The organism is Formosa sp. Hel3_A1_48, assembly GCF_001735715.1.
Taxonomy (GTDB): Bacteria; Bacteroidota; Bacteroidia; order Flavobacteriales; family Flavobacteriaceae; genus UBA3537.
Window position 1 is genome coordinate 1,770,927 of sequence record NZ_CP017259.1, and the last position, 115,343, is coordinate 1,886,269.

At 35.6% G+C, this 115,343-nt stretch carries 119 protein-coding genes and 1 tRNA gene (2 of these 120 cut by a window edge); 45 read left to right on the forward strand and 75 right to left on the reverse strand.

Translation table 11 applies throughout. The features are described 5' to 3' along the window. A protein-coding gene (gene uvrA / locus FORMA_RS07960; protein WP_069675162.1) for an excinuclease ABC subunit UvrA crosses the window boundary here: on the reverse strand, nucleotides 1-1,854 show its 5' portion. The gene continues 939 nt to the left of window position 1, outside the view; only the first 1,854 of its 2,793 coding nucleotides appear in the window; its start codon is at nucleotides 1,852-1,854; its stop codon lies off the left edge, out of view. A 218-nt stretch (nucleotides 1,855-2,072) separates the two neighbouring features. Here uvrA and FORMA_RS07965 point away from each other — a divergent pair, with 218 nt between their 5' ends. Then, the gene (locus FORMA_RS07965) at nucleotides 2,073-2,660 is read left to right on the forward strand and encodes an RNA polymerase sigma factor (RefSeq protein ID WP_069675163.1); all 588 of its coding nucleotides are present in this window, start codon (nucleotides 2,073-2,075) and stop codon (nucleotides 2,658-2,660) included. Nucleotides 2,661-2,721: 61 nt separating this feature from the next. After that, nucleotides 2,722-2,865, forward strand: a complete 144-nt coding sequence (locus FORMA_RS09345) for a hypothetical protein (protein ID WP_197500756.1) — start codon at nucleotides 2,722-2,724, stop codon at nucleotides 2,863-2,865. A 30-nt stretch (nucleotides 2,866-2,895) separates the two neighbouring features. Here FORMA_RS09345 and FORMA_RS07970 read toward each other — a convergent pair whose 3' ends face one another. Beyond that, complete coding sequence (locus tag FORMA_RS07970; RefSeq protein WP_069675487.1) at nucleotides 2,896-3,546, reverse strand: endonuclease III domain-containing protein; 651 nt, start codon at nucleotides 3,544-3,546, stop codon at nucleotides 2,896-2,898. 34 nt (nucleotides 3,547-3,580) lie between these two features. Here FORMA_RS07970 and bcp point away from each other — a divergent pair, with 34 nt between their 5' ends. Continuing rightward, nucleotides 3,581-4,030, forward strand: coding sequence for a thioredoxin-dependent thiol peroxidase (bcp, locus tag FORMA_RS07975; protein ID WP_069675164.1), 450 nt, complete (start codon nucleotides 3,581-3,583; stop codon nucleotides 4,028-4,030). Between the two features lie 17 nt (nucleotides 4,031-4,047). On the opposite strand, the gene FORMA_RS07980 is transcribed toward bcp, so the two are convergent. Further along, nucleotides 4,048-5,499 carry a nicotinate-nucleotide adenylyltransferase gene (locus tag FORMA_RS07980; protein WP_069675165.1) on the reverse strand — a complete coding sequence of 484 codons (1,452 nt, stop codon included), beginning with the start codon at nucleotides 5,497-5,499 and terminating at the stop codon, nucleotides 4,048-4,050. A gap of 94 nt (nucleotides 5,500-5,593) precedes the next feature. Here FORMA_RS07980 and FORMA_RS07985 point away from each other — a divergent pair, with 94 nt between their 5' ends. After that, nucleotides 5,594-6,355 (forward strand): MBL fold metallo-hydrolase, encoded by a 762-nt coding sequence (locus tag FORMA_RS07985; RefSeq protein WP_069675166.1) that lies wholly within the window; start codon nucleotides 5,594-5,596, stop codon nucleotides 6,353-6,355. Then, the gene (locus tag FORMA_RS07990; RefSeq protein WP_069675167.1) at nucleotides 6,356-6,544 is read left to right on the forward strand and encodes a hypothetical protein; all 189 of its coding nucleotides are present in this window, start codon (nucleotides 6,356-6,358) and stop codon (nucleotides 6,542-6,544) included. Here FORMA_RS07990 and FORMA_RS07995 read toward each other — a convergent pair. The 7 genes from FORMA_RS07995 to FORMA_RS08025 form a co-directional block, all read right to left on the reverse strand. Next, nucleotides 6,541-7,197 carry an alpha/beta hydrolase gene (locus FORMA_RS07995; protein ID WP_069675168.1) on the reverse strand — a complete coding sequence of 219 codons (657 nt, stop codon included), beginning with the start codon at nucleotides 7,195-7,197 and terminating at the stop codon, nucleotides 6,541-6,543. The two genes, FORMA_RS07990 and FORMA_RS07995, sit on opposite strands and share 4 nt — an antisense overlap. Beyond that, the gene (locus tag FORMA_RS08000; protein ID WP_069675169.1) at nucleotides 7,198-7,512 is read right to left on the reverse strand and encodes a hypothetical protein; all 315 of its coding nucleotides are present in this window, start codon (nucleotides 7,510-7,512) and stop codon (nucleotides 7,198-7,200) included. 9 nt (nucleotides 7,513-7,521) lie between these two features. Then, nucleotides 7,522-8,778: a dihydroorotase gene (locus FORMA_RS08005; RefSeq protein ID WP_069675170.1), complete on the reverse strand. Its 1,257-nt coding sequence runs from the start codon at nucleotides 8,776-8,778 to the stop codon at nucleotides 7,522-7,524. Continuing rightward, entirely contained in the window at nucleotides 8,775-10,694 is a 1,920-nt protein-coding gene (locus tag FORMA_RS08010; RefSeq protein WP_069675171.1) for a BatA domain-containing protein, read from the reverse strand. Before FORMA_RS08010 ends, FORMA_RS08005 begins: the two co-directional genes overlap by 4 nt. 35 nt (nucleotides 10,695-10,729) lie before the next feature. Then, the gene (locus FORMA_RS08015) at nucleotides 10,730-11,734 is read right to left on the reverse strand and encodes a glycosyltransferase (RefSeq protein ID WP_069675172.1); all 1,005 of its coding nucleotides are present in this window, start codon (nucleotides 11,732-11,734) and stop codon (nucleotides 10,730-10,732) included. After that, nucleotides 11,734-13,221, reverse strand: a complete 1,488-nt coding sequence (locus tag FORMA_RS08020; protein WP_069675173.1) for a S10 family peptidase — start codon at nucleotides 13,219-13,221, stop codon at nucleotides 11,734-11,736. Before FORMA_RS08020 ends, FORMA_RS08015 begins: the two co-directional genes overlap by 1 nt. Nucleotides 13,222-13,292: 71 nt before the next feature. Next, on the reverse strand, nucleotides 13,293-13,529 hold the full coding sequence (locus tag FORMA_RS08025; RefSeq protein ID WP_069675174.1) for a putative signal transducing protein: 237 nt from the start codon (nucleotides 13,527-13,529) through the stop codon (nucleotides 13,293-13,295). Between the two features lie 135 nt (nucleotides 13,530-13,664). Here FORMA_RS08025 and FORMA_RS08030 point away from each other — a divergent pair, with 135 nt between their 5' ends. Together FORMA_RS08030 and FORMA_RS08035 are read left to right on the forward strand one after the other, a co-directional pair. Then, entirely contained in the window at nucleotides 13,665-14,120 is a 456-nt protein-coding gene (locus FORMA_RS08030) for a DUF4442 domain-containing protein (protein ID WP_069675175.1), read from the forward strand. 217 nt (nucleotides 14,121-14,337) lie between these two features. Further along, a complete protein-coding gene (locus FORMA_RS08035) occupies nucleotides 14,338-14,532 on the forward strand; it encodes a hypothetical protein (protein ID WP_069675176.1) in 195 nt (64 codons plus the stop codon). Here FORMA_RS08035 and FORMA_RS08040 read toward each other — a convergent pair. The 3 genes from FORMA_RS08040 to FORMA_RS08050 all read right to left on the reverse strand — a co-directional run bounded on the left by FORMA_RS08040 (nucleotide 14,529) and on the right by FORMA_RS08050 (nucleotide 18,387). Next, nucleotides 14,529-15,470 (reverse strand): hydrogen peroxide-inducible genes activator, encoded by a 942-nt coding sequence (locus FORMA_RS08040; protein ID WP_069675177.1) that lies wholly within the window; start codon nucleotides 15,468-15,470, stop codon nucleotides 14,529-14,531. The two genes, FORMA_RS08035 and FORMA_RS08040, sit on opposite strands and share 4 nt — an antisense overlap. A gap of 110 nt (nucleotides 15,471-15,580) precedes the next feature. Continuing rightward, a complete protein-coding gene (locus tag FORMA_RS08045; protein WP_069675178.1) occupies nucleotides 15,581-17,713 on the reverse strand; it encodes a M3 family metallopeptidase in 2,133 nt (710 codons plus the stop codon). Nucleotides 17,714-17,766: 53 nt separating this feature from the next. Then, the gene (locus FORMA_RS08050) at nucleotides 17,767-18,387 is read right to left on the reverse strand and encodes a peptidylprolyl isomerase (protein WP_231924984.1); all 621 of its coding nucleotides are present in this window, start codon (nucleotides 18,385-18,387) and stop codon (nucleotides 17,767-17,769) included. Between the two features lie 107 nt (nucleotides 18,388-18,494). Here FORMA_RS08050 and FORMA_RS08055 point away from each other — a divergent pair, with 107 nt between their 5' ends. After that, nucleotides 18,495-19,142, forward strand: coding sequence for an NUDIX hydrolase (locus FORMA_RS08055; protein WP_069675179.1), 648 nt, complete (start codon nucleotides 18,495-18,497; stop codon nucleotides 19,140-19,142). Between the two features lie 32 nt (nucleotides 19,143-19,174). Continuing rightward, entirely contained in the window at nucleotides 19,175-19,972 is a 798-nt protein-coding gene (locus tag FORMA_RS08060) for a lysophospholipid acyltransferase family protein (protein WP_069675180.1), read from the forward strand. 3 nt (nucleotides 19,973-19,975) lie between these two features. On the opposite strand, the gene FORMA_RS08065 is transcribed toward FORMA_RS08060, so the two are convergent. The 16 genes from FORMA_RS08065 to FORMA_RS08140 all read right to left on the reverse strand — a co-directional run bounded on the left by FORMA_RS08065 (nucleotide 19,976) and on the right by FORMA_RS08140 (nucleotide 43,835). Continuing rightward, nucleotides 19,976-20,614, reverse strand: a complete 639-nt coding sequence (locus FORMA_RS08065; RefSeq protein WP_069675181.1) for a hypothetical protein — start codon at nucleotides 20,612-20,614, stop codon at nucleotides 19,976-19,978. 2 nt (nucleotides 20,615-20,616) lie between these two features. Continuing rightward, nucleotides 20,617-21,114 carry an RNA polymerase sigma factor gene (locus FORMA_RS08070; protein ID WP_069675182.1) on the reverse strand — a complete coding sequence of 166 codons (498 nt, stop codon included), beginning with the start codon at nucleotides 21,112-21,114 and terminating at the stop codon, nucleotides 20,617-20,619. Nucleotides 21,115-21,167: 53 nt separating this feature from the next. Next, a complete protein-coding gene (locus FORMA_RS08075; protein WP_069675183.1) occupies nucleotides 21,168-22,061 on the reverse strand; it encodes a DUF1684 domain-containing protein in 894 nt (297 codons plus the stop codon). Further along, nucleotides 22,058-22,306, reverse strand: a complete 249-nt coding sequence (locus FORMA_RS08080; protein ID WP_069675184.1) for a DUF1456 family protein — start codon at nucleotides 22,304-22,306, stop codon at nucleotides 22,058-22,060. Before FORMA_RS08080 ends, FORMA_RS08075 begins: the two co-directional genes overlap by 4 nt. Nucleotides 22,307-22,315: 9 nt before the next feature. Next, nucleotides 22,316-23,479 carry an LETM1-related biofilm-associated protein gene (locus tag FORMA_RS08085; RefSeq protein ID WP_069675185.1) on the reverse strand — a complete coding sequence of 388 codons (1,164 nt, stop codon included), beginning with the start codon at nucleotides 23,477-23,479 and terminating at the stop codon, nucleotides 22,316-22,318. 27 nt (nucleotides 23,480-23,506) lie between these two features. Continuing rightward, nucleotides 23,507-24,082: a superoxide dismutase family protein gene (locus FORMA_RS08090; RefSeq protein WP_069675186.1), complete on the reverse strand. Its 576-nt coding sequence runs from the start codon at nucleotides 24,080-24,082 to the stop codon at nucleotides 23,507-23,509. A 57-nt stretch (nucleotides 24,083-24,139) separates the two neighbouring features. After that, nucleotides 24,140-27,301: a VPS10 domain-containing protein gene (locus tag FORMA_RS08095; protein WP_069675187.1), complete on the reverse strand. Its 3,162-nt coding sequence runs from the start codon at nucleotides 27,299-27,301 to the stop codon at nucleotides 24,140-24,142. A gap of 3 nt (nucleotides 27,302-27,304) precedes the next feature. After that, the gene (locus tag FORMA_RS08100) at nucleotides 27,305-28,930 is read right to left on the reverse strand and encodes a M1 family metallopeptidase (RefSeq protein WP_069675188.1); all 1,626 of its coding nucleotides are present in this window, start codon (nucleotides 28,928-28,930) and stop codon (nucleotides 27,305-27,307) included. Nucleotides 28,931-29,061: 131 nt separating this feature from the next. Next, a complete protein-coding gene (locus FORMA_RS08105) occupies nucleotides 29,062-30,858 on the reverse strand; it encodes an acyl-CoA dehydrogenase family protein (protein WP_069675189.1) in 1,797 nt (598 codons plus the stop codon). A 78-nt stretch (nucleotides 30,859-30,936) separates the two neighbouring features. Continuing rightward, nucleotides 30,937-32,127 (reverse strand): acetyl-CoA C-acyltransferase, encoded by a 1,191-nt coding sequence (locus FORMA_RS08110; protein WP_069675190.1) that lies wholly within the window; start codon nucleotides 32,125-32,127, stop codon nucleotides 30,937-30,939. A 4-nt stretch (nucleotides 32,128-32,131) separates the two neighbouring features. After that, the gene (locus FORMA_RS08115) at nucleotides 32,132-34,525 is read right to left on the reverse strand and encodes a 3-hydroxyacyl-CoA dehydrogenase/enoyl-CoA hydratase family protein (RefSeq protein ID WP_069675191.1); all 2,394 of its coding nucleotides are present in this window, start codon (nucleotides 34,523-34,525) and stop codon (nucleotides 32,132-32,134) included. Between the two features lie 14 nt (nucleotides 34,526-34,539). After that, a complete protein-coding gene (locus FORMA_RS08120; RefSeq protein ID WP_069675192.1) occupies nucleotides 34,540-34,971 on the reverse strand; it encodes a MarR family winged helix-turn-helix transcriptional regulator in 432 nt (143 codons plus the stop codon). Nucleotides 34,972-35,089: 118 nt separating this feature from the next. Beyond that, nucleotides 35,090-36,862, reverse strand: a complete 1,773-nt coding sequence (locus FORMA_RS08125; RefSeq protein WP_069675193.1) for an AMP-dependent synthetase/ligase — start codon at nucleotides 36,860-36,862, stop codon at nucleotides 35,090-35,092. Between the two features lie 99 nt (nucleotides 36,863-36,961). After that, a complete protein-coding gene (gene purL / locus FORMA_RS08130) occupies nucleotides 36,962-40,636 on the reverse strand; it encodes a phosphoribosylformylglycinamidine synthase (protein ID WP_069675194.1) in 3,675 nt (1,224 codons plus the stop codon). Nucleotides 40,637-40,767: 131 nt separating this feature from the next. Further along, nucleotides 40,768-42,621, reverse strand: a complete 1,854-nt coding sequence (locus tag FORMA_RS08135; protein WP_069675195.1) for an endonuclease — start codon at nucleotides 42,619-42,621, stop codon at nucleotides 40,768-40,770. Then, a complete protein-coding gene (locus FORMA_RS08140; protein WP_069675196.1) occupies nucleotides 42,618-43,835 on the reverse strand; it encodes an RsmB/NOP family class I SAM-dependent RNA methyltransferase in 1,218 nt (405 codons plus the stop codon). The genes FORMA_RS08135 and FORMA_RS08140 overlap by 4 nt, the downstream gene beginning before the upstream one ends. A gap of 94 nt (nucleotides 43,836-43,929) precedes the next feature. On the opposite strand from FORMA_RS08140, the gene FORMA_RS08145 reads away from it, so the two are divergent. Then, complete coding sequence (locus tag FORMA_RS08145; RefSeq protein WP_069675489.1) at nucleotides 43,930-44,955, forward strand: WD40/YVTN/BNR-like repeat-containing protein; 1,026 nt, start codon at nucleotides 43,930-43,932, stop codon at nucleotides 44,953-44,955. Nucleotides 44,956-44,969: 14 nt separating this feature from the next. On the opposite strand, the gene FORMA_RS08150 is transcribed toward FORMA_RS08145, so the two are convergent. From FORMA_RS08150 to FORMA_RS08165, 4 genes are read right to left on the reverse strand one after another with little or no spacing between them, the layout of a single operon-like run. Beyond that, a complete protein-coding gene (locus FORMA_RS08150; protein WP_069675197.1) occupies nucleotides 44,970-46,799 on the reverse strand; it encodes an ABC transporter ATP-binding protein in 1,830 nt (609 codons plus the stop codon). Between the two features lies 1 nt (nucleotide 46,800). Then, the gene (locus tag FORMA_RS08155; protein WP_069675198.1) at nucleotides 46,801-48,531 is read right to left on the reverse strand and encodes a phospho-sugar mutase; all 1,731 of its coding nucleotides are present in this window, start codon (nucleotides 48,529-48,531) and stop codon (nucleotides 46,801-46,803) included. A 56-nt stretch (nucleotides 48,532-48,587) separates the two neighbouring features. Continuing rightward, nucleotides 48,588-49,535 (reverse strand): glycosyltransferase family 2 protein, encoded by a 948-nt coding sequence (locus FORMA_RS08160; protein ID WP_069675199.1) that lies wholly within the window; start codon nucleotides 49,533-49,535, stop codon nucleotides 48,588-48,590. A gap of 33 nt (nucleotides 49,536-49,568) precedes the next feature. After that, on the reverse strand, nucleotides 49,569-50,099 hold the full coding sequence (locus FORMA_RS08165; protein WP_069675200.1) for a DUF4199 domain-containing protein: 531 nt from the start codon (nucleotides 50,097-50,099) through the stop codon (nucleotides 49,569-49,571). A gap of 152 nt (nucleotides 50,100-50,251) precedes the next feature. Between FORMA_RS08165 and FORMA_RS08170 the strand changes: the two genes are divergently transcribed. Beyond that, entirely contained in the window at nucleotides 50,252-50,503 is a 252-nt protein-coding gene (locus FORMA_RS08170; protein WP_069675201.1) for a type B 50S ribosomal protein L31, read from the forward strand. 78 nt (nucleotides 50,504-50,581) lie between these two features. Then, nucleotides 50,582-51,757: a GlmU family protein gene (locus FORMA_RS08175; protein WP_069675202.1), complete on the forward strand. Its 1,176-nt coding sequence runs from the start codon at nucleotides 50,582-50,584 to the stop codon at nucleotides 51,755-51,757. On the opposite strand, the gene FORMA_RS08180 is transcribed toward FORMA_RS08175, so the two are convergent. Continuing rightward, entirely contained in the window at nucleotides 51,754-53,370 is a 1,617-nt protein-coding gene (locus tag FORMA_RS08180; RefSeq protein ID WP_069675203.1) for an ABC transporter substrate-binding protein, read from the reverse strand. The genes FORMA_RS08175 and FORMA_RS08180 overlap by 4 nt on opposite strands. Before the next feature lie 45 nt (nucleotides 53,371-53,415). Here FORMA_RS08180 and mtaB point away from each other — a divergent pair, with 45 nt between their 5' ends. Beyond that, a complete protein-coding gene (mtaB, locus tag FORMA_RS08185; protein ID WP_069675204.1) occupies nucleotides 53,416-54,750 on the forward strand; it encodes a tRNA (N(6)-L-threonylcarbamoyladenosine(37)-C(2))-methylthiotransferase MtaB in 1,335 nt (444 codons plus the stop codon). Here mtaB and FORMA_RS08190 read toward each other — a convergent pair. Then, a complete protein-coding gene (locus FORMA_RS08190; protein WP_069675205.1) occupies nucleotides 54,747-55,043 on the reverse strand; it encodes an N-acetyltransferase in 297 nt (98 codons plus the stop codon). The genes mtaB and FORMA_RS08190 overlap by 4 nt on opposite strands. 167 nt (nucleotides 55,044-55,210) lie before the next feature. Here FORMA_RS08190 and FORMA_RS08195 point away from each other — a divergent pair, with 167 nt between their 5' ends. After that, a complete protein-coding gene (locus tag FORMA_RS08195) occupies nucleotides 55,211-56,140 on the forward strand; it encodes a lytic transglycosylase domain-containing protein (RefSeq protein ID WP_069675206.1) in 930 nt (309 codons plus the stop codon). 7 nt (nucleotides 56,141-56,147) lie between these two features. Here FORMA_RS08195 and FORMA_RS08200 read toward each other — a convergent pair whose 3' ends face one another. Then, entirely contained in the window at nucleotides 56,148-56,711 is a 564-nt protein-coding gene (locus tag FORMA_RS08200; protein WP_069675207.1) for a hypothetical protein, read from the reverse strand. 171 nt (nucleotides 56,712-56,882) lie between these two features. On the opposite strand from FORMA_RS08200, the gene rpmH reads away from it, so the two are divergent. Next, nucleotides 56,883-57,041 carry a 50S ribosomal protein L34 gene (rpmH, locus tag FORMA_RS09235; protein ID WP_083236586.1) on the forward strand — a complete coding sequence of 53 codons (159 nt, stop codon included), beginning with the start codon at nucleotides 56,883-56,885 and terminating at the stop codon, nucleotides 57,039-57,041. A 112-nt stretch (nucleotides 57,042-57,153) separates the two neighbouring features. Next, a complete protein-coding gene (gene carB / locus FORMA_RS08205; protein WP_069675208.1) occupies nucleotides 57,154-60,006 on the forward strand; it encodes a carbamoyl-phosphate synthase large subunit in 2,853 nt (950 codons plus the stop codon). A gap of 19 nt (nucleotides 60,007-60,025) precedes the next feature. Here the strand turns inward: carB and FORMA_RS08210 are convergent, their stop codons facing one another. After that, entirely contained in the window at nucleotides 60,026-60,565 is a 540-nt protein-coding gene (locus tag FORMA_RS08210; RefSeq protein ID WP_069675209.1) for a YceI family protein, read from the reverse strand. Further along, nucleotides 60,562-60,927 carry a hypothetical protein gene (locus FORMA_RS08215; protein WP_069675210.1) on the reverse strand — a complete coding sequence of 122 codons (366 nt, stop codon included), beginning with the start codon at nucleotides 60,925-60,927 and terminating at the stop codon, nucleotides 60,562-60,564. The genes FORMA_RS08210 and FORMA_RS08215 overlap by 4 nt, the downstream gene beginning before the upstream one ends. Nucleotides 60,928-61,023: 96 nt before the next feature. Here FORMA_RS08215 and FORMA_RS08220 point away from each other — a divergent pair, with 96 nt between their 5' ends. The 4 genes from FORMA_RS08220 to FORMA_RS08235 are packed head-to-tail and all read left to right on the forward strand — an operon-like array spanning nucleotide 61,024 to nucleotide 63,534. After that, nucleotides 61,024-61,407: an OB-fold protein gene (locus FORMA_RS08220; protein WP_069675490.1), complete on the forward strand. Its 384-nt coding sequence runs from the start codon at nucleotides 61,024-61,026 to the stop codon at nucleotides 61,405-61,407. Beyond that, nucleotides 61,386-61,907, forward strand: a complete 522-nt coding sequence (locus FORMA_RS08225; protein WP_083236588.1) for an ankyrin repeat domain-containing protein — start codon at nucleotides 61,386-61,388, stop codon at nucleotides 61,905-61,907. Before FORMA_RS08220 ends, FORMA_RS08225 begins: the two co-directional genes overlap by 22 nt. A 7-nt stretch (nucleotides 61,908-61,914) precedes the next feature. Beyond that, nucleotides 61,915-62,679 carry a T9SS type A sorting domain-containing protein gene (locus tag FORMA_RS08230; protein WP_069675211.1) on the forward strand — a complete coding sequence of 255 codons (765 nt, stop codon included), beginning with the start codon at nucleotides 61,915-61,917 and terminating at the stop codon, nucleotides 62,677-62,679. 6 nt (nucleotides 62,680-62,685) lie between these two features. Next, nucleotides 62,686-63,534, forward strand: a complete 849-nt coding sequence (locus FORMA_RS08235) for a DUF5777 family beta-barrel protein (protein ID WP_069675212.1) — start codon at nucleotides 62,686-62,688, stop codon at nucleotides 63,532-63,534. Nucleotides 63,535-63,536: 2 nt separating this feature from the next. On the opposite strand, the gene FORMA_RS08240 is transcribed toward FORMA_RS08235, so the two are convergent. Together FORMA_RS08240 and FORMA_RS08245 are read right to left on the reverse strand one after the other, a co-directional pair. Next, nucleotides 63,537-64,034, reverse strand: a complete 498-nt coding sequence (locus FORMA_RS08240; protein ID WP_069675213.1) for a DUF6580 family putative transport protein — start codon at nucleotides 64,032-64,034, stop codon at nucleotides 63,537-63,539. 48 nt (nucleotides 64,035-64,082) lie between these two features. Beyond that, entirely contained in the window at nucleotides 64,083-65,519 is a 1,437-nt protein-coding gene (locus tag FORMA_RS08245; RefSeq protein ID WP_069675214.1) for a S41 family peptidase, read from the reverse strand. A 120-nt stretch (nucleotides 65,520-65,639) separates the two neighbouring features. On the opposite strand from FORMA_RS08245, the gene FORMA_RS08250 reads away from it, so the two are divergent. The 4 genes from FORMA_RS08250 to FORMA_RS08265 are packed head-to-tail and all read left to right on the forward strand — an operon-like array spanning nucleotide 65,640 to nucleotide 67,765. Then, a complete protein-coding gene (locus FORMA_RS08250; RefSeq protein ID WP_335583340.1) occupies nucleotides 65,640-66,179 on the forward strand; it encodes an RNA polymerase sigma factor in 540 nt (179 codons plus the stop codon). After that, the gene (locus FORMA_RS08255) at nucleotides 66,160-66,648 is read left to right on the forward strand and encodes a hypothetical protein (protein WP_069675215.1); all 489 of its coding nucleotides are present in this window, start codon (nucleotides 66,160-66,162) and stop codon (nucleotides 66,646-66,648) included. The genes FORMA_RS08250 and FORMA_RS08255 overlap by 20 nt, the downstream gene beginning before the upstream one ends. Nucleotides 66,649-66,658: 10 nt before the next feature. After that, on the forward strand, nucleotides 66,659-67,222 hold the full coding sequence (locus tag FORMA_RS08260) for a DUF4252 domain-containing protein (protein ID WP_069675216.1): 564 nt from the start codon (nucleotides 66,659-66,661) through the stop codon (nucleotides 67,220-67,222). 3 nt (nucleotides 67,223-67,225) lie between these two features. Then, nucleotides 67,226-67,765 carry a DUF4252 domain-containing protein gene (locus FORMA_RS08265; protein ID WP_069675217.1) on the forward strand — a complete coding sequence of 180 codons (540 nt, stop codon included), beginning with the start codon at nucleotides 67,226-67,228 and terminating at the stop codon, nucleotides 67,763-67,765. Nucleotides 67,766-67,809: 44 nt separating this feature from the next. Here FORMA_RS08265 and purB read toward each other — a convergent pair whose 3' ends face one another. Continuing rightward, entirely contained in the window at nucleotides 67,810-69,153 is a 1,344-nt protein-coding gene (gene purB, locus FORMA_RS08270; RefSeq protein ID WP_069675218.1) for an adenylosuccinate lyase, read from the reverse strand. 92 nt (nucleotides 69,154-69,245) lie between these two features. Here purB and FORMA_RS08275 point away from each other — a divergent pair, with 92 nt between their 5' ends. Together FORMA_RS08275 and FORMA_RS08280 are read left to right on the forward strand one after the other, a co-directional pair. Beyond that, the gene (locus tag FORMA_RS08275; protein ID WP_069675219.1) at nucleotides 69,246-70,487 is read left to right on the forward strand and encodes a glycosyltransferase; all 1,242 of its coding nucleotides are present in this window, start codon (nucleotides 69,246-69,248) and stop codon (nucleotides 70,485-70,487) included. Nucleotides 70,488-70,641: 154 nt separating this feature from the next. Continuing rightward, the gene (locus FORMA_RS08280; RefSeq protein WP_069675220.1) at nucleotides 70,642-71,961 is read left to right on the forward strand and encodes a T9SS type A sorting domain-containing protein; all 1,320 of its coding nucleotides are present in this window, start codon (nucleotides 70,642-70,644) and stop codon (nucleotides 71,959-71,961) included. A 95-nt stretch (nucleotides 71,962-72,056) separates the two neighbouring features. Here FORMA_RS08280 and FORMA_RS08285 read toward each other — a convergent pair whose 3' ends face one another. From FORMA_RS08285 to rlmH, 6 genes are all read right to left on the reverse strand, one after another. Then, on the reverse strand, nucleotides 72,057-72,461 hold the full coding sequence (locus tag FORMA_RS08285; protein ID WP_069675221.1) for a hypothetical protein: 405 nt from the start codon (nucleotides 72,459-72,461) through the stop codon (nucleotides 72,057-72,059). A 97-nt stretch (nucleotides 72,462-72,558) separates the two neighbouring features. Continuing rightward, on the reverse strand, nucleotides 72,559-72,810 hold the full coding sequence (locus FORMA_RS08290) for a GlsB/YeaQ/YmgE family stress response membrane protein (RefSeq protein WP_069675222.1): 252 nt from the start codon (nucleotides 72,808-72,810) through the stop codon (nucleotides 72,559-72,561). A 165-nt stretch (nucleotides 72,811-72,975) separates the two neighbouring features. Continuing rightward, nucleotides 72,976-73,743: a carboxypeptidase-like regulatory domain-containing protein gene (locus FORMA_RS08295; protein WP_069675223.1), complete on the reverse strand. Its 768-nt coding sequence runs from the start codon at nucleotides 73,741-73,743 to the stop codon at nucleotides 72,976-72,978. 83 nt (nucleotides 73,744-73,826) lie between these two features. Next, nucleotides 73,827-75,620 (reverse strand): DEAD/DEAH box helicase, encoded by a 1,794-nt coding sequence (locus tag FORMA_RS08300; RefSeq protein WP_069675224.1) that lies wholly within the window; start codon nucleotides 75,618-75,620, stop codon nucleotides 73,827-73,829. Between the two features lie 125 nt (nucleotides 75,621-75,745). Next, a complete protein-coding gene (locus tag FORMA_RS08305) occupies nucleotides 75,746-76,324 on the reverse strand; it encodes a non-canonical purine NTP diphosphatase (RefSeq protein WP_069675493.1) in 579 nt (192 codons plus the stop codon). 5 nt (nucleotides 76,325-76,329) lie between these two features. Beyond that, on the reverse strand, nucleotides 76,330-76,803 hold the full coding sequence (gene rlmH, locus FORMA_RS08310; RefSeq protein WP_069675225.1) for a 23S rRNA (pseudouridine(1915)-N(3))-methyltransferase RlmH: 474 nt from the start codon (nucleotides 76,801-76,803) through the stop codon (nucleotides 76,330-76,332). A gap of 82 nt (nucleotides 76,804-76,885) precedes the next feature. Between rlmH and nadC the strand changes: the two genes are divergently transcribed. Genes nadC through priA form a run of 3 tightly spaced genes read left to right on the forward strand, consistent with a single transcriptional unit; the run spans nucleotide 76,886 to nucleotide 81,137 of the window. Further along, the gene (nadC, locus tag FORMA_RS08315; protein WP_069675226.1) at nucleotides 76,886-77,746 is read left to right on the forward strand and encodes a carboxylating nicotinate-nucleotide diphosphorylase; all 861 of its coding nucleotides are present in this window, start codon (nucleotides 76,886-76,888) and stop codon (nucleotides 77,744-77,746) included. Beyond that, entirely contained in the window at nucleotides 77,743-78,681 is a 939-nt protein-coding gene (locus FORMA_RS08320; RefSeq protein WP_069675227.1) for a YihY/virulence factor BrkB family protein, read from the forward strand. Before nadC ends, FORMA_RS08320 begins: the two co-directional genes overlap by 4 nt. Next, the gene (priA, locus tag FORMA_RS08325) at nucleotides 78,669-81,137 is read left to right on the forward strand and encodes a replication restart helicase PriA (RefSeq protein ID WP_069675228.1); all 2,469 of its coding nucleotides are present in this window, start codon (nucleotides 78,669-78,671) and stop codon (nucleotides 81,135-81,137) included. The genes FORMA_RS08320 and priA overlap by 13 nt, the downstream gene beginning before the upstream one ends. Nucleotide 81,138: 1 nt before the next feature. On the opposite strand, the gene FORMA_RS08330 is transcribed toward priA, so the two are convergent. Beyond that, a complete protein-coding gene (locus FORMA_RS08330) occupies nucleotides 81,139-81,858 on the reverse strand; it encodes a LytR/AlgR family response regulator transcription factor (RefSeq protein WP_069675229.1) in 720 nt (239 codons plus the stop codon). A gap of 174 nt (nucleotides 81,859-82,032) precedes the next feature. Between FORMA_RS08330 and rpsF the strand changes: the two genes are divergently transcribed. From rpsF to hisS, 5 genes are all read left to right on the forward strand, one after another. Further along, entirely contained in the window at nucleotides 82,033-82,371 is a 339-nt protein-coding gene (rpsF, locus tag FORMA_RS08335; protein WP_069675230.1) for a 30S ribosomal protein S6, read from the forward strand. A 2-nt stretch (nucleotides 82,372-82,373) separates the two neighbouring features. Then, nucleotides 82,374-82,667, forward strand: coding sequence for a 30S ribosomal protein S18 (gene rpsR, locus FORMA_RS08340; RefSeq protein WP_197500757.1), 294 nt, complete (start codon nucleotides 82,374-82,376; stop codon nucleotides 82,665-82,667). 14 nt (nucleotides 82,668-82,681) lie between these two features. After that, entirely contained in the window at nucleotides 82,682-83,134 is a 453-nt protein-coding gene (gene rplI, locus FORMA_RS08345) for a 50S ribosomal protein L9 (protein ID WP_069675232.1), read from the forward strand. 68 nt (nucleotides 83,135-83,202) lie between these two features. Beyond that, on the forward strand, nucleotides 83,203-83,673 hold the full coding sequence (locus FORMA_RS08350) for a DUF6495 family protein (protein ID WP_069675233.1): 471 nt from the start codon (nucleotides 83,203-83,205) through the stop codon (nucleotides 83,671-83,673). A gap of 39 nt (nucleotides 83,674-83,712) precedes the next feature. Continuing rightward, on the forward strand, nucleotides 83,713-85,095 hold the full coding sequence (hisS, locus tag FORMA_RS08355) for a histidine--tRNA ligase (RefSeq protein ID WP_069675234.1): 1,383 nt from the start codon (nucleotides 83,713-83,715) through the stop codon (nucleotides 85,093-85,095). Nucleotides 85,096-85,099: 4 nt separating this feature from the next. Here hisS and FORMA_RS08360 read toward each other — a convergent pair whose 3' ends face one another. Beyond that, a complete protein-coding gene (locus FORMA_RS08360) occupies nucleotides 85,100-85,456 on the reverse strand; it encodes a helix-turn-helix domain-containing protein (RefSeq protein ID WP_069675235.1) in 357 nt (118 codons plus the stop codon). Between the two features lie 438 nt (nucleotides 85,457-85,894). Beyond that, the gene (locus FORMA_RS08365; RefSeq protein ID WP_069675236.1) at nucleotides 85,895-86,185 is read right to left on the reverse strand and encodes a hypothetical protein; all 291 of its coding nucleotides are present in this window, start codon (nucleotides 86,183-86,185) and stop codon (nucleotides 85,895-85,897) included. 148 nt (nucleotides 86,186-86,333) lie between these two features. On the opposite strand from FORMA_RS08365, the gene FORMA_RS08370 reads away from it, so the two are divergent. Then, nucleotides 86,334-86,720, forward strand: coding sequence for a hypothetical protein (locus tag FORMA_RS08370; RefSeq protein WP_069675237.1), 387 nt, complete (start codon nucleotides 86,334-86,336; stop codon nucleotides 86,718-86,720). 139 nt (nucleotides 86,721-86,859) lie between these two features. Here FORMA_RS08370 and FORMA_RS08375 read toward each other — a convergent pair. After that, nucleotides 86,860-86,933, reverse strand: a tRNA-Met gene (locus FORMA_RS08375). Between the two features lie 126 nt (nucleotides 86,934-87,059). On the opposite strand from FORMA_RS08375, the gene FORMA_RS08380 reads away from it, so the two are divergent. Together FORMA_RS08380 and FORMA_RS08385 are read left to right on the forward strand one after the other, a co-directional pair. Beyond that, complete coding sequence (locus FORMA_RS08380; protein ID WP_069675238.1) at nucleotides 87,060-87,446, forward strand: START-like domain-containing protein; 387 nt, start codon at nucleotides 87,060-87,062, stop codon at nucleotides 87,444-87,446. 48 nt (nucleotides 87,447-87,494) lie between these two features. After that, entirely contained in the window at nucleotides 87,495-88,340 is an 846-nt protein-coding gene (locus FORMA_RS08385) for an aminotransferase class IV (protein WP_069675494.1), read from the forward strand. Here the strand turns inward: FORMA_RS08385 and FORMA_RS08390 are convergent. From FORMA_RS08390 to FORMA_RS08405, 4 genes are all read right to left on the reverse strand, one after another. Beyond that, nucleotides 88,337-88,891 (reverse strand): YqgE/AlgH family protein, encoded by a 555-nt coding sequence (locus FORMA_RS08390; protein ID WP_069675239.1) that lies wholly within the window; start codon nucleotides 88,889-88,891, stop codon nucleotides 88,337-88,339. The two genes, FORMA_RS08385 and FORMA_RS08390, sit on opposite strands and share 4 nt — an antisense overlap. Nucleotides 88,892-88,964: 73 nt before the next feature. Beyond that, nucleotides 88,965-89,924 (reverse strand): methionyl-tRNA formyltransferase, encoded by a 960-nt coding sequence (fmt, locus tag FORMA_RS08395; RefSeq protein WP_069675240.1) that lies wholly within the window; start codon nucleotides 89,922-89,924, stop codon nucleotides 88,965-88,967. Next, a complete protein-coding gene (locus FORMA_RS08400; protein WP_069675241.1) occupies nucleotides 89,915-91,819 on the reverse strand; it encodes a RecQ family ATP-dependent DNA helicase in 1,905 nt (634 codons plus the stop codon). Before FORMA_RS08400 ends, fmt begins: the two co-directional genes overlap by 10 nt. 6 nt (nucleotides 91,820-91,825) lie before the next feature. Continuing rightward, nucleotides 91,826-92,359, reverse strand: coding sequence for an AAA family ATPase (locus FORMA_RS08405; RefSeq protein WP_069675242.1), 534 nt, complete (start codon nucleotides 92,357-92,359; stop codon nucleotides 91,826-91,828). Between the two features lie 91 nt (nucleotides 92,360-92,450). On the opposite strand from FORMA_RS08405, the gene FORMA_RS08410 reads away from it, so the two are divergent. From FORMA_RS08410 to murA, 3 genes are all read left to right on the forward strand, one after another. Beyond that, nucleotides 92,451-92,744, forward strand: a complete 294-nt coding sequence (locus FORMA_RS08410; RefSeq protein WP_069675243.1) for a DUF493 family protein — start codon at nucleotides 92,451-92,453, stop codon at nucleotides 92,742-92,744. A 74-nt stretch (nucleotides 92,745-92,818) separates the two neighbouring features. Further along, nucleotides 92,819-93,469, forward strand: coding sequence for a DUF4290 domain-containing protein (locus FORMA_RS08415; RefSeq protein WP_069675244.1), 651 nt, complete (start codon nucleotides 92,819-92,821; stop codon nucleotides 93,467-93,469). A gap of 43 nt (nucleotides 93,470-93,512) precedes the next feature. Then, complete coding sequence (murA, locus tag FORMA_RS08420; protein ID WP_069675245.1) at nucleotides 93,513-94,826, forward strand: UDP-N-acetylglucosamine 1-carboxyvinyltransferase; 1,314 nt, start codon at nucleotides 93,513-93,515, stop codon at nucleotides 94,824-94,826. Nucleotides 94,827-94,834: 8 nt separating this feature from the next. Here murA and FORMA_RS08425 read toward each other — a convergent pair whose 3' ends face one another. The 16 genes from FORMA_RS08425 to FORMA_RS08490 all read right to left on the reverse strand — a co-directional run bounded on the left by FORMA_RS08425 (nucleotide 94,835) and on the right by FORMA_RS08490 (nucleotide 105,729). Continuing rightward, nucleotides 94,835-96,139: a cryptochrome/photolyase family protein gene (locus tag FORMA_RS08425; protein WP_442856326.1), complete on the reverse strand. Its 1,305-nt coding sequence runs from the start codon at nucleotides 96,137-96,139 to the stop codon at nucleotides 94,835-94,837. Further along, nucleotides 96,133-96,600 carry an SRPBCC family protein gene (locus FORMA_RS08430; protein WP_069675247.1) on the reverse strand — a complete coding sequence of 156 codons (468 nt, stop codon included), beginning with the start codon at nucleotides 96,598-96,600 and terminating at the stop codon, nucleotides 96,133-96,135. Before FORMA_RS08430 ends, FORMA_RS08425 begins: the two co-directional genes overlap by 7 nt. Continuing rightward, nucleotides 96,601-97,062, reverse strand: coding sequence for a TspO/MBR family protein (locus FORMA_RS08435; RefSeq protein ID WP_069675248.1), 462 nt, complete (start codon nucleotides 97,060-97,062; stop codon nucleotides 96,601-96,603). It lies immediately after the preceding gene. After that, on the reverse strand, nucleotides 97,063-97,230 hold the full coding sequence (locus tag FORMA_RS09305) for a Lacal_2735 family protein (RefSeq protein ID WP_157506060.1): 168 nt from the start codon (nucleotides 97,228-97,230) through the stop codon (nucleotides 97,063-97,065). 2 nt (nucleotides 97,231-97,232) lie between these two features. Further along, nucleotides 97,233-97,703, reverse strand: a complete 471-nt coding sequence (locus FORMA_RS08440) for a glutathione peroxidase (RefSeq protein ID WP_231924986.1) — start codon at nucleotides 97,701-97,703, stop codon at nucleotides 97,233-97,235. Nucleotides 97,704-97,782: 79 nt separating this feature from the next. After that, on the reverse strand, nucleotides 97,783-98,466 hold the full coding sequence (locus FORMA_RS08445) for an SDR family NAD(P)-dependent oxidoreductase (protein WP_069675250.1): 684 nt from the start codon (nucleotides 98,464-98,466) through the stop codon (nucleotides 97,783-97,785). Further along, nucleotides 98,463-98,687 carry a hypothetical protein gene (locus FORMA_RS08450; RefSeq protein WP_069675251.1) on the reverse strand — a complete coding sequence of 75 codons (225 nt, stop codon included), beginning with the start codon at nucleotides 98,685-98,687 and terminating at the stop codon, nucleotides 98,463-98,465. The genes FORMA_RS08445 and FORMA_RS08450 overlap by 4 nt, the downstream gene beginning before the upstream one ends. 2 nt (nucleotides 98,688-98,689) lie before the next feature. Next, nucleotides 98,690-99,373: a GTP cyclohydrolase I FolE gene (gene folE / locus FORMA_RS08455; RefSeq protein ID WP_069675252.1), complete on the reverse strand. Its 684-nt coding sequence runs from the start codon at nucleotides 99,371-99,373 to the stop codon at nucleotides 98,690-98,692. Between the two features lie 4 nt (nucleotides 99,374-99,377). After that, complete coding sequence (locus FORMA_RS08460; protein WP_069675253.1) at nucleotides 99,378-99,650, reverse strand: TIGR03643 family protein; 273 nt, start codon at nucleotides 99,648-99,650, stop codon at nucleotides 99,378-99,380. Continuing rightward, nucleotides 99,650-100,075: a hypothetical protein gene (locus FORMA_RS08465; RefSeq protein ID WP_069675254.1), complete on the reverse strand. Its 426-nt coding sequence runs from the start codon at nucleotides 100,073-100,075 to the stop codon at nucleotides 99,650-99,652. The genes FORMA_RS08460 and FORMA_RS08465 overlap by 1 nt, the downstream gene beginning before the upstream one ends. A gap of 95 nt (nucleotides 100,076-100,170) precedes the next feature. After that, complete coding sequence (locus FORMA_RS08470; RefSeq protein WP_069675255.1) at nucleotides 100,171-101,703, reverse strand: cryptochrome/photolyase family protein; 1,533 nt, start codon at nucleotides 101,701-101,703, stop codon at nucleotides 100,171-100,173. After that, nucleotides 101,704-103,011 (reverse strand): DASH family cryptochrome, encoded by a 1,308-nt coding sequence (locus FORMA_RS08475; RefSeq protein ID WP_069675256.1) that lies wholly within the window; start codon nucleotides 103,009-103,011, stop codon nucleotides 101,704-101,706. Beyond that, nucleotides 102,984-103,121, reverse strand: coding sequence for a DUF2256 domain-containing protein (locus FORMA_RS09450; RefSeq protein WP_157506061.1), 138 nt, complete (start codon nucleotides 103,119-103,121; stop codon nucleotides 102,984-102,986). Before FORMA_RS09450 ends, FORMA_RS08475 begins: the two co-directional genes overlap by 28 nt. 3 nt (nucleotides 103,122-103,124) lie before the next feature. Continuing rightward, nucleotides 103,125-103,763, reverse strand: a complete 639-nt coding sequence (locus tag FORMA_RS08480) for a flavin reductase family protein (RefSeq protein WP_069675257.1) — start codon at nucleotides 103,761-103,763, stop codon at nucleotides 103,125-103,127. Then, entirely contained in the window at nucleotides 103,760-105,073 is a 1,314-nt protein-coding gene (locus FORMA_RS08485; RefSeq protein WP_069675258.1) for an ABC1 kinase family protein, read from the reverse strand. The genes FORMA_RS08480 and FORMA_RS08485 overlap by 4 nt, the downstream gene beginning before the upstream one ends. Then, nucleotides 105,073-105,729: a TetR family transcriptional regulator C-terminal domain-containing protein gene (locus tag FORMA_RS08490; RefSeq protein WP_069675259.1), complete on the reverse strand. Its 657-nt coding sequence runs from the start codon at nucleotides 105,727-105,729 to the stop codon at nucleotides 105,073-105,075. The genes FORMA_RS08485 and FORMA_RS08490 overlap by 1 nt, the downstream gene beginning before the upstream one ends. A 129-nt stretch (nucleotides 105,730-105,858) precedes the next feature. Between FORMA_RS08490 and FORMA_RS08495 the strand changes: the two genes are divergently transcribed. Next, complete coding sequence (locus FORMA_RS08495; protein WP_069675260.1) at nucleotides 105,859-107,397, forward strand: YifB family Mg chelatase-like AAA ATPase; 1,539 nt, start codon at nucleotides 105,859-105,861, stop codon at nucleotides 107,395-107,397. An 84-nt stretch (nucleotides 107,398-107,481) separates the two neighbouring features. Here FORMA_RS08495 and FORMA_RS08500 read toward each other — a convergent pair whose 3' ends face one another. From FORMA_RS08500 to panB, 3 genes are read right to left on the reverse strand one after another with little or no spacing between them, the layout of a single operon-like run. After that, nucleotides 107,482-108,858: an aldehyde dehydrogenase gene (locus FORMA_RS08500; protein ID WP_069675261.1), complete on the reverse strand. Its 1,377-nt coding sequence runs from the start codon at nucleotides 108,856-108,858 to the stop codon at nucleotides 107,482-107,484. A gap of 4 nt (nucleotides 108,859-108,862) precedes the next feature. Further along, a complete protein-coding gene (locus FORMA_RS08505; protein WP_069675262.1) occupies nucleotides 108,863-109,567 on the reverse strand; it encodes an RluA family pseudouridine synthase in 705 nt (234 codons plus the stop codon). A gap of 3 nt (nucleotides 109,568-109,570) precedes the next feature. Next, entirely contained in the window at nucleotides 109,571-110,386 is an 816-nt protein-coding gene (panB, locus tag FORMA_RS08510; RefSeq protein WP_069675263.1) for a 3-methyl-2-oxobutanoate hydroxymethyltransferase, read from the reverse strand. A 140-nt stretch (nucleotides 110,387-110,526) separates the two neighbouring features. On the opposite strand from panB, the gene dnaK reads away from it, so the two are divergent. Further along, nucleotides 110,527-112,428 carry a molecular chaperone DnaK gene (dnaK, locus tag FORMA_RS08515; protein WP_069675264.1) on the forward strand — a complete coding sequence of 634 codons (1,902 nt, stop codon included), beginning with the start codon at nucleotides 110,527-110,529 and terminating at the stop codon, nucleotides 112,426-112,428. 69 nt (nucleotides 112,429-112,497) lie between these two features. On the opposite strand, the gene FORMA_RS08520 is transcribed toward dnaK, so the two are convergent. Further along, nucleotides 112,498-113,382, reverse strand: a complete 885-nt coding sequence (locus FORMA_RS08520) for a Brp/Blh family beta-carotene 15,15'-dioxygenase (protein ID WP_069675265.1) — start codon at nucleotides 113,380-113,382, stop codon at nucleotides 112,498-112,500. 111 nt (nucleotides 113,383-113,493) lie between these two features. On the opposite strand from FORMA_RS08520, the gene FORMA_RS08525 reads away from it, so the two are divergent. From FORMA_RS08525 to FORMA_RS08535, 3 genes are all read left to right on the forward strand, one after another. Then, the gene (locus FORMA_RS08525; RefSeq protein WP_069675266.1) at nucleotides 113,494-114,213 is read left to right on the forward strand and encodes a bacteriorhodopsin-like; all 720 of its coding nucleotides are present in this window, start codon (nucleotides 113,494-113,496) and stop codon (nucleotides 114,211-114,213) included. A gap of 132 nt (nucleotides 114,214-114,345) precedes the next feature. Next, on the forward strand, nucleotides 114,346-114,765 hold the full coding sequence (locus FORMA_RS08530; RefSeq protein ID WP_069675267.1) for a PaaI family thioesterase: 420 nt from the start codon (nucleotides 114,346-114,348) through the stop codon (nucleotides 114,763-114,765). A gap of 7 nt (nucleotides 114,766-114,772) precedes the next feature. Further along, nucleotides 114,773-115,343: the 5' portion of an isochorismate synthase gene (locus FORMA_RS08535; RefSeq protein ID WP_069675268.1), read on the forward strand. The gene runs 494 nt beyond the window's last position; 571 of the gene's 1,065 nt are visible here — the first part of the coding sequence; it begins with the start codon at nucleotides 114,773-114,775; its stop codon lies beyond the right edge, outside the window.

The following is a 115,343-nucleotide window of genomic DNA, read 5'->3' on the forward strand; positions in this document are numbered from 1 at the left end:
ATTCAATGGAAACTCTACGTCAATATTGTTTAAGTTATTAGCACGTGCACCCTCAATCTTGATACTGTATTTGGATTTACGCCGTTTTTTTGGAGTTTCGATAGCCATACTGCCATTTAGGTATTTGGCCGTGAGCGAGCTGCTTTTTAAAATAGAATTGTAATCACCTGAGGCCATAATCTTGCCACCATAACTTCCAGCTTCTGGACCAATATCAATAATATGATCAGCGGCCTGCATAATGGCTTCGTCGTGTTCCACAACAATGACCGTGTTTCCTAAATCTCGTAAGGATCTGAGAACAGCAATAAGTTGCTCTGTGTCCTTTGAGTGTAGTCCTATGCTTGGCTCATCCAGTATGTACATCGATCCGACGAGACTGCTCCCCAAAGAGGTTGCTAAGTTTATACGCTGGCTTTCACCACCAGAAAGAGTGTTCGACTTGCGGTTTAGGGTTAAATAATCTAATCCAACATTGGAAAGAAAGCGAAGGCGATTACGTATTTCTAAAAGCAGTCGTTTTGCAATTTCATATTGATTTTCACTCAGTTTAAGAGTTTCAAAAAAATCCTTTAACTCATTAATGGGTAACTCGACTAAATCCGTAATGGATCGATTATTGATTTTTACATAATTTGCTTCTTTGCGGAGTCGTTTTCCATCACATTTATTGCATTTTGTTTTTCCTCTGTAGCGCGACAACATCACTCTATTTTGAACTTTATACGATTTTGACTCTAATTCACTAAAAAAAGCATCAAGCCCTGTGAAATGTGTATTTCCTTTCCAAAGTATTTTTTTTTGTTTGGCACTAAGTTCAAAGAAAGGTTTGTGTATGGGAAAATCAAATTTATGTCCGTTGTTTACTAATTGGTCTCTGAAATAGGACATACTTTCTCCGCGCCAAGGATAAACAGCATTTTCATAAATTGAAAGTGTAGTATTAGGAATAACCAAGGATTTATCAATGCCAACTACATCGCCATAGCCCTCGCACTTTGCACAAGCGCCATAAGGATTGTTGAAGCTAAAAAGATGAGTGCTTGGTTCTAGAAAAGTTTGTCCGTCCAATGAGAAGTTAGTATTAAATTCTTTTACTTTCAGTTGTTCTAAATCTTCTATTGAGCATTTCCCTTTTCCTTCGTAAAAAGCCATTTCTACAGCGTCTGCTAAACGGTTGTAAAAGTCTTTGTTATGACGTACAATAATTCGATCAATTACCAGCTGAAGGTTTGTTTTTTTTGTTCCAATTCCGATAAGTTGTTCTATGCGCTCAATTTTATTTCCAACTTTTACCCGTGCATATCCTTGACTTTGCAGTGTTTTAAGCTTATTATCGATTAACCTTCCTTCTTCTAGGTGAATGGGTGCGAGTAAAAGTAATTTTCGACCTTCTTTAAATGACTTCACAAGATGCACAACATCAGATGTATTGTCTTTTTTTACAATTTCACCGGAAACTGGAGAGTAGGTAATCCCCACTCGAGCAAACAACAATTTTAAATAATCATAAATTTCGGTAGATGTTCCAACTGTAGATCTTGGATTTGTCGAATTCACTTTTTGTTCAATAGCTATGGCGGGAGCTATACCTTTGATATAATCTACACTAGGTTTGTGTAAACGACCTAAAAATTGCCGCGCATAACTTGATAAACTTTCTACATAACGGCGTTGTCCCTCGGCATACAGTGTGTCAAAAGCTAAACTCGATTTACCAGATCCAGACAACCCTGTAAGTACAACCAATTTATTTCTCGGAATTGCCACATCTATATTTTTAAGATTGTGGAGTTTCGCACCCTTAATCAAAATAAATTTTTTAGGATGCAGTTTAGAAAAAGTGTTAGACATTTGCCAAAAAATAAGCTGTAAATATACCATTATTACCCATAGAATTAAAAGACATTAACTTCTTATTAAGATTAAAATAAATAAGTGTAATTTGGAATTTTAATTCTATTCTTACTATATTTGGTTAAATTCCTAATAAAACCGCTTATAGAATAACATTACTTTTTAATCAATTTTTTAACTCATCACTCTTAAGTGACGATAAAATTAGTAATGTTATGAATATCAAATCTTTAAGCGACGCCCAACTCGTTCGTAATTATATTTCAGGTGAAGAATCTGCACTGTCCATATTAATTAATAGACACCAACAGCGTCTTTATGGCTTTATTTTTTCAAAAGTTTATGACCGCGATGTAACAGAGGATATTTTTCAAGATACTTTTATCAAGGTAATTCGTACACTAAAAAAAGGGAAATACAACGAACAAGGAAAATTCTTACCATGGGTAATGCGCATAGCGCACAATCTAATTATTGATTACTTTAGAAAAAATAATCGAATGCCTAAGTTTAAAAATAATGGTGACTTTGATATTTTTTCTGTTCTTTCTGATGGAAGCTCTAATGCTGAACATAAGATTATTCACGGACAAATCACAAATCATGTACGTTTACTATTGGAGGAATTACCTCAAGATCAAAAAGATGTCATCAAAATGAGGTTGTACCAGGATATGAGCTTTAAAGAAATTTCCGACAATACAGGAGTGAGTATTAATACGGCACTGGGGCGTATGCGTTATGGACTTATTAATTTGAGAAAAATGATTGATAAGCACAACATAAATTTAATAAATGACTAGAGTGTAAAATATATTTTAATTTTTTGCGTTAGTTTTAAAACAATACAAACAAAAATGGCGCATGGAAAAACTTTACACTGAGCAACCCTCAAATTCTGAACAACTTAAACCGAGGGAAGAAACGGTTAATTTTCTTCTTAATTATTCGAAAGCACTCAAAATTATACCAATTGGTTCATTAAATTTTGAGACTTTTATAAACTAAACTTTGTTTTATTAAAAGCCCTGGATAAGTTCAGGGCTTTTTTGTGCTGTTTAATACTGATTTTCGCCCAACTGTCTTTGTGATTAGATCATTTTCCAAATTCCAACCCCTTGCTGGCGAGTATTCACGACCATACCATATAATTTGCAGATGCAGGTCGTTCCAAAGTTCTTTTGGGAACAATCGTTTGGCATCTTTTTCGGTTTGTGTCACGCTTTTTCCATTGGATAAATTCCAACGGTACATAAGTCTGTGAATATGTGTATCGACAGGAAAAGCAGGCACACCAAAGGCCTGTGCCATGACCACACTAGCGGTTTTGTGTCCTACAGCAGGTAGGGCCTCTAGAGCTTCAAAACTTTGGGGAACTTCTCCGTTGTGTTGTTCAATCAAAATTTGGGACAAACCATAAATCCCTTTGCTTTTCATTGGTGAGAGCCCACAGGGGCGGATGATGGTTTTTATGTCTTCAACGGACATTTTAACCATGTCGTAGGGGTTATCGGCCTTGGCAAAAAGTAACGGAGTGATTTGATTGACGCGAACATCGGTACATTGTGCTGAGAGCAATACCGCAATAAGCAATGTATAAGGATCCTTGTGATCCAATGGTATTGGAATTTCAGGGTAAAAATTATTTAAGGTTTTTATAACAAAATTTACCTTTTCTTTTTTAGTCATTCGATTATCTTTGTACATATCAAAGATACTAAATATGACTACATTACAAATTGGCGACAAAGCCCCTGATTTTCAAAGCATTAATCAAGATGGAAACGCCGTAAGTTTATCCGATTTTAGCGGCAAAAAGTTGGTGCTTTTCTTTTATCCAAAAGCGAGTACTCCAGGCTGTACTTTGGAAGCATGTAATTTAAGCGATAATTACAGTCGTTTTGTTGCGCATGGGTATGATGTTTTAGGCGTTAGTGCCGATAATACAAAACGTCAATCTAACTTTAAAAACAAATTTGAATTTCCCTATGATTTGTTAGCTGATGAAGATAAATCAGTCATTAATGCTTATGGCGTTTGGGGCCCAAAAAAGTTTATGGGTCGTGAGTATGACGGCATACACCGCATTACATTTGTGATTGACGAGAAGGGCATTATTGAGAATATTATCACCAAGGTTAAAACTAAAGAGCATACCGCGCAAATCTTGTAGTAAATTTTAGATTTTAGTTACTTCGCTGGAACCTCTTTTTCAGAAAACCCGAACAACTGTTGCTCTTTAATCATGTTGGAAACCACAGACGGTAGTAGGGGTTCCCAACCATCCTCTCCTTTGGCAATCATTTTGAGTACCTTTCGGGAGAAGATATTCAATATTTCGGGTCTGTAGTTTTTAATATCAACAAGTTTACCAGTGTATTTAAAGAATTTATACAATTCCTTCATCCTTGGATGTACTTTAAGATTTTCACTAGTGATCAGGGTTCCTTCCTCACTAAGCATGGGGTAGAGGTATACTTTCAAATCTTTGTGGAAAAGCTTACCAAATGCTTCTAAGATCCCCCCTGAAAGATGACGATAGTATTTTTCATCAAAAATATCAATAAGGTTGTTTACACCCATAGACAATACCATTCTTTTCTTGGAGTATAAATTGAAGTATTCCACTAATTTATAGTACTCTTGAAAATTAGATATAAGAACGGTCTGACCTAGAGAACAAAGTAATCTTGCACGGTCCATAAAATCCTGTTCATCAATTTCACCACCAGATGCTCTCAAGTTTGATAGTGTGATTTCAAAAACGACTTGGGTTTTTTCAGGATCCACTTTGTTTTCTTTTTTAAACATTTCAAAAGAGTTTTCGTACATGTCAACATTAACTCTAGTGACAGGTCTAAAACTTCCTCTGAAGGCCAAAATATTCTTTTTGTACAACACACGCGCAGGTAAAACGTTATTCCCATCTGGAGCGAACATAACGGCATCGGTCATACCATTTTTTACAAGCTGTAAACTCATCAAGCGGTTGTCAACCTCTTTAAATAAAGGCCCTGAAAAGTTAATAGTATCAATTTCAAGCTGATCTTTGCTGATATGATCATACAGGTAGCGCAATAACTTCTTGGGCATATTGTGCTTGTAGAAAGCACCATAAATAAGGTTAGTACCTAATTTTCCAAGAGTCTCTTGTTGCAATCGAGCATCATTTTCTTTAAATCGTACATGAAGTATAATTTCATTGTATGCTTGGCTTGGATCAATTTGATATTTGATTCCAACCCATCCGTGTCCTTTGAAGCGTTTTGCAAAAACGATTGTAGTGACGGTATTCGCATAGCTGAAAAACATCTTATTGGGTTGGTCTTTTCTTGGAATACGTTCTTCAATGAGTTTTACTTCATGAGTCAACATCTTTCTAAGCCGGTTTTCAGTTACATAACGCCGGTCGCCTTCAACCCCGTAAATAGCATCACTAAACTCCTTGTCGTAGGCAGACATGGCTTTTGCGATTGTTCCTGATGCCCCACCTGCACGGAAAAAGTGGCGCACGGTTTCTTGACCAGCACCAATTTCAGCAAAGGTCCCATATATGTTTTCGTTGAGGTTTATACGTAAAGCTTTGTCTTTGAGGGACGGTACGCTTTCAATTTTAGCATCTCCTTTTAACGTTATTTCCATCTTTACAGTCTGAAATTCATGAGTTACACAAAGTTAGAATATTAACCAACGTAACAAAAAAAAATACTCTATTTTTGTAAAAATTTCATACAAATTGAAGGTTACTTTCCTAGGAACTGGCACATCTCAAGGTATTCCCATTATAGGAAGCACTCATCCTGTGTGTTTGAGCACTAACCCAAAAGACAAACGTCTGCGGGTTTCTGTATTGATAGAATGGGATGATTTATCTGTTTTAATAGATTGTAGTCCTGACTTCCGTCAACAACTCCTTAGAACGAGTTGCACTAAAATTGATGCTGTTTTATTTACTCACGAACACAATGATCATACCGCAGGTTTAGACGATTTACGGCCTTTTTATTTTCGTCAGGGCAACTTGCATATTTATGCCCATGAGCGTGTACTGAATGCATTAAAACAACGATTTGGTTATATTTTTAAAACAGAAAATAAATATCCTGGGGTGTTGTCCTTAGAAACACATTCTATTCAAAATAAGTTCTTCTACATAGGTCAAAAAAAAATATTACCTATTGAAGTTTTTCACCATAAACTTCCTGTTTTTGGATTTAGAGTTGGTTCTTTTGCATACATCACTGATGCTAAAACTGTTTCGGACACAGAGCTGGATAAGCTCAAAAACCTAGATGTTCTAGTTGTCAATGCACTTCGCATAGAACCACATTTATCACATTTTAACCTTGAGGAAGCTTTAGCATTTATCGAAAAGGTAAGTCCAAAAAAAGCATATTTAACCCATATAAGCCATCATCTTGGTTTCCATGATGAGGTCCAAAAAACTCTACCCCAATCAGTTCATTTAGCCTATGATCAATTAGAAATTTATTTATAGATGAAATCAAAATTCCTCACTTACGCCTTCCTTTTTACTGTCTTGGTAGTCGTTTTTCAGTATGTCAACTCAAAACAAATTATAGATAAATATGAAAAAGACATTAAAATCTATAAAGATAGAATTGAACAACTCGAAGTACAAAATTCAGAGCTGGAATCGAAGCTTGAACTAATTTTAGAAGATTAAACCCTTTCTATAAGCCATTTTCTAAACTCAAAAAAGTTTTGTGGCGCTACGCCATGACCCACAGGAAATTCACTATACTTGTGTTTTATCCCTTTCTCTGTCAAAAAATTTGGTGTTTCTCTCGCCCAATCTACTGGAATAACTTGATCAGAACTTCCGTGTGAGCAATAAAAATCAAGATGACTAAAATCTTTTTTTGTTCGATCTTCTTCAATAAATTCCTCACATACATAACCGCTTAAACCTATAACATTTTTAATTAACTCAGGATGATTAATAGCCAATGCCATACTCAAGATACAACCTTGACTAAAGCCCAATAAGCTCACGTTATTTTTATCAAGATCATATTGGGTACATGCTTGCTCAATACAGCTAACAATGATTTTCATCGCCTCCTGAGCTTGTTCAACATCGTTCCATTTGTTTTGCTGTGCATCAAAATTTATCGCATACCATGCATTACCATAAGGTTGAAGTTTGTGGGGTGCTCGCAAGGAAAGAATAAATAGTTCGTTCGGGAGTTCATCGGCAAAAGAAAATAAATCATTTTCATCACTTCCGTAGCCGTGTAAAAGGACCAAAAGTGGTGCATTTTTTTTTATTAGCGATGGTCTTATTTTTGCGTGTAGGGGAAGTTGTTTTGCGCTCACCTAAAATAAATTTTTAAAAATATTTTGATATAACTTTCCAACTAAGGGTACTGGAGTTTTTTTTCCGGCAAGCGCAGTCGAAATTCCATAAAAAATTAAAACTGCAAAACAAATCCAAAATGAAAAGGTTATCATCCAACTGTCAAAATTACCAATTATATATCCTAAAGAAAAAAAGCTCAACCACAAGCCAAGAGATTGTCGGATGTGAAAACTTATTATTTCATTCTTCCGCTCTTTGTTGGTCAGATATGCAATGAGCAAACCAATGAGGTATAAATAACTCACGAATGCCATATTTTTTTCTGAATTCATTTTAATCAATTAATTTCTCAAAGCACATAGGTTATTCCCTAATATTCCATAAACTGTTCCTTTAAGACGTTGACCAATAAATAGAGAGTTTTTAGACTTAGATGATATACATGAGTTGCTAAATGTATAGGTTGGACTGGGATTAAATAAGGTGATCTGACAAGGATTTCCAACCTCTATGGGATGATTATCAATTCCAAATCGATTTTTACCAGCGGTGAGCAGTTCGATGGTTTTTTTTGTAGAAAAAATAGAGTTTAGTGCTCCGAAGGCACTTTCTAGCCCAATTGTTCCGTAGGCCGCAAAATCAAATTCTACTTTTTTCAGTTCAATAGATAGGGGGTTATGATCTGACGTTACCATATCAATGGTACCGTCTTTAACTGCTGTGATAAGCGTTTTCACATCCTCTTGTGTTCTCAGAGGCGGGTTTACTTTGAAGTTTGTGTTGTAATTTTCTAGAGATGAATCAGTGAAAATTAAATTATGAATTGGAACGCTACAACTCACATCCAGCCCTTTTCGTTTAGCTTCACGGATAAGCGCTACTGATTTTGAAGTCGAAATGGTAGGAATATGCAAACAGCCCCCTGAGTATTCTAAAATAGCAAGATCTCGCGAAACTTGTAATTCTTCTGCAAGGTTTGGGCTTCCTTTTAAGCCTAACTTAATGCTTGTGGTTTGTTCATTAATAACCCCTGAACCCGCAATTTTTTGATCTAGAGGAAAAGATTGAACAAGTCCCCTAAAACTCGCTGTATATTGCAAGGCAATTTTTAAAATGTTAGGGTTGTCAATAGGTTTTTTATAATCCCCAAATGCCACAGCTCCAGCCTTAAACATATCGTAAATTTCAGCAAGCCTAGTTCCTTTTGCACCTTCTGTAAGTGCTCCGATTGGATGAAGTTTCGTTGCTGTTTTTTCTGATTTGTTTTGAGCAAAGGCCACATCCGAATGACTGTCAATTACTGGAAATGTATTTGGATTAAGCGCTACGTCAGTAAACCCAGATTTTGCTGCTGTTGCCAACCCATTTTCGATAGTTTCTCTATCTTCAAACCCTGGTTCACCAAAAGACACACTACTATCGAACCAACCTTGTGAAACGTGAAGGTTATCCAATTTAATAACTTGATATTGGTGGGGGTTTTTTACAGAATCAGCTATTTGACTTATGCATCCATTTTCAACTAAAATATCTTGTGTTTTATTGTGAAAATCACTTTTTGAATCAAGAATGGTAGCTGATTTTATAAGTACGTTCATTTAAAAATTTTTAAGATGAGCATTTCTAAAGCCAAAAATATTAGCGCAAAAATAACAAACCATTTCCATAAAGCCTTAATGTTTACGGTACTTTTTACAATATCCAAACTGTTTTGTATTGATTCAACTATTGAATCTGCTGCAATTTCTACAATGTTTATGTACTGCAAAACACTTTCATCACGTGCGTAATTGAAACTCAAATATTGTAAAGTATCGCCTTTGTGGTGTAAGGCATAATGTCCCGCTTTATTTGGTCGATTTTTAGTGGTTATTTGTTGTTTTGAATTTTGTTTTTGTTGTAACGGAATAAAACTTTCTTCCTTATTGCTTATGCGCAACACAACATCTCTACCTAATCTTCTTTTAGAGTCTATCTTGTGTTCATCTCCTATGCTGTATTGTACTTTAGGAATTTTAAAACTCGATGTTCCGATGCTATAAAAAGTAGGCACAACCAGGGGCGAGTATATGAAGTTTGAATCGTCACTACTTATGTTTGAGGCAAAAATAAATATATTTTCGTGTTGCACTAAAAAAGGTGTGTCATCTTGAAAGTACAACAAGGTATTGGCGGTTTTGTTTAAGCCATAAGAATTGGTTGCTTTTGGGAATTCAAAATTCTTTACTTTGTCCTCAAAAGCAGCAGTATAGATCGGATGATCAAAATTTATTTTGGTGATCTTTTTTTCAATTTTTAGTGAATTAGTTTTTAAAATATTTTGCACATTAAATAAAGGGCTGTAAGAAGAAAGTTCGCTAGAATTTGAAGGAATTATAACAATATGGCCTCCAGATTCTTTATAACTTTTTAAACTAAGTTGCAGCGCTTCAGGAATACGTTCAAGTGCATCCAGCACAATCAAATCTTGTTTTGGAATGTCAGTATACACTGTTTGGTTTACATTTTGGAAATTATAGATAAATTCATCTTTAGTATAGATGCGTGGTAAATAGGTGTTTGTTTTTTTGCCAATTGCCAGTACACTGATTCGCTTTTGCTTGACTATACTGAAGTAATATTCATCATCAAAACTGAGTCCGTTATCGTCTAAAATGAGTTTACCTTTATCGATTTCTCGCTTTGGGACATAAATTGACGTGCTGTACTTATTACTTTTTTTTAATGTTGATTTTCCAATAAGTTTTTGATCATCGTAAACACTAAGCGTTATGTTTTCATTTTTGCCAGTACTGCTGTTCGCTTTTATGTCTAATTTGTATTCATCAGCAAGAGCTGAAATTTCAAGTTTTTCAATAAAATTATTTTCAGGATTTAAAGGTTTTTTTTGAATTAAAATCAGCTTATACCCACTATCTCTCTTCACTTCGGTAATAGGGGAGTTGGTAGACTGAAAATCAGAAATTACAATAAAAAACTTTGGATTATTAGCCTGATCAGAGAACATCATTTTCCCTTTAGAAAGGATGGTTTTAATATCCAGTTGCCGCTGTGTGTAATCCATATCCAAAAGTTCATTTTGCAATGCATTAATTGTTGTATTTTGGTATGTTTTTGTATTTGTGAAAATATTAATTTCCTGATTATGATCTAGATGGGTTATGATATCTTGAATTGAGCGTTCCAATAGCATTCCTTTTGAATCTACAGCCTGCATACTGAAAGAGTTGTCCAGATAAATAACTAGTTCTGGTCTTATCTCTTTTGTTTTTAGATTTGAAAAGTAGGGCTGCGCAAAGGCCATAATAATACAGCTAAGCGCTAATAATCTAAGACTTAAAACCAACCATTTTTTAAGAGTTGAACTTCTGCGCGTTTGCAGTTTAATGATTTTTAAAAATGCAAGATTTGTAAACTCTTGAATTTTGAATCGCCTTAGCTGAAATAAATGCACTAGGATAGGGATGATCAGTGCGCTAAGAGCATATAAAATTTCTGGATGTGCAAATTGCATTTAATAGTTGTTTTTCGAATGTAAATATAAATCCCTTATGTGAAGAAAAAGTAATCTTTCATGTGTTTTTTATTTTGTTGATTAAAATAATTAACCATAAATTCTTGAGCATTTTCATTAGCCACAGTAATGATGCTTTGGCTTTTGTTTATTTCTGACAAAGTGGCCCACGGTTTAAGAATTTTTCCATATATATTTTTTCCAATTTTTTTTGGATTATCGCAGATCCATTCGAACGGAATTTTTATTTTTAAAAGTAAAGCGGCTAATTTTTTGCCTTTTTTACCAGCGCCCCACACCACCAGTGTCTTGGAATGATCGTAGGACAATTCTAAAAAGTATTTTAATTTTAAGTCAACGAATGAATTCTCCGCGTAATTAGGACTTGTTCTGGATGTACGAACGGCATAATCGCGCCAACGGTGAAGTATGTTTTTTGATGGAATACACTTTAAACCAAATTTAAAAAACCGAAAAGCCAAATCGTAATCTTCAGGGTAAATATTGGATTGAAAACCTCCACACTTATCAAAATCCTCACGATGTACCATCCAACACGGCGAAGGAATGACACATTCCTTATAAAGTTCATCAAAGTTACACCCTAATGATATTAGCTTGTTGAGCCATTTTTCATAGCGTTTATAACCATCATTCACCCCTTTTTCTGAAAAATATTCAACCAAACCTAAGGCTATGTGCCCCTTGCCCTTTGTATATAAATCGAGCTGCATTGCATGAAGTTTTTCAGGCATCATAATATCGTCACTATCCATACGAGTGATTAAATTTCCATTGCAATCACCATAAGCCGTGCACAAAGCAGTAATAATTCCTGAGCCTTTATTTTTTAAACACTTGATTCTAGAATCATTTTTCGCATAATTTTGAACAATTTTTGCGCTATTATCTGATGAATGGTCATCCACAAAAATTGCTTCCCAATCCGAAAATGTTTGATTTAAAATAGAATCGATACACTCTGGCAAATAGGCCGCAGTATTTTTAAAAGGGATTAGTACACTAATTTTGGCTGGCATTAGTACTTTGCTGCTTTTCCATCAGCGGAGGATGCTTTGATAAATGCTCTCAAATCCTCGTTGGATTGAATCAAGTCTTCGTTGCGCAAATACATCATATGTCCACTTCGGTAGCCTTTAAATGATAGACGATCTTTCATTTTTCCACTTGGGTCTATTTGAGACAAAGTATATTTTGCACTAAAATAAGTTGTAGCTCCATCGTAATAACCAGATTGGTTAAGTACTTTTAGATATGGATTTTGTGCCATCGCCAAGCGTAAATCGTCTCGAGTGTTATCATTTTCGTTATTCCAAGGTTGAACAGAACCAAACATATTGTATTTTAAGTCTGTCACAAACTTTAGTTCATTTTTGATGTAATGATTTATTGCCGGAGTGAAAGAGTGCAGCCACGAAGTCAACTCAGCACTGTAATCAGGACTAGTTCCCGATTCCTTTTTGTCAATTCCTAAATAGCGAGAATCCAACCGTCCGATTGTTTGACCTGTTTTCTCGCGCAGTAACTCTTTCCAAAAAAAACGATTGGGTACATCCAAATTATGTTGTAAAATAACTTTTTGACTTAATCCAGAATAGAGCGCCATTTTTTCGCTAATTTTCATTTTTTCCTCATCGCTTGCAAATCCACCTTTGGCTAAAGCTGGAATAAGATCATTAATTGTGAAGTTTTCTATCTCCGGTAAAATTTCTAAAAGGTCCTTAGATTGAAGATCATCAGGCAGCATTTTGTGATACCAAGCCGCTGCGGCATAGTAGGGGAGATTGAGCGCTGAGGAAACCGGCCCACCAACACGAAGAGTTTTATAATCGGCTGGTGAAACCAAAATAACTCCATTGAGGTACATCCATTGATTTTGCTGTAAGGCCAACGAAAGCCCCATGACGCGTGTACCACCATAACTCTCACCAATAATGTATTTTGGGGATTCCCAACGATTTTTTCGTGTTACAAAAGTGTTGATCCATCCAGAGAGGTAGGCAATATCTTCATTTATGCCAAAAAACTGACTGCGATCAGGCATTTCTCCATCTTGATTTGGCACCATGCGTGAATAGCCCGTATTAACAGGGTTAACAAATACGATATCGGCAACATCTAGAATTGAATTTGGATTACTTTTGAATCCGTAGGGTTGCACTGGATACCCTTCGTCATCTACATTCAAAATCCTTGGACCGGTATAAGCCATATGCATCCACACAGATGCCGATCCTGGCCCACCATTGAATGAGATTATTAAGGGTCGAGAACTTCTATCTTTAATGTTTTCTCGAGTATAATAAGTGTAAAATAGACTGGCGATTACAGTTCCCTCTTTATCCCATACAGGTTGTGTGCCTGTTTCGGCAGTGTACGATATATTTACACCCTTTATTATAGTTTTATGTTGTGTGGTCACTGTGGTGTCCAAGGGAATCTTAAGCTCTTGTGCAAAGCTCAAGCTTGCACATAAAAGCAATTGAATGATGACGCTTTTTCGCATGGTTTTATTTTTTATGAGCCTATAAAATACAACAATGATTTGACTTCTGAATATTGGGTATGGGAAGTTTATCAAGTCTTATTTGTTATAAACTTATCAGTAATATACGCTAGTATTTTAATCGCTTTTTCTTCTTCACTTTCGTGAACAAAAACTTCCTGATGCCCATAGGTTGTAGGGCCAAAACCTGCTAATCGCGCGGACTCTGTTTCATCCTTGATAACAGCAGTAATACCACAATCTTCTAAATTTTTAGAGATCAACTGAACAATAATAAAACTACCAGCGTAAATCTTAACATACCCCATCTTTAAGTTTTTTATGAAAGATACAACAAAAATTAAGCCATTATTAACATAAAAGTATTTGTGTTTTCTGCTCTATTTTTTCATAGTTACATTATAAATAATGTTTTATATTAGCTAAATAATCTCCAGTACTTCATGGCACTTTCAGCAAAAAAACTCAACCTCTTTCTCGTATTCAACCTTCCCTCAGCTTTCTTATGTGGTGTGCGAGTTAAGCAGATTAATGCATTCGAGTGTCATGTAGGTGTTCGTCATAAATGGATCAATAAGAATCCGTTCAAATCAATGTTTTGGGCGGTACAAGGCATGGCCGCCGAATTGGCTACAGGCGCCCTTATAATTATGAAAATCCAGCAGTTAAATAAAAAGATATCTATGCTTGTTATAAAAAATGAAGCACAATTCACAAAAAAAGCCAAAGGCCGAATTACATTTCGTTGTGCTCAAGGAATGGACATAGATAAAGTCCTCCAATCTGCTATTGAAAGCGGTGAGGGGCAGACCTTAACGCTAAAAGCTGAAGGACGTGACGAGGCAGGAGATGTGGTAGCTACATTCAACTTTATTTGGAGTCTAAAAAGAAAGTTTTAATGTTAAATTTTTTTGAAGTCTTTATATTTTTAACTAGTTTTAAATCACTAAATCACTAAATCACTAAATCACTAAATCACTAAATCACTAAATCACTAAATCACTAAATCACTAAATCACTAAATCACTAAATCACTAAATCACTAAATCACTAAATCACTAAATCACTAAAATACTTGCCTATAAGAAAAACTACTTTAATCCTAAATTTATTAAAATGGCAAGAGCAATGTTTGAGTACACAAAACGCATTCTTAAAAAAGTTAGTTTTGACCCTAATCTATTCTGTACAGAAGTAAAGAAAGCAATGCATTATTTACTTCCTTACGAGATTGAAGAACTTAAAGTATTTGTGGAATCCATGATCAAAAGTAACCCAGAGCTGAGTCGTTGTACCGTATATTTTGTTTAGCGTTCAGCTACGGGGCTAATAATTTCCACATCTTGAAATGCTATAGCCCCTCTAATAATTGCTGAGATGGCGTCGTGGATCGCATTAATGATTTGAATTTTTAATTCGTTTTTATTATAAATCAAACTGACTTCTCGTGCAGGTGAGGGGGGTGCAAAAAAGTGTAGATTATGCTGTTCTTTTTCTTTTAAATCCAATGTATTGAGATAAGGCAAAAGCGTCATGCCCATGCCTTCGTTGGCCAATTTTACCAACATTTCTATACTGCCGCTCTCGAGTTGAAATGATTCATCATCAGCTTTATTCAATGTTTTACACAGATTCAAAACACCATCTCTAAAGCAATGCCCATCCTCAAGCAATAACATATCGTTGATATCCAAATCAGATACTTCGATAGTTTTCTTATTTTTCAACCTGTGATTCGCCGGAATGTAGCCGACAAAAGGTTCATAAAATAATACCCGCTCTTTTATGTTTTCTATTTTTAGTGGTGTGGCAGCAATAGCGGCATCCAAATGCCCATCATTTATGCGTTGAATGATTTCTTCTGTAGTGAGCTCCTCAATCTTTAATTTGACTTTTGGATATTTTTTAATGAAGGTTTTGAGAAACATAGGCAACAGTGTAGGCATGATGGTGGGGATGATGCCCAATTTGAATTCTCCGCCAACAAATCCTTTTTCTTGATCAACAATATCATTTATGCGTTCGGCCTCTGCGACTATATTTTTGGCTTGTGCCACAATTTTACGTCCAACATTGGTAAGTTCAATGGGTTTTTTGCCACGGTCAAATATTTGAACATTCAATTGTTCTTCTAGTTTTTGTACTTGCATACTAAGCGTAGGTTGTGTCACAAAGCAATGCTGCGCCGCTTTGGTAAAGTTTTGATGCTCGGCTACCGCCAAAACATAATGCAATTGGGTGATGGTCATATAATCGTTTTACACAAATGTATAAATTTTATCTATTAATCTTATAACAAGTATAGATAAGTAGAGCCTTTTAGAAAGGTTCTATTTAGTTACGCGATGGGCACTCTAAACTAATTAATGAACCCACGATCACGCATCAGAGCTTCGATCTGTGCATCACGGCCTCTAAACAATCGGTAGGCCTTTGCAGGATCTATAGCGTTGCGCGGCGCAAACAAGTATTTTACGAGTTTACTGGCCATGTCTTCGTCATAAAAACCGCCTTCGCTGTCTGTAAATGCTTCTGCAGCATCGGCTGTGAGGACGTCTGCCCACATATAGCCATAATAGGCCGTGGCATAGCCCTCACCAGAAAATACATGACCAAAGTGTGGTGTACGGTGGCGCATAGGCAATTCTTTGGGCATATCGAGCGCCGCTAAAGTTTCTTTTTCAAAATCCCCTACATCCATACCCTCAGGATCGGCGAGGTGGAGTTTCATGTCCATAAGCGCAGAGGCCAGATATTCAGTAGTACCAAATCCTTGATTGAAGGTGGCCGCTTTTTTAATTTTTGCCACTAAAGCTTTAGGAATGACTTCTCCTGTTTCGTGGTGTACTAAATATTGTGAGATCACTTCATCTGTAGACAACCAGCGCTCCAAAAGTTGTGATTGGAATTCTGTGTAATCGCGTACTCCACCATTGAGTGTTGGATATTTTACGTTTGAAGAAAAGAAGTGTAAGGCATGTCCAAATTCATGGAAAAAGGTAGTGGCATCGTCCCAGGATACAAGAACTGCTTCGCCAGGCGCCGCCTTGATGAAATTTGAATTGTTGGAGGCCAAAACCGTCTTTTTTCCATCAAAAATAGTGTGACTTCTGTAGGTAGTTGCCCAAGCACCAGATCGTTTTCCAGCTCGTGCAAAAGGGTCTAAATACCAAAGTCCAATATGGGCTCCAGAATCCAAATCGGTAACTTCCCAAACCTTTACATCTTCTTGAAAAACAGGGACACTTCCTTCGGGGACAGGTTCAAATTTGTAATTGAACAATCGTCCAGCGACATAAAACATAGCTTCACGGAGTTTGTCTAATTGTAGGTATTGTTTGACTTCGTCGCTGTTGAGGTCATATTTAGCCACACGCACTTTTTCGGCATAGTAGCGGTAATCCCATGGCTCTATGGTGATGTTATCGCCATTGGCATCGGCAATGGTTTGCATGTCGGCCACTTCTTCTGCCACTCTAGAAATTGCTGCAGGCCAAACCGCTTCCATCAAGTTTAAGGCATTTTCAGGAGTTTTAGCCATGCGGTCTTGCAAACGCCATTCTGCATAATTTTTATGACCTAAAAGTTCGACTCTTTCGCGGCGAAGTTTTAAGATTTCAGCGATGATTTCTTTGTTGTCATACTCGTCGTTGTTATCGCCACGAGAATAATAATTGGTCCAAACTTGTTTGCGTAAATCTCTTTCGGTAGAATAAGTTAAAAAAGGATCCATCGAGGAACGCGTATTGGTGATGGCATATTTCCCTTCCTGCCCTTTTTCTTTGGCTATGGCTGCTGCCGATTTTATAAATCCATCAGAAAGTCCACCAAGTTGATCTTTGTTGAGGTAGGTTACGTAGTTTTCTTCGTCGTGTAGTACGTTGTCCGAAAATTTATTGTATAGTACCGAAAGTTCTTTATCAATGGCCGCATAGCGTTCTTTTTTCTTAGCATCAATTGCCGCTCCACGCATGGCAAATCCTTTGTAAACAAGCTCTACGACGCGTTGTTGGTCGCTATCTAAAGGGTTTTCTTGGGCGTTGTCATAAACGGTTTTAATGCGCTTAAAAAGCGCTTCGTTTTGGTTTATTTTTGAAGAAAATTCAGATAATTTTGGTGCAAGGACAGCTTGAACTTCTCTAAATTCTGGGGAAGACATATTACTGCTAAAAATTCCGTAGTACGAAAAAACACGATCTAAATATGCTCCAGAGCGTTCCATAGCTTCAATCGTATTTTCAAAAGTTGGTGCGGCTTCATTATTGGCAATGGCTTCTATTTCTTTGAGGTTTTCTTCCATGCCATATTCTACAGCCGATTGAATATCAGCAACTTCCATCTTGTCAAAAGCAGGTACACCTCCATAGGGACCTGTCCATTCTTGAAGCAATATATTGTCTTGGTCTGTTGTTGAATTTGTGCAACTTGTACTCAAAATATGGATACAAACTAATAGTAAATAAGTAAAAGGAGTGGTATTTTTTGTGTTCATGATGATTTGTTTTAATCAATTAAGCATTACAATTTATAAAAAATGAATGAAATCTATTCGATGATTTCAATTTTCTTGATGTATATATTTGTTTGTGGCCAATCGCCCTTATCAGTAGGTACTGCTGCGATTTTATCAACCACTTCCATACCTTTAACAACTTTTCCGAAAACAGCATAATCTCCGTCAAGGTTGTGTGCTCCTCCATGTTGTTGAACAATAAAAAACTCAAAAGGTGAGGCCATCTTGTAAGGGTTTGCCACAGCACTACTTGGCATGCTCACCATGCCTCGATCATGTTTGAATCCCTTTTTGTGATCGTTTGGTAACAGATAGCGCCCTATTTTTTTGCGTTTGTTTAATGTTTGTTGATCGTCGCTATTTCCCCCTTGGATGATATAATTATTGATTACTCTGTAAAATTGAGTGTTATTAAAATATTTTTTCTTTGTAAGGTATATGAAATTGGAGCGATGGAATTTTGTCGCTTCGAATAGTTTTATGTCAATCTCTCCAAAATCAGTTGTGATACGAACTTTATTTTCTTTGTGTTTTTTGTCGTATTCTAAGAAGAATTCCATTACATTATCATCAGTTAATAAAAAAGTGGTTTCTTTTATTTCCTCAGGTATTATTTTTTTGGTTTTCTTAGAAATGGCAGTTTGTTTGGACACTACATTATTCTTTTCAGATTTAGTATCTTGACAGCTACAAAAACAAATTAAAAGCAATAAACAATAGCGCATACAATAAACAGTGTTTTTTTTGAATTCAGAAATATATGAGATTTGATGCATTTTCTAAAATTATATCCGCACTAAATTCTTTGCCACTTCCGGGAATTGATGCACAGTTGATCATGGCGCCTCCTTTTAGAGCGGAATTATTACAACAAAATAAGCTGTTAAAAAAGAATGCAAAGCCAGCTGCTGTTCTTGCATTATTTTATCCCGATCGTACAATGAATACTAATCTTGTTCTAATTGTACGCAAAACCAGTTCAGGAGTTCATTCAGCACAAGTGGGTTTTCCTGGTGGTAAACCTGAACTTTCAGACCAGAATTTAGAAGCAACTGCAGTTAGAGAAACCTGGGAGGAGATAGGGGTGTCAAAAGATCATATTAAATTGTTGTTTCCGTTAACTGAGCTTTACATCCCACCGAGTAACTTCATTGTTTTTCCATTTGTCGGCATGACGGCTACGACACCGAATTTTAAACTTCAGCCCTCCGAAGTGGAATCCATTATAGAAGTTCCGTTGAACGATGTATTGGATGATTCGAAAAGAATTTTTACATTGGTTTCAACATCTTATGGTTCAAAAGTAAAAGTACCTGCTTTTAATTTTGATGGGCATATTGTTTGGGGTGCAACGGCCATGATTTTGATGGAATTAATCCATTTATTGAATTCAATTTTAAAAAAATAGCTTAGGTTTGCATTTCTATTTTGATTTTTTGCATGCGGTTATTCAAAAAAAACATTTTTGGCCAATACCTTTTTATAAAAAAATGGATCATTCGCATCTTGGGTGCATTCAGCCATCAACGCTACCAAGGGTTTAATGACCTACAAATTGAGGGCTCAGAAATTTTACGTCAATTACCAGAGACCAACGTTCTTTTTATTTCTAACCACCAAACGTATTTTGCCGATGTTGTGGCGATGTTTCATGTGTTTAATGCCTCCTTGAGTGGTCGTGACGATTCCATCAAAAATGTAGGATACCTCTGGAATCCCAAGCTAAATCTTTATTATGTAGCGGCCAAAGAAACGATGAAAGCTGGATTGTTGCCCAAAATTTTTGCTTATGCTGGATCTATAAGTATTGAGCGAACTTGGAGATCATCAGGAAAAGATGTTAATCGACAGGTAAAGATGAGTGATATTTCCAACATTAAAAAAGCATTGGATGATGGTTGGGTCATTACCTTTCCACAGGGTACTACAACTCCTTTTAAGCCTATTCGAAAGGGTACAGCGCATATTATTAAACATTACAAGCCTATTGTAGTTCCCATTGTAATTGACGGGTTCAGGCGCTCTTTTGACAAAAAAGGTATCCGCATCAAAAAGAAAAATATACTTCAATCAATGGAAATCAAAGCGCCATTAGCTATTGATTATGAAAACGAAACAATACCCCAGATTGTTGAAAAAATCGAATATGCTATTGAGCAGCATCCATCGTTTTTAAAAGTCATTCCACAAGAAGAATTGTTAGAAAATGAACGTTTGAATAAAAAACGCGATTGGTAAATCTTATTGCTCTAGTTCTTGGAGCACTTTATAATTCTTTTTTAAACGCTTGAGTAAAAGCCCATATACAAGGTAATAAAAACCAAGTAAAATTCCAGTTAGCAGAACCATCATTAGTAGTGTTAGGATTGCTACAAAACCATATAAGATGAAGTAATCTGCTGTATCGGTGAATTTAGCAGTAATGAGCTTTAAATCAACACTATTGCTAACTTCAATAATAATACCTACTATTATACTAATGTATAAAAAAATTAGATTAAATAAGACGTAATGTTTTACTGTCTTTCTAGTATTTAAAATATTTTTCATTAATAATTTTACGGAGTCTGTACTGGATATTTTTTTATAATTTTTATAAAATGCTACAAAAAAGTATGCAAGAATTATATAGCCAGAGATCATTAAAGGCATGATGATGTAATCTATATCGTAGCTGTCAAAGCGTTGTTGTGCTTCACTATCTTTCATTAATAAACTAATCAAGGTCCAAAAACAAAATTCAATAATACTTAGTATAAAAATCCATTTGACAATAGAAGATGATTTTTTGTGCAATAGTCTATATATTTCCTTTTTGGATAGTTTAGGAAATTTTTGATTTTTTTGCCAATCCTTTTTTAATATTTCTAATTCGTCCATAATTAAGGATTTAATTGTGTTTTTAATTTTTTCTTAATTCTGTTCATTTTTACACGAGCATTTACTTCAGTAATGCCTATCATTTCACTTATTTCTTTGTAAGACTTATCCTCTAGGTATAAAAAAATAACAGCTTTATCTATATCATTGAATTGCTTTATGGCAGCATAAATGGATTTAAGTTGTTGGTCCTGAGTATCGTCGTAAGTTTCAGTTTGAGGGATTTTGTAGGAAACATCATCAAATCTATAGCTTAGTATTTTGCGCTTTGATTTTCGATACAATGAAATAGCAGTGTTGATTCCTACCCGATACATCCAAGTGCTAAATTTTGAATCTCCACGGAATTTTGGGTAGGCTTTCCATAACTGAATAGTTATTTCTTGAAATAAATCTTTGTGCTCGGCATCACCATTTGAATACAAACGACAGATTTTATGAATTAAATTCTGATGTTTTTCAATTTGAGTTACAAATTCAATTTCTACGTTAGATTTCAAATAAATTTAAATTGGTTCTACAATTTGACGAAACTTTAATATAAATGTTACTATTATTCATTTAAATTTTTGTGTTCGATGAGTTCACCAGCTTCAATTCTAAAGGGTAGTCTGTTTTGTAAAGGCGGAAGTAGACAGGTAGTGAATTCGGAGTAGCTGCAAGGTGGATTGTACAAATAGTTAAAGTCTAAATGAACTTTACCATCTGTTTCTGGAATATCGACATAAATATAGCGCCCACTTCCATAAGTTTCTTCACCGTTAGTTGCATCACCAACCATAATCCAGCCACTTTCGCCAACATCTAAAGTATAAGCCTCACCTTCAAAATAAAAATGAACGCTGCCTATGAATTTTGCAACATCATCGACCCCTAATTTTGAAGCGACTAATTCGGATTTTGAAGTTTCAAAATATTCAAAATCTGCTTCAAAAATAAAATCTGAATTAGGCGCATAGTTTTCAAATCCTTTAAAGGCATTAATGGCAGGGTTGTTTTTGTCCCAAACACGCAAATAAAGTGCCCCAGAACGTGTAATAACGCGCCAGCTTATAGCATTGAAGAATAATTTTTCAGAGTCGCCAATAGCGTTTAAAATCAAAGGTTTAGTTTGTACTTCTGCACCATTACTACCGGTGATTTTAATGTCATTGAATGCCTCAAAGTTAAATGCTTTTCCATCCCATTGAAATTTCCCAATATTTTGATTTATTTCATTAGGTGAAGTGCTGACTTTATTGCTTTTATCGATTCCAAAAATGGTTCCAGTGGTATCTAATTTGAAGAGACCACATAATTCTAAATATTTTACACGTCTTTTGTCGCGATCTTTTCTTTCTTTTTCTACACTTTCGATATAGGCATTATCAATTTGAAACGTTTTTGCATCATTTTTACATTGAGTACATAGTGTTAGAATGAAACAATAAAAAAGTAATTTTTTCATGATTTTTTGATTTGTTTTTGCGGCATTGGGCCTCTTAGGTGAATAATTAAGCCATCCAAAAAATTACGTAAAAATTGATCGCCACAAGGCATAAATTTTGGGTGATTTTCATTTCTAAAAAGTGCGTTAATTTCACCTTTTGTCACTTTAAAGTCTTTGAGTGCGCAAATTTTGATGATGTCTTCGTCACGTAATTTATGAGCAACTCTTAATTTTTTGAAAATATCGTTATTTGTAAGTCCCATTGTTTTTAGTTATGATTGGTCTTCGATTCTATTATCGTCGAATGCAGAAGGTAATAATTTTGGAATAAACTTTATGAACAGCGGTAACAAAACAGCTCCGCCTGGCAACATAAAAATCGCTAAACTTGGAATTGATTTTAATACATCGAGAAGCTGCTCCTGCATTTTATCTATTTCTTCTTCTGTCATATCACGTACAGTAGATTGAGACAGTAAAACGACTAGTTCTTTACTTTCTTTGAGTTCTTGATAGAGTTTTTTACTATTTCTTGAAATTAATTTTTTAACCAAAGAGCTGGAGTTATCGTAGAAGCGTTTAGCCATATTTTTGGTGCTTAAAAGCGCTACGTCATTTTTATGGTTTTTATAAAAATCGTTGACAGTTGAAAGAGCATCATTAATTTGAAAACTACTAAAATTAAATTTTTCCCTAAGCCGATCAAAAAACTGTTCTTCTCCTTTTTCAATCTTATAGTCGCTCCATGTAGCCATGCACGCTAAATCTAGTAGGTATAAGCGTTCCTGTAGTGTATGGTTTTTAGCATCAAGCGCCTCTAAGTTAGCCTCTTTTTTATAGGATGTTCGAAGAGATGATTTTAGCAATCGGATTAAACTCTCATCGTATTCATTTTTTTTTGATTTAGCATTTAATGCCTCAGAGACTACGGTTACGATTGAGTTTTCTAAGCCTTCCAAAAACGCTAATGTTCGATTTGATTGGTTAAGGTATACCCTAAACGCTAAAACATCCATAAATAGCAACGCATTTGTTGCGAAGTAATTGAAGTTTTTTGTGATGATGTTATTGTCTATTTGAATGCGTTTATGTATGATTTGTTCTACATCCTCTCCAAAAATATCACTTATAAAACTCGTTTTATAAAAGCCTATGTTTTTATAAAATAATTTAAGTTGAGCGGTGAACGATGTTGGTTCACTTGTAGTTGATTTGTACACATTGTGAAGTGCAAGGATGAGATTTATTTTACAGCGTTCCTCTTGAGTAAAATCTTTGTTTTCATATTGAGGGAGTGCGACACATACATTGCTGCCATAGATGAATCCAGCTAGTTTAAGTTTAGGGTAAATCGTCTCTAATACATCTTCATCATTAAAATCTGTATCGACTGTAGTTAAAAGTTTATTTAGCCAACCTTTTGCTGATGGATTCATATTGGGGTATTAGATTTAAAACAATAACTATTTAATTATTCCTGCACAACTGACTCTGCTGCCAGCTGCACCAGAAGGTTGCGATACAAAATCATCCACCCCTTGATGCACTATAATTCCTTTACCTAAAATATCTTTTGTTGCATCCCCACAACCAATACACCATTCATCGGTAGCAAATTCGATAGTTGTAAACTTTTGATCATTTACCATGAAATTTCCTATATCACCTTTGTGGTATCCAGTATCGGCTCCCCATTTTCCATGCGGTTGTGCTGTTGGGTTCCAATGGCCACCGGCAGACGTTCCATCAGCTGAGGAGCAATCGCTTTTTTCATGAATATGAATGGCATGCATCCCCTCGGTTAGTCCAGTAACTTTAGCAGTCATCTTGACCACATTTCCCGATTGAATAAATTTAATTTTTCCACTGACATTGCTTTCGTTCTTTGCGTTTAGTAGAACGTCTACTTTTTGTACTTCAGTATTTTCAATTTTTGGAGTCTTGTTTTCATTTGTGCTCATCGAGTTTTCAGTTTCTTTTTTGTTTTTACATGACAAAACAAACGTAACTGTGATGGCGGTAATCAATATTGTTCTCATCTCTATTTTTTTATAAAGTTAAATAAAATTAGTATTCATACTTTTAGGATGTCTAATTTATTCATCTAATCTAATTATTTTAACAGCTTTAAAAGGAGAGAGGTTAATTCTCTCACTTTGTTTTTGGAATTTATCCCAATCGGATTCAAAAAATAAGTTAACTTGATTAAGCGCTTTATTTAAAGCTGATTTTGCATTTTCAATTAGAGTTTGTTCTGTGCTAGTGACTCCATTTTGTCGAGTACTCACATAGTAATTCGCTGTGCCTAACCGCTCTAAAACCGATACATTTGGATCTGATGTAATCCCTTGGCGTTCATCTACCTTACCAAAAAAGAGTACCAAGAGTTCTTCAATTTTACTTTTAATCTGTTCCGTTTCTTCTATTTCTTGTGTAAACCCTTTTTCATCGGTTTCTTTTAATGATTTCATAAACGTTTCTGCAATTTTTTTACTTTGCACCAATTGTTGGGTAGCTTCTGTTGCCTTAGAAAGGTAAGATTCTAAGCGTTTTGATGTCAGATAAATAGCTCTTTGAGCTTCGTCGTTAACGTTTAATCTGGGGTCGTTTTCTACTCTAATAGATGTCTCGGAGCTTAAGTTTCCATAATTTAATACTGCTTTGTATGTTCCTTTTAGAACCCGAGTTCCTGAAGGTTCTTTTTTTGTTTTAGTAGTGGCTTTTGTAGGATATTCAACTCCCTTTTCGTCCATGTACCATGTCCAATATTTAACACCATTTTCCTTAGGAACTTTTTGTTTTAAAGTCCGTATAAGTCGTTCTTGATCAAAAATTTGAAGTTTTAGTGTATCCCATTGTACCAAAGTATCTCTTTTTTCTTCAGACTTTGAATTGAAGTAATAAGCAAAACGTGCTCCATAACCCCTATTGGTTCCATGATACAGTGCGTCCCCACCAAAACGACTTCCTGTAGGCTGTTGATAGGCTGCCATGTAAGCTGTTGGAGGCTCAAAAAGGTTTATGTGTTCCTTAGTAGCCTCAGTATTTTTGGCAAATTGTCTTAAAGGTCTTATATCATCCAATATCCAAGCTGCGCGACCAAATGTTCCAATTATCAAATCATCTTCTCTTGGGTGAATCACTAAATCTTTTACTGAAACTGTTGGAAAACCATTAGTCCATTTGGTCCATTCATTTCCTGCATCTATAGAGATATACAGCCCATCATCTGTGCCTAAAAACATCAAATTTGGTTCTTTTTCGTCTTCAATAATGCAAAGCGCGTAACTTTCTGTGTCATCTTTATCTACAATGCGTTTCCATGTTTTACCATAATTAGTTGTTCGGTAAGCATAGGGCGTGTAATTGAATCTTCTATAGTCATTAGCCACCAATAATGCTTCACCTTTCTTGGTTTTGGATGCTTTGATTTGGGTAATCCAACTGCCTTTAGGGAGATCTTTAATATTTTTAGTAACTTCAATCCAATCGTTTCCACCATCTCTAGTGTAATGTATACGGCCGTCATCAGTTCCAATCCAGAGCATATTCTTTTCCACTATTGAGGGCTCTATAACTAGAATTGTGCAATGATTTTCAGCACCTGTGGCATCCATAGTGAGCCCTCCACTTTCATGTTGTCTAAGTTTTTTCGGGTCATTTGTTGTTAAATCGGGTGAAATAATACTCCATGTTTCGCCCTTATCAGTTGATTTATGTACAAATTGACTTCCAAAATACAATGTGCTATTGTCATTTGGGTCAATGTTAATGGCAGCATTCCAGTTGAATCTTAATTTGATGTCAGGGTTGGGGTGGGTTGGTCGAACAGTATAATTGTTACCTGTTTTCCAGTCGTAGCGACTGACAAACCCTTGCTGACTCATAGACCATCCATAGCGTGAATTGTCAGGGTCTGGAACAACATCAAAGCCATCTCCAAAGCTGATTTCTTGCCAATAGGAATTACGAATCCCTTGATCGCGCCAAACATAAGCCGGTCCGCGCCAAGAACCGTTGTCTTGCATTCCACCATAAACATTGTAAGGAATTTCGTCATCAACACTGATGTGATAAAATTGAGCAACTGGTAAGTTACCAATAAAACGCCAAGTACTGCCTCCATCTTTGGAGATGTTTAATCCTCCATCATTACCATCAATCATAAAATTTCCATTTTCGGGATGAATCCACCATGCATGATGATCAGGGTGAACCCCGTTAGATACTCCATAGGCTGGCATCAGTTGTTTGAAACTTTTACCACCATCTTCACTTACATTTACATAGGTGAAGATTGAATAAATTCTATTTTCATTTTTTGGGTCTACATATAAGTCAGCATAATAAAATGGGCGATTACCAATTTCATCCATATTTTCACTAACTTTTTCCCATTTATGCCCCCCATCTATACTTTTGTAAAGTCCATTCTTTTTAGCTTCAACCAAAGCATAAACGATTTGAGGCTTATTCGGCGCAATTGCTAAACCAATACGTCCTAAATCTCCTTCAGGCAACCCGTCTTGAGGATTAATTTTTTTCCAGTTTTCTCCACCATCATAAGTGATATGGATGCCAGATCCTTCTCCACCAGAATTAAAGAACCAGGGTTCTCTCTTGTGTTCCCAGAGTGCGGCGATTAATTTGTTAGGGTTATTTGGATCCATAACTAAGTCTGCAACTCCAGTTTTATTATTCGCAAATAGTATTTTCTGCCAAGTTTTGCCTCCATCTGTTGTTTTGAACACGCCTCGTTCAGGATGTTCACCCCATGGTGAGCCGATAGCACCTACATAAACTATGTTAGGATTGATTGGATCAATCAGGACACGATGGATATGGCGGGTGTTTTCTAAGCCCACAGACGACCATGTTTTCCCGCCATCTAAACTTTTATAAATACCAAAACCTCCATTCAAGCTATTTCTAGGATTTCCTTCACCTGTACCAACCCAGATCACATCAGGATTGGATTGCTGCACAGCTACAGCGCCAATAGATGCTGTGATTTCATTGTCAAAAATAGGAGTCCACTTAATACCTCCTGATGTTGATTTCCATAAACCTCCCGAAGCTGTTCCTGCATAAATTATATCTGGATTTGAAAGCACAACATCAATTGATGTTACACGACCAGACATACCGCCAGGACCTATATTTCTAGGATTCATATTTTTGACTAAATCCATGGAAAATTCTTGCGAATAACCAATAATTGACATCAAAATAAAAAGTAATTTTAGTGCAGTTTTCATAATTTATTTTTTCAATATTTTTGTTGTAATATAATAATCCTCGTCAACAGTAATTGTTGATGAATTTATGGCTTTAGTTTGCCAACTTACAGTGGGGTATAGCCATTGCCATTGCTTATTTGATTCAAATTCTATAGGCATCTCAAATCCTTCAACTACATTGATCCAACGGTAATGAAGAATGTTTTTATCAATATTATACTCCAGGGTTGGAATACGAATATCCCGTAAATATTGATTAAAAAATGAATGTAAATCCAAATCTATTTCATCTGACAAAAAAGATTCAATTTGTTGTGTTGTTACCGTTTGATGGTGAAATTTGGCGTTCATTTTTCTTAGAATACCACGCCATTTTTCGTCATTTTTAGTAAATTGTCTAAGCATGTGAATCATATTTGCTCCTTTGTAATACATATCAGATGATCCCTCCGCATTTACATTGTAGTTTCCAATAATAGGTCGATCATTTCGAATCCTTTTCCGCGTGCCAATAACGTATTCTGAAGAAGCCTCTTTACCATAGTAATAGTCTAAAAATAAATTTTCAGAATATGCAGTAAAGCCTTCATGAATCCACATGTCAGCAATGTCTTTATTGGTAATATTATTTGCAAACCACTCGTGTCCTGATTCATGGATTATAATAAAATCAAATTTTAATCCCCAGCCAGTTCCGGATAAATCTCTTCCCAAGTAGCCATTCTTGTACTGATTACCGTAAGTTATAGAACTTTGGTGTTCCATGCCTAAATACGGAACTTCCACCAATTTATAGCTGTCTTCATAAAAAGGGTAGGGGCCAAACCAATATTCAAAAGCTTTCATCATTTTTGGGGCATCTAAAAACTGTTTTTTAGCTTTATTTAAATTGTCTTTTAGAACAAAATAATGCATATCTAAATTCCCTTTCTCACCATTGTATGTTTCAGAAAAATCGACATAATCTCCAATATTTATATTTACCCCGTAATTATTAATTGGATTAGATACAAACCATGTGTAAGAGGCTGTTTTTTCATTTTTAGTCACTGCTCTCAATCGTCCATTGCCCACAGCTTTAAGATGTTTTGGAACAGTAATTTTCATTTGAAGGCTATCCACTTCGTCATACATGTGGTCTTTGTTTGGCCACCAAACACTAGCACCTATCCCTTGGCAAGAAGTGGCTATAAAGTCGTTGTCGTTATAGTCTTTTTTCCATGAAAAGCCTCCGTCCCAAGGAGCGTTTATAGCTTCTTTTGGCTGACCATCAAAGTGTAATACGATTTGCTCTATTTTTTTTCTATTTTGCTTTTTTTCCAGTTGAATAAAATGTGCATTCCCATTCTGATTGATTGAAAGTTCGACCTCATCTTGAACGGCTTTAATGAGTTTCATTGGGGGTTGTAAGTCGATTTGCATTATATTGTTAGGACTTACAACTTTATAATGAATTGTATTTGTTCCGCGTATGGATTTTACTTTGGGTTGTACCGTGACATCAAGATCGTAGTAAACCAAATCCCACCAAATGCGCTCTGGAGTGATTGATCCTCTCAGCGTGTCTTGAGCGCTGTACTTTTGTGCCCTACTTTGTACATAAGTGTTGAGCAAAAAAAAGAGAATAAATATTTGAGTGCGTCTCATGTGTGTTTACTGTCTATACGTTCAGGTGTAATCCTATCAAATATAGTTTTATTTTTCCAATTTCTTACATATAGAAAGCGCTTTCACAAGAGTGAAAGCGCTTTCATCTAACCAACTAAACTGCGCAAGCTTTAAAAGCAGTACGCATTCTCTTTATTTACCTGTTCTGCAATGCTGTTTCTCAACTCAGCGACGTTAGGGTAATTTGTGTATTTTGTAAATCGTTTTAATCCCATCAGCATCATGCGTTGTTCATCGCCTTCAGCAAATGAAATAATTCCACTTTTTGCACTTTTTGAAATAACCTCAACAGCGTTGTACAAATAAAGTTGACTCATTTTGATTTGATGTTTTTGTTCCTCAGCACTAGAACGTAAAATATTTTTCTCTGTTCTGAGAATGGCAGATTCAGCCATATAGATTTCAATCAAAATATCGGCTGCGTGTAACATCAGCTGTTGATGCTCTTCTATCTTGGGGCCAAATTTTTGAATACCTGCTCCAGCGACCATCAAAAATACTTTTTTTAGATTTTTAATTATGGCTTTTTCTTGAGATAGGGGAGCGCTAAAATCTGGTGTGTCAAAAGAAGGTATTCCCATCAACTCTTCTTGAACTTTCATGGCGGGGCCTAATAAATCAACATGACCTTTCATTGCTTTTTTGATAAGCATTCCAATACAAATCATTCTGTTTATTTCATTAGTTCCTTCATAAATTCTAGCTATTCTTGCATCACGCCAAGCAGCTTCCATGGGTGTGTCTTCAGAAAAACCCATTCCTCCAAAAATTTGGATACCCTCGTCAGCGCAATTTTGAACATCTTCAGAAACAGCGACTTTGAGCAATGAACATTCTATAGCATATTCCTCAACTCCTTTTAGCTCTGCCTCTTGATGAGTATTACCTTTTTCAATTCGCAATGCGATTCGGTCCTCTATATCTTTTGCAGCTCTATAGCTCGCGGATTCTCCAACATAAGTGTTGGTGGTCATTTCAGCTAGCTTATATTTGATTGCTCCAAATTCGGCAATTGGAGTTTTAAATTGTTTACGTGCATTGGCGTATACTATAGCTTCATTTGTAATTCTTCGCTGAGAATCCAAACAAGCAGCAGCTAATTTAATACGTCCAACATTTAATGCATTCATTGCTATCTTGAATCCGTTCTGACGTTCTGAAAGCATATTTTCAACCGGAACTTTTGTCTCGTTAAAAAATACTTGGCGTGTTGATGAAGCTCTTATGCCGAGTTTGTGCTCTTCTTCACCCAAAGTAATACCATTTGAAGCATCGTTTTCCACAATAAATCCTGTAATGTTTTTATCATCTTCTATTCGAGCAAAAACTATAAATAGATTACAAAACCCAGCATTTGATATCCACATTTTCTGGCCTGTTATACTGTAGTATTTTCCATCTTTAGATAAGGTTGCTGTAGTTTTTCCTGAATTGGCATCGCTTCCCGCTCCTGGTTCAGTAAGGCAGTAGGCTCCAAACCATTCACCCGAGGCTAATTTTGGCACATATTTTTGTTTTTGTTCCTCAGTTCCATAAAGGGTGATTGGCATTGTTCCAATTCCTGTGTGTGCACCAAATGCAGTACTAAAAGAACCTGTACCACTTGAAATATATTCACAAACAAGCATGGTCGATACAAAACCCATATCCAATCCACCATAGGCCTCAGGAACTGCTACACCAAGAAATCCCATTTCACCTGCTTTGCGCATGACTTCTTCAGTGAGTGCATAATCTTTGGCTTCAAACCGATCGCGATGTGCAATGACTTCACGTTCATTGAATTCTTTTACGGCTTCTTTCATCATGACCTGTTCTTCCGAAAAATCTTCTGGCGTAAATATACTGTTACAATGACTTTCCTTAACAAGAAATTGTCCTCCTCTTAATAGTTCATGTTTTTCCATAATTAACTTAATTTGAGTTTAAAGTACTGCTGTTTAAAATCATTTTTATATTCTGAACTGCTCAATACTTCAATGCTATTATTTTAAAAATTCAAATATTCCACAGGCACCTTGCCCAGTACCTACACACATTGTAACTGCGCCATATTTTGACAGCATATTTTGCCTTCTCATTTCGTCAAAAAGTTGTACCGATAATTTAGCACCTGTACACCCTAAAGGATGCCCTAAAGCTATTGCTCCTCCATTAACATTGATGAGTTCTGGATTCAACCCCAACTCCCTTATCACTGCTAATGATTGAGAGGCAAAGGCCTCGTTGAGTTCAATGAGTTCTAAGTCCTTTTGCATTAATCCAGCTTGTTTTAAGGCTTTTGGTATAGCTTTTACGGGACCAATACCCATTATCCTTGGCTCTACTCCAGCCACTGAGTAACTGACCAGTCGGGCGATAGGCTCTAAGTTTAATTCTTTTACCAGATCTTCGCTCATAACCATAACAAAAGCTGCTCCATCACTCATCTGAGAAGAGTTTCCTGCAGTTACGCTACCTCCTTGAGCAAATACTGCGCGCAATTTAGCTAAAGCTTCTAGACTAGTGCCTTTTCTTGGCCCCTCATCCTTTGTTACAGTGTACTTCTTACTTGCTCGTTTTCCATTTTGGTCTATATAATTTTGCTCGACCTCTATAGGTACAATTTGATTCTGAAATCGGTCTTCAGCCTGTGCTTTTAATGCTTTCATGTGAGAATTGAAAGCAAATTCATCTTGATCTTCTCTTGAAATATTAAACTCATTAGCAACTGCTTCGGCTGTATTGCCCATTCCCCAGTAATAGTTTTCATGACCAGCGTTGATCGTGTTGTAATTTAGTTCAGGTTTGAACCCCGTCATTGGAACTGAACTCATACTTTCAGCTCCTCCAGCAATAACACAATTGGCCATTCCAGCTTGAATCTTTGCTGTGGCCATTCCGATGGTTTCAATTCCTGAAGAACAAAATCTATTTACTGTAACACCTGGCACATCAACACTATTTAGTCCTATTAGTGATATAAAACGTGCCATATTAAGTCCCTGTGCTCCCTCAGGCATGGCATTTCCAACTATAACATCATCGATACGAGAAACGTCTAAGTTTGGTAATTCTTTCATCATGTGCTGAATAGTTTCAGCGCCGAGTTCATCCGCTCTTTTAAAACGAAATAAACCTTTTGGTGCTTTTCCAACGGCTGTTCTGTATGCTTTTACTATGTATGCTTGTTTCATTTTATTAGTTTCTAAGGGGTTTACCAGTTTTTAACATGTGCTGTATTCGTTCCAATGTTTTACGCTCTGTACAAAGGCTTAAAAATGCTTCGCGTTCTATATCTAATAAATATTGCTCACTAACCAAACTCGGCTCAGACAAATCTCCCCCAGCCATTACATAGGCTAGTTTATTTGCAATTTTTTTATCGTGGGCACTTATATATTTACTTGCTTGCATAGAATCTGTCCCAACTAAAAACATTCCAAGGGCTTGTTTTCCAAGAACTTTAATATCTTTTCGTTTAACAGGTTTTGTGTAGCCTTGATTAGCAAGAAGTTTTGCTTGTGCCTTTGCTACAGCAATTTGTTGGGCTTTATTAACCACGACCACATCTTTTCCTTTTTGGAGAATACCCAAATCAAAAGCCTCATAAGCTGATGTTGCTACTTTAGCCATCCCAATTGTTAGAAAATACTCTTGTAGTATATTGAGTTCTACATCATCTTTACGAAAGGAGTCTGATGCACGCATGGCCATTTCTTTTGAGCCACCCCCACCTGGAATCACACCAACTCCAAATTCGACCAAACCAATATAAGTTTCTGCAGCCGCAACCACTTTGTCGGCGTGTAAAGACAACTCACAACCGCCACCCAATGTCATTCCATGTGGTGCAGCAATTGTTGGGATAGAGGAGTAGCGCATCCGCATCATAGTATCTTGAAAGTATTTGATCGCCATATTAAGCTCATCGTATTCTTGCTCCACGGCCATCATAAAAATCATACCGATGTTAGCGCCAACTGAAAAATTAGCTCCTTGATTACCAATCACTAAGCCTTCAAAATTCTGTTCTGCTAAATCTACAGCTTTATTTAGTCCAGCTAAAACATCACCACCTATAGTATTCATTTTTGATCTGAATTCGCAATTCAGGATACCATCACCTAAATCTTCAATAACCACTCCAGAATTTTTAAAGACCTCTTTTGATTTTCTAATATTATCTAAAACAATAAATGCATCTTGCCCTGGTATTTCAACTTGTTTGTTATGTTCAATTGAATAGGCTAGAGTTGCTCCATTTTGGACAGTATAAAAAGAGTTTGATCCTGAATCCAGCATATTAAAAACCCACTGTGCTGGTTTTTGGCCTTCAGCGTTCATGATTTCAATTCCTTTTTGGACTCCAATGGCATCCCATATTTGAAAAGGACCATGTTCCCATCCAAATCCAGCTTTCATGGCGTTATCTATTTTGTATAAATCGTCTGATATTTCAGGAATTCTATTGGATACATAAGCAAACATGGCGGCAAAGTTTTTCCTATAAAAATCACCTGCTTTATCTTTCCCCTTAACTAAAACACTAAATCGATCTATAACATTATCAATCGTTTTTGTAAGTTCTAGAGTTGGGAATTTCGCAGGTTTTTTATCACGATACTCTAGAGTTTCTAAATCTAAAACGGTAATTTTTTTACCTTCCTTTTTGTAGAAGCCTTGTCCTGATTTACTACCTAACCAGTTGTTTTTCATCATTTTAGATATAAAATCTGGAAGTTGGAACAAGTGGTGAGCTTCATCTTTAGGGCAGTTTTCATGTATCCCATTAGCAACGTGAACAAGAGTGTCGAGTCCAACCACATCAACAGTTCTAAAGGTAGCAGATTTTGGGCGTCCGATTACTGGTCCGGTGAGTTTATCAATTTCTTCTACACTAAGTCCCAACTCCTTGACCTGGTGAAATAAACTTTGTATTCCAAAAATTCCAATTCTATTTCCAATAAAAGCAGGAGTATCTTTAGCCACAACAGATGTTTTTCCTAGAAACTTTGACCCGTATTCATTTAAAAAAGTTAAAACAGAAGAATCCGTTTTGGGTCCAGGAATTATTTCAAAAAGGTTGAGGTATCGTGCAGGATTGAAAAAGTGAGTTCCACAAAAGTGTTCTTGAAAGTCAGCACTACGCCCTTCGCTCATGAATTTTATTGGAATTCCAGATGTATTTGATGTAATTAAGGTGCCAGGGGTTCGGTGTTTTTCAAGCATTTCAAACACTTGCTTTTTGATGTCTAGGCGTTCCACTACAACTTCCATGATCCAATCTGCATCTTTGATCTTCGAAATATCATCTTCAGTATTTCCAGTTGTGATGCGTTGTGCAAATTTTTGACTGTAAATAGGTGAGGGTTTTGATTTTAGTGCAGTTTTCAGAGCATCATTTACTAAACGATTTCTAACGAGTTTATCCTCAAGAGTTAAACCGAGCGCTTTTTCTTTATCATTCAGTGCATTTGGAATTATATCCAACAATAGGACTTCAACGCCAATGTTTGCAAAATGACATGCAATTCCACTGCCCATAATACCAGATCCTATGATGGCAATTTTATTAATTCTTCTTTTTTTCATATGAGTTTTGGGTATTAAAATATTTTTTTAGTTTGAATCATATCTAATATTTTTTCGGAAACATCATAAAATTCATTCAATTTATCACTGCCTATTTCATGTTTTACTTTGTCGTTGAAAGTGAATACGCGTTGGCGGGAACTCTCTCTCTTCTCTAAGCCTTTGGCTGTTAGATTTATCAACACACCACGGCCATCTTCTGGATTAGGGCGGCGAACAATGAGTTCACGCTCTTCCAGAGTCTTTAAAATCCTTGATAGGCTAGTAGCTTCCATTCCCATTTTTGGACCCAATGCTGTTGAGGGTGTTCCTTTAGTAGGGTCGATGCTCAATAACGTAAAAGCGGTTGTCATAGTAGCTCCAAATTTTGATGCTTCTTCATTGTACATTTTTTGAACTGCTAACCATGTGTTACGCAGTACATAATCGATTGTTTTTTCTTTCATATTTAATTGGTTGCATCAAATATATAAAAATATATTATGCACGCATAGTAAATAACAAAAAAAGTTATGCACGCATAGTATTATTTAAAAAATAGAGAACTAAGTAGATGTATTTGTTTTAATCAGCGTAAATATTCTGAACAAGGGCGTCGTAGTGTTTTATGATGACGCTTCTTTTCATTTTCATGGTTGGCGTAAGATGTCCTCCATCAATTGACCAAACATCTGGGGTAAGTTCAAATCTTTTGATTTGTTCCCATTTACCAAATCGTTTATTGCAAGTATCGATTTCTTGTTGAATACGCTCTTTAACTAAAGATGATGTTATTATTGATTCTGCATCTTTGTTGATATCGTAGTTTTTTCTTTCAATCCACTCTTGTATGAATTCAAAGTTAAGTTGTATCAAAGCGGCAGGCATTTTTTGATTTTCACCAATAACCATTACCTGTTCTATGAAATTTGATTCTTTTAGTTCATTTTCAATTAGTGTCGGAATAATGTATTTACCTCCAGAAGTTTTGAACATTTCTTTTTTACGTCCGGTAATTTTTAAAAAACCGTCCGCATCAATTTCACCTTTATCTCCCGTATGAAAATAATCGCCACTCATCACTGAAGCTGTGCGTTCAGGATCTTTATAGTATCCTTTCATTACATTTGGTCCTTTTATCAGAATTTCTCCGTCCTCGGCTATTTTTACTTCAACGTTAGATATAGGTTTTCCTACCGTTCCAATTTTGAATAGTTGATTTGCATGCATACCTACACTTACTACAGGAGAGGTTTCGGTGAGCCCGTATCCTTCCATAATCATCATTCCAGAGGCGCAAAAGATTCGCGATAGGCGAGGGTGTAATGCCGCACTTCCTGACACCATTGTGTGTAATTTTCCACCAAGAGCGGCTTGCCATTTACTAAAAATAAGTTTCCTAGCGATTTTAAGTTGAAATTCATACCACCATCCATTAGCCTTATAGGGTACATAGCGTTCTCCTAGTTTGATAGCCCAGAAAAATAATGATTTTTTGACTCCGCTTAATTCGCTACCTTTTGCATAAATTTTATTAAATACTTTTTCTAATAGTCGTGGAACAACACTCATTAGATTAGGCTTAATATCTTGTGCATTTGCACCGATTGTTTCTATACTTTCTGCGAAATATACCGATACACCGGCGTGTTGATAAATGTATATTAGTACGCGCTCAAAAATATGACACAAGGGCAAGAAACTCAAGACCCGTGTCGTGCCCTCCATTAGGGGTAATCTTGGTAAGCTGGTTAAAATATTTTGTACAATATTGTGGTGGGTGAGCATAACCCCTTTCGGTTTTCCCGTTGTGCCCGACGTGTAAATAATTGTAGCTAAATCTTCTTCTTGGACTTCGGCTTTTCTTTTTTCTACATCACTTTGGGTGCTAGTGTCTTTACCCAAATCAAAAAGCTCAGTATAATTTTTGCATTCAATTAATTCATCAAAACTGTATACTTCTTTGAGTTTGGTATCCGCTTTAACTTTTGCTACTTTATCGTATACTTCTTGATCTGAAACAAAGCAATATGTGGCCTCACTGTGATTGAGTACATATGCGTAATCATCAGAAGAAATTGTGGGGTAGATTGGGATATTTTGAGCTCCAATCTGTAAAACACCAATATCTACAATACACCATTCGGTGCGGTTCGTTGTAGAGATAACGGCGATTTTATCGTCTTTTTTTACCCCAAGTTTAAGTAATGCACGACTTAGTGCATTGGCTTTATCTATGTACTCTTGTGTTGATGTTTTAACCCATTCCCCATTTTTTTTACTGACAAGAGCTGCTGATAAATTGTGCTGTTCTAGTTGATAATAAGGGAAATCGAAAAGACGAGTGATTTTTGTCATTTTTGTTTGCGTTTGATACTCTGCAAAATAAGTATTTTTAAAAAATTAACAAATTAGAAAACTTAAAATTATGATTTCTATAAATCACATCTTCATGTCTTAGTGTTTTACTTCAAAACGCTCAATCCATTTATAGGCATTTGTAAAGGCCTCCAGCCAAGGCGATACTTCGTCCTGTCTATCATTTGGGTAATGCGCCCAATTCCATGGAAAAGTAGAGCGTTCAATATGCGGCATTGTCACTAAATGTCTCCCCGTAGCATCACACATCATGGCTGTATTAAAATCTGATCCATTGGGGTTGTGAGGATATTCATTGTACGCATATTTTCCAACAATATTGTAACGATTTTCGTCATATGGCAATGCAAATTTACCTTCACCATGTGAGATCCACACACCCAAAGTGCTGCCTTCGAGACTGGATAACATCACAGAATTGTTTTTTTGAATACGTACAGATGTAAATGCACTTTCATGCTTTTTGGAATCATTGTAGGTCATTTTACCATGTTGCTCGTGTTCTGGGTTAATTAGATCGAGCTCCATCCACAGTTGACAACCATTGCAAATACCTACAGAAAGCGTATCTTTTCTGTTGAAAAAATCTTGTAGTGCTTTTTTAGCTTTTGCATTGTACTTAAATGCGCCTGCCCATCCTTTGGCTGAGCCTAAAACATCACTATTACTGAATCCTCCAACCGCACCAATAAACTGTATATCTTTAAGAGTTTCACGTCCCGATATCAAATCAGTCATATGTACATCTCTAACTTCAAATCCGGCTAGATGCATAGCATTCGCCATTTCACGTTCAGAATTACTTCCTTTTTCACGAATGATGGCTGCTTTTGGTCGAGATTTATTTTCATCAAATTGGGGTAACTTTCCAGTAAAATCAGTTGGAAATGTGTATTTCAGTGCTTGATGTTTATAATTGCTATAACGCGTTTTAGCTAATCCATTGGCGGTTTGTTTTTCATCCAAAAGATAGGACGTTTCATACCAAAAATCTCTGTACGTATCAATGGATAAATCGTATTCAGAAGCATAGTTTTTTAATTTCAAAATACCATCGGATATTACATTTCCAATACGGTGGGCACTGATGTTTTTGCGTTTAAATACATCTTCTACAGATTGATCTTTCGTTTGAATGACCAATCCAGAGTTTTCTGCGAATAAAACTTTGATGGTATCTGTTTCGCCTAATGCAGATAAATCAATTTCTGCACCTACATTTTGATCTGCAAAGCACAGCTCTAACAAGGTTGTAATCAATCCTCCAGAAGCGACATCATGCCCGGCTACAATTTGTCCGTCTTTAATTAAACTCTGAAGTGTATTGAATACATCTTTAACATAAGATGCGTTTTGTACTTTTGGAGTGTCTTGTCCAATGCTGTTGCGTGTTTGTGCAAAAGAACTCCCTCCTAATTTAAACTCGTCTTGTGAAATGTTTATGTAATAAATTGGCCCTTGATTCGCTTTGAATAACGGTTCTACAACCTTAGATATATTATTGCAGTGTGCCGCTGCAGAAATGACTACAGTGCCTGGAGAAAGAACATCACCATCTGGATATTTTTGTTTCATGGAAAGAGAGTCTTTCCCTGTTGGAACATTTATACCTAAATCAATGGCAAAATCCGAAACCCCTTTGACCGCTTCGTACAAACGTGCATCTTCACCAGGATTTTTGCAAGGCCACATCCAATTTGCTGACAAGGAAACACTACTCAATTCTTCTTCCAAAGGTGCCCAAACAATATTGGTCAATGCTTCAGTTATGGCGTTTCTACTCCCAGCATTAGGATCTATAAGTGCGGCAATGGGTGCATGTCCTATACTCGTTGCCACCCCATGACCGTTTTTGTAGTCCAAAGCCATTACCCCAACATTATTAAGAGGAAGTTGTAAAGGTCCTACACATTGTTGTTTTGCCACTTTTCCTCCAACACATCTATCTACTTTATTCGTAAGCCAATCTTTGCATGCAACAGCTTCTAATTTCAAAACATTTTCTAGATACGTTTTGAATAATGATACATCATATTCTGGTGCGCTGTAATTTTTCACAACAGTTTTGTCTTCCAATATGGTTTTTGGGGAACTTCCAAACATGTCCTCTAGATTGAAATCCATGGGTTTATTTCCTTTTCTAGCCGATTGGAACACAAAACGATGGTCACAAGTCACTTCTCCTACTGTATACATTGGAGCGCGTTCTCGTTCTGAAATTTTTTGAAGTGTTTCAATGTGGTCTTCAGAAATAATTAAGCCCATCCGTTCTTGTGATTCGTTGCCTACCAATTCTTTATCAGACAAGGTAGGGTCGCCTACAGGCAAAGCATCCAAATTGATATGTCCTCCAGTGTCTTCTACTAATTCAGAAAGACAGTTTAAGTGTCCTCCAGCACCATGATCGTGAATGGAAACTATATAATTTTTGTCGCCCTCTACCATGCCGCGAATGGCATTCGCGGCACGCTTTTGCATTTCTGGATTGGATCGTTGAACAGCATTAAGCTCGATACCTGATGAAAATGCGCCAGTGTCTGCTGAAGAAACTGCTGCACCACCCATACCAATACGATAATTATCTCCCCCAAGAATTACAATTTTATCATTTTTTTTAGGAGTGTCTTTAAGTGCTTGTTCGGCTTTACCATAGCCAATACCACCAGCTTGCATAATCACTTTATCAAAGCCTAAACGATCGGCATCTTCCTGATGTTCAAAAGTCAGGACAGAGCCGCAAATCAGGGGTTGTCCAAATTTATTGCCAAAATCTGAGGCTCCATTAGAGGCTTTGATAAGAATATCTATCGGCGTTTGGTAGAGCCATTTACGTTCTTTGAATCCATTTTCCCAAGGGCGGTTTTCAAGTAATCTAGAGTATGAGGTCATGTAAACAGCCGTACCTGCAAGAGGCAAAGATCCTTTTCCTCCAGCCAAACGATCCCGGATTTCTCCACCAGAACCTGTAGCGGCACCATTGAAGGGCTCCACTGTTGTTGGAAAATTGTGCGTTTCTGCTTTAAGAGAAATAACAGATTCAAAATCTTTGGTTGTATAGCTGTCTGGAATGTCAGCGCGTTTGGGTGCAAATTGTTCAACAACAGGTCCCTTAATAAATGCTACATTGTCTTTGTAGGCCGATACAATTCCATTAGGGTTTTGCCTGGATGTTTCTTTTATAAGCTTGAATAAGGAGCTGGATTGTTCCTCTCCATCAATTACAAATGTTCCATTAAAAATTTTGTGGCGGCAGTGTTCGGAATTGACTTGAGAAAACCCAAACACTTCGGAGTCAGTAAGGGGACGACCTATTTTTTGACTTACGTTTTCCAAGTAATCAACTTCCTCTTCGCTCAGGGAAAGCCCTTCTTGTGCGTTGTAACTGGCGATATCGGTAATTTCTAAAATGGGTTCTGGGGTAATGTTGATGTCAAAAGTATTCTGATGGAGTTCCTCAAATTTTTCGAAAATCATAGGGTCAAAGTCGGAAAAATCATTGCTAACGCTTTTAAATTCTTCAATACGAATGACTCCTGCGATACCCATATTTTGAGTAATTTCTACAGCATTGGTGCTCCATGGGGTAATCATGGCAGCACGAGGACCAACAAATGAACATTTGAGGGAGGTTTGTTCTATTTTGGGTTTTTGACCAAAAAGCCATGTGAGTTTGGCTATGGTTTCTGCTGAAAATTCTTCTGTTGATTGAACGGCAAATACGCTTTGTTTAGCGTCTCCAAAGAAGTGAATCATGTGGTTGATGTTGTTGATTACGAATCCCTACAAAATTAATTTTTTTGTATTGATTTTTAGCACTTTTTTTTGTCGATTTTGAGGGATTATTCACAAGTTTTGAACAGAAAACATCATCTTCAATAAATTCACTAATATTTAACTATTTTCCTTGTGTATTGTCCATGTGTATTTTGGAGATTCATGATGTATATTCCACTGCTTAGGGTACTGATGTCCACTGCAGAATGTTGAGAATCCACAGTGGTTTTTAAAATGGGTTTTCCCGTAAGATCAAATATTTCTATTTGTGTATGGTTTTGTACGTCTACAAAAAGCAATGCACCATTGACAGGGTTGGGGTATATTTTTATGTGCTTAGGTTCTATATTTATTGCGCTTAAGGTTTGTGTATGGCTACCGAGGTTGGTGCAAGTGTTTTGTGGATAGCTCGTCCATTCATCAGCATTGTAAGCTGTACTTCCATTGGTAATAGTTGCATTACGCACTAGGGTGGTGTTTTCAGCATAAACGGTAGCATCACCACGTGTTCCAAGGATATCGATTGGAATATCGTTTTTAAACAGCCCAAGTGCATCATTACCATTAAATTCTGTAATCGCATTGTTAAGGTTGTCAAAAACATTGGTGCACACACTTGTGCCTCCGTTGGCGACCACAAAAACGTCTTCGTTGGAAATACTGGCATTTGAAGGGAAATTATAGGTATTTGTCCATGTGCTGTTGCCGTTACTGCTTAATTTAATGCTGTACTCTGATAAATTTACCGTCGCTCCTGTAAAATTGGCAATTTCCAATGCCTTGTTTGCACCACTTCCTTCCATATATTCAGAGAAAAACAAATCGAGTGTATTTGTACTCCCCGAAAGGGTAGTAGCACAATCTTCGTTGGAGGGAACAGAACTATTGTTTGCGTTATCTTTAGCGATGATTGTAAAACAGTAATTGGTCTCTGGACTTAAACTTGTAACTGACGTTGAGGTTAAACTTGTACTGCTGTTATAACTGTTATTTACATAAATATCGTAGCTACTTACTCCAATATTGTCTGTGGCAGCTGTCCAGTTCAGACTCACACTTGTGGCTGTAGGGTTACTGGCAACTAAATTAGTGGGCGCACTTGGATTTTGATTGTCTTGTTGTGGGTTCCAAATCGCTGTAACATAGTAAGGGGTATCAATAAAAGGATTGCGATTACCTTGATGGTCATAAATAGCATTGTTTCGGTCCACCTCTTTTTGAGAAACAGGGTCTATGCTGTGCCACTCCAAAAGGATATTTAAAAAGGCTGTTTCAAACACTTGATCGCTGCTGCCATTAAACATAGCAAAAGCACTCCAATTACTGATTTGATTTTGGTAGCGTGTGGCAAAATAAAAATAAATTCGGGCTATATCGCCTTTAAATTCATCAATGGGTTCAAAAACAGTCCCCGAATATCCACTAGAATATCCGGAGTTTAGGTTATCCCCTAATTTTGAACCATTTTGCGTGGGGTTCGAAATTCCATTTTGTGATGCCAAATTATTATCATCGACGCGTCCCATCGGAAAACTCCCCCGAAACCCATTCACTCGTCCATCTACAGGCAATAAATTATGAGCATCACCATCCATTGGATTAGCATCATTAAAAACAGACTTCGGTACAACATGCTCTTTGTTGTAGCAGTCGCCTTCGCCAGTGTAGTTACCACACTCATCGACTTGCGGATTAAAATTGTAAGGATCGGCACCCGATGGATTTTCAGAGTAGATATCCAAAATAGTGTTGTCATTTTCGTAATACTGATCTAAATCATTGCTGAGAAAAAAATCATCCATCGCATTATAACCCTGATCATTTTGGTTGTTGATGATGTTGTACAACTGCGTTTTTAGAGTATATCCACTCCCAGTTGCAGTGTCATAATACCCATTTGGAATTTGAGCAAAACCAAAATTAAAACAAAGCGTAATAATAAGAAATGTGTAAATGTTTTTCATGAAATTGTTTTTTCGAGCAGTGCCATATAAAACCCATCATAACTACTCTTGTGTGCTAAAATACTCTTATCTTTTAACAATTTAAAATTTTGACCTGCTTCTGAAGTTAAAAACGTTGCAACTTGTTCTTGATTTTCAGACGGCAAAACCGAACACGTTGCGTATACCATTTTACCGCCAGGTTTTAGCATTTTGGAGTAATCCTGCAAAATATGTTGTTGTGTTCCTCTGATTTTGTCTAAAAATTCGGGTTCTAGTTTCCATTTAGAATCAGGATTTCGGCGCAATACACCCAATCCAGAACAAGGTGCGTCAATAAGTAATCGATCGGCTTTTGCTTTGAGTTTTTTTATGGGTTTTGTCGATTCTATAACGCGCAAGTCAATATTGTGTGCACCATTCCGTCGTGCGCGAATTTTTAATTTTTTTAATTTACTCTCATAAATATCCATAGCAATCAATGAGCCCTTGTTTTGCATTAGTGCGGACAGGTGTAAGGTTTTGCCTCCTGCACCAGCACAAGCATCAACAACTTTCATTCCTGGCTGAACATCCAGATATTCTGCCACCAACTGAGATGAGGCGTCTTGAACTTCAAACCAACCCATTTTAAAAGCTTCTGTTTTGAATACATTAGCACGTTCGACAAGTTTCAGTGCTAGGGGATAGCCTTCAATTTCGATGGTTTCAATTTCTTCTGATTGTAATTTTAGCTGAAGGTCCTTTTTTGTTGTCTTGAGAATATTTGTACGCAGTATGACATCGGCTTGTTCATTTTGTTTTGATAACTCTTTAGACCAAAGACTTTCACCCAATTCTTTTACACCTAATTCGTCTATCCAGTCGGGGATTGATTCTTTTATTTTTCGTGTTTTTGATGCCTCGTCGAAACGTCCTTTTATTTTTCGCGTTGGCGTACCTTCAAAATATTTCCAATCAGGTAATTTAATTCCTTTTAGTGTAGCCCAAACTGCAAATAATCGCCATGCATCATCTCTGCTAAATGGTTCTTTTACTTCAGCAATTTCAGCGTAGAGGCGTTTCCAGCGTACTATGTCATAGGTGGTCTCCGCTACAAATCCACGATCACGACTACCCCAACGCTTGTCCCGCTTCAGTAGGGATTGAATCACTTTGTCAGCATAATTTCCGTCGTTGAAAACTTCTAAAATTCCATCAATAACGGCAAAGCATAAATTTCTGTGTAAACGCATAAAAGAGGATATTTTCGACTGCAAAGTTACATTTAATAAATGGTTTGACATTGAAGAATTATGTATATTGGATTTTAATTCCAAACGTTTTGTCATGAACTGCAAGCGCTTACTTTTTGTTTTTTTAATTTTTTGCTTTTATAACTGTGGAAATACAGTATCAACTGAATCTCTGTATTCTTCTGTTGAAATTGAGTTAATTGTGGAGGATTCTTTATTAAATATCAGAGCATTAGAGTTGACTAAAGACAAGCTTGTAGCTGTTTCTTCAATTGCCGATGTTTACTCTTTTGATTTAAATTCTGATTCTTTATCAAAAGATAGATTCTATCCCGATAGCTTGAATGTTCGTGCGCTGGCATTGGTAGCCGATACTGTCTTTACTCTTAGTATAGGAAGTCCTGCTTATTTGTATAAAAATTCAGAACTTGTTTATCATGAGACTGATTCTGCTGTATTTTACGACAGCATGGACTTTTGGAATTCAAAAGAGGGCATAGCACTTGGTGATCCAATAGACGGTTGCCTAAGCATTTTAATCACAAGAGATGGAGGCAATACATGGCACAAAACCCCATGTGCCAGTCTACCTAAAACTATTAAAGGTGAAGCAGCTTTTGCTGCGAGTGATACTAATATTTCTATTGTTGGTAATAATGCTTGGATAGCTAGTGGAGGAGTGGCCAGTCGTGTTTTATTTTCAGATGATAAGGGTCTTTCGTGGGAGGTTTTTGACACGCCCATTGTACAAGGAACACCCACAACAGGAATATACAGTATCGATTTTTATGATGAACACAATGGGTATGCCATTGGAGGAGATTATACCCAACCCAAACTTAATTCAAATACGAAAATAAAGTCAACGGATGGCGGGCGGTCATGGCGTACAGTAAATCAAATCGGTGGACCTGGTTATAGAAGTTGTGTTCAATATGTTCCAGGTCGTCGAGCTAAAGATTTAGTTGCTGTTGGTTTTGAAGGTATTGACTACAGTGCAAATGGTGGATTGGATTGGATAAAGCTGAGTAAAACAGGCTTTTATACCATTCGATTTTTGAACGATAGTATTGCCTTTGCTGCCGGAAAGGGCAGACTTGCAAAGTTAATTTTTGATTGATTGTGAGTTGTTAGTTAGTCTAAGGACTGCAATAAAACAAGTTTTTGGTACATGCCTTTTCGATCCAAAAGCTCTTGATGCTTGCCTTGTTCTACAATTTGACCTTGTTTCATCACTATGATAAGATCAGCATTTTGTATCGTTGAAAGGCGGTGTGCAATAACAATCGATGTTCTATTCTTCATCATATTTTCAAGTGCAACTTGAACTAATTGCTCGCTTTCGGTATCTAAAGCGGAGGTGGCTTCGTCCAAGACCATAATTGGTGAGTTTTTGAGTACTGCTCTTGCAATACTTAAACGCTGTTTTTGTCCTCCCGAAAGACTGTTTCCACTATCTCCTATATTTGTATCTATGCCTTCTGGTAATTCCTTTACAAATTCCCAAGCGTTAGCTACTTTTAAAGCATTAATCATTTCATCTTCGTTAGCATTTTCGTTACCAATTTTGAGATTGTTTCTTATGCTGTTGTTGAATAATATGGAGTCTTGTGTCACTAATCCAATTTGCGACCTCAGAGAAGTTTTAGTGATGTTTTTAATATCATTATTATCTATTGTTATCAATCCTTTGTTGACATCATAAAACCGCGTTAGTAGATTAGCAATAGTAGATTTGCCACTCCCTGATTGACCAACAAGAGCCACGGTTTGTCCTTTGTGTACAGTTAATGAAAAATCCTTTAAAACAAATTCATTGTCGTATTTAAATGACACATTTTTTAGTTCTATTGAGGATTCAAATGAGGTTAATTCTTTAGCTTTTTTTAAGTCTGGCATAGTGTCGCTTTCTTTCAAAATCTCGAACACGCGGTCTGCAGCTGCAATACCATTTTTAACTTTGTACGAGGCTTTGCTGATCGCTTTTGCGGGAGTTAATATACCGTAAGCTAAGGCCATAAATCCTATAAATGTAGTGCCTTCAATTACCTTTTCAATTAGAACGAGCTTTCCACCGTACCACAAAAGGATTGCTATGGTAATGATGCCTAAAAACTCACTTAAAGGGCCCGCTAAATTATTTTTTAATCCAATTTTATTAATGAGTCTGAGAATTTTATCCGCAGAACTTAAAAACCGCTTTTTGAATGCATTTTCTGCATTGTAACTTTTAATAATTTTAAGTCCGCTTAAGGTTTCTTCCACAGTAGATATTAGACGACCGACTTCTTGCTGAGTTTGAAGTGATTGTCGTTTTAGTCGTTTGCCAATACTTGAAATTAAAAATCCTGAAATGGGGATAAAAAGTAAAACAAATATTGAAAGTTCCCAACTCATGGTAAACATGACAACCAATGAAAATAAAATAGTGAGAGGTTCTCTGACGATAAGCTCTAAAATGATAAAAAAGGAGTTTTGCATTTCGCTTATATCGCCTAAGATTCGTGCCATGATGTCGCCCTTTTTTCGCTTGGAATAAAAACTAATGGGGAGTTCAACAATGTGTTTATACATGTGTTTTCTCAAGTCGGTCAAAACTCCATTTTTTAGATACATGACGTGTTGCATCGATAAATATCCGAAGAGATTTTTAAGAAAAAATGTAAATATAACAATAGCAACTACTATAAGTAACGCCATTTGTGCATTGCCTTCTTCTAACAAACCAGAAACTTTATAATTTAATAAGTTATTGCCATAGTTTTTGATATTTCCAATGCCAGTCCACACAGGAGCTTCACTAACGTTCTGTGTTTTATCAAATAAAACATTAAGCATGGGAATTAGCGAAACAAAAGCAAGGGTGCTAAAAAAGGCGTACAATAAATTAAAAACAATATTGAGTACAACATGTTTTTTGTAGTCCTTTATGAATGGCAATAATTGATTAATGATTTCTTTCATCTTACAGCAGTTCCATCGAATTAATGATGGCGTCAATTTTATCTTCTAATTTTTTGTGAACAGCATCGAAATCTTTTGAATTTTCTAGAAGTTCGTTTACACTAATATAATATTTTATTTTTGGTTCTGTTCCGCTTGGGCGTAGTGCAATCTTACTGCCGTCTGTTGTTGTGAAAATAAGAACGTTGGCTTTGGGAACTGCAAGCGTAGTGAGGGTGTTAGTCTCTGTATTTTTTGATGTAGATGCCAAGTAATCATCTATTTGAACTACACCAAAGCTATTGATGGTTTTTTGGGGATTTTCACGAGCTTGTTGCATAAGTGTTTGAATTTCTTCTGCGCCTTTTTTTCCTTTTTTAGTAATGGAAATAAGACGTTCTTTGTAAAACCCATGTGTGTTGTATAGGGCGATCAATTCTTGATAAAAAGAACAGTTGTTTGCTTTTGTTAGAGCAGCAATTTCACAGGCCAGTAGGGTGGCAGTAACAGCATCTTTGTCGCGTACAAAATCACCTACCATAAATCCAAAACTTTCTTCACCACCACCGATGAAGTCCATTGTAGGGTATTCTTCTATCATTTTTGCTATCCATTTGAATCCGGTCAGCCCTATTTTGCATTCTACGCCGTAGTGCTCTGTGAGTTTTGGTAGCATTGGGGTGGAGACAATTGTAGAGCCCACAAACTGATTCCCATTGATTTTCGCCAAGCCCTTCCATTGCTCCAACAAAAACTTGGTCATTATGACCATGGTTTGGTTTCCATTTAGAAGCGTTAGTTTTCCCTCTAAATCACGAACCGCTATCCCTAAACGGTCACAGTCAGGATCAGTGCCAATAACGATATCTGCATTGACTTTTTCGGCCAATTTTAAAGCCATTTCTAGGGCTTCAGGTTCTTCTGGATTTGGAGATTTTACGGTTGGAAAATCGCCATCTGGTGTGGCTTGTTCCTCGACAATATGCACATTGGTGTACCCTGCACGTTTTAGTGTTTCTGGAACAGCTGTAATTGATGTACCGTGCAAGGAAGTGAATACGATACTTAAGTTTTTTCTATACTCATCTTTATTTTCGAGCAATACACCATTTTGCACAGAAGCATTGATGAAAACATCATCAATCTCTTTTCCAATGACGTGAATGAGGTCGTCTTGTGCAGAAAAATTTACTTCGCTGTACTCTAGATCATTAATGATAGAAATTATTGCTTTGTCGTGTGGTGGTACGAGTTGTCCGCCATCTTCCCAATAGACCTTGTAGCCGTTGTATTCTGGTGGGTTATGCGAAGCAGTAAGCACGATACCACATTGGCAGTTAAGTTGTTTTACTGCAAATGAAAGTTCGGGTGTTGCTCGCAAATCTTCAAACAAAAACACTTCGATACCATTGGCCGAAAAAACATCAGCAACAATTTTGGCAAACGTTTTACTGTTGTGTCTACAGTCATACGCAATGGCAACTTTTAGCTTTTGCTTGGAATAGTACTTTTTTAAATAATTTGACAACCCTTGAGTATTTCTACCCAAAGTATACTTATTGATGCGGTTAGTACCAACACCCATAATGCCGCGCATACCGCCTGTTCCAAAATCAAGATTTTTATAAAATCGATCTTCTAATTCTTCTAGATTGTTTTTTAAACTTTGAATTTCTGAACGTGTATTTTCGTCAAATAATTCTGATGACCAGTGGTCAACGTTTTTTGTCACCTGAGGGCTTAATGTTGTCATGCTTTGTGAAAATATTGTGCAAATGTAAATATTTGCTTTCTTTTAAGTTAGTTTTTTTACGGCTTAGTTTGATCTGTAATTCTGTAGCGCTCTTTATTATTTTTATTTTGTAAAACAATTTCTCCTAAGAATCCTGCTACAAAAAACTGTGTTCCAATAACCATGGTGGTGAGTGCAATAAAAAATTCAGGGCGCTCAGCAATAAGTCTTCCGGTTGGATTGAAGTACAATTTATCTAAACCTAAATAAAAAGCAAATCCAAAGCCAATAATAAACATTAATACGCCAAGTAGTCCAAAAAAGTGCATGGGGCGCTTGGCAAACCTAGAAACAAACCAAATTGTAATCAAATCTAAAAATCCATTTATAAATCGTTCCATACCAAATTTTGTTTTTCCATGTTTTCTTGCTTGATGCGCTACGGGTTTTTCAATAATATTCTTAAAGCCAGCATTGACCGCCAAAACAGGGATATAGCGGTGCATTTCTCCATACACCTCAATGCTCTTTACAACGTCTTTTTTATAGGCTTTTAGCCCACAATTGAAATCATGTAGTTTAAGTCCCGAAATTTTTCGAGCAGCCCAATTGAATAGTTTTGAGGGTAAATTTTTCGTAAAATAAGCGTCGTAACGCTTTTTTTTCCATCCCGAAACGATATCGAGGTTTTCTTCCTTTATAAGCCGAAAAAGCTCTGGAATTTCATCGGGGCTGTCTTGCAAATCAGCATCCATTGTAATGACTACATCCCCTTTTGCTTTTTCAAACCCCGCATGAAGCGCTTGAGATTTACCAAAGTTTTTGGCGAAGCAGATTCCTGAAACTGACGGGTTTTTAGTATTTAATTTTTTGATGATTGACCATGAGTCGTCTCTGCTGCCATCATCTATAAAAATAAGTTCATAAGTCAACCGATTGGATTGCATGACCTGTGCAATCCAATCGTGGAGTTCTACCAATGAGTCTTGCTCATCCAAAAGGGGTATAACGACAGAAATATCCATACAATCGACTTACGAACCCCAAAAATAGCGAAATTAAGCTTCGCTTGTATTTGTTTTTTTAACGATTAGTGCAACAATAAGCCCAACAATGGCATAAAAAGCAAGTCTAAACACATAAGACTGTAATTGCATACCAATTGAAAAATTATCTTTTTTACTAGCTTCTTCAAGTGCTGTTGTAATAACCTCTTGAGGAGCACCAAAGCGTTCCATTGTAGTTTTGCTTAGAATTAAAATCTGTTCGTTCAGGTATGTTGCAGCATCTGGGTCAATGACAGCAAAAATGGCAACACTCACTATGGTCCCGATGAATGTCCCGACTGCAATAGTTATAAAGTATTGAATAAATGCACCTTTAAAAGAGATGAAGCCCCCTCCGTTCTTTTTAGCTTTGTTTGCTGCTACAACTCCATAAGCGACGACAAGCACAAAAAGTAAAATTCCTAGCCACCACTCGATGAATAAGTCTAGATTAACAGCATAAATAAGCACCACAATAAGAGATAATATACCGCCTAAATACAGCCCAAGATTGATTGAATTTGATTTGTTGGTTGATTCCATAATATTAGATTTATTTGATTTAACTAAATAGACGTATCTTTTAGTGAATTGTTACAATTTTAGGAAAAAAAATAAATTAATATTATATTGTAGATTTATAAAAAAACCATAAATTTGCAACTCGAAAAAAATCGAAATTAAAGCAAAAAGCGATGAAAAAAGATATACATCCTGAAAATTACAGATTAGTAGCCTTTAAAGACATGTCCAACGATGATGTTTTTTTAACTAAATCTACTGCCGATACAAATGAAACAATGGAAGTTGATGGGGTAGAGTATCCACTCATCAAGATGGAAATCTCAAGAACATCTCACCCGTACTATACTGGTAAATCTAAACTTGTAGATACTGCTGGACGTATTGATAAATTCAAAACGAAATACGCTAAATTTAAGAAGTAATTTAACGAACCTTATATAATATTTAAGCCCTTCAATTAATTGAAGGGCTTTTTTGTTATTTTTACAAAAAGATTAAAGATGAATTATATTCTGTTTGATGGCCCTTTTAGAAACGCGCTCTTGCCGTTTACTTACACCAGACCAGTTGCAGACATCCGTGTAGGGATCTTGACTATTCGTGAGAAATGGGAAATGGTCTTGGGCAGTACCACCACAACTATAACAGAGGATTACCTTGTATCCAAATTCCCTATGGTTGAAATGGAAGAAAATACGCTAATCAATGCATCTTATACTCCGAACGAGGATTTAGTGGAAATGATTCAAAATTTGAAACCAAATCAGGTGATTTATGATGGTGAGGTTATTGTAGCATTTAGGGCCACAGAAACACAGAGTGAAATTGATTTTGATACTTTTGAGCCACTATTTTGTCCTAAATCGACTATATCTGTAAAAAACGCATGGTCTATATTTCAATTGAATGGTGCAGCCATTGAAGCCGATTTTCAGTTGATTACAAAAGACAGAAACTCTGAACCAATTCCAAAAAAGACAATCGCTTTTAATTCAGCGCAAATTTTTATTGAAGAAGGTGCAAAATTGCCTTATTGTATTTTAAATGCCACAAATGGCCCTATTTACATAGGTAAGGATTCAGAAATCATGGAAGGAAGTATGATACGGGGTCCATTTGCGCTTTGTGAACATTCAACACTTAAAATGGGTTCAAAAATTTATGGACCAACAACTATTGGGCCTCATTCTAAGGTTGGTGGTGAGGTCAATAATTCTGTTTTGTTTGGGTATTCGAACAAGGCACACGATGGGTTTTTGGGAAATTCTGTTATTGGTGAATGGTGCAATTTGGGTGCGGACACCAATACATCTAACTTAAAAAATAATTATGCCGAGGTACGTTTGTGGAACTACGACTCTGAAAATTTCGCAAAAACAGGACTTCAGTTTTGTGGACTCATGATGGGCGACCATAGCAAATGTGGTATTAACACCATGTTCAACACAGGAACTGTGGTTGGGGTAAGCGCCAATGTATTTGGTAGTGGATTTCCAAGAAATTTCATTCCGAGTTTCAGCTGGGGTGGGCATAGTGGATTGACTACGTATTTGCCCTCAAAAGCATTTGAAGTTGCTAAAGTGGTGATGCAAAGAAGGGGTGAGGAATTTACGGAACATGATACTGCAATTCTTACAAAGGTTTTTGAGCTTTCTGAAGCTTACCGCAGATCTTAATTCTTTCGTACTTTTTTCAATTCTAATAAATTTGTTGGGTTGATACCTAATCCCGATACGTTTTTTTGAGTAAAACGCAATACTTCGTCATAAAACAATACTACAACCGAGGCATCATCAATTATCATTTGATCCATTTTCTTGTATAATTCTAAACGTTTTTTATTATCTGATACTGATAAGGACTGCTTGTAAAGCTGATCATAAATGTCATTCTTGAAATGTGTATAATTTGGTCCGTTTGGCGCATAATTTTCACTATAAAATAAGGATAAATAGTTCTCAGCATCGGGGTAATCAGCGACCCAACTGGCTCTAAAAAAGTCCAACTTCCCATTAGCTTTTGCGGTTTTTAGTGCAGAAGCCGGCATAACTTCAATTGAAACATTCAAACCTATGTCCAATAATGCCCTTTGAATAAATTCACAAAACTGAAGATAATTTTCATTGGTTGTGATAGTCAAACTTGGTTTTTGGTTTTTACTCCGATTAATGTATTCTTGAACAAGTGCTTTTGCCTTAGTAGGGTTGTAAGAATATCCAATAGAATCATTGAATCCGGGAAGCCCTTTTGGGATGAACCCCCCAAGAGCTGGGATGCCAATCCCATTTCTAAGGTATAGGATCATTTTTTCTCGGTTAAAGCCATAATTAATGGCTTGTCTGATAAGTACACTTTCTATTTCAGATGAACTCGACTCCATAAAAAAGCCTAAATATTCTGTATTTAGATATGGGCTTCTTAGCAAATCAATTTGTTTCGAATATTTGGAATTCAACTTGCCATTTGGGTTCAATATATCATCTTTATAAGAAGCATCTAGCCCAGATATAAAATCTAAACTACCTTGAATAAATTGAAGATATTCACTTTGTTTATCAGGTAAAAAAGTGATAGCGATTGCTTCCAGGTGCGGTAGTTTTTCCCCATTTGAATCTACTTCAAAATAGTGTGCATTTTTGCGAAAGACCAATTTATTATTTTCAGACCAATGTTTGAATTTAAATGGCCCAGTCCCAATTGGATTAGCTCTGAAAGACATACCATAAAAATCTACAATTTCTTTGGGCACTACACTAAAATATTTCATACTCAACATCCCTAAAAATGCAGGGAATGGATGCTTTAATTCTATTTCAAAAGTACTTTGGTTAAGAGCCTTAAATTCTTTTACAACACCCATTGCCCATGCACCGGGTGAGGCGAGATTAGGATTTTTTAATCTTTGAAAACTGTAAACAAAGTCCTCTGCTGTTACAGCTCTTGTTTCTCCAGCGCCAAATTGTTTGTGTCGATGATACAATACATCTTTTCTGAGTTCAAATGTATAACGTATTCCATCGTCGGAGATGTCCCATGTTGAAGCGATACAAGGCTTGATATTCATATTGTCATCCATTTGTACCAATCCGTTGAAAAGTTGGTGAACAGCCCAAATATCCGCATTATCTTTTGCGAAAGCGGGGTCTAACCCACTGATGTTTTTGTGTTCGTTATAGCGAAAAACATCATTAGTTCTAATGTTGTTGTCTGCACAACTAGACACAACCACATATAAGAAGAATAAAGCTTTTATCTTGTATTTAAAGAATTTAGAACTGCACTTTGTCATTCAGCTTGTTAATTGTAAATTTGTTCACTTTGTAAATGTACAAGAATGAACGGAAGAAAAAAAGTTGCATTTTATACACTTGGCTGTAAATTAAATTTTTCAGAAACTTCCACTATTGCACGTAGTTTTGAGCATGAAGAATTTGACCGAGTTGACTTTTCTCAACCTGCCGATGTTTATGTTATAAATACTTGTTCAGTTACAGAAAACGCTGATAAGCGGTTCAAGACCATAGTCAAACAAGCCCAAAAATCAAATTCTGAAGCCTTTATTATAGCCATAGGATGTTATGCTCAACTTCAACCCAATGCGCTAGCTGCTATTGATGGTGTCGATTTAGTGCTTGGGGCAACTGAAAAATTTAAAATTACAGATTACCTAAACGATTTAACAAAAAAACAGCTTGGTGCTGTACATTCATGTGCAATCGAAGATGCTGATTTTTACGTTGGTAGTTATTCTTTTGGAGATCGTACACGTGCTTTTCTAAAAGTTCAAGACGGATGTGATTATAAATGTACTTATTGTACAATTCCATTAGCACGTGGTATTTCACGTAGCGATACCCTCCAAAATGTTTTAAATAATGCCCGTGAAATTACTCAAAAAGGTATTAAAGAAATCGTTTTAACAGGGGTTAATATTGGCGATTATGGAAAAGGTGAATTTGGCAATAAAAAACACGAGCATACATTTTTTGAGCTAGTGCAGGCATTAAGTAAAGTTGAAGGCTTAGAACGTGTTCGCATTTCTTCAATAGAGCCAAACCTTTTAAAAAATGAAACCATTGATTTTGTAGCGCAAAGTGATAATTTTGTACCTCATTTTCATATACCGCTTCAAAGTGGTAGCAATCAATTACTCAAACTCATGCGCCGACGCTACATGAAAGAATTATATGTTGATAGGGTAGAGCATATAAAATCAAAAATGCCAAATGCTTGTATAGGAGTTGATGTCATTGTGGGTTTTCCTGGAGAAACAGATGATTTGTTTTTAGAAACTTATGAGTTTTTAAATGCTTTGGATATATCATACCTTCATGTTTTCTCATACTCAGAGCGGCCAAATACTGTAGCTGCGCAGATGGACCATAAAGTTCCAAAAGAAGTACGCACTAAGCGCAGCAAAATGTTACGAGGTCTTTCGTCTAAAAAGCGTAGAGCTTTCTATGAATTACAACTTGGTTCTGTGCAAACTGTTTTATTTGAGGGGGAAAATAAAGAAGGATATATTCACGGGTTTACTCCAAATTACGTAAAGGTAAAAACGCCTTGGAATCCAAACTTAGTCAATACAACCCATGAAGTTTCACTCAAACAAATAGATGAGGATGGATTGGTTCGTTTTGAATTTATTTCTAAGGAAATAACTCTTTAGATGCGAATCCCCACAGGGAGCATTTTTTTGTAGCGTCTATTTCTTTTGATAAATTTTGCAATGGGAGGGCTAGTTGGAACGACGCTGATATTTTTTTCATTAATATCTTCTAAAACCACTTTTAAAAAATCTTCAACAAATGACTCAGAAGCGATGGCTTGTGGAATATTGAGTTTGGTTAGGAAAATTTTACGTTCTTGTTGTGCGTATTCAATGGTAGCCATTTCTGAACCAATTTTCACTTCGTATTGGCGCAAAAAAGGATTGTCAACTAGATCTGAAGCTAAAAGCATTATAGAATAATTTAAATTCTGGGAATATACATTGCAAAAATACAAAAAAAACCGCTCTTGATTTTAATTTTAACATTTTTTAGATAAATAGAGTGTATATTTCTTATGCTAGATTTTTATTATAACGATGTTTTATTTACTTTAGAAATCCAAATATCTCTCAGTTCATGAATTTTTTTAAAAAACCATTATTTTATTTTTTTTCTCTCTTAGTTGCGGTGAGTCTATCTTTAGCTTTTTCAAGTGATGATATCCTTAAACGCTCCAATCTTATTTTTGATTATAATGTTTACGCTTTACCCATTCCAGAAAATCTTAATTTTTCAGAAGAGCCACTTCCTTTATATTTACCTGATATTAGAGAACGTATGGATCGTGAATTACTTGTAAATACCTATTGGCAGTCCAATAGCTTATTGCTTTTTAAGCGTGCCCACAAGTATTTTCCTATTATAGAGCCTATTCTTGAGCAGTATGGTATACCTGAAGATTTTAAATACTTGGCCGTTATCGAAAGTGGATTACAAAATGTAACATCTCCTGCAGGAGCAAAGGGGTTTTGGCAAATAATGAAATCGACGGGTAAAGAATATGGTATGGAAATCAATAGTAATGTTGATGAACGCTACCATTTAAAATTATCAACCCATCTTGCTTGTCAATATCTTTTAAAGGCCAAAGAAAAACTTGGCTCATGGACTCTAGCTGCTGCTTCTTATAATGCTGGAATCAGTGGAATTGCGTCGGAGTTGAACCGTCAGTCAGTTTCAGACTATTATGATTTGTTACTTGGAGAAGAAACTGGGCGATATCTTTTTAGAATCGTTGCTTTAAAGGAAATTATGACCCACCCCAAAAAATATGGATTCAATTTTGAAGACAAAGACTTGTATGCTTATGCACCCACTTATGAAGTAGAAGTTGATACTGCGGTGTCAGATTTTGTTGAATTTGCTAAGAATTTTGGTTTGAATTATAAGCAGTTGAAACTTCACAACCCTTGGCTTAGAGACGATTTTTTAAATAATAAGTCTAAAAAAAAATACCTAATAGAGCTTCCCAAAAAAGACTACTATACATTAGATAAATTAGACTAATTAAAGGTTAACGTCTTCTTCCACCGCGCGCTTGGCCGTAATGCTGGTTAGGGATAGACGCTTTTTTCATTTGCTGCTTCATCATTCTTATTTGTTCTGAGAGCATATCTCTTTTATCTAGAGCTTGCGCTTCTTTCAATAATCGTTGTGCTTCTTGCTTTCGTCTTTTGGTAAATGCTATCCCAGCTAAATTTAGTTTTGCCATTGCCATGTCATGGTCCATTGACAACCCTAAAGCCACTGCGTTCTTAAAATATTTCTCTGCAGCGGTCATGTTGCTTTGAGAAACCATAATCCCTTTTAAAAAGTTGTAGTAGCCTTGCTGTTTTTGTGTAAGTGCAGACTTAGGGTTTTTAATTCGGTTCAACCAACGTTCAGTTCCTGGAAAATCTTGTTTTCTCAGCTTTAAAAAAGCCAATAAAATTAGTTCATTTTTATAATACAAAAACAAAAAAGTAAGGCCAATAAGAATAAACATAATGCCGTTACCAATTTGGGATTCGGTAAATTGAAAGACAGCATAGGCTAACGATATAACGAATAGTACGATTTTTATATTTTTATGAAACATATTTTTTTGGTTTTTAAAGGAGTACAAATGTAGTAAAAAACAAAATAAAAATATTTTAAAATTGCGTTTGTCATAGTAAAAAGTCTTTGTATATTTGCACGGCGCTTTTTCAAGAGCACTCAAAAATTGTAGAATTCATAAACCGACATCGGTTTAACAAGATAAATTAAAATGAAAAGAACATTTCAACCATCTAAGAGAAAGAGAAAAAACAAGCACGGCTTCAGAGACAGAATGGCTTCTGCTAATGGTAGAAAAGTGCTTTCTAGAAGAAGAGCTAAAGGAAGAAAGAAACTAAGCGTTTCATCTGAAATTCGTCATAAAAAATAATGATTAACAATTGTTAATATATTATAAGGTGTTACTAGTCGTAACGCCTTTTTTTGTATTCAAACGTTGTTTATTTTTGAATTAAATTAATATCTATCCAACACTAATAAAAATGCCAAAACGAAAAGATTTAAAATCCATCCTCATTATCGGTTCAGGGCCGATCATTATCGGACAAGCATGCGAATTTGATTATTCAGGGTCGCAAGCCCTACGTTCACTTCGTGAAGATGGAATTGAAACTGTTCTTATCAACTCCAATCCCGCAACTATCATGACAGACCCATCAATGGCTGATCATGTGTATTTGTTGCCTCTAAATACAAAATCAATCATCAAAATTTTGAAAGAACACCCGCAAATTGATGCTGTTTTACCAACTATGGGTGGTCAAACCGCGCTTAACTTGTGTATAGAAGCTGACGAAAAAGGCATTTGGGAAGATTTTGGTGTAGAAATCATTGGTGTAGATATAGATGCTATTAACATCACCGAAGATAGAGAACAATTTCGCGAGTTAATGCTAAAAATTGGGGTTCCAATGGCACCTCAAGCTACGGCAAACTCTTACCTTAAGGGTAAAGAAATAGCACAAGAATTTGGTTTTCCATTAGTTATTCGCGCTTCTTTTACACTTGGAGGTGCTGGTGCTTCAATTGTTTATAAAGAAGAAGATTTTGATGAATTACTAAAACGCGGCTTAGAAATCTCGCCTATCCATGAGGTGATGATTGATAAAGCCATGATGGGTTGGAAGGAATACGAATTGGAGTTATTAAGAGATGATAATGACAATGTTGTTATCATTTGTTCGATTGAGAATATGGATCCAATGGGGATTCATACAGGAGACTCCATCACGGTTGCTCCAGCAATGACTTTAAGCGACACCACTTATCAAAAAATGCGTGATATGGCCATTCACATGATGCGAAGTATTGGCGATTTTGCAGGGGGTTGTAACGTTCAGTTTGCTGTTAGTCCAGATGAAAAAGAAGATATCATTGCCATAGAAATTAATCCTCGTGTTTCACGATCTTCAGCACTAGCCAGTAAAGCTACGGGATATCCTATTGCAAAAATAGCAGCAAAACTTGCTATTGGTTATTCTTTGGATGAGCTCCAAAATCAAATTACAAAATCAACTTCGGCATTATTTGAGCCGACTCTAGATTATGTCATTGTAAAAATACCACGTTGGAATTTTGATAAATTTGAAGGAAGTGATCGTGAATTAGGTCTTCAAATGAAAGCTGTAGGTGAAGTGATGGGAATTGGACGTTCTTTTCAAGAAGCATTACACAAGGCAACCCAATCCTTAGAAATTAAACGCAATGGATTAGGCGCAGATGGCAAGGGCTACTCCAACTACGATCAAATTATTAGCAAACTGAAACATGCGAGTTGGGATCGTGTATTTGTGATTTATGATGCCATACAAATTGGGATTCCTCTTTCTCGGATTCATGAAATTACTAAAATCGATATGTGGTTTTTGAAACAATATGAAGAATTGTATTTCCTCGAAAAGGAAGTTTCAACATATTCCATAGAAACAATCACAAAAGAACTCTTGCTAGAGGCCAAACAAAAAGGATACGGAGATCGACAAATTGCCCATATGTTGAGCTGTTTGGAAAGCCAAGTGTACAACAAGCGTAAAGATTTTAATATCAACAGAGTTTACAAGTTGGTAGACACTTGTGCTGCAGAATTTGAGGCAAAAACACCTTATTATTATTCCACCTTTGAAAGCCAAATGACCACTAAAGAAGGACATACAGTTACAGAAAATGAAAGTGTTGTTACTGACAAAAAGAAAGTCATTGTTCTTGGTTCTGGACCTAATCGAATTGGACAGGGGATCGAATTTGATTACTGTTGTGTACATGGTGTTTTAGCGGCTGCCGAGTGCGGGTACGAAACCATCATGATTAACTGTAACCCTGAAACTGTATCTACAGATTTTGATACGGCAGACAAACTATATTTTGAACCTGTTTTTTGGGAGCATATATATGATATTATACAGCACGAAAAGCCTGAGGGCGTCATTGTTCAATTAGGCGGGCAAACGGCACTGAAGTTGGCTGAAAAACTGGATCGATATGGAATAAAGGTTATCGGAACGAGTTATCAGTCTTTAGATTTGGCCGAGGACCGGGGCTCTTTTTCTACACTTCTAAAAGAAAACAATATCCCTTATCCAGAATTTGATACAGCCGAAACCGCGGATCAAGCGCTTAAAGTTGCGGATAAATTAAATTTTCCAATACTAGTGAGACCTTCATATGTATTGGGTGGTCAAGGCATGAAAATCGTAATTAATAAGCAAGAGCTTGAAGATCATGTGATCGATTTACTCCGTAAAATCCCAAATAATAAACTGCTTTTAGATCATTATTTAGATGGCGCCATTGAAGCAGAAGCCGATGCGATTTGCGATGGAGAAAATGTATACATCATCGGTATTATGGAGCACATAGAACCTTGTGGAATCCATTCTGGGGATAGTAATGCAACACTTCCACCATTCAATTTAGGGGATTTAGTGATGCAACAAATTAAAGATCATACCAAGAAAATTGCACTCGCTTTAAATACTGTTGGTCTAATCAACATCCAATTTGCTGTTAAAAATGATAAAGTATATATCATTGAAGCCAATCCAAGAGCATCTAGAACAGTACCTTTTATTGCAAAAGCATACGGAGAACCTTATGTGAATTATGCCACTAAAGTGATGCTAGGCGATAAAAAAGTTACTGATTTTGACTTTAAACCACATTTAGATGGCTATGCAATTAAGCAACCAGTGTTTTCATTCAATAAGTTTCCAAATGTGAATAAACAATTGGGACCAGAAATGAAAAGTACTGGAGAAAGCATTTTATTTATAGATAGTCTAAAAGACGATGAGTTCTATGATTTGTATGCTCGACGTAAAATGTATTTGAGTAAATAACAAAAAAAAAGGCGGCGTTTTAGTCGCCTTTTTTTATGAGTTGAAAATCGAAAGAAATAGTTACTGTATCACTGACTTTGTTGCGAACAATTTTTGGAATTTCTATTGCAAAATCATCAGCACTTACATCAAAAGTACCGTTGAATTTCATGGTATTGTCTTCTTTAATTATATGAGTTTCAACAGAGATAGATGTACTCTTCCCATGCATTTCTAAGCGCCCCGAAAGGATATGTTTTTTATCTAAATTTTGAACATCAAAATTCAATAATTGCCCTTTAAAAATTGCTTTGGGATAACGATTGCTTTCGATATAACTTTCATTAAAATGCTCTTCCATAAGTGCATTTTTAAAACGAAATCCTTTGACTAAAGCCAAAGCCGCAAAAGTTCCATCAGTCGTGTTTAGTATCGCCGTAACATTTTCATTTGTAGCCTTAACTTCTTCAAAAGCAGGCATAGAGGCTTCAAAAGTGAGTGTTCCAGAACGAGTCCAATATTTTTCTTGACTGTTTGCAAGACTGGTACAACAAATAAAAAATAGAACTACATATTTCATTCTAAATAGCCTTCATTCATCCATTGTTCTACCAAATCAATACTGACTTGTGGCAATCTCGAACCATACTTTGGCATAAATCCAGATTCACCGGGTTGACGATTCATACGATCCAAGGCATCTGTATTTTCAAAAACATTTTTCACCTGACTGTAATTTGTCATCGGTACAGATGCACCACCTACAGCAGGGTTGGAGTGACAAGCAACACAATTCGCATCTATAATCGGTTTAATGTGTTCAGTATAGGTAATGTTTTCTGTTAGCGGTGTTTGTTCAATAAGATCACTTTCGCTGCTATTCTCACAACTAGTACCTAAAATAAGCGAAATCAAAATAAATAAAAAGTTTATGTTTTTCATTGTTGTATTAGGTTACTTTTAATTAAATAATTTAACTAATTTATGTCATTTCTGAACAATTCCTACTATCTTAACAAAGATTTAATTTTTATTTTTATGAATAAGAAATATGGTATTATTGTTCTAATTGTACTGCTATTGGGGGTTTTAGCTTATTTTTATACACAAAAGCCTCATCGAGATATTGGTGCTGAAAAGGTAGAATTTCGTTTATCGTCGGATACATTATTGGATCAATTTATTTCTGATGAAGACGCAGCATCCTCAAAATTTTTGGATAAAACAATAGTGATTTTTGGAAGCGTTACAGAAATTAATAAGAACTTTTTAACACTTGATGATAAAATTTACTGTAAATTTGATGTAGTAATACCAAAAAAAAATACAAATTCTTCAATTGCAATAAAGGGGCGTTGCATTGGATTTGACTCATTATTACAACAAATTAAATTGGATCAATGTTTGATTTTAGAACCATAATGCTATTGTTGTTTTTGTCACAAAATCTTTGTGGTCAAAATGATATTTTTGAGTTGGCTCGTCGTGGATCTGTTCAAGAAGTTAAAGCAGTTGTAAAAGAAACACCAAACGTGTTGAATGCTAAAGATCAGCGCGGAAGTACGCCACTTGTTTTGGCCTGTTACTACAACAATATTGAAGTGGTAAGCTATTTGATTCCAAAGGTGGAAGATATCAATGGCAGTACCAAAGACGGTTCGCCATTGATGGCCTCGGCCGTTAAAGGTTATAATGCTATTTCTAAACTATTAATAGCTGCTGGAGCAGATGTCAATTTACAAGACGCCAATAAAACTACAGCATTGCATTATGCCGTAATGTTTAAGAACTATGATTTAGTACTGATGCTTCTTGAAGCAGGTGCCAACCCTAATCACAAAAATAACGTTGGGCAGTCGCCCAAGGATTACGTAATTGTCCAAAATGATGAGCGTATGCATAAAATCTTTAAAATTAAATAAATAGCTTATGAAAAAAATTACACTATTATTACTTGTTTTTACATTTTTTATTTCTCAAGCGCAAAGTACCACTACAGGTGAAATCACACTTACACCTGGCTTCACAGTACAGTTTGATGTTGATGGCCCAAATGATACGGTAACTATGACAATGGTTGGTCCTTCAAATGTTTGGTTGGGGGTTGCAATAAATTCTACCCTCCCTGGTATGGGAAATTTAGGTGATGATGTAATTATCTTTTCAAATTCTGGTTTAAAAGATTACCATATGGCAGGCGGTAATGGTGACCCCAATGAAGATACTAATCACTGGAATTTAATTGATGAGGATTACTCAATTCCTGGAGTTATTACTTTGGTTGCCACGAGGGTACTTGACACATCTGAGTCAACCGACTATGTTTTTTCAACTTCAACTGGGACTATTCCATTTCTCTGGGCAAAAGGAAATAATTCATTAAACTTAGGCTGGCATGGAGGCGCCAATCGAGGTGGAGCTCAGGGGACTTTTGTATTAAGTTCTCCATATTTTACAATGGAAAAATTTGAAATTTACCCCAACCCAACAGTCGATGAGCTTAATTTTGAATTTCCTGACAATGTACAATCTGCCAACGTTCAGGTTTATAATATTTTAGGGAATCAAATCACGCAGACCCAATTGAAAAGAACAGTTCCAAAACTCGATACAAATGCATGGGCATCAGGGATGTATGTAGTGCAAATTATTACAGAAGATGCCGTTCAAACCAAGCGCATCATAAAACAATAATTTTTTATGAAATTTAAAATTCTCATTATTTTCTTATGCTTTACTTGTTTTGGTTTTGCACAAGACGATTTATTGAGTGAAATAGATGTTGAAAGTGAATCATCAACAACAGTAAGTTCTGTTTTTAAAGGGTTAAAAATTATAAACTTTGAGTCTACTAAACTTGTAGGTAAAGGCGGGTTTTATTTTGTGGTATCCCACCGTTTTGGGAGTGTAAAAAATGGATTTGAAAATCTTTTTGGTCTTGATGAAGCCGTAACCCATCTCAATTTCATCTATGGGCTTACAGAGGGTATTAATGTAAGCGCATCACGAAGCTCAAATCAAAAGATTTATGAATTGGCTTCAAAGTTTAGAATTATTAAACAATCTGAGCGCTTTCCGTTTTCAGTAGTAGGTTATACTTCAGTTTTAGCCAACACTGCATTGAGCACAGATAACTTACCAAAACTTGAATTCAAACACCGTTTGAGTTATGTTGCACAGCTACTGATATCTAGAAAAGTAAACAACAAATTATCACTACAATTCACACCAACATTTTTTCATGACAATTATGTGGTCAACGATCTTCAAGACAATTCACAATACGGATTAATATTTGGTGGGCGTTACAAGATTGGAAAACGCTGGTCTTTCAATTTGGAGTATGGTGCTCATCTTAACCGCGCCAAAAATTCGCTCTATAACAACCCTTTATCCTTAGGGTTTGATCTTGAAACTGGCGGTCATGTATTTCAATTACACTTTACAAATTCTCAATTCATGAATGCGAATGGCGTAATGGGAAACAGTACTGGCGATTGGTCTGAAGGTGATTTCTACTTTGGCTTTAACATAAGCCGTTCGTTTTAGGCTTATTTTGCTTCCTGCAGATATTTCTTTTGAACAAAATTAAACCCAATTATCAGTGCTCCGGAATAGAATAAATCACCCAGTAAAGCATTTCTAAAGAAAGGCAAGGCCAATGTATAACACTCCGCTAACCCAGTCCAAGTCTTTGGGTATCCCAACAGCCAAACTCCAAAGTTTGTAATGATAAAAAAGCTAACGCTACTTAATAGAATAGCCGAAAAGCTTGCTTTTTTCGATTGTGTTCCGATAAAACTCACTACCACAAAAGCAAAATAAACAAAAACAGTGATGCTCGAAAATCCTAGGAATAGATCAGATATTGCCATTACAGTCAAGGGTAGTGCATAGGCCATTACTTTATTGGAAAGGTATAGTCCTCCGAAAAGCGCTATGGCGGTAATCGGAGTGAAGTTTGGAAGATGAGGAACAAGCCTAGTGAGTACGGCTATTACCATGAAAAGAAGGATAACAATTGTTTTGTTGGCGGTTAAATTTTTCATTCAAAAAAGATTATTTTTCGTTGGCGTTAAAAATACTTAATTTAAAATTTAGTCTGCTATCATTAGAACATCTTTAGCATCTAATTTATCTGCAACGCCTAAGCTCTTTGAGCTATTTTGTTCAATTGCGAAACGACCAGACCCCTCTATTGCTAATAGAGCCGCTTGTAATAAGGGTTCCGATACGTCGCCTAAAACTCCGTAATTTGATGCTTTTTCTTTAAACTCGATGTCAGGGATCAAGCCTGATGAAGGTACTACAGTATTGTTTTTATTTACGGTAATTGCTATCAATGGCAGTAGCGCATAAGTGTGGCTGGGATTGACATTGGTTCTACTTAGATTTGATGAGTCATATATGATTTGCGAGGCTTGTGATTTTCCAACAGTAGTATCTCCTATTTGAACAACATCTATGTATGCTTTTAAGCTGTTGATAATCATTTCGCTAGAAGAAGCGGAGGCTCTACTGGTTAATACATAAACTTTGTTTAGATTCAAACTATTGATGTTTGTGCCATTATTCAGAGTGGATGTAAAAAGATAGTCGTAATTATTGGTTTGTAGAGCTTCGTTGTATTGCAATGTCGCAAAAACTTGATTGTTGAAATCTCCAGTAATCATACTGCCTAAGGCTGCAGCTGTTGCCACACTGCCCCCAGGATTATAGCGAAGGTCAAGAACAAGATGGTCGATATTTTGAGCTTTAAATACGCCAAAGGCCTGATTGAGTTCCGTGTCAAACTCGTTAACAAATCCATTGTACATTAAATAACCCACTTTATCGTCTTCCAAATTAATTATTTTTGTGCTGTATACAGGGTTTTCGGTATAAACAGATTTTGTCAATGTTATGGCTTCTGAATTATCATTTATGATGTCATCTGAGCTATCAGCCGTGTTGTTATCGTCATAATTAGCCAGATTTAAAGTATAACTATCTCCACTCAAAAGCGATCTATAATTATCCACGGTCAAGCCAGTACCGTTAATTTTATTAAAAACCTGTCCTCTAGTGAGCGAGGTCTGACTGGCGTTGCTGTTGGGTAGGACAAGGCGTACAACACCAAACACATTGATTGAACTGCCAGGAACATAATAAAAGTTGAATTCAGCACCAGTTTTCTCGGCAACCCCACTAAGGGACTGTTCCAATGTAAAATAATTGCTAGTAATGATACTGAATCGATCTACACTTTCTCTATCATAGATTAAGTCCTCAAATAAGAGTTCAGGAGACCCGTAATTTGTTAAATACTCTTGATAGTCTGAATTTGAACTAAACCGATCGTTTGCAAGATCTGGAATATTTGAGTTGTACAAGTATACAGCATTCATAGCTTTCCACACAAAGTCTTTAACATTCCTTGTGCTTGTTATGTTATCATCATTATCTTCAAAACAACTGAATGAAAATCCAATTAAAGTGATTAAGGCTAAATATTTTATTTTTTTATTGATAGATGTATTTTTATTGTTTTTCATTTTTATAAATGCTATTATTAGAGACTGAACGATCAATATTTATACCACAATTTACGTTAAAAAATAATAAAATTTAAAAAAATAGTTTTGATCTTGTAACAAATACCAAAACTACTCGTCTTGAAAATAACACGATCAGACAATATGAGTGAAAGCGAATACATAGCATTAGTTGATCCTTTCAAAACCAAATTGTTTCGGTTTGCTAAACGTTTTTTAGTTTCTATTGAAGAAGCAGAAGATGCTACTCAGGACGTTCTTTTAAAATTATGGAAAATGCGGGATCGTTTGGGTCAATATAAAAGTCTAGAAGCTTTTGCAATGACCATTACCAAAAATCACTGCCTAGACCGATTAAAGTCGAAGCAAGCGCAGAATTTAAAAATCACACACAATAATCACAAAGACCACAGATATGAGCTGCAAAAAGATATTGAGGTTAGCGATAGTATAAGATTAATTGAAAAATTTATAACAACTCTGCCTGTTCAACAACAGTTGATTGTTCAGCTTAGGGATATTGAACAATATGAGTTTAAAGAAATTTCTGAAGTATTAGAAATGAATGAAACAGCTATACGAGTGGCGCTTTCTAGAGCCAGAAAAACATTAAAAGAAAAATTGATAAAAGCACATAAGCATGGAATTACAAGCAATTGAAGCGCTTTTAAAGAAATATGAGTTAGGAGAAACCTCTATGGCAGAGGAGACTCAATTAGCTTTATTTTTCAAATCGAGTTCAGTGCCCGAACATTTGGAGCATTACCGCTCGCTTTTTGATTATTTCTATAATTCAAGACAACAACAATACACAACAAAACTAAATTTTAAATCAACTTATTTTGAATTTAAGCGTTTATCTGTTGCCGCTTCAGTTATAATTTTATTAGGTTTAATTCTTAATTACAATTTAGAGTTGAAAAACAAACAATATTCAGAGGAAGAGCTTTTTGTTTATGATCAAACCAAAACAGCATTAGAAATGTTGTCAACGAATTTCAACAAAGGGACTTTACAGCTTAAGTCCTTAGAAATTTTATCTAAAACCCTTCAAAAAGGCGAGGAGAACATCTCCTTTTTAAATACATTTAATACAACAACCCGTAAAATATTTAAAATAAATAAGTAAATTTAATATTATGAAGAATATAATAATCATTTTAATTTTTGCCATTGCTCCAATTGGATTTGCACAAAGTCTTTTTGAAAAATACGAAGACATGGATAATGTTTCTTCAGTAGTAGTCAATCAAAAAATGTTTGGTATGCTTGCTGAAATGCAAATTAAAACCAATGATCCTGAAGCTGACACTTTTTTAGAACAAGTTAAAACACTAAAAAATTTAACGGTCTACACTACTGATGATTTAACAGTTTCCAAAGCTATTATTTTAGATGTAGACCGCTATATAAAATCTTCTTCACTTGAAGAGCTCATGCGTATAAAGGATGGTGATAAAAACATTAAGTTCTATGTTCAATCAGGCAGAGATGACAATCATGTCTCAGAACTTCTTATGCTTGTCAATGGTTTGACAAAAGCTTCGGATGCTAGAGATATTAAACTGGGTGGAGAGAAACGAATTGTTGAAACTATATTGCTTTCACTTACTGGAGACATTGATTTGCGTAATGTATCTAAATTGACAACTCAACTTAACGTGCCAGGTGGAGAGCAACTTAAAAAGGCTTCTAAAAAATAAACTATGCGTTCATTTGTTCTTGGTCTGGGTGTTTTTATTTCAGTCTTTTTTTTCGGTTGTAATTCTCAGCCTAGTTTACAAACCTATTTTGTAGATCATCAAGAATCTCCCAATTTTATATCAATGGATGTTCCAATTTCCTTTTTGGGCGCAAAAGATGTTAAAATGACTGATAGACAACGTCAAGCTGTTAATTCTATTGATAAATTGAATATGCTTGGCTACAGTTTAAGGTCTGGCGATAACGATTCATATAACAAAGAAGTTAATGAAATTAAAGACATACTAAATGATAAACGCTACAATGAACTGTTGCGTCTTGGTAATTTGAATGATGGTCGTGTAAAAATTTGTTACGTAGGAGATGATGAAGTTATTGATGAACTAATTGTTTTTGGGAGATCCAACAAGTATGGATTTGCAGTAATTCGTGTCCTAGGTGACGATATGGAAGTGTCTAAAATAATGGAATTAGGACCAATAATAAGCCAATTAAACACCGAAGATATTAATGTCGAAGGGTTTATGGACTTTATGCTCTAATCCATTCACTGATTTATAAAACAGATACTTTAGCAGTAAATCTTTTATATCCCTGTGTAATTGGATGGGGTAATTTTCTTCATTTCGTCTTTAATTGCATCACTTACTTTAAGGGCATCAATAAACTCTGCAATAGAGTTTTGAGTTATAGCAGTATTGGTTCGCGTTAACCCTTTCAAGGCCTCGTAGGCATTTGGATAACCTTCACGTCTTAATATCGTTTGAACAGCTTCAGCCACTACAGCCCAGTTTTGTTCTAAATCAGTAGCAATTTTTTGCTCATTTAGAAGTAATTTATTCAAACCCTTAAGTGTGGATTTAAAAGCGATAATGGTGTGTGCAAAAGGCATTCCAACATTACGCAAAACGGTGCTGTCGGTTAAATCTCTTTGCAGTCTGGATGTTGGTAATTTTGCGGCAAGATGCTCAAATAGCGCATTAGCTATTCCAAGATTTCCTTCACTATTTTCAAAATCAATAGGATTTACCTTATGTGGCATGGCTGAGCTACCAACTTCTCCCTTTTTAATTTTTTGTTTAAAATAATCCATCGAAATATAGGTCCAAAAGTCACGATTCATGTCGATGATAATAGTGTTTATGCGTTTCATCGCATCAAACAGCGCTGCAGCATGGTCGTAATGCTCAATTTGTGTTGTTGGGAATGAATGGTGCAGCCCCAATTCATTATTGACAAAGTTTGATCCGAACGATTTCCAATTAATTTTAGGATACGCAACATGATGAGCATTATAGTTTCCTGTTGCACCACCAAATTTGGCAGCATTGGGAATACGCTTTAAAACCTTAAGTTGTTCTTCTATTCGAACTTTGAAAACTTCAATCTCTTTGCCCAATCGAGTAGGTGAAGCTGGTTGTCCATGAGTTCGGGCCAATAAGGGGACGGATTTCCATTCCTCAATAAAACCGCCTAAAGTATCTACAAGAAGATTCAATTCTGGGAGATAAATATGCTTTATGGCGTCTTTAATGCTTAACGGAACCGCTGTATTGTTTATGTCTTGAGAAGTCAAACCAAAATGTATGAACTCTTTGTGTAAGCTTAGACCTAAGGCATCAAATTTTTCTTTGATGAAATATTCTACGGCTTTTACATCGTGGTTGGTCACACGCTCAATTTCTTTTATGGCTTTAGCATCTTCAGAAGAGAATCTTTCATAAATAGCACGCAAATCAGCAAACAAATCAGTATTGAAATCTTTTAATTGTGGGAGAGGAATAGCACATAAAGCGATAAAGTACTCGATTTCCACAAGAACGCGGTATTTTATAAGTGCTTCTTCTGAAAAATAAGCAGCAAGTTCATTAGTTTTGGATCGGTATCGTCCATCGATAGGAGAAATAGCGTTGAGTGGTGTAAGCGGCATAAGATGCAATTTAAAAAGGCAAAGATATCACTTTTCGTTCTAAGAATTCAATTTGTTTGATAGATGATGGGATTAATTCCTATTTTTGAGGAATGATTTCAAAATCGCCTGTTGTATTTTTCATAGGATTTGTATTTCCCGAGCCTAAATCATCTGCCGCTGGGAGACGTATTATTCAATTGATAAACTTTTTCAAGACTCAGGGGTTTACTGTTGTGTTTGGCTCTGCTGCAAATCGTTCTGAGCATTCATTCGACCTAAAATCTATTGGAGTTGTAGAAGAGCAGCTCTTTCTAAACAGTAACTGTTTTGATGATTTTATATTAAAATTGAACCCAAACATAGTTGTGTTTGATCGTTTTATGACCGAGGAACAATTCGGTTGGCGGGTAGCGGATTTTTGTCCAAAGGCCATTCGTATTTTAGATACTGAAGACCTTCATTTTTTACGGAAAGCAAGAAAAGATAATAAAAATGGATCGACTGTTTTTTCCAAAGAATACTTAAAAACGGATACCGCTAAGAGAGAATTAGCTAGTATATATCGCTCCGATCTCTCATTAATTATTTCTGAAATTGAAATGGATATTTTAATAAAACAATTAAATATTCCCCCCGATTTATTAATTTATATTCCTTTTCTTTTGGATAATCATTCGATTCCAGATCAATTAAATTCACCTAAATTCAGTAAGCGTAATGATTTCGTTTTTGTTGGAAATTTCTTGCATCCTCCTAATGCTGATGCCGTATTGTTTTTAAAAACAAATATTTGGCCTCATATTCACAAAAAATTACCTCAAGCATCTCTCCACATTTATGGTGCTTACCCCAAGCAAAAACATTTAAATCTTCAGAGCAAGAGGAATAACTTTTTTGTTCATGGCCATGTTGATGATATTGATTATGTTCTCTCATCGTCAAAGGTTTTGTTAGCACCCCTTCAATTTGGCGCTGGTCTTAAAGGTAAGGTTGTTGATGCCTTACGAAATGGAACTCCTTGTGTTCTGTCCTCAATTGCAGCAGAGGGAATTTTTGGAACAGATTCACCTAACGGCTATGTAATTGATGATGAACGTCTTTTTGTTGAATACTCTATTGAACTTTATACGAACAAAACTCTTTGGGAAACCAGTCATTATAATGGCTTTGAAATTCTTGAAAAACGTTTCGGTTGTGCTAAATTCTATTCTAGCATGTTGTTCAAAATACGAGAAATACAAACGCATTTGGAGGAACATAGACTAAAAAATCTAACAGGAATGCTGTTACAACACCACGGCATACAAAGCACGAAATATTTTTCTAAATGGATAGAAGCTAAAAATAATTAGCTCAGAGCACTTTAGGCGTTATAGATCAGTTGATATTCTGAAGTTTAATTTGGTTAAGCAGCCATTGTTGACACAGTTAGTGATTTTTTAGTATCAATTTTATATAATAAATTATATTTTAATATATTTGATGAGATCCCAAATTTATATAAAAATGAAACTTTTTAATTTCAAAGCTATTTTGTTGGCTTTATTACTTACTTCAATTTTGTCATTCTCTCAATCAAATTCTATAAATCAAACTTTATTTGGTCATCAACTCACCGATGCAAATATTGAATTTATCGATCATTCAGGTGTAATTCGCTGTGGTAGTGTGGAATATGAACAATACTTAAAGGCATTACATCCAAAGCGGGCTACAAAGGAAGATTTTGAATCATGGATAGCGCCAAAAATTCAAGAATTTAAAGCGCGAAGATCCAATTCTATTTCTGCTCTAACAACAATTCCAGTGATTTACCACATTCTAACTGATGGTGCAGGATCTGAAAATCTTTCAGTTTCAGCTATTCAGGCACAAAATGACCAATTAAATTTAGATTTTAGTAATAATTCGGGTAGCTCATATTCAGTTGCTGTTGATACAGAGGTGCGTTTTATTTTGGCAAATAAGAATGCGCAAGGTGTGGCTCTTGCCAATCCTGGAGTTAATAGGATCACTGATTACGGTGAAGGTCCGTTTTCGGATTTAGATCTGCAAAATTCAATAAAACCCGAAACCCAATGGGACCCTACGATTTATTTAAATATCTGGTTAGCCAAATTAGAGGACGGTCTATTAGGTTATGCTCAATTTCCATCTAATTCAAATTTGCCAGGCTTGGACACTGACGAAGGAGCAGCAAATACAGACGGGGTAGTTGTTTTAGCTTCTAGCGTTGGCTCGTTAGTAAACCCAAATTCATTAGGGGATGTATATGGATCTGGAAGAACCTTAACGCATGAAGTTGGACATTGGCTAGGTCTTCGTCACATATGGGGCGATACTGCTAACTGTACTAATGATGACTTTTGTGCAGATACTCCAGACGCTTCAGATTTTAATTCTGGATGTCCCGTAACAGATAGTTGTCCTGATAGTTTAGGAAATGATATGGTCGAAAACTACATGGATTATACAATTGATTCTTGTATGGATACTTTCACTGCTGATCAAAAAGCAAGAATACAAACGGTCTTGGCAAACTCACCCAGGCGCATTGAATTAGGAGCTGGAGATTACTTTTTGGACACTCAAGTTTTTCTTTACCCTAATCCAGTTACAGACTTGCTTAGGATTAACTTAGTTGGTTTTAGTAGTTTTCCTGAAAATTATACTGTTTATAATATGCTGGGTCGAGTCTTATTCGAGCAACCTATTAAAACAACAAATGATTTAATTGTAAATACCTCCGATTTAAGCAAAGGAGTTTATTTTATTAAAATCACAGCAAACAAGAATTCAACATCTCTACCTTTTATAAAGAATTGACTTTAGAAATATGTAAATAAATAGAGGTGTTCAACAGCGCAATTATTACATAGTAATTTATGAATTTATGTTTAAAATATACATTATAACAAAATTTAGCGCATTAGCTTTGTGGCAATCCACGCCATTGGAATGTATGCTACTGCAAGATCAAAAATGGAAAACCAAAGGGGACTAGGGACTTGTGTCACCATGGAAACGCCTCCATAGAGAAATACAAGCGCAACGATGTAGCCTACTTTTGTTTTTTTACTTTTTGAAATTTTAATAGCCATTACCGCTCCGGCTAAGGTTCCTAGTGCATGTGCTAAAAAAGGGAACAAAAAATGAATGGGTTTGTACAGGCCAATGTTGGCCTTAACACTATCAACATTAGTCACATCTACACCTGTTGGGGGCGTCACAATGTAACTACTCAGAAAAATTACAGCAAAATTTATAATTGCACCAATAAAAATACCAAGTAATACGGCCAAACCATTTCTTAGAAAAGGATTCATAGAGTTTTAGTTTTAATCAAAGTTAAAAAAAATACTTATGCCTTTTTGGTTTACTTCAAGTAAATTGAATCGCTATAAATGAAAAAGTTGATGGTTTTTAAGTTCTCTTTTTGAAAATCAGATTTAAGAGAAACAAAATTATAAGTGCCCCAACAGCACCAGTCAATACTGCTCCTATCCAGCCAGAACCAAGACTGATTCCTAGTTTTTCCAAAGACCATCCACCTACGAAGCTACCAATAATTCCAACGACGATATTGCCGAAGAGACCAAGACTGCTTCCTCTAAAAATTGTACTTCCAAGCCATCCCGCGATTGCTCCAATAATAATTGTGCTAATAATTTCCATATATTTTAATTTACAGTTAATAAATCATCAATACTAGCCACAAAAAAATAAAAAAGTGAAATCACATAAGTGTGAAGTGTTTGGTTTTTGTTCATGATTGGGGGCAAGCATTAACAACTCAAATATATAAAATTTTTATTAAGTCAAAATTATAAAATAAAATCTTTAACGATCGCGGCTTAGGATTTTGTATTCCTCATAGCATTCGCTTATGGCATCAAGGATTTGAAGGTCATTGGCCGTTTTTATGAAGTCATCTGAATAATTACATTCACTAATCAATAGATCCAAATCAACTTTATCAACTTGTAGAAGAGCAGTAAGCATTTCACGGTCAAAGCGAGAAGCTAAAATACTACGAATTTCGTCCTGTTTTTTCATCTTCCGCAATTTTTTCATCTCTCTCGGTTTTTTGCCAAATATATTATAAAGGAAATCAGCAGGGTTGAAAATTGCCCCTAACACTTTAGTTACCATAGACGGGGACCTAGGGCTAGACTCATAGCCCGTATTTAGACCAGAAATGCTGTAACGAATATTTTTTTGTATTGGAACTTGCTTTATATCTACTTCTAGATATCCTGTAAGTTTTAATTTGTTCACCACTACTTCTTCGAGAGTTAATGCCAACTCAGTAAGTTCTATGGTAGTTTCATTTCCAAAGTTGACCCAATCGTTGGTAACTCTCACTTTAATGGATTTGAACCCCAAAAATGAGAGATGGAGGGTGTCATTTACTTTTGCGCGTATTTCAAATTCGCCTTTTATATTGGTAGTGGTCCCGTAAACTTGATTGAGGTTTACTATATTGACGTTTTCCATGGGTTCCTCATCAGCTCCATTTACAATTTTCCCCTTGACCGTAGAACCATCCTGACCAAACCCAAATTGAAATGTGGTTAAAATGAATAAAATAATCAAGTTATGCTTCATAAGAAAATTTCATCATAAAAGTAATAAACTCAATATACATAGCAAATAGCAGACCCTGTTTTGTTTTAAAATTAACAAATTGATTATTTCCTACGGTTTCTTCTAGGGCGAGAGGAGCTATTGCCTTGCGGTTTAAAATCAGATGATCTTCGTGGTGAGCGACCTCCATTGTCTCGACTACGTTCTTTACGTCGACCGTTTCCATCTGATCTAAAACTATCTTTTCTTCTGGATCGGCCACCTTTTTGGTTTCCAAAACGACGGTTTCCACGCCGTTCTTTTTTCTCCGTAATTTCAACATTTATGTAACGACCATTTTGTTTGAAATCTGAGAAAAACTCCAAGACTTTAGGCATATTGACTGTTTCCGTATTGAAAAAAGAAAAACTGTCTTTTACGTCAACTTTAAATACATCGTCTTGACCAAGTTGAAGAGCATCTCGCAAAAAATCTTTCATGCTCATCCAATCGTAACCGTCTTTTTTCCCGATATTTATAAAGAATCGAGCTGATTGATCATCTTGGTTTTTTTCTAAAAACGAATCCTTCCCACTCGGTGAGTTTAAGTTTTTTGCTTTCTTATAATAATTGAAGAATCGAGTGAATTCTACGGAAAAAAACTTTTTAATCAATTCTTCTTTACTACTTTCCTCAAACAATAAATTAATTTCCTCTAAATAGGGGTCAATTTCATGGTTGATTTCTGTGTCGTGAATTTTATGCGCTAAAGCTTTAAGTTGAACTTCACAAATTTCCATTCCATCTGGAATGTCTTTTTTGACAAATCCTTTTTGGATTATTTTTTCAATTGTTTTGATTTTACGTTGTTCACTTTTGGTGATAATTACCATAGATACACCAGTCTTTCCGGCGCGACCCGTACGGCCACTTCTGTGTGTATAGGTTTCAATTTCGTCGGGCAATTGGTAATTTATCACATGTGTAATATCATCAACATCTATTCCTCGAGCAGCAACGTCCGTAGCGACAAGCATTTGAATTTGTTTATTTCTGAAGGACTTCATTACTATGTCTCTTTGATTTTGACTTAAATCTCCGTGAAGTGCCCCTGCGCTGTATCCATCCTCAATTAACTTCTCTGCAACTTTTTGGGTATCCCTTTTGGTACGGCAAAAAATAACAGAAAAAATATTTGGATGTGCATCAGCGAGTCTTTTTAGAGCAGCATACCGATCTCTTGATCCAACCAAATAAAATTCGTGGGATACGTTTTTACTACCAGTATTTTTACTTCCAACAGTAATTTCGTTAGGAGCTACCATAAATTTCTTCGCAATAATCGATACTTCTTTTGGCATTGTTGCTGAAAACAGCCAAGTTGATTTTTCCTGTGGGGTATGCGAAAGAATAGACTTGATATCTTCAAAAAAGCCCATATTAAGCATTTCATCCGCTTCATCTAAAACAGCATAGTCAATTTTAGAAATATCGACCAATCTACGACTGATCATGTCTTTCATTCGACCAGGGGTAGCTACAATTATTTGAGCACCTCTTTTTACATTTTTTGCTTGTTCAGTTATGCTTGCCCCTCCATAAATTGCAGTTACATTCAATCCTTTACAATACTTTCCGTACAGTTTTATCTCATTGGTAATTTGCAAACACAATTCTCTTGTAGGAGATAAAATCAACCCTTGTGTTGTTCTGCTGTTTACATCTATCTTTTGTAGCATGGGAAAACCAAATGCCGCTGTTTTTCCCGTCCCAGTTTGCGCCAGGGCGACTAAATCATTTTCTTCAGATAAAAGTGTTGGAATTGCTTTTTGTTGAACTTCACTTGGAGTTTCGAAACCAAGGTCTTTAATGGCTTGAAGTAAATGATCTTCAAGTCCCAGTTGTTGGAATGTATTCATTCGTATGTCTATTCGATATGCATTTTGGTGTTACCTCAGAAGCGTATCGAACAGTTTTTTACCATACTTCTTGTAACACATCCTCACCCTGAGGATTTGCGGCAAAGGTACGTTAAATAATTAAGTTAGTTGTGTTTGTTGAAAAATGCGATTAATTTTGCTATTGCAATTCCTCTGTGGCCAATTTCATTCTTTTCTTTAAGAGTCAACTCAGCAAAAGTTTTATCTTTTACCGTTGGCTTAAAAATTGGATCGTATCCAAATCCGCCCGATCCTTTTGCAGTGCGTGTGATTTCTCCTTTACATATTCCCTCAAATTGAATCAATTCTCCTTTATAATGAAGTGCTATGACTGTTTTAAATTGAGCAGATCGGTTTGCAGTTTTATCTAAACTCAATAGGAGTTTTTCAATATTTTTTTTTGAATTTTTTTCAGGCCCAGCATAGCGTGCAGAATGAACACCAGGGGCACCATTTAAAGCCATAACCTCCAAACCAGTGTCATCTGCAAAACAATCTTTATTGTACTTCATTTTGATATAGTTTGCTTTTTGAATGGCATTGCCTTCAATTGTGTTTTGGGTTTCAGGAATGTCTTCATAACATCCAATGTCTTTCAAGCTAATTAGTTTTATTTCGTCTGGTAGTTGGGCTTGGACTTCTTTAAGTTTGTTTTGGTTGTTCGTAGCGAATATAATTTGAATCATAATTATTGATGGTGATAGGGTTCGTTTTTAAGAATTGTAAATCCTCTGTAAATCTGCTCGAGGACAAATAAACGTACCATTTGATGTGAAAAGGTCATTTTAGAAAGTGAAATCTTTCCAACTGCTTTTTTGTGCAGTTCCTCGGAAAATCCATATGGCCCTCCGATGACAAAAACCAGTTGTTTGATTCCAGAATTCATTTGTTTTTGTAAAAATTTTGAAAATTCGACGGACTTGTATGATACACCATATTCGTCGAATAAAAATAATCGGTCTGTACTAGATATTTTATTTAAAATTAATGCAGCCTCTTTATCTTTTTGAATATCTTTTGAGAGGTTTTTTCTGTTTTTCAAGTCTGGAATTACTTCTAGCGAAAAAGAAATATAGTGCTTAAGCCTCGCTTCATATTTTTGAATCAACTCACGCAATGCTTTTTCATCTGTTTTTCCAATTGAAATGAGTTTAATTTTCATAGGACAAAGTTAATCATAAATTAAATGACTTTTCTTTAATTTAATAGTTCAAATTCTTAATTTAGCTATAAACTATATTACAATGATTACTCAAGAGGCCTTTCGCGATGAAATAGAAATTATCATCGCTAATGCAGTTCGAGAAGATGTCGGTCCGGGCGACCATAGCTCATTAGCCTGTATTCCTGAAAATGCATTTGGTAAAGCTAAGCTTTTAGTTAAGGGCAAGGGGGTGTTGGCTGGTGTGGAATTTGCACGACTAGTTTTCAAATACATCGATCCTAGATTGCGCATGACCGTTCTAATGCAGGATGGCACTACTGTAAAATTCGGCGATGTTGCCTTTGAAGTTCAAGGACCACAACAATCTATTCTTAAAGCCGAAAGAATTGTTCTCAATGCCATGCAACGAATGAGCGCAATAGCTACAAAAACAGATTATTTTGTTCAAATGCTTAAAGGAACAAGCACAAAAATATTAGATACTAGAAAAACAACACCGGGTATTCGAGCACTTGAGAAATGGGCAGTAACAATTGGAGGTGGTGTGAATCACCGTTTTGCATTATACGATGTCATTATGCTTAAAGATAACCACATTGATTTTGCAGGTGGTGTAACAGAAGCTTTAAAGCTTACTTCCGAATATATTAAACACCATCAGTTAGATTTAAAAATTATTGTTGAAGCAAGGGACTTAGATGAGATCAAAGCTATATTGCAGCATGGTGGAGCTGACCGTATTTTAATTGATAATTTCAACATTCAAGAAACTAAAGAGGCTGTTGCTTTAATTGGCGATCTTTGTCAAACAGAATCTTCTGGGGGTATTGATGAAGTTACTTTACGTCACTATGCAGAGTGTGGTGTCGATTACATATCGTCTGGTGCCCTAACGCATTCGGTTTACAACATGGACCTTAGCTTAAAGGCTGTAGAATGAGTGCGCCAATTGAACAAAAATTAGATAAAATCCCCATAATTCGCTGGGTTATTCGCCTCTTGAAGACCTTAAAATTACCAGGTTTGGAAGGGCTTACTGTCTATGATCTTTTAGAGATGTATGTTTTGGGTTTAATTAATGGTGCTGTTTCAATACGTGCCAGTGCCGTGGCCTTTAGTTTTTTTATGGCTCTTTTTCCATTTTTGCTTTTTATTATTATTCTCATCCCGTATATTCCCTTTGAAGGATTCCAATCTGATTTTTTAAATTTCTTAGACACATCTCTCCCCCCCAACACATCAGAGTTTTTTAATCAAAATATTTTTGAGAATATCAATAAAAATAGAGGAGGAGGACTTATTTCATCTGTCTTTTTGATTTCTATGTTTCTCATGTCTAATGGAGTAAATGCTGTTTTTTCTAGTTTTGAAAACTCTTACCATCAACAGCTCAATCGTAATTTTTTCAACCAATATATTTACGCTTTCGGAGTTTCCATAATATTAGTTTTCTTATTGATTATGACCATTGTGGGGGTTGGTTTTTCTGAGATATATTTGATTCACCCACTTTATAATTCGCTGGATTTAGGACAAACCTCAAGTGAATTGTTCTGGGTTGATACTTCAAAGTTTTTATTTTTTGTCGTAATGATTTATTTCACTTTTGCTGTTCTTTATTTTTTTGGCACTAAAGACGGAAAGCAATCCCGATTTTTTTCTGTAGGGGCGTTATTTACAACACTTTTAGTAATATTGAATTCTTATTTATTTGGATTCTATATCGAAAACTTTTCAAATTACAATCAACTCTATGGTTCTATTGGCGGCCTTTTGATCTTGCTTTTTTATCTCTGGCTCAATGCTATTATTCTTTTGCTCGGTTTTGAGCTCAACGCATCTTTGCAACGTTTGAAACAAAAATGCAACAACTAAGTCACAATTTTTACATTGATGTTATTTTACCGTTACCATTGGAGCGAAATTTTTCCTACGCCGTCACGCAAGCTGAATTTGAGTTTATCCAACCAGGTATTCGTGTGGCAGTCCCCTTTGGTAAAAGCAAAGTGTACACTGCTTTAGTACTCAAGTGTCATCGTAATACTCCTACCGCTTACGAGGTTAAATCTATCCACAGTATTTTGGATGAGACAGCTGTTGTGCATTCGGTTCAGTTGCGCCATTGGTTATGGATTTCAGAATACTACATGTGCACCCTAGGGGAAGTTTTGAGCGCTGCACTACCCAATGCCTTGCTGTTGCAAAGCGAGTCTGTTATTTCTGTACATCCTCATGCTAAGTTCGATGAATGTAATTTATCAGATGATCAATATTTAATTATTGAAGCACTCGAACAAGAACCAAGACTAAGGGTTGACGCGGTGCAAGCTATTTTGGGTAAAAAACAAATATTCCAAGTACTTAAACCCCTTATTGAGGCAAACATTATCACAACAAATCAAGAGCTTGTTCATAAATACAAACCCAAACTTCTTCGCAGTGTTTCGCTTGATGTTAAATTTAAAGGGGAGAAAGGCTTGGAAGAATTATTAAACCAACTTTACCGCTCAAAGAAGTTAAAGGAAATTATACTTGCATATTTTTCGTTAAGCAAAGATTCAGAGTTAGTTTCAGTTTCAGACTTAAAAAAAATGAGTAATGCATCCTCTGCTCAAATTAAATCATTAATTGATAAATTTATTTTTGAAGAACACTTTATCGAGGTTGATCGTTTAAAATTGGATGGATTTGCAATTGAAAAATCAATCACTCTAAGTCCTGAACAGACTGAAGCTTTGGCAAACATTAAAACAGTATTTGAGCATAAAGAAGCTTGCCTTTTACATGGAGTAACTTCATCAGGAAAAACAGAGATTTATGTAAAGATGATAGAAGAAGTTCTGAAAGAGGGTCAACAGGCTCTTTTTCTAGTGCCTGAAATCGCTTTAACTTCTCAATTGGTATTAAGGTTAAAGCATTATTTTGGTGATCAAATCGACGTTTATCACTCAAGATTTAGTCCAAACGAGCGTGTTGAGATTTGGAATCGTGTTTTGAAAAATTCTGAAAATTCAAGAGTCGTAATAGGTGCACGCTCTTCTTTATTTTTGCCGTTCTCCAACTTAGGTCTATTAATAGTTGATGAGGAACATGAGCCGTCTTACAAACAATTTGATCCTGCGCCTCGATACCACGCACGTGATGCGGCTATTGTATTAGCTAAGCTGCACGGCGCAAAGACAATTTTAGGCTCAGCAACGCCCAGTATTGAAAGCTATTTCAATGCAAAAAAGCATAACAAATATGGCTATGTATCTTTAACTAAGCGTTATAATGATGTAGTTCTTCCTGATATTGAATTAGTTGATTTAAAGGACAAGTACAAGCGCAAACGGATGAAAGGACATTTTAGTGATCGACTTATATCTGAAATTGAACAATCTCTTAGCGAAAGCCAACAAATCATTTTATTTCAAAACAGAAGGGGTTATGCGCCTATTCTTTCTTGTAATACATGCGGTCATACACCAGAATGCCCTAATTGTGATGTGAGTTTGACCTACCATCAACATGCCAATCAACTACGCTGTCATTATTGTAGCTATGGAACTGTAGTTAAAAACGAATGTGGTGCATGTAATAGCGTAGACTTGGATACTAAAGGTTTTGGTACCGAACAAATCCAAGAAGAAACATTAGCTCTATTTCCTGATGCTAAAGTTGCACGAATGGATTTGGATACAACTCGTGGTAAATACAGTTATGACCGTATTATTCAAAAGTTTGAACGAAAAGAAATAGATATCCTTGTGGGGACCCAAATGCTAACTAAAGGCTTGGACTTTCGAGATGTTAAATTGGTTGGCGTTCTCAATGCTGATCATCTTATAAATTTTCCAGATTTTAGAGCACACGAACGCTGTTACCAGCTTTTACAACAAGTTTCTGGACGAGCTGGCCGCACTAAAACTAGAGGTAAGGTGATTATTCAATCCTACAACCCAGACCATAATATACTACAACAAGTATCGAGTAACCAGTACGTAAAAATGTTTGAGGAGCAGACTTATCAAAGACGTATTTATAAGTACCCGCCTTATTTTCGCTTAATCAAGATAACATTAAAGCACAGAGATTATAATAGGGTTAATGAAGGTGCAACTTGGTTAGCAACAGCTCTTAGCCAAGTTTTTGGTCCTTATGTTTTAGGGCCTGAATTTCCACCTGTATCTAGGATTAGAAATTTATACCACAAAAATATACTAGTGAAAATTCCTGAAGATCAGTCTTTACAAAAGACTAAGGATGTAATACATCGGGTGAAAAATAGTTTTTTAAGCACTAAGCTTTTTCGGCCTGTACGTGTGGTAATAAATGTAGATAATTACTGATTTAGTTTGGTGATGAAGCTATTTGAAGCGCTTCTGTTAGCGATGTTTTTTTATTTCTACTCAGTGGAATTCGAGAATTCTCAATTTCAACAAACTTACTGTTGTAGCGTTCTACCTTTTTGAGGTTAATAATATAAGATTTATGAATTCTCAAAAACTTGTTGGAAGGCAGCTCACTTTCAAACGCTTTCATCGTAGATAAAATGACATAGCTTCCACTATTAGTGATTAGTTTTACGTAATCTCCTAGTGCTTCAATCCACTTTATATCTTTGGTGTAAACTTTTCTCTTTTTTAGATTACTTTTTATAAATATATGCTGTGTATCTTTATCTTTTTCGAGGTTTGTGTGCGCGCTTGACTCAAGTACCTTGTCTATGGCATTTTGAAATAGGGTTTCATTAAGAGGTTTTGCCAAAAAATCCACAACATTGTATCTGTAGGACTTAAAGGCATGGGCTGTATTTTTTGTGGTAATTATAGTTTTCGGTATTTTTCTGCCTGTTGTTTTAATCAGGTCTAAAAATTCAAAACCATTAAGATTAGGTGTATCTATTTCAAGGAAAATTAGATCAGTTTTATTTTCTTCGAGAAACTTTAGAGCGTCGGTGCATGATCCAAATTCATTAGTAAAGCGCAATGCGTCATGACTATTAATTTTTGAAATTGTATTAATGCGTTGAAGCGCATGTGGATCAATTACAATACAGTTAATTTTCATAGCAGTAAAGGTTAATTGTTGATTGGTTTATACAGCAAACTTAAATATAAAACTCGACAAAAACCAATAATCATCGTTAAAAGGTGAAGATTAAATAATAAAAAAAGGTGTTGATTAAAGTTGTTTAAACCATATTTAATAATTATTTTTGCAGCCATTTTAAAATTATAATATATGAATCATTACGAAACTGTTTTCATCTTAAATCCCGTTTTATCTGATGAACAGATAAAGGAAACAGTAAAGAAATACGAAGATTTACTCGTTTCTAAAGGAGCTAAGATGGTATCAAAAGAAGATTGGGGGCTGAAAAAATTAGCCTACCCAATCCAAAACAAAAAAAGTGGATTTTACCACTTGTTTGAATTTACTGCACCTGGTGAGGCTGTTGGTCCACTTGAAGTTGAGTTTAGACGTGACGAGCGTTTCATGCGCTACCTAACGGTCAAACTTGACAAGCACGCCATTTCATGGGCACAGAGAAGAAGAGATAAACTTAAAGAAAAAGCGTAATTATGTCTATAGAACAACAAGCAAAAGGCAAAAAAGGTGGTGAAATCAGGTATTTAACACCCCTCAACATCGAGACTAACAAGGCAAAGAAATATTGTCGTTTTAAGAAATCAGGAATCAAATACATAGATTACAAAGACCCTGATTTTCTACTGAAATTTGTCAATGAGCAAGGTAAACTTTTACCAAGACGCCTTACAGGAACATCACTTAAATACCAACGAAAAGTTGCCACTGCAGTAAAAAGAGCCAGACATTTGGCCCTTATGCCGTATGTAGCAGATTTATTGAAATAAAAACGATCATAATTATGGAACTAATATTAAAACAAGATGTAGAGGGACTAGGGTTCAAGGATGATGTTGTAACGGTTAAAAATGGTTATGGTAGAAATTTTTTAATTCCTGGTGGAAAGGCCATTCTGGCAACGACTTCAGCAAAAAAAGTACTAGCTGAAAACTTGAAACAACGTGCTTTTAAAGATAAGAAAATCATTGAAGATGCTCAGAAAATCGCTGAATCTTTAAAAGCTTTAGAGGTGAAAATTTCAGCAAAAGTAGGTTCTGGAGATAAGTTATTTGGCTCTGTCAACAACAGTAATGTATCGCAAGCTTTAGAAACTGCAGGCCACGCAATAGACAAGAAATTTATTTCTGTTACAGGTGGAAATGTAAAGCGCCTTGGCAAATATGAAGCCAAAGTTCGTTTACATCGCGATGTACATGTAGAACTACCTTTTGAAATTGTAGCTGAAAAAGCGTAAACCAATTTAAGTTTAAAATTTGAAAGGTCTGTTTTATCAACAGGCCTTTTTTGTTAATCAAATTTCAAATGAAATACAGAAGACTATCTAAAGAACAATTTGAGGAACTTCATCTAGAGTTTATTAATTTTTTGGCTACACAGTCCATCACGGCAGAAGAATGGAAAAAGATAAAAGCCGAGCAGCCAAAAGTTGCTGAGGAGGAAATGGATATTTTTAGCGATCTTGTTTGGGAGGGTGTTTTAGGAAAAGTTAAATACTTAGAGAATATAGCGCCTCAACACCTTTATTTATTTCAAATCAAAGCAAGTACAATTGCATTGATTGGTTTGAAAATAAATTCACCATCTGTAGATTTAACAACTAGAGAAGGATTCTCATGGTTACGTGAACATTTGATGGATGATTCGGTTGAGCTTTTTGATGCTGAAAAAGAAATAGAAGGAGAAAAAAATAAAAATATTTTTGAATTGATTGAAAAAGGTGCTTTGATCACCAAAGGAGAATTGTTTAAGTATTTTAATCAACTCATTGGATAGCATTTTAAAAAATTAGATATTTGTTAAATATCAAAACAAATGGCAACAAAACCAAGAATAGCAAAGGGAACTAGAGATTTTAATTCGCAGCAGATTGCTCAACGCGAATACATCTTTAGCACCATAAAGTCAAACTTTAAGGCCTTTGGTTTTGCACCCATAGAAACCCCAAGTTTTGAATTGTCTGAAACCCTTTTGGGTAAATATGGGGATGAAGGTGACCGTCTAATTTTTAAGATTTTAAATTCTGGCGATAAGGTTAAAAAAGCCGATTTAAAAGCATTAGAAGAAGGACAATTAGCACGTTTTTCAAATTCGCTTTCTGAAAAAGCATTACGTTATGATTTGACAGTGCCTTTTGCGCGCTATGTTGCACAATATCAAAACGACATCACTTTTCCTTTTAAGCGTTATCAAATTCAACCCGTTTGGCGTGCCGATCGACCACAAAAAGGACGTTTTCAAGAATTTTACCAATGCGATGCAGATGCTGTAGGTTCAGACTCACTTTGGCAAGAAGTAGAATTTATTCAACTTTATGATGCCGTCTTTACGGATCTAAAATTAGAAGGTGTTACGATTAAAATTAATAATAGAAAAATTTTGGCTGCCATTGCAGAACGTATTGGTGCACAAGATAAACTCATTGATTTTACGGTCGCATTGGATAAGTTAGATAAAATTGGCGCAGAAAAGGTTAAAGAAGAAATGCTTCTCAAAGGCATACCGTCTGAAGGGATACAAACTTTAGAGCCCTTGTTTAATATGGTGGGTAATTTTGATTCTCAACTGAACGCTTTAAAACTAATATTAGGATCTTCTGAAGTTGGTACTGAAGGCATTTCAGAACTCGAATTTATTTCAAATACAATCAATAGTTTAGGACTGAAGACAGCAACTCTTAAGTTAGATGTGACCTTAGCACGTGGACTCAACTATTATACTGGCGCTATTTTTGAAGTTTCTGCACCAGCTGGTGTAGCTATGGGCTCAATTGGCGGCGGCGGTCGTTATGATGACTTAACCAGTATTTTTGGTCTTAAAGGAGTTAGTGGGGTGGGAATTAGCTTTGGCTTGGATAGAATCGCTATGGTTTTAGAAGAATTAAACCTATTTCCTGAAAACAGTAATCAGGCTGTTCAGGTTTTGTTTGCTAATTTTGGTAGTGATGAAAGTTTATATAGCTACAAAGCTATTCAATCTTTGCGTTCAAATGGCATTATTGCTGAATTGTATCCTGAAGCCTCAAAATTGAAAAAACAAATCACATATGCCAACAAACGCAATATTCCATTTGTTGTTTTGGTAGGGGATGAAGAGATGTTTTCTAAAAGATTTACGGTAAAAGATATGAAATCGGGTTCCCAGGAATCTTTAAATTTTCAGGAACTTTTAGCTTGTCTAAAAACAAACACTCAATAAGGTATTATTCTATTGCATTATAAAAAGATTTAAGCTCTTTTTCTAATTTTTTTATTTTTATTTCCAATTCTAGTATATGGTTTTTTAAACAAGCAATATCCTTGGCTATTTTATTTGTTGTACTATTGTCAACTTCAATATTGTTTAGCATTTCTCCCAGTCCTGTAAGGAGCCATTTGTAATCAATTTCGGGACATGCATCACATATTTTTTTAGCTAAGTTAGGGGATATTCCGTTTCTCCCGCTTTTTATCTGGTAAAAAACGGTACCATTACTAAAGCCAAGTTCCTTTGCAAATGTGTTTGTTTTCTTACGCAAATAAAATAATACATCCTGAATTCTATCGTAGTCACTGATCATTCTAAAACTAATATTTTAAATATTTTTGCATTAAAATGTATTATTTTGAATTAAAATGTTATAATTTTATATTATAATATATTGCAAAAACATAAATCCAAATTACTAAGAATTTTATGAATTTGCAAAAAATAATGTTTGATGAACTATGAAAAAATAAAAAGTTTGTTGTATTCTAATGGAACAAAATTAATCCTAATTGGATTTATAAATTTAGTTTTATTGATTATAACATCAATACACTGTCTTATCTCTCATTCAAATGAAAAATTACCTTATTCTTATTTCGTTTGGATAGTTATTACTTTAATAATTTTGGCTCTTGGTGGAATACTAATTTGTCTCTCGACCTTAAAAGTTAATAATCAGGACGAATAGAATTAATTTGAATTGAAGCTATGATTCATTTCACTATAAGCTAAATTTTGAAATTAAAGCTTAAGAACCGCTTTGAGTTCCATTTTTTTTGTCAAGCAGAGCATTGATTTCAAATTTAATTTGTTGGATCAACTTGTAGTTGCTATTATTTTGTTCGCCTGCAACAAGCCAACAAATAGAATATTGGGGATAGCGGTTTTTTATTTTTTCGAGAATAATGTGTGATATTCCACTTTCCTTGCGAAGAATAGTAGAAATTGTATTGTTGCCAACACCTATTTCTTTCTCAAATCTGGATATAGAAATGTCTTGCTCATTTATAATAATTCGTAATCTCTTAAATATATCCACTTAACACTCTAATTCTAGCAATTTATATTTAATATTTATTCTTTTTTGAGAAATTATTTAATTATAAGTGAGAAATATATTATAATTCTATTGTTTTTTTCAATTATTTACACAAACTATTATAGTTTTACATTTTATTATTCAAGTAATGACCTATATTAATAATCCAGTTAAAGCGTTTAGTATCTATACCAACCATTCATTAAGTGATAAAGAGTTTACTACAATTAAGATTTTTTGTGAGGCTTATCTCACTAAGTTTGTTGGGACCTACGACCTATTTTGCAAAATCAATTCATTTGTTAACTACAAGAATGCAGCTAAAGACAATTATTTTGCACCAGACAGTCAATTATTGGATTTAGAACTGCTACTTAACATGGGTGGAGTAACGAGTCCTGAGCATATCTCAATCTTTGAAGAAATTGCATTTGATTTACTAGATTTACCTGGATTTGCTCGTGTGCGCGCACAAACAATTCATGCGGCTTGGATTAAAAAATCTCTAGAGATGTATGCTGATCAAAATTCTTAAATTTTTGGGTGGACTCAAGATTAAAAAGCATGCTGAAAGTTTTTTTTATTAATTCTAATAGCTTAATTACATTATTTACTCCAATTTATTAATTAGCATTACAAATAAAAAAAACCCTTGTAAATCAAGGGTTTGAAAGTAGCGTGGGGGAGATTTGAACTCCCGACCTCCGGGTTATGAATCCGACGCTCTAACCAACTGAGCTACCACGCCATAAATGATGGCTGCAAATATAGAAACAAAATAGTGGGGTATCAAAAAAATACTCTGTAAAAAATATTTTTTTTTCTTTTAAAACTAACAAATTAATGTATATATTGGAAATCTAATTATACAACCATGAGTGCCAAAGTAAAATTCGAAATTGAATTTCCTATACAAGCTTCACCGCAATTACTATACAATTATATTTCAACCCCATCTGGACTTTCAGAATGGTTTGCCGATAATGTAAACTCAAGAGGCGAGTTGTTTACCTTTATTTGGGACGACTCTGAAGAACAAGCCAAGCTCATTACAAAAAAAAGCCCTGAACGAATCAAGTTCAAATGGCTTGAAAATGATGATGAAAGCTGTTATTTTGAGCTTCGTATACAAGTTGATGGCATAACTAAAGACGTTTCCTTGATCGTTACTGATTTTTCTGACGATGATGAGGAAGAGGAAGCCAAAATGCTTTGGGAAAATCAAATTTCTAGCTTAAAGCAGGTTTTGGGGTCACGTTAAGCAAAAGCTTATTTTAGCGTATATTTGCATTTCTATTTTTGAATGTTTATGGTCAATATCAACGGAACACTCTATCAAGATTTTGAAGCTAATATACCCACCAACAACAGGGGACTTGCCTATGGTGACTCTGTTTTTGAAACTATCAAATTTAACAACAATAAGCCTGTTTTTTGGGAGGCTCATTATTTTAGATTAATGGCCTCAATGCGCATATTGCGCATGGAGATTCCAATGCATTTTACGCCAGAGTTTTTGGAAAATGAAATAGTAAATTTGGTTCAATCGTTTCCTAACAACGCTATTTCCTATAGGGTCAAAATCACTGTTTACAGAGATTCAGATGGCTTTTACACACCAGCATCCAACAATGTTTCATATATTATTTCGGCACAAGAACTTAGTTCTGATCTCTATGAAATAAACAAAGGACATTATGAAATTGAACTTTTTAAGGATTATTTAATCTCACCAAATCTGCTATCGACATTGAAAACAAATAACAAAGCGGTGAATGTAGTCGGTAGTATTTTTGCCAAAGAAAATAATTACAATAATTGTTTGTTACTTAACACCGATAAAAGCATTATAGAAGCTCTTAATGGTAATATTTTTCTAATTAAAGGGAATACTGTGAAAACACCACCATTGGTAGATGGATGTTTAAAGGGAATTGTGCGTGAAAAATTGATTGAAATTATCACTAAATCTCCAGATTTTGAATTAAGTGAATCGTCTATTTCACCTTTTGAACTCCAAAAGGCTGATGAGTTATTTATTACAAACGTAATTCAGGGAATAGTACCCATTACAAAATTCAGAAAAAAAGAATTTAGCGCTGATATCTGTTCAAAACTCTTGGTTCTATTAAATACAAAACTTCGTCTGGATTAGTTATGCGATGGGTGTTCGGGTGCATTAGACCAAATACTGTATTCTCCGCCAAGGGCTAACATTTTATTTTTCCAAAAGGCAGTATCTACAACTTTGATAATATTATTACGGTGTGTATTTTCAGAAAGAATCCATGTATTTCCTTTCAATTCTGAATTCAATTGATTAGCCTCCCAACCAGAGTATCCTAAGAAAAATCGAATATCATTCTCATTTATTTTTTCTTCGGCAACAAGCTTTGAAACCTGTTCAAAGTTACCACTCCAGAATAATCCTTCTGAAATCTCTATGCTTTCAGGGATTAGTTCAGCAACTTTATGTATAAAGTATAGATTATCTTGCTGTACAGGCCCACCATTGTAAATAGGAAGATTAGATTCAATTTCTGGAATCAGGTCTCCAAGACAGTAGTCTAGGGGTTTATTAAGGATAAAACCAATAGACCCTTCATTATTATGATCTGCCAAAAGTATAATAGATCTATTAAAGGAAATATCTCCGATAATAGAGGGTTCAGCGATTAATATTTTACCTTTCTTAATGCTCACAATGGAGTAAAAACTTGTGTTATCACAAATAAATGTACCAATTAAATTTTATTTACCAACACAAAACGACTATTTTTTATACCATTTTCGCCTCTGTATCAAATGAAAAACCATTTAAAAAAGATTTCACATCCATTTGTTTTTTCCCCGGAAATTTAAATGATGTTAGATTAATAAAACCATCTCTAGTAGCTACTTTTATTGAAGATTTGTCAATAACAACTTTACCAATTTCAAGTTGATGCGTAGTTTTTTCAAATTGAACTTCATAAAGTTTTAAGTTAATTAGGTCATTTCCGTTCTGTAACAATGTCCAAGCGCTGGGGTAGGGGTTTAGTCCGCGTACATGGTTTATTATTTGGCACCCACTTTTAGACCAATCTATCTTACAATTTTCCTTATTTAGTTTATGTGCTGTTTTTAGCTTTGAAACGGCTTTTTGTTTTGTGGTTTCAATTTGATTATCTCCTATGGCATTTAAAGTTCTGAGCGTCAATAACAGCCCTTCTTTCATTAGCTTGTCGTGAAGCGTCCCCGCGTTATCCGCAGCTGATATACTTATTTTGCTTTGAAAAATTAGTGCCCCTGTGTCAATTTTTTCGTCAATAAAAAAGGTGCTAACTCCTGTCTCTTTTTCTCCATTGATGATCGCCCAATTTATCGGCGCTGCTCCTCTATATTGAGGCAGTAAGGAGGCGTGTAGATTAAAAGTTCCTTTTTTCGGCATTTGCCAAACTACCTTTGGCAACATCCTGAATGCAACCACAACTTGTACATCTGCTTCAATATTTTGAAGTTGTTGTAAAAACTCCCGGTCCTTTAAATTTTCAGGCTGAAACACTTTCAATTGATGTTTATTGGCATAAACTTTTACCGCCGATTGTTTAATTTTTTGTCCACGTCCAGCTGGGCGATCAGGGGCTGTAACTACGCCTACTATGTTATATTCTTTTTGAACTAATCCATCAAGAATATGAACCGCAAATGCCGGAGTACCCATAAAAACGATGCGTAATTTTCCTTTGCTTATGGACATTTTATTTGAAATTCATTTATTTGCGATTGTTGGATTTGTTCCACTTCAAGTAAATGCCTCAAAATCGCTATTACTTCATTTGATGAAATTGATAAATTAGACACTAATTCTCTAGAGGTCATAGGCTTAACTTTAAGAGCTTCTAAAATCAAATCTACATTATCTTTTTCAAAATTATTGTGCGAACGGCCTTTATTTTCTCTGCACACATTGCATGTTCCACATGGCATTGACTCAGGTTCATCAAAATATGTTAACAGCTGCTGACTTTTACATACCGAATTGTTTTCAATGTAGTGAATTACGGCTTTAATTTTTTTAAGTTTATTCTTGTTTTGGGTCGACACCACTTTTGAAATGCGGTTTATAGCCCTGTCGTCCTCGCGGGGTTGAATAAAAGTGATCTGTGCATCACTGTTTCCGCATTTGAACCTTACAATCTCTTTAGCATCTAGGGCATTTAGGTTTTCTATAATCTCATCTTCATTGAGATGCAATGTCTTTGCAACTTTTCCGATATCGATGTTTGTTTCTTGAGAGTTAACCCCTTCGTAAGTTCGTAGAATACTTGTGACTATAAGCCTTAACTTATCATTGTGTTCGAACGATTTCTGCAGTGTATTATGGTTTACCAAAAAGAAAATTGTAGCCTTCTTTTTGAAATATTCTTCGAAAACAATCAGTCCATGACGTTCCAAAACTTTTAAACTATTGTATGTTTTTCGTTTAGCTAATCCATATAATGTACAAAACGCATCAAAATTAAATCCGTGTTTTTCTTCGCTCAGTTCTCCATAGGGTATCTGAAAATATGCACACAGTTTTTTATATATTAACTTTATATAAGGAACATCAACAATTTGGTCTATCCGCCATTTCTTAGTGTTCTGAATATCATTTGTTCCGATTAAAAGAACGGCCTCAGCTTTGTCCTGATTCCGACCTGCTCTTCCTGCTTCTTGAAAATAATGCTCTAAACTCTCAGGTATGTCAGTATGAACCACTAAAGATACATTAGCTTTGTCGATACCCATTCCAAAGGCATTTGTTGCCACTATCACATTAGTTTTATCAGAAATCCACTGATTGTATTGATGTTCTTTTTCTTTGTTGCTAAGACCTCCGTGGTAATATCCACTAGAAATGCCATTTAAGTTGAGCATTTGTGCCAGTTGTTGTGTTGCCCGTCTACTAGAAGTATACACAATAGCACTTTGTTTATTAGTCTTCAAAAGTGCTTTTATTTTAAAGTTTTTATCTTCAAAAATCATTGTTTTGTAGCTCAAATTTTTTCTAAAAAATGAACCCTTAAAGAGTTTTGATTGTTTGAGTGCTAGTTGTTCATCTATATCAAAGATTACTTTTTTTGTAGCAGTCGCAGTAAGAGCTAGAATAGTTGCTTTTGGACACAAACCACGAATATCTTTTATTGATCTATACGCGGGTCTAAAATCATGACCCCATTGACTGATGCAATGGGCTTCGTCTACTGCAATCAAATGCACATCCATTGATTTGATTCGTTCCTGAACAAGCGCATTTTGAAGCCTCTCGGGCGATAGGTACAAAAATTTATAATCTCCATAAATACAATTGTCTAGAATACGCTCTAGATCACCTAACTGATCTAGGTTGGTTAAAGCTGTCGCTTTTATGCCCTTGGCATTTAATCCTTTTACTTGATCTTGCATAAGTGCGATAAGAGGCGAAATTACAATACATATTCCTTTTTTAATAAGTGCAGGAATTTGAAAACAGATAGATTTGCCTCCCGCAGTCGGTAACAAGGCTATACAGTCCTGTTGGTCCAAAACAGCCTCAATAATTTCTAATTGATGTGGCCTGAATTCGGAGAATTTCCAATAACGTTTCAATATTTGATGTGGTAAACTCATACGCTACTAAAGCGAATTTAGAATAAACTCTATGCGGTCTTCTACAGCACCTGGTGCAACTTCAATTAAATTATATCCAAACCTATGGTACCATTTTTCAAGATATTCATGAATTATCATTAATTGTTCAAAGGATTCATAGCGTTCATTGTCTGTTTTATGTATTTTTTTCCATGGAGGAAGAATAAAAACTTCGTCGTATTTGTGGTTTTCACATGCAGCTATAAATGGTTTACCAAAATCAGTCTTGATGTAGTCAAGATATGCGACAATATCGGGAAGTCCACGGTCAAAAAATACAACATCTTCGTCTAGTGCTTCAGACTCAAAAAACTGTTTTTTGCGTTTATCTAATAATTGCTGACTAAACCATATGGGGTCCTCTAGAAATAATTGCTTAACACCATTTTTTTGGGCATCAATCGTAATTTGTCGAGAAATTTCCTCCATACATTGATGTCCGCGTGCTTTCAGCGCTTCGATCAAGGTAGTTTTACCCGTTGCAGGACCTCCAATAAGAACGATTTTTTTTGGTTTCAATCTGTTAAGTCTTAATTGTGTAAAATTCGTGATTTAAAAGTTAAATAAAAAATATGAGTTCGTGTATATTTGCACAACAACTTAATTAACAATGCAAGGCTCAACTAATTCTGAAGAATTTTACAGCAAGCTCAAGGCACAACTTTATGAAACTTCATCTTGGCCGACAGCTTATCTTTTCAAATTTATTGTTACTTCGGAACAACATAAAATCGATAAAATTGAATCAATTTTTGACAATATGGGTGCAGTGATTACAAGCACACCGTCCAAAAAGGGAACTTATATGAGTATTTCTATTAATGTAGTGATGCAAAGTCCTGAAACAGTAATAGGAAAGTATCAGCTGGTTGCTAGCCAAGTAGAGGGTGTAATTTCATTGTAATCCTTTTCTTATATATTTAATTTTTTTTGTTTAATTTTTGTACTTTGCAAATCATTAAAATCTAAACTCAGCGCATGACAGCTTTACCAGACCAACTCGAATATAATACCGAACGTGAACACTTGATTATCCCAGAATATGGAAGACATATTCAAAAAATGATCAACCATGCCATGGCCCAAGATTCCAAAGAGGAACGTAACAGATTGGCAAAGGCTATTATTTCTGTTATGGGCAACATGCAACCCCACTTGCGTGATGTAGCAGATTTCCAGCATAAACTTTGGGACCAACTTTTCATTATGTCTGGGTTTAAGCTAGATGCCGATTCACCCTTTGAAAAGCCTTCTGAAGAGATTTTAAATGCAACTCCAGAGCCACTCCATTACCCTCAAAACTATCCTAAATACCGTTTTTATGGGAATAATATAAAAACAATGATTGACGTTGCCTCATCGTGGGATACAGGTGAAATGAAAAACGCTTTGATTATTACTATTGCTAATCATATGAAAAAATCGTTTTTGAACTGGAATAAAGATACTGTTGAAGATAGCGTAATTCTAAATCATCTTTTTGAACTCTCCAATGGACAAATCGATATCAGAAATACGGAAGAAAAATTAGCCGATTCAGCTATCTTAATAAAAATGCAGCGCAAGAACAATAATTATAAAAAATCAAATAAAGCCAAAAAAAATAACCGTAATCGAAAGCGTTATTAACAGAGATTAATTTTTTTCGAGTACCAATTCAAAATCTTATCATTTGAAGTCATTTAGAATAGAAGGAGGACAGCAATTAAAGGGTTCTATACAACCGCAGGGAGCCAAAAATGAAGCATTACAAATCTTGTGTGCGGTTTTGTTGACCCCAGAAAAGGTTACCATTCATAATATTCCAAATATCATTGATGTTAATAAATTGATTCATTTGTTGCAGAAGTTAGGGGTTGTTGTAGAAAAATTATCTGAGAATAGTTATACTTTTCAAGCCGATTCGATTAACCTAGATTATCTTGAGTCAGCAGAATTTAAAGTTGATGGAGCAGGACTAAGAGGTTCTATAATGATTGTTGGGCCAATGCTCTCTCGCTTTGGAAAAGGGTATATCCCCAAACCCGGAGGGGATAAGATTGGGCGAAGGCGATTGGATACACATTTTGAAGGATTTATAAAGCTTGGTGCGGCGTTTAGATACAACAAAGAAGATCATTTTTACGGAGTTGAATCCGATCAACTTCAAGGGACATACATGCTGTTAGATGAAGCTTCGGTAACTGGAACAGCTAATATCGTAATGGCTGCTGTTTTAGCAAATGGTACGACAACAATTTATAATGCCGCATGCGAACCCTATCTTCAGCAGCTTTGTAAAATGCTAAATAGAATGGGTGCCAAAATAAGCGGAATAGGTTCTAATTTATTGACTATTGAAGGGGTAGATTCGTTGGCAGGAACAGAACACACCATGCTTCCTGACATGATAGAAATTGGCAGTTGGATTGGTTTAGCAGCTATGACTAGAAGTGAGTTAACAATTAAGAACGTAAGCTGGGATGATTTAGGAGTAATTCCTAATGTTTTTAGAAAACTAGGGATAACAATCGAACGTAAAAATGATGATATTTTTATTCCAGCTCACAAAGATGGTTATGAAGTTCAAAATTATATAGACGGATCTATTCTAACCATTTCTGATGCTCCATGGCCTGGGTTTACACCTGATCTTTTGAGTATTATTTTAGTCGTCGCTACACAAGCTCGCGGTAGTGTGCTTATTCATCAGAAAATGTTTGAAAGTCGATTATTTTTTGTGGATAAACTCATCGATATGGGCGCTAAAGTTATTTTATGTGATCCACACAGAGCTTCTGTAATTGGCCATGATTTTAAATCAACACTAAAAGCAACGACAATGACCTCACCAGATATCAGAGCTGGGGTCTCACTACTGATTGCTGCCTTATCTGCCAAAGGCACTTCTACAATTCACAATATTGAACAAATCGACCGAGGTTACCAAAATATTGACGAACGACTAAAAGCTATTGGTGCAAAAATCGAACGCATCGAAACATAGCCTCGAGCTTATCTGTTCAATGCTTTTTTGTAGGTTACTAAACAACGTTCTCGAGCAAATTTATGATCGACTATAGGTTTAGGATAGGAAAATTCTTGATATTCAGGAACCCATTTTTTGATGTAAAGATGATCTTTATCAAATTTAGTGATTTGTGTTGTAGGGTTAAATATTCTAAAATAGGGTGCTGCATCAACTCCACAACCCGCTACCCATTGCCAGTTACTCACATTGCTGGATAGCTCAAAATCATGTAACTTTTCAGCAAAGTAAGCTTCACCCCATCGCCAATCAATGAGTAAGTGTTTACATAAAAAACTACCAACAAGCATGCGAACCCTGTTGTGCATAAATCCTGTTTGATTCAATTCGCGCATTCCAGCATCAACTAGCGGATAACCTGTTTTACCCTGGCACCACATTTGAAACTCTTCTTTATTGTTACGCCATTTTATTGCTTCGTATTGCGGCTTAAAACTTTTTGCGATTGTATGGGGAAAGTGCCATAAGATTTGCATAAAAAACTCGCGCCAAATAAGCTCTTTTAAAAATGTAATATTTTGACTTTTTCTCGATTTTTTCACAATACTTCTAATACTTACCGTTCCAAAGCGCAAATGGGGACCTAGTCGGGATGTTCCATCTACTGAGGGTGTATTTCTTTTCTCTTCGTATGCATCTATCAATTCATCTTCAATTTTGTACGGTACAATTTTTCTTTTTGATGAAACAAAGCCCATATCTTTCTTATCTACCCATTGACGTACTTCTAATTTTGCCGCATTGTCTAAAAATTCCTCAGACGGATAAGCTTGTGTTTGCTTATCGTCGAATAAGCTCAACCATTTCTTTGAATAGGGAGTATAAACTTTATAGGGTAAACCGTCATCTTTTGTGACTTCATTCTTTTCAAAAATAACTTGGTCTTTGTATGATGTAAATGTGATTTTTTGATCATTTAACAGTGCTTCAATTTCCGCATCTCTTTTAATGGCATAAGGCTCGTAGTCGTGATTGGTATACACCGCCTTGATGTTGTGTTGTTTTATTATTGAAGTAAATACTTCCTTTGGGCTTGCATAAAATGTATGAATTGCTGTCCGATGTTTACTAAGCGCAATATTTAGGTCTTTTAGTCGATGGTATATAAAATCAACACGGGCATCATCCTTTGGTAAACAATCTAAAATTTCAGGGTCAAATATGAATATAAGAAGAACACTCTCGTGCTGTTTTAGCGCTTGATATAAGCCATGAACATCATTAAGTCTTAGATCTCTTCTATACCAAAAAATTGCTGTAGGACTCATGATTTGAATGGGCCAAAGAGCTCAATAAGTTTTTTTTGCCTATACTCGAAGATCTCTTTTAATTTTGGTTTTACAAGTATGGGGTGTGCCAATTGTCCAAGAATTCCAAAAGGAAGTTTGTAGTCCACTATGTCTTCCATTTCAACACCCCCTTTTATTGGTTTAATAAAATGCTTATGATGCCATAGTGCATAGGGACCAAAACGTTGCTCGTCTACAAAGTATGATTTGTCCTGAACATGGGTTATTTCTGTGACCCATTTTGTTTTGATACCCAATACAGGAGTTACAATATATTGAATTATTTGCCCAGGATACATCTCTCGATCTGCACCTGATAAAATATGAAATCCCATATAATCAGGAGTTATTGTCTTTAAGTTTTCTGGGCTTGATAAAAATGCCCAAGCTTCATCCAAAGATATTGGAAGATTTTGTTTTGTATGTAAAGTGTATAATTTCATTTAGTTATAGAGTACAATGTAGGCATTGAGTGAAGTGGCCACTATTAGCCAAATAAAATAAGGCAGTATAAAAAACCGGTTGTTTTTTAGACTGGCCTTAAAAGCAACTAGGAAATAAAATACAAGAATCGTGAGTATAATTATATTGATTAGTCCAAGCGTTGTGAGCTGTTGGTTGAAAAATATATAATTCCAAGAGACATTTAGTATAAATTGTATAATGTAAAGCTTAAGAACTTTATTGAGGTTTTCGTTTTGAACAAGAAAGGTCATAAATACGGAAAAAAAAATCATTACGCAGGTCCATGCAGCTCCGAAAATCCAACCTGCAGGAGTCCATGGCGCTTGATTTAGAGATGTATACCAAAGCGTTTCAGGTCCATTAGCCATGAGTATTGTACCAAGACCAAGAGCGCCAAAGTTTAGCGCTAAGAATACAATAAGAACACCTGTAAATTTCATTTAATGCGTTAATTCGTCAAGTTGGTCCAATACTTTTTGTGCCTCGGCATATTTAGCATCACTTGCCGATCTGTCTATAGACGACAAGTCATGCCATTCAGCCATAAGTTTTTTGTAGCGGTCTTGCAACTTTTCAGTTTCAGTTTTTCGTTTAAATAATCCAAACATATCTATTTAATTAGTTTCGTGATTTTGCTACTCATAGGTTTTGTCATTGAATAGAAATAATCTATGTATTCACCATTGGGTCCAACAATATATTTTTGAAAGTTCCATTTAACAGAAGTATTGTTTTTACCATTCAATTTCTTGTCAGTTAACCAATTGTACAATTGGTGTTTGTCTTTGCCTTTTACAATTATTTTTTCGGTCATTAGAAAAGATACCCCATAATTTTTTTTGCAAAAGTTTTCTATCTGAGTTGAGTCTCCTGGCTCTTGTTGTCCGAATTGATTACAAGGGACTCCGATCACCATCAGTCTTTCTTTGTACGTGTTGTAAAGTTTTTCAAGTCCTGCGTATTGATTGGTAAACCCACACTCAGAAGCGACATTAACAAACAGAATGTACTTTCCTTTGTAATCGTTGAGGTTTATTGGAGTCCCATCAAGAGCATTAATATTGATATCGTATATGTTCATGGGTTTACTGTTTTGTGCATTTGTGTTATTTGAACTGATAAAAAATAATATTAAAGTAAAAAGTTTTGAGTGGGTCATGTTAAGCCTTTAATGAAACAATTCCACAATCGAGTTTAAAGACTTGACCAGATACTGATTTTGACACATCTGAAATCAAATATTCAGCCATTGCAGCAACTTCGTTCGGATCTAAAAATTTCTTTAGTGGGTGTCTCTGTATCGTATTTTCGATCATGCGTTCATTGCGCAGTAGCTTTGCAGCTAGATCTGTCTGGGTGATTGTTGGTGCAATAGCATTAACCCTGACTTTGGGTGCCAAGTCAGCTGCAACAGACTTCATAAGACCCTCTACAGCAGATTTTGCAGTAGAAACACTCGCATGGAAAGGCATACCCATAGCCGTAGCAACCGTACTAAAAAGTACAATTGATCCATTTTCTGATTGAACAAGTGCTGATTCATAAGCCTGTATGCTCCTTACAGCACCAATGACATTAATTTCAAAATCTGTTCTGAAGTCATCCAAACTGAGTCTTTTAAACGGCTTTAGATTTATACTTCCAGGACAATATATAAGGCCATCAGCACGCTCAATAGCTGGAAGTTCATCACTCAAAACATCACAATTGTAATGGGTTAAATTCTGGTGTTCAATATGGGGTTTCGATCTACTTAGATTGATAATTAGGTAGTTTGTAATAAGCTTTTTAACAATTGCTTCTCCAATTCCTTTGCTTCCGCCAACAATAATGATAGTTTTCATGACGTTAGTGGCCTTCCTTTTAATCGCTTTTCAATTTTTTGTTTGACAACCGTGAGGTCCTTCATTAGATCCATCAATTTCTGATCTTTATTGGTCTTGTAAATTTCATTAATGCCTAAAATTAACGACTTAACCTCTCTGGACGCTTCAATTCGTTCACTCGTGTTTTTAAATTTTAAACTCTTGTTTAAAAATTCCTCTCCTTGTTTTATCGTACTCATTATTATGATTTTATATAATTATTTAGTTCTGCTATTTTGGCTGAGCTGTTAAACGCTCCGCTGTAATAAGCAGTAACAGTAGCTGAGGATTCGTCTTTAATCCCTCTAGATGAAACACACAAGTGTTTGGCATCAATGATTACAGCAACGTCATCAGTTCCTAATATTTTTTTTAGTTCTTCACCAATCTGATTTGTCAAGCGTTCCTGAACTTGTGGACGCTTTGCATAATATTGCACAATTCTGTTCAGTTTGGATAAGCCAATAACTTTTCCAGATGAAATGTATGCCACATGGGCCTTGCCAATAATTGGAACAAAATGATGTTCGCAGTTGGAATAAAATGTAATATTCTTTTCAACCAACATCTGATTGTATTGATATTTGTTGTCAAACAATGCTATCTCTGGCTTGTTTTTAGGGTTTAAGCCTGAAAAAATCTCATCAATATACATTTTGGCCACTCGATCTGGTGTACCTCTAAGAGAGTCATCTTCTAAATCTAGCCCCATCACATTCATTATCTCTTCAAATAGAATTGAAATTTTTTTCTTTTTATCTTCATCACTTAATAAAAAAGCATCTTTTTTTATTGGCGTTTCTAATCCAGTATATAGGTGATCATCTCCAATTGCGTAATGGGAAAACCCATTTAGTGAATTTGTTTCTGTGGAGTTAGTGTTCATGTCTTCAGCGTTTTGAAATTTTATTATTTGAAATTGTTCTTTGTCTACTGCATTTGAATCGACCCGATTCAAAAGAGCGGAGCATCTGATGTTTTGTTTTTCTGCCTTGGACTCTAGCCCGCCAAAGCCTAAAACTTTTGGGTTTCATTTGGCTACGCATGAGTTCAATCACTTGTTGTTCTGTTAAGTTAAATTGAAATTTAATTGAGTCAAAAGTTGTACGGTCCTCCCAAGCCATTTCAATAATTCTATCGATATCAATTGCTGTTAGTTTCATTAATAAGGAAGTGTATATTGTTGATCAAACTCGATTTTTTCGTTCATTAAACTTTTAAAAAAGGATTTGTTTTCTTTAAACATTTTGGAATTTTTAAAATGAATAAATTTTCCTTGTGCGTGTATGCTAGTGAAGTTTGTTTTATAAAAAACAAGTTGGTAAAATGGTATTGCCCAAGTGTAGTTTTTTAAACCCTTTGTAATGTGAATTAGAACGCCTCTTTTTCTTAGTTCAATATTAGCATAATTGATGTCAGAGGTGGTGTTGGTAATATGGTCTAAATTTGGACTTAATTTTTCTACAATCATCCGTTTTGAACCCACACCACCACGTCTTATAGCATCCCAAAGACTGTAAGATTCACCAACAAACTGATCGATGATTGGCTTATGCTCTTTGTTGTAATATGTTGTATCTAGAACCAAAATGTATAAGTTTGTTTAATCAAACTTAATTAATGTTGTAACATTACTAGTTACAATTAAAAAAACATTAACATTTTTAGTTTTTCTTTAACAGCTTAATAATTTTCAGGATTACTCATAATCTCACTTGCTCTAAGTTTCATTTGGTGTACTTCTTCGCTCGAAAATTTATTCAAAACCGAATACATCATACGCATACGCTGGTTTTTGGCGAGTTTTTGTTTTTTGTCGTCTAAGAAATTCCAATACAAACTATTGAAGGGACAAGCATTAGGTCCAAGACGTTCCTTGACGTTGTATTGACACGAACTACAATAATTACTCATCTTGTTTATGTAACTTCCTGATGAAACATATGGTTTAGTTGCAATTTTACCACCATCTGCATATTGACTCATTCCTCTTGTGTTTGGTAGCTGAACCCATTGCAAAGCATCGATATAAATTCCTAAATACCAGTCATCAACAGCGTCAGGATGAGTTTGTGTGAGTAAGAGGTAATTACCAGTAATCATCAATCGTTGGATGTGATGCGCATAAGCGTGGTCAAGAGAATTTTTAATTGTTTTTTCAAGGCAATTCATTTTTGTTTTTCCTGTCCAAAAGAAATCTGGGATTTTTTCATGATTTTCCAACTCATTCAACCCTTTATATACAGGCATCTCTTTCCAATACATACCGCGCATGTACTCTCGCCAACCAATAACTTGGCGAATGAAGCCTTCTACTTGTGCTATTGTTATGGCTTCCTTATTTTTTTTATATTCACTTAAAACAGCGTAAATAATCTCTTTTGGGCTAATTATTTTTAAATTCATGGCAAATGAAAGCCTAGAGTGAAAAAGGTATACTTCATCGCTGTGAAGTGCATCTTGATAGTCGCCAAAATAGGGGAGAAGGTTTTTACAAAAATAGGATAATTGATGTTGTGCCTGTTTTAGATTTATGGGGTATTCGAAAAAGGGTCCTTTAAAATGTCCTATTGTTTTTATTTTACTTTTAGCGATGTCATCACAAATTGTTTTGGTTTCATTCTTGAATGCTTTATATAATGGTATCCCCGGTGAACCTTTCCATTTTTTTCTATTGTTGTGGTCATAATTCCAAATCCCACCTTCTGGTTGCTCGCCAACCATTAAAATGTGGTGTTTTTTGCGCATGTATCTGTAGAACCGTTCCATTAGAAGTTGCTTTTTACCTTCAAAAAAAGAGCTGAGTTCATCACGAGTTGTTAAAAAATGCTCAGAGTCATGACATTTGTAACTTATTTTAAGAGCAGTACAAATTGTTCTCATTTGTTCATCTAAGCGATACTCGTCAGGTGCTTGGTATTCAAAGTGCTCAATATTGTTCTGTTCAACAAGTAATTTTATATTTTTCTCTAAATTTTGATGATTTTTAGCATCATTAATTTTTAAATAATGTACTCTGTGCCCTTTATCTTTGAGTCGTTCTCCAAAAGCGCGCATTGCAGCAAAGAAACCAATAACTTTTTGTATGTGGTGTTGAACATAATCTGTTTCTTGACGCATTTCAAAAATGCAATACAAAATTTGATCATCAACACTCGAAAACCATGAATGGTTTTCGTTGAGTTGATCTCCCAGAATAAGGCGTAAAGTTTTCATTTAAAATAATTTAGTTTGTAACCATTGATTTCTAAACTTTTTATTTGCATCGTATCGCTTAGCCTGTAAATCAACGTTAAAAACGCGATCTCTAGGGTCATTGCCTACACCAGAAACATACATCCAATTTCCATAGTTGCTGTGTACATCGTAATCAATTAACATACTTTCAAAATAAGCGGCACCAATACGCCAGTCTAGCTTTTGTGACTTAGCAAAAAAGGAAGCAACATTTTGACGTCCTCGATTGCTCATCCACCCCGTTTTTTTGAGCTCAATCATATTGGCATTTACAAAGTCATCAGCAGTTTCACCATTCACCCATTGTTGAACAAATTTTTGATTTGTTGACCACACATAAGTTTTTTCAAGAATGCCGCCTAGTTTGAACATGGAATTACCGTGTTTAAGAGCGGTATATTTGAAAAAATCACGCCAAATTAATTCAAATACTAACCAATAAGTAGACTGATTTGAGAAATATTGTTCTTCAAACAGCTTAACTTTCCAGTAAATTTGGCGCGCTGATATGCTCCCGTTTGCTAACCATGCCGAAAGTTTTGAGCTGTAATTTAAACCTAAGAGCCCATTTCTTGTTTTTTTATAAACCCCAAGTGCTTTTGATTCAAAAAAGTAATGATTCAAACGCAAATCAGCAGATCTTTCTCCTCCCTCAAATGGAAACGCAGTCCGGTCGTCCTTTTCAAAACTATCAAATCCAAGATCTATTAGGTTTGGAATTTCAGTGTGCTGATCTATTAACGAATGGATACTTTGAGGCTTAACTTCAACTAATGGTTTGACTTTAGAGTTTTTTTCGAGCAACTTTCTAAACTGCGTAAAAACGACTGGAGTTTCATGCGCATCAAATGGCACATCCTCGGGATCAAATAAAAACTGGTCATAAATTTCTTGTATTTTAATACCCTTAGGAAGTACATTTTTAACTTTTTCTAAGCTTGATTGTTCTTCAGCAGTCCATTCTTTTTGAAGAAAAATAGAATCGACGTCAAATGATGTAACCAAGCTGCTCATTTTATGTTCAGGTGCAGTATTAAATACCAGAAGGCTGATGTTTAATTTGTTTAACTCCCGCTTTAGGCATTGAAGCGTTTCTAATAAAAAATTTAATCTGTAACGGTCCATTTTTTTGAACCCGTATTTTGTAGTTTCAAATAATTTAGGGTCCAAGAAGTAAACTCCAATAACACGATTAGACGACATTAAGGCAGAATTGAGAATGTTATTATCCTGTGATCTCAAATCGTTTTTAAACCAAACTATTGATGTGTTTTTGTGCTGCTGCATTTTTTACTACAATATTTTACATTTTCCCAATCCCGAGCCCACTTTTTACGCCAATTAAAGGGTCTCGCACAAACAACGCAAGTTTTGACTGGTAGTTGTGATTTTTTCAAAACTTACCGTTTTAAATTTATTTTATTTTTTGGTCTTTGGTAAGCTATTCGCTCTTTAAGTTTTGGAATAGTATATCCGTCTAACCCGTTTATTGCAACAATCTTGCCTTTTGATAAATTAATAAATCCATCATCTTCCAATAATTCTGGTCGTATGAATAAATCTTTGATTTCTCCTATCAGTTGTATAGTGTTGTTAGCCTTTATTTCATACTCTTCACAGTAGGTAAGTGCCATTTGAATCGGTGCGTTTTTTACAAATGGCGCATGCCATCCATTCTTGTATTCTTCTTCTAATTCAGTGGTATTAAATTCTGAGACCTCTTTTGGGTATTTTGCTGAAGTATGGTGCGCATCTTGAATGATTGAAGCGTCAATGTGGTTTATTGTGAATTGTCCAGTTTCTTTTATGTTTTCGTAAGTATTTCTCGGCACATCTGTAACAGGCCTAAAAATTATACCAAGAAGTGGAGGATTAGAACCTAGATGAGTTACGGAGCTAAAAACGGCAACATTAGGAGTACCATCATTAGATTTTGTACCTATAAGATTAGCTGATTTGAAACCAGAGCAGCTGTTAATCAAATTGATTCTAAATATATGGTCTAACTCTTCAAAGTCTTGACGTTTTAAATGTATCATTTGTAGTGTTGAAATTGATTAATTTTAACTTCTTTAGCCTTCAAATCAAACATCAGGTTGTAGAGTCCAAAAAAGGTTCGGTTCATATAAATAAAGTGCTTAGATCCTCTATTGCTGTTAAACTTTCGTAACTCTGAACTTTGGCTATATCTTTCAGCAAGATCACCTATTTTTCCAAAAAAATCCGAATCAGAAAAATCAAATATCTCTTTCTGGAAGGGCAGTGTGAAGACGCTTAGTAAATCGTGAAACATGTCCGTGAAAAATGAAACTTCTTCTTTAGTGTCGTTCGGGGTGAGTATTTCTAGCTCATATAATTTTTCTGAAAAACGTTCTTTATTATTTATGATTGAATTATCAGCCAATTCAAAATAAGGTTTATAGAATGTTTGCGGAATCACTTTCATACAGCCAAAATCTAATGCAATTAACTGAGCATCGTTATTTATTAGAAAATTTCCCGGATGGGGATCTGCATGTACCTTTTTAAGATTGTGGATTTGATGCATGTAAAAATCCCATAAAGCTTGCCCTAATCGATTGAACTTTTCTTGGTCGTCGTTTTTCTTTATGTACTCAGAAAGATGCAATCCTTTCATGAAATCCATGGTCAAAATTCGCTTAGATGAATATTCGTTGTAGTAGTTAGGAAATAAAATATTTGGAATGTGCGCACAGGCCTTTGAAATTTCTTGACTTTGTTGTATTTCGAGGCAATAATCGGTTTCTTCAGTTAACTTATCCTCAACTTCCTTAAAGTATTTGTCGGAATCCTTGCCTTTAATATTAAACATTCTTAGTGCTATGGGTTTGACCATTGCTAGATCTGATTTAATACTATCCGCTACTCCAGGATATTGAATTTTTACGGCTAATTCTTTTCCGTTTTTTTTGGCTTTGTGTACCTGACCAATGCTAGCAGCATTAACAGAATTAGAATCAAAATAATCGAAAATTGCATCTGGATTTTTACCAAAATACTTTTTGAATGTTTTTATTACTAGTGGCGAGGAGAGTGGGGGAACAGAAAATTGTGCTAAGGAAAACTTCTCAACATAAGCCTGCGGTAAAATATTTTTTTCCATGCTTAGCATTTGCGCTACTTTTAGTGCGCTTCCCTTGAGTTGTTTGAGGCCACCGTAAATATCTTCAGCATTGTTTTTGTTTAGATTGTCCTTAGCAATTTCCTCCGATTTGCTCAGTTTTTCTCCATAATACTTGATGTAATTAACACCAACTTTAGCACCAGTAGTTACAATTTTTGAAGCTCGTTGTAGTTTTGATGTAGGAATACGATCGATAGACTTCATTAATGACTTCCGATTTTTTCTTTAAACAAAAATTTACCGAAGTCAACCACGCTTTTGAGAGGTTTTGTGTGCGCCAATTCAAAGCTTGCAGCTATAGATTTTTCGATAAAAAGATCCGTTTTTTCAAAATCGGCCGAGTCGTCGTCTAGCCAAAATTTCAACGTCACGAGCATTTGCACCCAATACGATTCGTTCACTAAATTATCTTTAATATCGTCGATGCGCTTGTTTTTTATTTCAATACCGGTCAGTTCTAACTCATCTACAAATTCTAAAAACTTCTTACGTAAAGGCTTAAGCTTTTTAAGATGATTTAACCCGCCTTTAGTGCTGTGCAATGCTTGAGTAACGTAACTACGGTTTGCAGTTAGATTACCAAAAAAAGTAAAATAAAAACTTAATATTTTATTTTGATCATCGTAGTTTTTGTAGTCTTTACTTTTTTCTAGGGTTTTAATAGTGTTATCGAAAAACGCTTCAAAGATTGAAGATTCAAGCGCTTCAAATGATCCAAAAAAACTATAGAATTCTGATTCTTCGAAGTTGTTCATTTTGGCGAATATGTATACGCTTTTTGGAGTTTCGTTGTGCTCAAGAACACTGTTCATGTACAACTCAATGAGTTTATCTTTGGTGAGTTTTGTGTTTTTTGCCATGGGATATTGTTTTTACAAAAATATGACTTGTTAAAGTTTTTATTTTAATAATTAAACAAACATTAACATTTGAATGGCTAAATAAGTATTGGTAATTTTTTTCTAATTTTATAATCTCAAATCTATTTTATGCTAAACAAAGTTTATGGTAGCGCTGTTTTTGGCGTGGAGGCCTATACCATCACGGTTGAAGTCAATGTGGACAATGGGATTGGATACCACTTGGTAGGTCTTCCTGATAATGCCATTAAAGAAAGTAATTTTAGAATTGCAGCAGCGCTAGAAAATAATGGCTTTCGAATTCCTGGCAAAAAAATCATCATCAATATGTCGCCTGCAGACATGCGCAAGGAAGGCTCGGCGTATGATTTAACACTAGCTATAGGGGTTTTAGCTGCTTCAGGGCAAATAAAAGCCCCTCATTTGGAGCGCTACATCATCATGGGGGAATTATCGCTAGATGGGAGTTTAAACCCCATAAAAGGAGCGTTACCTATTGCAATCAAAGCGCTGGAGGAAGGTTTTGAGGGATTCATACTCCCAGAACAAAACGCCAAAGAGGCAGCAATTGTAAAAGGACTCAAAGTTTATGGTGCCAGTCATATTTCAGACGTCATCAAGCATTTTGATAAGAATTTGGAATTGGAAGTCACGGCATTTGATATTCAAGAAGAATTTGCCAAAGCACTAGACCAACCCGAATTTGATTTTGCAGATGTAAAAGGGCAAGAAAGTATCAAGCGTTGCATGGAAATCGCAGCTGCAGGTGGGCACAATATCATTTTGATTGGCCCACCAGGGTCAGGAAAAACGATGTTAGCAAAACGCTTGCCATCAATTTTGCCTCCTATGACTTTGAATGAAGCCTTGGAAACCACTAAAATCCACTCCGTTGTAGGGCGATTGCGCTCGCCCTCTGGATTCATGACTCAAAGGCCATTTCGCTCTCCACACCACACAATCTCCGATGTCGCATTGGTAGGAGGAGGGCAGTACCCTCAACCAGGTGAAATCTCGATGGCACACAATGGGGTATTGTTTTTAGATGAATTACCTGAATTTAAGCGCTCGGTTCTCGAAGTCATGCGCCAACCTTTAGAAGATTTGGAAGTTACCATCTCAAGAGCAAAATTCACGGTGACATACCCCAGTAGTTTTATGTTGGTCGCCAGTATGAATCCAAGTCCAAGCGGTTTTTTTAATGATCCCTCATCACCTGTAACTTCTTCTCCGGCTGAAATGCAGCGCTATCTGGGAAAAATTTCTGGGCCATTGCTCGATCGTATCGATATTCATGTGGAGGTAACTCCTGTGCCTTTTGAAAAGCTCACAGAAGAACGTCGTGGTGAGCCATCTATTGTGATTAGAGAACGAGTAACAAAAGCTCGAACGTTGCAAACTCGACGCTTTGAGTCTATAAATTCGGTACATTATAATGCTCAAATGCAGACTAAGCATATACGAAAATTTTGTGTTTTGGACGATGCTTCAAAAGCCCTTTTGAAAAACGCAATGGAGCGTTTAAATTTGTCCGCTCGGGCCTATGATAGAATCTTGAAAGTAGCGCGAACAATTGCTGATCTTGAAGCATCAAATACCATAAACAGCAGGCATATTAGTGAAGCTATTCAGTACCGAAGTTTAGATCGGGAAGGGTGGTTATTATAATTAAATTTATACTTTATATGGATTTATTAAATTATTGAAAATCAATACTTTAATTATATTCAATAAGAAAAATCTATTACTGTTTTACCCCAGCCATTTAAATGCACTTTTAATTTTTTTAAGCTTATTTGTGTAGGGTGCATAACGTAATGGTATATCAAGCCAATTTGCTTTAATTGTAATGCCTTTTTTGTGCGAAAACGTATCGAATCCTAAACGCCCATGATAGGCCCCAATACCGCTTTCACCCACACCACCAAATGGTAATCTCGGATTACCAAAATGAATCATCGTATCATTTACTGAGCCACCACCAAAACTGTATTTTTTAATGAGTGTATTGTAGAATTGTTTTCTATTTGAAAATACATAAAACCCTAATGGTTTTTCATAACGGCTAACTGTCAACTCAATATCTTCCATTGTTTCATAGCTGAGAATAGGTAGAATTGGACCAAAAATTTCGCCCTCCATGAGTTTAGTCTTCAAACTTGGATTGTCCACTAGAGTGGGGGCAAGGTAATTGTCTTCATCATCGACATCACCTCCGTGCACCACATGAACTCCTTTGAGCATGGCCGAAAGCCGTTTCAAATTTTTTGTATTGACAATTCGTGGATAATCTGTTGATTTTTTAGGATCTTCTCCGTAGGCCTTAATTATTTCAATTTTGAGCTGATGAATTAACTCAGACTTTATGGATCTTTTAGCTATAATATAATCTGGTGCAATACAAGTTTGCCCAGCATTAACAAACTTACCCCAAACCAAACGTTTTGCAACTAATTTTATATTTATACTATCATCAACAATACATGGGTTTTTCCCTCCTAACTCAAGCGTAACAGGTGTCATGTATTGCGCAGCGGCTTTTGCGACAATTTTACCCACCGGAACACTTCCAGTAAAGAAAATATAATCCCAGCGTTCGTTCAAAAGAGCAGTTGTTTCCGGAACCCCGCCCTGAATTACACTTAAATGCTCATTTTTAAATACTTCTGAGAGTATGGTTTCAATAATTTTTGCTGTATTTGGTGTAAGCTCACTCGGTTTCAAAACAACTGTATTTCCTGCTGCAATAGCAGAAATAACGGGTGCAATGGCCAATTGGAACGGATAATTCCATGGAGCAATAATTAGAACAGCTCCGTAAGGTTCTGAATAAATATAATCATTCGAAGGGAAATTTAGTGCAGCAGCGCGTACTTTGTTTGGTTTGGACCAATATTTAAGATTCTTAAGCGTCATATCTATTTCAGCAACAACAATCCCGATTTCGCTAAAATAAGCTTCAAATCTCGATTTTTTAAAATCGTTATAAAGCGCTTCGTAAATCGCTTCTTCATTTGATAGAATATTAGTTTTAAGTGCTTTCAGTTTGTCTTTGATATAGGATAAATCTCTAGTTCTTCCAGAGTCAAAAAAGGTTTTTTGCTGATTAATAATCTTAATGTGTTCCATAGTTTTAAATCATTTTAGTACACTCGTTCCATAAAACATCATCTGGTGGCACTGCATTTATGTAGATGGGGGTTTTGGATACCGGGTGTGTAAATTGAATAGCTTTGGCATGTAAGTGAATTCCTCCATCAGCATTACTTCGCTGAAAACCATACTTTAAATCCCCTTTTATTGGGCAACCAATATACGCCATTTGACTTCTAATTTGATGAGATCTTCCTGTTTCTAATTTCACTTCCAATAGTGTATAGTTGTCCAATTTTAAAAGTGTTTTGTAGTGCAAAATAGCTTTTTTACTGTCTTGAACTTCTTTTGGGTACACTTTTGTGGTGTTGGTTTTTGGATTTTTTTTCAACCAATGTGTTAAACTCTCTTTTGATTTAACTGGTCTTTTTTTTACTATAGCCCAATAGGTTTTATCAATTTTTTTGTCTTGAAACAATTGATTCATCCGCTTGAGTGCTTTTGAAGTTTTTGCAAAAATTACAACTCCCGATGTCGGCCGATCTAGCCGGTGTACAACTCCTAAAAATACAGCTCCGGGTTTATTGTATTTGTACTTTAAATAGATTTTGACTAATTCTGATAGCGGTGGGTCATTGGTTTTATCCCCTTGAACAATATCTCCAACTCTCTTGTTGATGGCTATAATGTGGTTGTCTTCATACAAAACGTGCACATTAGATGAATTAGTTACAATTCTAGACATGGCTTAGTATTGCTCTTCAGCATTTGGAAAATCAGACGATTTTACATCACTTACGTATTGCCCAATACTATTAGTCATAGTTTCGTAAAGGTTCATATAACGTCGTAAAAAGCGCGGATTAAATTCGTGTGTCATTCCAATCATATCGTGGAGGACCAAAACTTGCCCGTCTACATCAGCTCCAGCACCAATACCAATGACTGGAATACTGACACTTTCAGCGACTTCTTTTGCTAATTTTGCTGGAATCTTTTCAAGAACAACAGCAAAGCACCCAATCCGTTCTAACATTTTTGCGTCTTTGAGTAGTTGTTTTGCTTCTTCTTCCTCTTTAGCACGGACTGTATAAGTACCAAATTTGTATATGGATTGAGGCGTAAGCCCTAGGTGTCCCATTACAGGAATACCAGCGTTAAGAATTTTTTTAATAGAATCTTTTATTTCTTTTCCTCCTTCAAGTTTTACGGCATGTCCACCACTCTCTTTCATTATTCGAATTGCAGACCGCAATGCCTCTTTGGAGTCACTTTGATAAGTTCCAAAAGGCAGATCAACCACAACCAGTGCACGATCAATAGCACGTACAACAGATGAAGCATGATAAATCATTTGGTCCAAGGTAATAGGTAATGTTGTTTCATGACCAGCCATTACATTACTCGCTGAGTCTCCAACAAGTATCACGTCAATCCCTGCGCCATCAACTATTTTAGCCATAGTATAATCGTAGGCGGTCAGCATTGATATTTTTTCATTTGCTGCTTTCATTTCAACCAAAGACTTGACGGTTACGCGTTTATATTGTTTTTTGTTTGTCATGGTGGCTTATAATTTTTTGTAAAAATAGTGAAAAAGAAATGCTTTGCCATGACACCTTGTCATATTTCATGTCATGGCATAATGATTGACATTATTGAGTTGTATAAATTTTTGAAACAAATTAAATAACACAATAAATTATGAGTAAAATAATTGGAATCGATTTAGGGACAACCAACTCATGTGTCTCCGTAATGGAAGGTAATGAGCCTGTAGTTATCACAAATGCTGAGGGACGTCGCACGACTCCTTCTGTGATTGCTTTTGTAGAGGGTGGTGAGATTAAAGTAGGAGATCCTGCAAAGCGACAAGCAGTAACTAACCCTGAAAAAACGGTTTATTCTATAAAGCGATTTATGGGAAATAAATTTTCTGAATCTAAGCAGGAAGTTGGTCGTGTGCCGTACAAAGTAGTCAAAGGGGATAACGACACTCCTCGAGTAGACATCGACGGGCGCTTGTATACACCACAAGAACTTTCGGCTATGGTACTTCAAAAAATGAAGAAAACTGCTGAGGAATTTTTAGATCATGAAGTGAGTGAAGCAGTTGTAACTGTTCCAGCATATTTCAATGACGCACAGCGGCAAGCAACAAAAGAAGCTGGAGAGATTGCAGGATTAAAAGTACGCCGAATCATCAATGAGCCTACTGCTGCTGCATTAGCCTATGGGTTAGACAAAAAAGGAAAAGACCAAACCATAGTAGTTTTTGACTTTGGTGGTGGAACGCATGACGTTTCTATACTCGAACTTGGTGACGGAGTTTTTGAAGTTCTTGCTACAGATGGAGATACACATCTTGGTGGTGACGATGTTGACGAAAAAATTATCAATTGGTTAGCTGAAGAATTTAAAGCCGACGAAAACATGGATTTACGAAAAGATCCAATGGCGCTACAGCGTTTAAAAGAAGCTGCTGAAAAAGCTAAAATTGAGCTTTCATCTTCTGCACAAACAGAAATTAATCTTCCCTATGTTACTGCAACTGCAAGTGGGCCAAAACACTTAGTGCGCACATTATCTCGTTCCAAATTCGAGCAGTTGATTGATGATTTAGTGAAAAGAACAGTTAAACCTTGTGAAACTGCACTAAAGGCAGCTGGACTTTCTAAAAGTGATATTGACGAGATCATTCTAGTTGGTGGTTCGACCCGAATTCCAGCTGTTCAAGAAGCTGTTGAGAAATTCTTTGGGAAAAAACCAAATAAAGGAGTTAACCCTGATGAAGTTGTTGCGGTTGGAGCTGCAATACAAGGTGGTGTGCTTACAGGAGACGTAAAAGACGTTCTGTTATTGGATGTTACTCCGCTATCGCTTGGAATTGAAACCATGGGTAATGTAATGACTAAATTAATTGAAGCTAATACGACTATCCCAACAAAGAAATCACAAGTGTTTTCAACTGCAGCAGATAACCAACCTTCTGTAGAAATTCATGTCTTACAGGGTGAGCGTGCTATGGCAGGAGACAACAAAACAATTGGACGTTTTCATTTGGACGGTATTCCACCCGCACAGCGAGGAGTACCCCAAATCGAAGTTACTTTTGATATCGATGCAAATGGAATCATCAAAGTTTCTGCAACAGATAAAGCAACAAACAAGTCACAAGACATCCGAATTGAAGCTTCATCTGGTTTGACAGAAGAGGAAATTGAAAAAATGAAGCAAGACGCTGAAGCTAATGCAGATGCAGATGCCAAGGCAAAAGAAACTGCTGACAAGCTCAATAGTGCTGATGCTATGATTTTTCAAACTGAAAAGCAACTAAAAGAATTTGGAGACAAACTTTCTGAAGATAAAAAACAGCCAATTGAAGCAGCTCTAGAGGAGCTGAAAAAGGCTTATGAAAGTAAAGATCTTGCTGTTATCGACCCTGCCTTAGAGAAAATCAACGAGGCTTGGAAAGTTGCAAGTGAAGAAATGTATAAAGCACAACAAGATGCACAAGCAGCTGGTGCCGCTGGTCCTGAAGCAGGTTCCGATGCTCAAGCTGAAGGCGATAATGTTGAAGATGTGGATTTCGAAGAAGTAAAGTAAATTTAAATTTTGATAAATAAAAAAGCATAATCTGAAAAGATTATGCTTTTTTGGTTTTTGCGAGTTTAATTATTTTTTTTTTGAAAACATCCTCAGCATTACGATAGCGTGAGGAAATGTGACAGCAGCTATAAATGCGAAAAATAGACTATAAAAATGTTTTTCATCTTTCAAAACAAAATATAATAGACTCATACCAGCCAATGAAACTATCCAATAAGGGAGTGCAGCTTTTGTATACTCCATGATATGTACTCGCTTTAGATCGCCATAAGCAAATTTAATTTGCTCCAACAGCGAAGGAATACTATGCCAAATGATGAAGTAGATAGTAAACCCCCATATTAATGAAGAGGATTTAAAAATTATCATTAGTATGATAAGTGTGAAAAGTTCTTTAATAATTGTGTTGAGTTCAATTTTATTTTGCCTCAGCGTGATCAATAGAAACACAACTATTGAAGCGCCCAGTGCTATTGAAATTTCTTTTGAGTACAAATCATAAAGTTTGATCCCGGCAATTTCATTGATAATCATTTTCACATTATCATCATTAAAATAAAAGACCATGAATAATATAAACAGGCCATACAAAAAAAAATAAATCCTTTTGTAATTAGTATGAACAAGTTTTAAATCTTCTTCCCAATGTTGTTCGCCAAAATGATAGGCGCTAAACACTATGAAAAGAATAAGTGCTAAGCTAGGAAACCAATAAAATACAAGTACTGCACTTACCACTACTAGGAGATAAGTCATTAATATTTTACCAAAGTTAAAATTAGATTTATTTGTCAATGAATTTATAATTAAAATATCATTGGAACCATGAATCATACCAAAAGTAAAGATCAGAAAAAAACCTAAAATCAATTCAAAATCTTCGGGAAATAAGGTTGTAATCCACAATCCTAGGAAGCTTGAAACGATTGAGAATCTATAAATAATTTTCATAAAAAACTGTTAAATAATCAATTAAAAAGGAAAAAAAAGGAGATTTGGTAAAGATTTATATAAAAAATTGATACATTTGTTTAAACAAAACTAACAAAAATTTTTAGAAAAATGACAAATTTATTCTTACCACTTGTTGCTGGCGGCGGAGACGTCAACGACCCAGTGAATTTCACATTCTTTATTGGATGTATGGCAATGATGGCAGCTTCTGCCTTCTTTTTCTTATCTCTAAATCAGTTTGACAAAAAATGGAGAACTTCCGTTTTAGTTTCTGGTTTAATTACATTTATTGCAGCTGTACACTATTGGTACATGCGTGACGCATCTATGGCTGGAGACGTGTCTAATGTAACGGCTTTCCGTTATGTTGACTGGATCCTTACTGTTCCATTAATGTGTGTTGAATTCTATCTTATACTTAAAGTTGCTGGTGCAACTAAAAGTCTTCTTTGGAAACTAATCGGACTTTCAGTTGTAATGCTTGTAACTGGATATTTCGGTGAAACAATGGGCAACGCTGTTATGTGGGGTACTGTTTCTGGAATTGCATATTTTATAATTGTATACGAAATATGGCTTGGTGGAGCTGCTAAAATGGCTAAAGAAGCTGGAGGTGATGTTCTACATGCACACAAAATTCTATGCTGGTTCGTTTTAGTTGGTTGGGCAATTTACCCAATTGGATATATGGCCGGTACAGAAGGTTGGTACGATGTGCTTCCAACTGAAGGCTTAGCAATGGATGTATGGTACAACATTGCTGATGCCATAAATAAAATCGGTTTCGGTTTAGTGATTTACAGTTTAGCAGTTAAGAAAACTGCCTAACATACAATCCCACTATATTAATATTAAAAGCGCAATTTTAAAATTGCGCTTTTTTTTTACACTATTTTTAACGTGAAACGGCTAATAAGCCGTTTTTACTTTTTGTAACTTTACACAAAATTTTTTAAAATAATGAAATTATCTAAAGAAGTAATTCTACAGCACGCTAATGCCGCATGCAAAGACAATTTAATGGAGACTTTGAAGATAGAATTTGTTGATGCTGGCGCGGATTTCATAACGGCACGAATGCCTGTAACAAAAAGTGTTCATCAACCAGATGGAGTTCTTCATGGGGGGGCTACCGCAGCACTTGCTGAAACAGTGGGGAGCTTTGCGGCTCATATATTCTTGGATACAGATACATATTTTGTTCGCGGAATAGATATATCTGCACAACACGTCAAGAGTATCAAATCAGGATTTGTTTATGCAAAAGCAATATGCATCCATAGTGGAAGAACAACTCAGGTATTTGACGTAAAGGTAACAAATGAAGAAAATGAACTTATTTCTTTATGTAAGCTAACAACTATTACCCTAAAAAAATAAATCTTCGATGTCTACTAATCGTTTTTTTGAACGAATCAATACACAGATTGAAAATGAAAGACCATTCATACTGAGTTCAGAGTTTGGTAAAAACTCAATTAGTGCGCGCTTACAAACAAATTCGATAACCTACAAAACAAAAGATTTTTCAGAAGAAGGATTTATTTTTGCACCTTTCGATTTGTCGTCTTCAGTTTATCTTATACCCAATGAAGTAACTGAAGAGATTGGGTTGAACGAGTTTTCAACTTTTTCATCATCTTATAACGCCGTATACGGCACTATTTCTCCTAATCAACACAAGCGCTTGATATCGGATGCTATAAAAGCGATTGATGGGTCAGCTTTAGAAAAAGTAGTACTGGCGCGTACAGCAGAGCTAGATTTCATTAAAATGGATATAGTTCAATTGTTCTTTTCTTTGGTGTCTGCTTACCCAGATGCCTACACTTACTGCTGGTATCATCCAAAAACTGGATTTTGGTTAGGCGCTTCACCTGAAACCTTGTTAAAAATAGAAAACCACAAATTAAAAACAATGGCTTTGGCTGGAACTCAAGAGTACAATGGCTCTATGG

Excerpts from the sequence above, each read along its gene's own strand:
- FORMA_RS07965 (WP_069675163.1), top strand. The coding sequence starts at position 2,073 with ATGAATATCAAATCTTTAAGCGACGCCCAACTCGTTCGTAATTATATT.
- FORMA_RS09345 (WP_197500756.1), top strand. The coding sequence starts at position 2,722 with ATGGAAAAACTTTACACTGAGCAACCCTCAAATTCTGAACAACTTAAA.
- FORMA_RS07970 (WP_069675487.1), bottom strand. The coding sequence starts at position 3,546 with ATGACTAAAAAAGAAAAGGTAAATTTTGTTATAAAAACCTTAAATAAT.
- bcp (WP_069675164.1), top strand. The coding sequence starts at position 3,581 with ATGACTACATTACAAATTGGCGACAAAGCCCCTGATTTTCAAAGCATT.
- FORMA_RS07980 (WP_069675165.1), bottom strand. The coding sequence starts at position 5,499 with ATGGAAATAACGTTAAAAGGAGATGCTAAAATTGAAAGCGTACCGTCC.
- FORMA_RS07990 (WP_069675167.1), top strand. The coding sequence starts at position 6,356 with ATGAAATCAAAATTCCTCACTTACGCCTTCCTTTTTACTGTCTTGGTA.
- FORMA_RS08000 (WP_069675169.1), bottom strand. The coding sequence starts at position 7,512 with ATGAATTCAGAAAAAAATATGGCATTCGTGAGTTATTTATACCTCATT.
- FORMA_RS08005 (WP_069675170.1), bottom strand. The coding sequence starts at position 8,778 with ATGAACGTACTTATAAAATCAGCTACCATTCTTGATTCAAAAAGTGAT.
- FORMA_RS08010 (WP_069675171.1), bottom strand. The coding sequence starts at position 10,694 with ATGCAATTTGCACATCCAGAAATTTTATATGCTCTTAGCGCACTGATC.
- FORMA_RS08015 (WP_069675172.1), bottom strand. The coding sequence starts at position 11,734 with ATGCCAGCCAAAATTAGTGTACTAATCCCTTTTAAAAATACTGCGGCC.
- FORMA_RS08020 (WP_069675173.1), bottom strand. The coding sequence starts at position 13,221 with ATGCGAAAAAGCGTCATCATTCAATTGCTTTTATGTGCAAGCTTGAGC.
- FORMA_RS08025 (WP_069675174.1), bottom strand. The coding sequence starts at position 13,529 with ATGGGGTATGTTAAGATTTACGCTGGTAGTTTTATTATTGTTCAGTTG.
- FORMA_RS08030 (WP_069675175.1), top strand. The coding sequence starts at position 13,665 with ATGGCACTTTCAGCAAAAAAACTCAACCTCTTTCTCGTATTCAACCTT.
- FORMA_RS08035 (WP_069675176.1), top strand. The coding sequence starts at position 14,338 with ATGGCAAGAGCAATGTTTGAGTACACAAAACGCATTCTTAAAAAAGTT.
- FORMA_RS08040 (WP_069675177.1), bottom strand. The coding sequence starts at position 15,470 with ATGACCATCACCCAATTGCATTATGTTTTGGCGGTAGCCGAGCATCAA.
- FORMA_RS08045 (WP_069675178.1), bottom strand. The coding sequence starts at position 17,713 with ATGAACACAAAAAATACCACTCCTTTTACTTATTTACTATTAGTTTGT.
- FORMA_RS08055 (WP_069675179.1), top strand. The coding sequence starts at position 18,495 with ATGAGATTTGATGCATTTTCTAAAATTATATCCGCACTAAATTCTTTG.
- FORMA_RS08060 (WP_069675180.1), top strand. The coding sequence starts at position 19,175 with ATGCGGTTATTCAAAAAAAACATTTTTGGCCAATACCTTTTTATAAAA.
- FORMA_RS08065 (WP_069675181.1), bottom strand. The coding sequence starts at position 20,614 with ATGGACGAATTAGAAATATTAAAAAAGGATTGGCAAAAAAATCAAAAA.
- FORMA_RS08075 (WP_069675183.1), bottom strand. The coding sequence starts at position 22,061 with ATGAAAAAATTACTTTTTTATTGTTTCATTCTAACACTATGTACTCAA.
- FORMA_RS08080 (WP_069675184.1), bottom strand. The coding sequence starts at position 22,306 with ATGGGACTTACAAATAACGATATTTTCAAAAAATTAAGAGTTGCTCAT.
- FORMA_RS08085 (WP_069675185.1), bottom strand. The coding sequence starts at position 23,479 with ATGAATCCATCAGCAAAAGGTTGGCTAAATAAACTTTTAACTACAGTC.
- FORMA_RS08090 (WP_069675186.1), bottom strand. The coding sequence starts at position 24,082 with ATGAGAACAATATTGATTACCGCCATCACAGTTACGTTTGTTTTGTCA.
- FORMA_RS08095 (WP_069675187.1), bottom strand. The coding sequence starts at position 27,301 with ATGAAAACTGCACTAAAATTACTTTTTATTTTGATGTCAATTATTGGT.
- FORMA_RS08100 (WP_069675188.1), bottom strand. The coding sequence starts at position 28,930 with ATGAGACGCACTCAAATATTTATTCTCTTTTTTTTGCTCAACACTTAT.
- FORMA_RS08105 (WP_069675189.1), bottom strand. The coding sequence starts at position 30,858 with ATGGAAAAACATGAACTATTAAGAGGAGGACAATTTCTTGTTAAGGAA.
- FORMA_RS08110 (WP_069675190.1), bottom strand. The coding sequence starts at position 32,127 with ATGAAACAAGCATACATAGTAAAAGCATACAGAACAGCCGTTGGAAAA.
- FORMA_RS08115 (WP_069675191.1), bottom strand. The coding sequence starts at position 34,525 with ATGAAAAAAAGAAGAATTAATAAAATTGCCATCATAGGATCTGGTATT.
- FORMA_RS08120 (WP_069675192.1), bottom strand. The coding sequence starts at position 34,971 with ATGAAAGAAAAAACAATCGATTATGTACTGCGTAACACATGGTTAGCA.
- FORMA_RS08125 (WP_069675193.1), bottom strand. The coding sequence starts at position 36,862 with ATGACAAAAATCACTCGTCTTTTCGATTTCCCTTATTATCAACTAGAA.
- purL (WP_069675194.1), bottom strand. The coding sequence starts at position 40,636 with ATGATTCACTTCTTTGGAGACGCTAAACAAAGCGTATTTGCCGTTCAA.
- FORMA_RS08135 (WP_069675195.1), bottom strand. The coding sequence starts at position 42,621 with ATGAAAAACATTTACACATTTCTTATTATTACGCTTTGTTTTAATTTT.
- FORMA_RS08140 (WP_069675196.1), bottom strand. The coding sequence starts at position 43,835 with ATGCGTTTACACAGAAATTTATGCTTTGCCGTTATTGATGGAATTTTA.
- FORMA_RS08145 (WP_069675489.1), top strand. The coding sequence starts at position 43,930 with ATGAACTGCAAGCGCTTACTTTTTGTTTTTTTAATTTTTTGCTTTTAT.
- FORMA_RS08150 (WP_069675197.1), bottom strand. The coding sequence starts at position 46,799 with ATGAAAGAAATCATTAATCAATTATTGCCATTCATAAAGGACTACAAA.
- FORMA_RS08155 (WP_069675198.1), bottom strand. The coding sequence starts at position 48,531 with ATGACAACATTAAGCCCTCAGGTGACAAAAAACGTTGACCACTGGTCA.
- FORMA_RS08160 (WP_069675199.1), bottom strand. The coding sequence starts at position 49,535 with ATGGATATTTCTGTCGTTATACCCCTTTTGGATGAGCAAGACTCATTG.
- FORMA_RS08165 (WP_069675200.1), bottom strand. The coding sequence starts at position 50,099 with ATGGAATCAACCAACAAATCAAATTCAATCAATCTTGGGCTGTATTTA.
- FORMA_RS08170 (WP_069675201.1), top strand. The coding sequence starts at position 50,252 with ATGAAAAAAGATATACATCCTGAAAATTACAGATTAGTAGCCTTTAAA.
- FORMA_RS08175 (WP_069675202.1), top strand. The coding sequence starts at position 50,582 with ATGAATTATATTCTGTTTGATGGCCCTTTTAGAAACGCGCTCTTGCCG.
- FORMA_RS08180 (WP_069675203.1), bottom strand. The coding sequence starts at position 53,370 with ATGACAAAGTGCAGTTCTAAATTCTTTAAATACAAGATAAAAGCTTTA.
- mtaB (WP_069675204.1), top strand. The coding sequence starts at position 53,416 with ATGAACGGAAGAAAAAAAGTTGCATTTTATACACTTGGCTGTAAATTA.
- FORMA_RS08190 (WP_069675205.1), bottom strand. The coding sequence starts at position 55,043 with ATGCTTTTAGCTTCAGATCTAGTTGACAATCCTTTTTTGCGCCAATAC.
- FORMA_RS08195 (WP_069675206.1), top strand. The coding sequence starts at position 55,211 with ATGAATTTTTTTAAAAAACCATTATTTTATTTTTTTTCTCTCTTAGTT.
- FORMA_RS08200 (WP_069675207.1), bottom strand. The coding sequence starts at position 56,711 with ATGTTTCATAAAAATATAAAAATCGTACTATTCGTTATATCGTTAGCC.
- rpmH (WP_083236586.1), top strand. The coding sequence starts at position 56,883 with ATGAAAAGAACATTTCAACCATCTAAGAGAAAGAGAAAAAACAAGCAC.
- carB (WP_069675208.1), top strand. The coding sequence starts at position 57,154 with ATGCCAAAACGAAAAGATTTAAAATCCATCCTCATTATCGGTTCAGGG.
- FORMA_RS08210 (WP_069675209.1), bottom strand. The coding sequence starts at position 60,565 with ATGAAATATGTAGTTCTATTTTTTATTTGTTGTACCAGTCTTGCAAAC.
- FORMA_RS08215 (WP_069675210.1), bottom strand. The coding sequence starts at position 60,927 with ATGAAAAACATAAACTTTTTATTTATTTTGATTTCGCTTATTTTAGGT.
- FORMA_RS08220 (WP_069675490.1), top strand. The coding sequence starts at position 61,024 with ATGAATAAGAAATATGGTATTATTGTTCTAATTGTACTGCTATTGGGG.
- FORMA_RS08225 (WP_083236588.1), top strand. The coding sequence starts at position 61,386 with ATGTTTGATTTTAGAACCATAATGCTATTGTTGTTTTTGTCACAAAAT.
- FORMA_RS08230 (WP_069675211.1), top strand. The coding sequence starts at position 61,915 with ATGAAAAAAATTACACTATTATTACTTGTTTTTACATTTTTTATTTCT.
- FORMA_RS08235 (WP_069675212.1), top strand. The coding sequence starts at position 62,686 with ATGAAATTTAAAATTCTCATTATTTTCTTATGCTTTACTTGTTTTGGT.
- FORMA_RS08240 (WP_069675213.1), bottom strand. The coding sequence starts at position 64,034 with ATGAAAAATTTAACCGCCAACAAAACAATTGTTATCCTTCTTTTCATG.
- FORMA_RS08245 (WP_069675214.1), bottom strand. The coding sequence starts at position 65,519 with ATGAAAAACAATAAAAATACATCTATCAATAAAAAAATAAAATATTTA.
- FORMA_RS08255 (WP_069675215.1), top strand. The coding sequence starts at position 66,160 with ATGGAATTACAAGCAATTGAAGCGCTTTTAAAGAAATATGAGTTAGGA.
- FORMA_RS08260 (WP_069675216.1), top strand. The coding sequence starts at position 66,659 with ATGAAGAATATAATAATCATTTTAATTTTTGCCATTGCTCCAATTGGA.
- FORMA_RS08265 (WP_069675217.1), top strand. The coding sequence starts at position 67,226 with ATGCGTTCATTTGTTCTTGGTCTGGGTGTTTTTATTTCAGTCTTTTTT.
- purB (WP_069675218.1), bottom strand. The coding sequence starts at position 69,153 with ATGCCGCTTACACCACTCAACGCTATTTCTCCTATCGATGGACGATAC.
- FORMA_RS08275 (WP_069675219.1), top strand. The coding sequence starts at position 69,246 with ATGATTTCAAAATCGCCTGTTGTATTTTTCATAGGATTTGTATTTCCC.
- FORMA_RS08280 (WP_069675220.1), top strand. The coding sequence starts at position 70,642 with ATGAAACTTTTTAATTTCAAAGCTATTTTGTTGGCTTTATTACTTACT.
- FORMA_RS08285 (WP_069675221.1), bottom strand. The coding sequence starts at position 72,461 with ATGAATCCTTTTCTAAGAAATGGTTTGGCCGTATTACTTGGTATTTTT.
- FORMA_RS08290 (WP_069675222.1), bottom strand. The coding sequence starts at position 72,810 with ATGGAAATTATTAGCACAATTATTATTGGAGCAATCGCGGGATGGCTT.
- FORMA_RS08295 (WP_069675223.1), bottom strand. The coding sequence starts at position 73,743 with ATGAAGCATAACTTGATTATTTTATTCATTTTAACCACATTTCAATTT.
- FORMA_RS08300 (WP_069675224.1), bottom strand. The coding sequence starts at position 75,620 with ATGAATACATTCCAACAACTGGGACTTGAAGATCATTTACTTCAAGCC.
- rlmH (WP_069675225.1), bottom strand. The coding sequence starts at position 76,803 with ATGAAAATTAAACTCATTTCAATTGGAAAAACAGATGAAAAAGCATTG.
- nadC (WP_069675226.1), top strand. The coding sequence starts at position 76,886 with ATGATTACTCAAGAGGCCTTTCGCGATGAAATAGAAATTATCATCGCT.
- FORMA_RS08320 (WP_069675227.1), top strand. The coding sequence starts at position 77,743 with ATGAGTGCGCCAATTGAACAAAAATTAGATAAAATCCCCATAATTCGC.
- priA (WP_069675228.1), top strand. The coding sequence starts at position 78,669 with ATGCAACAACTAAGTCACAATTTTTACATTGATGTTATTTTACCGTTA.
- FORMA_RS08330 (WP_069675229.1), bottom strand. The coding sequence starts at position 81,858 with ATGAAAATTAACTGTATTGTAATTGATCCACATGCGCTTCAACGCATT.
- rpsF (WP_069675230.1), top strand. The coding sequence starts at position 82,033 with ATGAATCATTACGAAACTGTTTTCATCTTAAATCCCGTTTTATCTGAT.
- rpsR (WP_197500757.1), top strand. The coding sequence starts at position 82,374 with ATGTCTATAGAACAACAAGCAAAAGGCAAAAAAGGTGGTGAAATCAGG.
- rplI (WP_069675232.1), top strand. The coding sequence starts at position 82,682 with ATGGAACTAATATTAAAACAAGATGTAGAGGGACTAGGGTTCAAGGAT.
- FORMA_RS08350 (WP_069675233.1), top strand. The coding sequence starts at position 83,203 with ATGAAATACAGAAGACTATCTAAAGAACAATTTGAGGAACTTCATCTA.
- hisS (WP_069675234.1), top strand. The coding sequence starts at position 83,713 with ATGGCAACAAAACCAAGAATAGCAAAGGGAACTAGAGATTTTAATTCG.
- FORMA_RS08360 (WP_069675235.1), bottom strand. The coding sequence starts at position 85,456 with ATGATCAGTGACTACGATAGAATTCAGGATGTATTATTTTATTTGCGT.
- FORMA_RS08370 (WP_069675237.1), top strand. The coding sequence starts at position 86,334 with ATGACCTATATTAATAATCCAGTTAAAGCGTTTAGTATCTATACCAAC.
- FORMA_RS08380 (WP_069675238.1), top strand. The coding sequence starts at position 87,060 with ATGAGTGCCAAAGTAAAATTCGAAATTGAATTTCCTATACAAGCTTCA.
- FORMA_RS08385 (WP_069675494.1), top strand. The coding sequence starts at position 87,495 with ATGGTCAATATCAACGGAACACTCTATCAAGATTTTGAAGCTAATATA.
- fmt (WP_069675240.1), bottom strand. The coding sequence starts at position 89,924 with ATGTCCATAAGCAAAGGAAAATTACGCATCGTTTTTATGGGTACTCCG.
- FORMA_RS08400 (WP_069675241.1), bottom strand. The coding sequence starts at position 91,819 with ATGAGTTTACCACATCAAATATTGAAACGTTATTGGAAATTCTCCGAA.
- FORMA_RS08410 (WP_069675243.1), top strand. The coding sequence starts at position 92,451 with ATGCAAGGCTCAACTAATTCTGAAGAATTTTACAGCAAGCTCAAGGCA.
- FORMA_RS08415 (WP_069675244.1), top strand. The coding sequence starts at position 92,819 with ATGACAGCTTTACCAGACCAACTCGAATATAATACCGAACGTGAACAC.
- FORMA_RS08430 (WP_069675247.1), bottom strand. The coding sequence starts at position 96,600 with ATGAAATTATACACTTTACATACAAAACAAAATCTTCCAATATCTTTG.
- FORMA_RS08435 (WP_069675248.1), bottom strand. The coding sequence starts at position 97,062 with ATGAAATTTACAGGTGTTCTTATTGTATTCTTAGCGCTAAACTTTGGC.
- FORMA_RS09305 (WP_157506060.1), bottom strand. The coding sequence starts at position 97,230 with ATGTTTGGATTATTTAAACGAAAAACTGAAACTGAAAAGTTGCAAGAC.
- FORMA_RS08440 (WP_231924986.1), bottom strand. The coding sequence starts at position 97,703 with ATGAACATATACGATATCAATATTAATGCTCTTGATGGGACTCCAATA.
- FORMA_RS08445 (WP_069675250.1), bottom strand. The coding sequence starts at position 98,466 with ATGAAAACTATCATTATTGTTGGCGGAAGCAAAGGAATTGGAGAAGCA.
- FORMA_RS08450 (WP_069675251.1), bottom strand. The coding sequence starts at position 98,687 with ATGAGTACGATAAAACAAGGAGAGGAATTTTTAAACAAGAGTTTAAAA.
- folE (WP_069675252.1), bottom strand. The coding sequence starts at position 99,373 with ATGAACACTAACTCCACAGAAACAAATTCACTAAATGGGTTTTCCCAT.
- FORMA_RS08460 (WP_069675253.1), bottom strand. The coding sequence starts at position 99,650 with ATGAAACTAACAGCAATTGATATCGATAGAATTATTGAAATGGCTTGG.
- FORMA_RS08470 (WP_069675255.1), bottom strand. The coding sequence starts at position 101,703 with ATGAAAACTTTACGCCTTATTCTGGGAGATCAACTCAACGAAAACCAT.
- FORMA_RS08475 (WP_069675256.1), bottom strand. The coding sequence starts at position 103,011 with ATGCAGCAGCACAAAAACACATCAATAGTTTGGTTTAAAAACGATTTG.
- FORMA_RS08480 (WP_069675257.1), bottom strand. The coding sequence starts at position 103,763 with ATGATACATTTAAAACGTCAAGACTTTGAAGAGTTAGACCATATATTT.
- FORMA_RS08485 (WP_069675258.1), bottom strand. The coding sequence starts at position 105,073 with ATGAAGTCTATCGATCGTATTCCTACATCAAAACTACAACGAGCTTCA.
- FORMA_RS08490 (WP_069675259.1), bottom strand. The coding sequence starts at position 105,729 with ATGGCAAAAAACACAAAACTCACCAAAGATAAACTCATTGAGTTGTAC.
- FORMA_RS08495 (WP_069675260.1), top strand. The coding sequence starts at position 105,859 with ATGCTAAACAAAGTTTATGGTAGCGCTGTTTTTGGCGTGGAGGCCTAT.
- FORMA_RS08500 (WP_069675261.1), bottom strand. The coding sequence starts at position 108,858 with ATGGAACACATTAAGATTATTAATCAGCAAAAAACCTTTTTTGACTCT.
- FORMA_RS08505 (WP_069675262.1), bottom strand. The coding sequence starts at position 109,567 with ATGTCTAGAATTGTAACTAATTCATCTAATGTGCACGTTTTGTATGAA.
- panB (WP_069675263.1), bottom strand. The coding sequence starts at position 110,386 with ATGACAAACAAAAAACAATATAAACGCGTAACCGTCAAGTCTTTGGTT.
- dnaK (WP_069675264.1), top strand. The coding sequence starts at position 110,527 with ATGAGTAAAATAATTGGAATCGATTTAGGGACAACCAACTCATGTGTC.
- FORMA_RS08520 (WP_069675265.1), bottom strand. The coding sequence starts at position 113,382 with ATGAAAATTATTTATAGATTCTCAATCGTTTCAAGCTTCCTAGGATTG.
- FORMA_RS08525 (WP_069675266.1), top strand. The coding sequence starts at position 113,494 with ATGACAAATTTATTCTTACCACTTGTTGCTGGCGGCGGAGACGTCAAC.
- FORMA_RS08530 (WP_069675267.1), top strand. The coding sequence starts at position 114,346 with ATGAAATTATCTAAAGAAGTAATTCTACAGCACGCTAATGCCGCATGC.